This is a genomic window from Streptomyces sp. NPDC006235 (genome assembly GCF_040613735.1).
Classification (GTDB): domain Bacteria; phylum Actinomycetota; class Actinomycetes; order Streptomycetales; family Streptomycetaceae; genus Streptomyces.
Genome location: NZ_JBEXSR010000020.1, coordinates 1 through 113,873, shown reverse-complemented (window position 1 = coordinate 113,873; position 113,873 = coordinate 1). Strand labels below are relative to the sequence as shown.

The 113,873-nt window shown below is 71.2% G+C and carries 103 protein-coding genes, 1 tRNA gene and 2 pseudogenes (1 of these 106 running past the window's edge); 54 read left to right on the top strand and 52 right to left on the bottom strand.

Going from position 1 to position 113,873, the window contains the following annotated elements:
* Both ABZ192_RS23565 and ABZ192_RS23560 read left to right on the top strand, forming a co-directional pair.
* Positions 1 to 918, top strand: partial view of a fructose-specific PTS transporter subunit EIIC gene (locus tag ABZ192_RS23565; RefSeq protein WP_356926423.1) — the 3' portion only. It extends 1,134 nt beyond the left edge of the window; the window shows 918 of its 2,052 coding nt (coding positions 1,135–2,052); its start codon lies off the left edge, out of view; it ends in the stop codon at positions 916 to 918.
* 128 nt (positions 919 to 1,046) lie between these two features.
* Complete coding sequence (locus tag ABZ192_RS23560) at positions 1,047 to 1,202, top strand: hypothetical protein (RefSeq protein WP_356926422.1); 156 nt, start codon at positions 1,047 to 1,049, stop codon at positions 1,200 to 1,202.
* A gap of 231 nt (positions 1,203 to 1,433) precedes the next feature.
* Here the strand turns inward: ABZ192_RS23560 and ABZ192_RS23555 are convergent, their stop codons facing one another.
* The 4 genes from ABZ192_RS23555 to ABZ192_RS23540 all read right to left on the bottom strand — a co-directional run bounded on the left by ABZ192_RS23555 (position 1,434) and on the right by ABZ192_RS23540 (position 6,136).
* Positions 1,434 to 2,180, bottom strand: a complete 747-nt coding sequence (locus tag ABZ192_RS23555) for a DUF6227 family protein (protein ID WP_356926421.1) — start codon at positions 2,178 to 2,180, stop codon at positions 1,434 to 1,436.
* Positions 2,181 to 2,359: 179 nt separating this feature from the next.
* Entirely contained in the window at positions 2,360 to 3,577 is a 1,218-nt protein-coding gene (locus ABZ192_RS23550) for an Ig-like domain-containing protein (protein ID WP_356926420.1), read from the bottom strand.
* Positions 3,578 to 3,756: 179 nt separating this feature from the next.
* The gene (locus tag ABZ192_RS23545) at positions 3,757 to 4,797 is read right to left on the bottom strand and encodes a P1 family peptidase (protein WP_356926419.1); all 1,041 of its coding nucleotides are present in this window, start codon (positions 4,795 to 4,797) and stop codon (positions 3,757 to 3,759) included.
* Positions 4,798 to 4,867: 70 nt separating this feature from the next.
* Positions 4,868 to 6,136, bottom strand: coding sequence for a low temperature requirement protein A (locus ABZ192_RS23540; protein ID WP_356926418.1), 1,269 nt, complete (start codon positions 6,134 to 6,136; stop codon positions 4,868 to 4,870).
* Positions 6,137 to 6,204: 68 nt separating this feature from the next.
* Between ABZ192_RS23540 and ABZ192_RS23535 the strand changes: the two genes are divergently transcribed.
* A complete protein-coding gene (locus ABZ192_RS23535; protein WP_356926417.1) occupies positions 6,205 to 6,384 on the top strand; it encodes a hypothetical protein in 180 nt (59 codons plus the stop codon).
* A 37-nt stretch (positions 6,385 to 6,421) separates the two neighbouring features.
* Here the strand turns inward: ABZ192_RS23535 and mscL are convergent, their stop codons facing one another.
* The 6 genes from mscL to ABZ192_RS23505 form a co-directional block, all read right to left on the bottom strand.
* Positions 6,422 to 6,880: a large conductance mechanosensitive channel protein MscL gene (gene mscL / locus ABZ192_RS23530; RefSeq protein WP_356926416.1), complete on the bottom strand. Its 459-nt coding sequence runs from the start codon at positions 6,878 to 6,880 to the stop codon at positions 6,422 to 6,424.
* A gap of 120 nt (positions 6,881 to 7,000) precedes the next feature.
* Complete coding sequence (locus ABZ192_RS23525) at positions 7,001 to 7,585, bottom strand: hypothetical protein (protein ID WP_356926415.1); 585 nt, start codon at positions 7,583 to 7,585, stop codon at positions 7,001 to 7,003.
* A 147-nt stretch (positions 7,586 to 7,732) separates the two neighbouring features.
* Positions 7,733 to 8,593, bottom strand: a complete 861-nt coding sequence (locus tag ABZ192_RS23520) for an S-methyl-5'-thioadenosine phosphorylase (RefSeq protein WP_356926414.1) — start codon at positions 8,591 to 8,593, stop codon at positions 7,733 to 7,735.
* Between the two features lie 101 nt (positions 8,594 to 8,694).
* Complete coding sequence (locus ABZ192_RS23515; protein ID WP_356926413.1) at positions 8,695 to 9,003, bottom strand: FmdB family zinc ribbon protein; 309 nt, start codon at positions 9,001 to 9,003, stop codon at positions 8,695 to 8,697.
* Positions 9,004 to 9,070: 67 nt separating this feature from the next.
* The gene (locus ABZ192_RS23510) at positions 9,071 to 10,402 is read right to left on the bottom strand and encodes an MFS transporter (RefSeq protein WP_356926412.1); all 1,332 of its coding nucleotides are present in this window, start codon (positions 10,400 to 10,402) and stop codon (positions 9,071 to 9,073) included.
* A 287-nt stretch (positions 10,403 to 10,689) separates the two neighbouring features.
* The gene (locus ABZ192_RS23505) at positions 10,690 to 12,219 is read right to left on the bottom strand and encodes a potassium/proton antiporter (RefSeq protein WP_356926411.1); all 1,530 of its coding nucleotides are present in this window, start codon (positions 12,217 to 12,219) and stop codon (positions 10,690 to 10,692) included.
* A gap of 238 nt (positions 12,220 to 12,457) precedes the next feature.
* Here ABZ192_RS23505 and ABZ192_RS23500 point away from each other — a divergent pair, with 238 nt between their 5' ends.
* The gene (locus ABZ192_RS23500) at positions 12,458 to 15,256 is read left to right on the top strand and encodes a penicillin acylase family protein (protein WP_356926410.1); all 2,799 of its coding nucleotides are present in this window, start codon (positions 12,458 to 12,460) and stop codon (positions 15,254 to 15,256) included.
* A 61-nt stretch (positions 15,257 to 15,317) separates the two neighbouring features.
* On the opposite strand, the gene ABZ192_RS23495 is transcribed toward ABZ192_RS23500, so the two are convergent.
* Complete coding sequence (locus ABZ192_RS23495; RefSeq protein WP_356926409.1) at positions 15,318 to 15,941, bottom strand: 5-formyltetrahydrofolate cyclo-ligase; 624 nt, start codon at positions 15,939 to 15,941, stop codon at positions 15,318 to 15,320.
* Between the two features lie 93 nt (positions 15,942 to 16,034).
* Between ABZ192_RS23495 and galU the strand changes: the two genes are divergently transcribed.
* From galU to ABZ192_RS23455, 8 genes are all read left to right on the top strand, one after another.
* A complete protein-coding gene (gene galU, locus ABZ192_RS23490) occupies positions 16,035 to 16,937 on the top strand; it encodes a UTP--glucose-1-phosphate uridylyltransferase GalU (RefSeq protein ID WP_356926408.1) in 903 nt (300 codons plus the stop codon).
* A gap of 4 nt (positions 16,938 to 16,941) precedes the next feature.
* The gene (glp, locus tag ABZ192_RS23485) at positions 16,942 to 18,282 is read left to right on the top strand and encodes a gephyrin-like molybdotransferase Glp (RefSeq protein ID WP_356926407.1); all 1,341 of its coding nucleotides are present in this window, start codon (positions 16,942 to 16,944) and stop codon (positions 18,280 to 18,282) included.
* 59 nt (positions 18,283 to 18,341) lie between these two features.
* Positions 18,342 to 18,836 carry a cyclic pyranopterin monophosphate synthase MoaC gene (gene moaC, locus ABZ192_RS23480; protein ID WP_029180854.1) on the top strand — a complete coding sequence of 165 codons (495 nt, stop codon included), beginning with the start codon at positions 18,342 to 18,344 and terminating at the stop codon, positions 18,834 to 18,836.
* Positions 18,833 to 19,333 carry a MogA/MoaB family molybdenum cofactor biosynthesis protein gene (locus tag ABZ192_RS23475; RefSeq protein ID WP_356926406.1) on the top strand — a complete coding sequence of 167 codons (501 nt, stop codon included), beginning with the start codon at positions 18,833 to 18,835 and terminating at the stop codon, positions 19,331 to 19,333. The genes moaC and ABZ192_RS23475 overlap by 4 nt, the downstream gene beginning before the upstream one ends.
* A gap of 23 nt (positions 19,334 to 19,356) precedes the next feature.
* Positions 19,357 to 19,977, top strand: a complete 621-nt coding sequence (locus ABZ192_RS23470) for a GNAT family protein (protein WP_356926452.1) — start codon at positions 19,357 to 19,359, stop codon at positions 19,975 to 19,977.
* Positions 19,978 to 20,149: 172 nt separating this feature from the next.
* Positions 20,150 to 21,358, top strand: coding sequence for a gephyrin-like molybdotransferase receptor GlpR (glpR, locus tag ABZ192_RS23465; RefSeq protein WP_356926405.1), 1,209 nt, complete (start codon positions 20,150 to 20,152; stop codon positions 21,356 to 21,358).
* Positions 21,359 to 21,441: 83 nt separating this feature from the next.
* A tRNA-Ala gene (locus tag ABZ192_RS23460) sits at positions 21,442 to 21,515 on the top strand.
* 118 nt (positions 21,516 to 21,633) lie between these two features.
* The gene (locus ABZ192_RS23455) at positions 21,634 to 22,809 is read left to right on the top strand and encodes a hypothetical protein (protein WP_356926404.1); all 1,176 of its coding nucleotides are present in this window, start codon (positions 21,634 to 21,636) and stop codon (positions 22,807 to 22,809) included.
* Positions 22,810 to 22,816: 7 nt separating this feature from the next.
* On the opposite strand, the gene ABZ192_RS23450 is transcribed toward ABZ192_RS23455, so the two are convergent.
* The 3 genes from ABZ192_RS23450 to ABZ192_RS23440 are packed head-to-tail and all read right to left on the bottom strand — an operon-like array spanning position 22,817 to position 24,216.
* Positions 22,817 to 23,281 (bottom strand): hypothetical protein, encoded by a 465-nt coding sequence (locus ABZ192_RS23450; protein ID WP_356926403.1) that lies wholly within the window; start codon positions 23,279 to 23,281, stop codon positions 22,817 to 22,819.
* Positions 23,282 to 23,284: 3 nt separating this feature from the next.
* The gene (locus ABZ192_RS23445; protein ID WP_356926402.1) at positions 23,285 to 23,686 is read right to left on the bottom strand and encodes a hypothetical protein; all 402 of its coding nucleotides are present in this window, start codon (positions 23,684 to 23,686) and stop codon (positions 23,285 to 23,287) included.
* Between the two features lie 53 nt (positions 23,687 to 23,739).
* Complete coding sequence (locus tag ABZ192_RS23440; RefSeq protein WP_356926401.1) at positions 23,740 to 24,216, bottom strand: GNAT family N-acetyltransferase; 477 nt, start codon at positions 24,214 to 24,216, stop codon at positions 23,740 to 23,742.
* A gap of 60 nt (positions 24,217 to 24,276) precedes the next feature.
* Between ABZ192_RS23440 and ABZ192_RS23435 the strand changes: the two genes are divergently transcribed.
* Positions 24,277 to 25,092: an exodeoxyribonuclease III gene (locus ABZ192_RS23435; protein WP_356926400.1), complete on the top strand. Its 816-nt coding sequence runs from the start codon at positions 24,277 to 24,279 to the stop codon at positions 25,090 to 25,092.
* Here ABZ192_RS23435 and ABZ192_RS23430 read toward each other — a convergent pair.
* Positions 25,089 to 25,730, bottom strand: a complete 642-nt coding sequence (locus tag ABZ192_RS23430; RefSeq protein WP_356926399.1) for a MerR family transcriptional regulator — start codon at positions 25,728 to 25,730, stop codon at positions 25,089 to 25,091. The genes ABZ192_RS23435 and ABZ192_RS23430 overlap by 4 nt on opposite strands.
* A 130-nt stretch (positions 25,731 to 25,860) precedes the next feature.
* On the opposite strand from ABZ192_RS23430, the gene ABZ192_RS23425 reads away from it, so the two are divergent.
* The 4 genes from ABZ192_RS23425 to ABZ192_RS23410 all read left to right on the top strand — a co-directional run bounded on the left by ABZ192_RS23425 (position 25,861) and on the right by ABZ192_RS23410 (position 29,492).
* Positions 25,861 to 27,399: an NAD(P)/FAD-dependent oxidoreductase gene (locus tag ABZ192_RS23425; protein ID WP_356926398.1), complete on the top strand. Its 1,539-nt coding sequence runs from the start codon at positions 25,861 to 25,863 to the stop codon at positions 27,397 to 27,399.
* Positions 27,396 to 28,331 (top strand): alpha/beta hydrolase, encoded by a 936-nt coding sequence (locus ABZ192_RS23420; RefSeq protein ID WP_356926397.1) that lies wholly within the window; start codon positions 27,396 to 27,398, stop codon positions 28,329 to 28,331. The genes ABZ192_RS23425 and ABZ192_RS23420 overlap by 4 nt, the downstream gene beginning before the upstream one ends.
* On the top strand, positions 28,328 to 29,212 hold the full coding sequence (locus ABZ192_RS23415; RefSeq protein WP_356926396.1) for an SDR family oxidoreductase: 885 nt from the start codon (positions 28,328 to 28,330) through the stop codon (positions 29,210 to 29,212). The genes ABZ192_RS23420 and ABZ192_RS23415 overlap by 4 nt, the downstream gene beginning before the upstream one ends.
* A 76-nt stretch (positions 29,213 to 29,288) precedes the next feature.
* On the top strand, positions 29,289 to 29,492 hold the full coding sequence (locus ABZ192_RS23410) for a hypothetical protein (RefSeq protein ID WP_356926395.1): 204 nt from the start codon (positions 29,289 to 29,291) through the stop codon (positions 29,490 to 29,492).
* Between the two features lie 73 nt (positions 29,493 to 29,565).
* Here the strand turns inward: ABZ192_RS23410 and ABZ192_RS23405 are convergent.
* Positions 29,566 to 32,566, bottom strand: a pseudogene (locus tag ABZ192_RS23405) (S41 family peptidase).
* Positions 32,567 to 32,777: 211 nt separating this feature from the next.
* On the opposite strand from ABZ192_RS23405, the gene ABZ192_RS23400 reads away from it, so the two are divergent.
* Positions 32,778 to 33,377 carry a TetR/AcrR family transcriptional regulator gene (locus tag ABZ192_RS23400; RefSeq protein ID WP_356926394.1) on the top strand — a complete coding sequence of 200 codons (600 nt, stop codon included), beginning with the start codon at positions 32,778 to 32,780 and terminating at the stop codon, positions 33,375 to 33,377.
* Between the two features lie 104 nt (positions 33,378 to 33,481).
* Entirely contained in the window at positions 33,482 to 35,710 is a 2,229-nt protein-coding gene (locus ABZ192_RS23395) for an MMPL family transporter (RefSeq protein ID WP_356926393.1), read from the top strand.
* Between the two features lie 90 nt (positions 35,711 to 35,800).
* Here the strand turns inward: ABZ192_RS23395 and ABZ192_RS23390 are convergent, their stop codons facing one another.
* The gene (locus ABZ192_RS23390; RefSeq protein WP_356926392.1) at positions 35,801 to 36,943 is read right to left on the bottom strand and encodes a glutathione-independent formaldehyde dehydrogenase; all 1,143 of its coding nucleotides are present in this window, start codon (positions 36,941 to 36,943) and stop codon (positions 35,801 to 35,803) included.
* 90 nt (positions 36,944 to 37,033) lie between these two features.
* Here ABZ192_RS23390 and ABZ192_RS23385 point away from each other — a divergent pair, with 90 nt between their 5' ends.
* From ABZ192_RS23385 to ABZ192_RS23370, 4 genes are all read left to right on the top strand, one after another.
* Positions 37,034 to 37,219: a hypothetical protein gene (locus ABZ192_RS23385; protein ID WP_356926391.1), complete on the top strand. Its 186-nt coding sequence runs from the start codon at positions 37,034 to 37,036 to the stop codon at positions 37,217 to 37,219.
* A gap of 43 nt (positions 37,220 to 37,262) precedes the next feature.
* Positions 37,263 to 37,778, top strand: coding sequence for a YbaK/EbsC family protein (locus ABZ192_RS23380; protein WP_356926390.1), 516 nt, complete (start codon positions 37,263 to 37,265; stop codon positions 37,776 to 37,778).
* A complete protein-coding gene (locus ABZ192_RS23375) occupies positions 37,775 to 38,620 on the top strand; it encodes a DMT family transporter (RefSeq protein ID WP_356926389.1) in 846 nt (281 codons plus the stop codon). The genes ABZ192_RS23380 and ABZ192_RS23375 overlap by 4 nt, the downstream gene beginning before the upstream one ends.
* Before the next feature lie 71 nt (positions 38,621 to 38,691).
* The gene (locus ABZ192_RS23370) at positions 38,692 to 38,967 is read left to right on the top strand and encodes a DUF1876 domain-containing protein (RefSeq protein WP_356926388.1); all 276 of its coding nucleotides are present in this window, start codon (positions 38,692 to 38,694) and stop codon (positions 38,965 to 38,967) included.
* Between the two features lie 24 nt (positions 38,968 to 38,991).
* Here ABZ192_RS23370 and ABZ192_RS23365 read toward each other — a convergent pair whose 3' ends face one another.
* The 6 genes from ABZ192_RS23365 to ABZ192_RS23340 form a co-directional block, all read right to left on the bottom strand.
* Positions 38,992 to 40,155 (bottom strand): serine hydrolase domain-containing protein, encoded by a 1,164-nt coding sequence (locus ABZ192_RS23365; protein WP_356926387.1) that lies wholly within the window; start codon positions 40,153 to 40,155, stop codon positions 38,992 to 38,994.
* A gap of 35 nt (positions 40,156 to 40,190) precedes the next feature.
* Positions 40,191 to 40,637: an organic hydroperoxide resistance protein gene (locus tag ABZ192_RS23360; RefSeq protein WP_356926386.1), complete on the bottom strand. Its 447-nt coding sequence runs from the start codon at positions 40,635 to 40,637 to the stop codon at positions 40,191 to 40,193.
* A gap of 106 nt (positions 40,638 to 40,743) precedes the next feature.
* Complete coding sequence (locus ABZ192_RS23355) at positions 40,744 to 41,205, bottom strand: MarR family transcriptional regulator (RefSeq protein ID WP_356926385.1); 462 nt, start codon at positions 41,203 to 41,205, stop codon at positions 40,744 to 40,746.
* Complete coding sequence (locus ABZ192_RS23350; RefSeq protein WP_356926384.1) at positions 41,202 to 41,972, bottom strand: ABC transporter ATP-binding protein; 771 nt, start codon at positions 41,970 to 41,972, stop codon at positions 41,202 to 41,204. The genes ABZ192_RS23355 and ABZ192_RS23350 overlap by 4 nt, the downstream gene beginning before the upstream one ends.
* On the bottom strand, positions 41,960 to 42,721 hold the full coding sequence (cbiQ, locus tag ABZ192_RS23345; protein WP_356926383.1) for a cobalt ECF transporter T component CbiQ: 762 nt from the start codon (positions 42,719 to 42,721) through the stop codon (positions 41,960 to 41,962). Before cbiQ ends, ABZ192_RS23350 begins: the two co-directional genes overlap by 13 nt.
* 1 nt (position 42,722) lies before the next feature.
* Positions 42,723 to 43,826 (bottom strand): energy-coupling factor ABC transporter permease, encoded by a 1,104-nt coding sequence (locus tag ABZ192_RS23340; RefSeq protein WP_356926382.1) that lies wholly within the window; start codon positions 43,824 to 43,826, stop codon positions 42,723 to 42,725.
* A 169-nt stretch (positions 43,827 to 43,995) separates the two neighbouring features.
* Here ABZ192_RS23340 and ABZ192_RS23335 point away from each other — a divergent pair, with 169 nt between their 5' ends.
* Positions 43,996 to 44,361 carry an SsgA family sporulation/cell division regulator gene (locus ABZ192_RS23335; RefSeq protein WP_356926381.1) on the top strand — a complete coding sequence of 122 codons (366 nt, stop codon included), beginning with the start codon at positions 43,996 to 43,998 and terminating at the stop codon, positions 44,359 to 44,361.
* 28 nt (positions 44,362 to 44,389) lie between these two features.
* Here the strand turns inward: ABZ192_RS23335 and ABZ192_RS23330 are convergent, their stop codons facing one another.
* The 3 genes from ABZ192_RS23330 to ABZ192_RS23320 all read right to left on the bottom strand — a co-directional run bounded on the left by ABZ192_RS23330 (position 44,390) and on the right by ABZ192_RS23320 (position 49,669).
* Positions 44,390 to 46,063, bottom strand: coding sequence for a penicillin-binding transpeptidase domain-containing protein (locus ABZ192_RS23330; protein WP_356926380.1), 1,674 nt, complete (start codon positions 46,061 to 46,063; stop codon positions 44,390 to 44,392).
* 96 nt (positions 46,064 to 46,159) lie between these two features.
* The gene (locus ABZ192_RS23325) at positions 46,160 to 47,791 is read right to left on the bottom strand and encodes a penicillin-binding transpeptidase domain-containing protein (protein ID WP_356926379.1); all 1,632 of its coding nucleotides are present in this window, start codon (positions 47,789 to 47,791) and stop codon (positions 46,160 to 46,162) included.
* A 132-nt stretch (positions 47,792 to 47,923) separates the two neighbouring features.
* Complete coding sequence (locus ABZ192_RS23320; RefSeq protein WP_356926378.1) at positions 47,924 to 49,669, bottom strand: phospholipid carrier-dependent glycosyltransferase; 1,746 nt, start codon at positions 49,667 to 49,669, stop codon at positions 47,924 to 47,926.
* Between the two features lie 112 nt (positions 49,670 to 49,781).
* Here ABZ192_RS23320 and rsmI point away from each other — a divergent pair, with 112 nt between their 5' ends.
* The 11 genes from rsmI to ABZ192_RS23265 all read left to right on the top strand — a co-directional run bounded on the left by rsmI (position 49,782) and on the right by ABZ192_RS23265 (position 63,795).
* Positions 49,782 to 50,630: a 16S rRNA (cytidine(1402)-2'-O)-methyltransferase gene (gene rsmI, locus ABZ192_RS23315; protein ID WP_356926377.1), complete on the top strand. Its 849-nt coding sequence runs from the start codon at positions 49,782 to 49,784 to the stop codon at positions 50,628 to 50,630.
* 286 nt (positions 50,631 to 50,916) lie between these two features.
* Entirely contained in the window at positions 50,917 to 51,345 is a 429-nt protein-coding gene (locus ABZ192_RS23310) for a hypothetical protein (RefSeq protein WP_356926376.1), read from the top strand.
* A gap of 79 nt (positions 51,346 to 51,424) precedes the next feature.
* Positions 51,425 to 52,306: a TatD family hydrolase gene (locus ABZ192_RS23305; protein ID WP_356926375.1), complete on the top strand. Its 882-nt coding sequence runs from the start codon at positions 51,425 to 51,427 to the stop codon at positions 52,304 to 52,306.
* Between the two features lie 130 nt (positions 52,307 to 52,436).
* The gene (locus tag ABZ192_RS23300) at positions 52,437 to 53,879 is read left to right on the top strand and encodes a ubiquitin-like domain-containing protein (protein WP_356926374.1); all 1,443 of its coding nucleotides are present in this window, start codon (positions 52,437 to 52,439) and stop codon (positions 53,877 to 53,879) included.
* A gap of 200 nt (positions 53,880 to 54,079) precedes the next feature.
* Positions 54,080 to 54,967 carry a 16S rRNA (adenine(1518)-N(6)/adenine(1519)-N(6))-dimethyltransferase RsmA gene (gene rsmA / locus ABZ192_RS23295; protein ID WP_356926373.1) on the top strand — a complete coding sequence of 296 codons (888 nt, stop codon included), beginning with the start codon at positions 54,080 to 54,082 and terminating at the stop codon, positions 54,965 to 54,967.
* Positions 54,964 to 55,863: a 4-(cytidine 5'-diphospho)-2-C-methyl-D-erythritol kinase gene (locus ABZ192_RS23290; protein ID WP_356926372.1), complete on the top strand. Its 900-nt coding sequence runs from the start codon at positions 54,964 to 54,966 to the stop codon at positions 55,861 to 55,863. The genes rsmA and ABZ192_RS23290 overlap by 4 nt, the downstream gene beginning before the upstream one ends.
* 67 nt (positions 55,864 to 55,930) lie before the next feature.
* Positions 55,931 to 57,172 carry a HEAT repeat domain-containing protein gene (locus ABZ192_RS23285; RefSeq protein WP_356926371.1) on the top strand — a complete coding sequence of 414 codons (1,242 nt, stop codon included), beginning with the start codon at positions 55,931 to 55,933 and terminating at the stop codon, positions 57,170 to 57,172.
* A 71-nt stretch (positions 57,173 to 57,243) separates the two neighbouring features.
* Positions 57,244 to 59,052 (top strand): ABC-F family ATP-binding cassette domain-containing protein, encoded by a 1,809-nt coding sequence (locus ABZ192_RS23280; protein ID WP_356926370.1) that lies wholly within the window; start codon positions 57,244 to 57,246, stop codon positions 59,050 to 59,052.
* Between the two features lie 192 nt (positions 59,053 to 59,244).
* Positions 59,245 to 61,008 (top strand): PQQ-binding-like beta-propeller repeat protein, encoded by a 1,764-nt coding sequence (locus ABZ192_RS23275; RefSeq protein WP_356926369.1) that lies wholly within the window; start codon positions 59,245 to 59,247, stop codon positions 61,006 to 61,008.
* 64 nt (positions 61,009 to 61,072) lie between these two features.
* Positions 61,073 to 62,863, top strand: coding sequence for a PQQ-binding-like beta-propeller repeat protein (locus tag ABZ192_RS23270; RefSeq protein WP_356926368.1), 1,791 nt, complete (start codon positions 61,073 to 61,075; stop codon positions 62,861 to 62,863).
* Positions 62,864 to 63,102: 239 nt separating this feature from the next.
* On the top strand, positions 63,103 to 63,795 hold the full coding sequence (locus tag ABZ192_RS23265) for a response regulator transcription factor (protein WP_356926367.1): 693 nt from the start codon (positions 63,103 to 63,105) through the stop codon (positions 63,793 to 63,795).
* Between the two features lie 155 nt (positions 63,796 to 63,950).
* On the opposite strand, the gene ABZ192_RS23260 is transcribed toward ABZ192_RS23265, so the two are convergent.
* Together ABZ192_RS23260 and ABZ192_RS23255 are read right to left on the bottom strand one after the other, a co-directional pair.
* A complete protein-coding gene (locus ABZ192_RS23260) occupies positions 63,951 to 64,268 on the bottom strand; it encodes a hypothetical protein (RefSeq protein ID WP_356926366.1) in 318 nt (105 codons plus the stop codon).
* Positions 64,269 to 64,288: 20 nt separating this feature from the next.
* The gene (locus ABZ192_RS23255; RefSeq protein ID WP_356926365.1) at positions 64,289 to 65,980 is read right to left on the bottom strand and encodes a sodium:solute symporter family protein; all 1,692 of its coding nucleotides are present in this window, start codon (positions 65,978 to 65,980) and stop codon (positions 64,289 to 64,291) included.
* A 164-nt stretch (positions 65,981 to 66,144) separates the two neighbouring features.
* On the opposite strand from ABZ192_RS23255, the gene galT reads away from it, so the two are divergent.
* From galT to galK, 3 genes are read left to right on the top strand one after another with little or no spacing between them, the layout of a single operon-like run.
* Positions 66,145 to 67,206, top strand: a complete 1,062-nt coding sequence (galT, locus tag ABZ192_RS23250; RefSeq protein WP_356926364.1) for a galactose-1-phosphate uridylyltransferase — start codon at positions 66,145 to 66,147, stop codon at positions 67,204 to 67,206.
* Positions 67,203 to 68,165 (top strand): UDP-glucose 4-epimerase GalE, encoded by a 963-nt coding sequence (gene galE / locus ABZ192_RS23245; protein ID WP_356926363.1) that lies wholly within the window; start codon positions 67,203 to 67,205, stop codon positions 68,163 to 68,165. The genes galT and galE overlap by 4 nt, the downstream gene beginning before the upstream one ends.
* A 27-nt stretch (positions 68,166 to 68,192) precedes the next feature.
* The gene (galK, locus tag ABZ192_RS23240) at positions 68,193 to 69,368 is read left to right on the top strand and encodes a galactokinase (RefSeq protein ID WP_356926362.1); all 1,176 of its coding nucleotides are present in this window, start codon (positions 68,193 to 68,195) and stop codon (positions 69,366 to 69,368) included.
* 60 nt (positions 69,369 to 69,428) lie between these two features.
* On the opposite strand, the gene ABZ192_RS23235 is transcribed toward galK, so the two are convergent.
* The 3 genes from ABZ192_RS23235 to ABZ192_RS23225 form a co-directional block, all read right to left on the bottom strand.
* Positions 69,429 to 70,424: a hypothetical protein gene (locus ABZ192_RS23235; protein ID WP_356926361.1), complete on the bottom strand. Its 996-nt coding sequence runs from the start codon at positions 70,422 to 70,424 to the stop codon at positions 69,429 to 69,431.
* Between the two features lie 14 nt (positions 70,425 to 70,438).
* Positions 70,439 to 71,095 carry a hypothetical protein gene (locus ABZ192_RS23230; protein WP_356926360.1) on the bottom strand — a complete coding sequence of 219 codons (657 nt, stop codon included), beginning with the start codon at positions 71,093 to 71,095 and terminating at the stop codon, positions 70,439 to 70,441.
* Positions 71,096 to 71,177: 82 nt separating this feature from the next.
* On the bottom strand, positions 71,178 to 71,636 hold the full coding sequence (locus ABZ192_RS23225; RefSeq protein ID WP_356926359.1) for a GNAT family N-acetyltransferase: 459 nt from the start codon (positions 71,634 to 71,636) through the stop codon (positions 71,178 to 71,180).
* 305 nt (positions 71,637 to 71,941) lie between these two features.
* On the opposite strand from ABZ192_RS23225, the gene ABZ192_RS23220 reads away from it, so the two are divergent.
* A complete protein-coding gene (locus ABZ192_RS23220) occupies positions 71,942 to 72,709 on the top strand; it encodes a response regulator transcription factor (protein WP_356926358.1) in 768 nt (255 codons plus the stop codon).
* Here the strand turns inward: ABZ192_RS23220 and tamR are convergent.
* Positions 72,668 to 73,165: a MarR family transcriptional regulator TamR gene (gene tamR / locus ABZ192_RS23215; protein ID WP_010035221.1), complete on the bottom strand. Its 498-nt coding sequence runs from the start codon at positions 73,163 to 73,165 to the stop codon at positions 72,668 to 72,670. The two genes, ABZ192_RS23220 and tamR, sit on opposite strands and share 42 nt — an antisense overlap.
* A gap of 125 nt (positions 73,166 to 73,290) precedes the next feature.
* Here tamR and ABZ192_RS23210 point away from each other — a divergent pair, with 125 nt between their 5' ends.
* Positions 73,291 to 74,112, top strand: coding sequence for a trans-aconitate 2-methyltransferase (locus ABZ192_RS23210; RefSeq protein ID WP_356926357.1), 822 nt, complete (start codon positions 73,291 to 73,293; stop codon positions 74,110 to 74,112).
* Positions 74,112 to 74,486, top strand: coding sequence for a VOC family protein (locus tag ABZ192_RS23205; protein ID WP_356926356.1), 375 nt, complete (start codon positions 74,112 to 74,114; stop codon positions 74,484 to 74,486). Before ABZ192_RS23210 ends, ABZ192_RS23205 begins: the two co-directional genes overlap by 1 nt.
* Here the strand turns inward: ABZ192_RS23205 and ABZ192_RS23200 are convergent.
* Positions 74,483 to 75,160, bottom strand: a complete 678-nt coding sequence (locus ABZ192_RS23200) for a TetR/AcrR family transcriptional regulator (RefSeq protein WP_037668217.1) — start codon at positions 75,158 to 75,160, stop codon at positions 74,483 to 74,485. The two genes, ABZ192_RS23205 and ABZ192_RS23200, sit on opposite strands and share 4 nt — an antisense overlap.
* Complete coding sequence (locus ABZ192_RS23195) at positions 75,157 to 76,173, bottom strand: fatty acid desaturase (protein ID WP_356926355.1); 1,017 nt, start codon at positions 76,171 to 76,173, stop codon at positions 75,157 to 75,159. The genes ABZ192_RS23200 and ABZ192_RS23195 overlap by 4 nt, the downstream gene beginning before the upstream one ends.
* Positions 76,174 to 76,467: 294 nt before the next feature.
* Here ABZ192_RS23195 and ppc point away from each other — a divergent pair, with 294 nt between their 5' ends.
* On the top strand, positions 76,468 to 79,200 hold the full coding sequence (ppc, locus tag ABZ192_RS23190) for a phosphoenolpyruvate carboxylase (protein WP_356926354.1): 2,733 nt from the start codon (positions 76,468 to 76,470) through the stop codon (positions 79,198 to 79,200).
* Positions 79,201 to 79,265: 65 nt separating this feature from the next.
* Here ppc and ABZ192_RS23185 read toward each other — a convergent pair whose 3' ends face one another.
* From ABZ192_RS23185 to ABZ192_RS23155, 7 genes and pseudogenes are all read right to left on the bottom strand, one after another.
* Positions 79,266 to 79,964: an LPXTG cell wall anchor domain-containing protein gene (locus ABZ192_RS23185; protein WP_356926353.1), complete on the bottom strand. Its 699-nt coding sequence runs from the start codon at positions 79,962 to 79,964 to the stop codon at positions 79,266 to 79,268.
* Between the two features lie 135 nt (positions 79,965 to 80,099).
* On the bottom strand, positions 80,100 to 80,603 hold the full coding sequence (locus ABZ192_RS23180) for a hypothetical protein (RefSeq protein WP_356926451.1): 504 nt from the start codon (positions 80,601 to 80,603) through the stop codon (positions 80,100 to 80,102).
* A gap of 42 nt (positions 80,604 to 80,645) precedes the next feature.
* Complete coding sequence (pth, locus tag ABZ192_RS23175; protein WP_356926352.1) at positions 80,646 to 81,248, bottom strand: aminoacyl-tRNA hydrolase; 603 nt, start codon at positions 81,246 to 81,248, stop codon at positions 80,646 to 80,648.
* 69 nt (positions 81,249 to 81,317) lie between these two features.
* Positions 81,318 to 81,911 (bottom strand): 50S ribosomal protein L25/general stress protein Ctc, encoded by a 594-nt coding sequence (locus tag ABZ192_RS23170; protein ID WP_356926351.1) that lies wholly within the window; start codon positions 81,909 to 81,911, stop codon positions 81,318 to 81,320.
* A 195-nt stretch (positions 81,912 to 82,106) separates the two neighbouring features.
* A complete protein-coding gene (locus tag ABZ192_RS23165; RefSeq protein WP_306966257.1) occupies positions 82,107 to 83,087 on the bottom strand; it encodes a ribose-phosphate diphosphokinase in 981 nt (326 codons plus the stop codon).
* A 136-nt stretch (positions 83,088 to 83,223) separates the two neighbouring features.
* Positions 83,224 to 84,669 carry a bifunctional UDP-N-acetylglucosamine diphosphorylase/glucosamine-1-phosphate N-acetyltransferase GlmU gene (gene glmU / locus ABZ192_RS23160; protein WP_356926350.1) on the bottom strand — a complete coding sequence of 482 codons (1,446 nt, stop codon included), beginning with the start codon at positions 84,667 to 84,669 and terminating at the stop codon, positions 83,224 to 83,226.
* 213 nt (positions 84,670 to 84,882) lie between these two features.
* Positions 84,883 to 85,444: pseudogene (locus ABZ192_RS23155) on the bottom strand (hypothetical protein).
* 167 nt (positions 85,445 to 85,611) lie between these two features.
* Between ABZ192_RS23155 and ABZ192_RS23150 the strand changes: the two are divergent.
* Entirely contained in the window at positions 85,612 to 86,910 is a 1,299-nt protein-coding gene (locus ABZ192_RS23150; protein WP_356926349.1) for a histidine kinase, read from the top strand.
* Between the two features lie 28 nt (positions 86,911 to 86,938).
* Here ABZ192_RS23150 and ABZ192_RS23145 read toward each other — a convergent pair whose 3' ends face one another.
* Positions 86,939 to 87,433, bottom strand: a complete 495-nt coding sequence (locus ABZ192_RS23145; protein ID WP_356926348.1) for an SUKH-3 domain-containing protein — start codon at positions 87,431 to 87,433, stop codon at positions 86,939 to 86,941.
* Positions 87,434 to 87,509: 76 nt separating this feature from the next.
* Positions 87,510 to 88,100: a YwqJ-related putative deaminase gene (locus ABZ192_RS23140; protein WP_356926347.1), complete on the bottom strand. Its 591-nt coding sequence runs from the start codon at positions 88,098 to 88,100 to the stop codon at positions 87,510 to 87,512.
* A 306-nt stretch (positions 88,101 to 88,406) separates the two neighbouring features.
* Here ABZ192_RS23140 and ABZ192_RS23135 point away from each other — a divergent pair, with 306 nt between their 5' ends.
* The 4 genes from ABZ192_RS23135 to ABZ192_RS23120 all read left to right on the top strand — a co-directional run bounded on the left by ABZ192_RS23135 (position 88,407) and on the right by ABZ192_RS23120 (position 93,837).
* Positions 88,407 to 89,411 (top strand): SMI1/KNR4 family protein, encoded by a 1,005-nt coding sequence (locus tag ABZ192_RS23135; protein WP_356926346.1) that lies wholly within the window; start codon positions 88,407 to 88,409, stop codon positions 89,409 to 89,411.
* A gap of 8 nt (positions 89,412 to 89,419) precedes the next feature.
* Entirely contained in the window at positions 89,420 to 92,212 is a 2,793-nt protein-coding gene (locus ABZ192_RS23130) for an SUKH-4 family immunity protein (RefSeq protein ID WP_356926345.1), read from the top strand.
* A 150-nt stretch (positions 92,213 to 92,362) separates the two neighbouring features.
* Positions 92,363 to 92,824, top strand: coding sequence for a carboxymuconolactone decarboxylase family protein (locus tag ABZ192_RS23125; RefSeq protein ID WP_356926344.1), 462 nt, complete (start codon positions 92,363 to 92,365; stop codon positions 92,822 to 92,824).
* A gap of 125 nt (positions 92,825 to 92,949) precedes the next feature.
* Positions 92,950 to 93,837: a cellulose-binding protein gene (locus ABZ192_RS23120; protein WP_356926343.1), complete on the top strand. Its 888-nt coding sequence runs from the start codon at positions 92,950 to 92,952 to the stop codon at positions 93,835 to 93,837.
* Positions 93,838 to 94,178: 341 nt separating this feature from the next.
* Here ABZ192_RS23120 and ABZ192_RS23115 read toward each other — a convergent pair whose 3' ends face one another.
* The 4 genes from ABZ192_RS23115 to ABZ192_RS23100 all read right to left on the bottom strand — a co-directional run bounded on the left by ABZ192_RS23115 (position 94,179) and on the right by ABZ192_RS23100 (position 98,425).
* Complete coding sequence (locus ABZ192_RS23115) at positions 94,179 to 95,792, bottom strand: cation acetate symporter (protein ID WP_356926342.1); 1,614 nt, start codon at positions 95,790 to 95,792, stop codon at positions 94,179 to 94,181.
* Positions 95,789 to 96,226 carry a DUF485 domain-containing protein gene (locus tag ABZ192_RS23110; protein ID WP_356926341.1) on the bottom strand — a complete coding sequence of 146 codons (438 nt, stop codon included), beginning with the start codon at positions 96,224 to 96,226 and terminating at the stop codon, positions 95,789 to 95,791. Before ABZ192_RS23110 ends, ABZ192_RS23115 begins: the two co-directional genes overlap by 4 nt.
* A gap of 152 nt (positions 96,227 to 96,378) precedes the next feature.
* Complete coding sequence (locus tag ABZ192_RS23105; RefSeq protein WP_356926340.1) at positions 96,379 to 96,912, bottom strand: GNAT family N-acetyltransferase; 534 nt, start codon at positions 96,910 to 96,912, stop codon at positions 96,379 to 96,381.
* A 19-nt stretch (positions 96,913 to 96,931) separates the two neighbouring features.
* Positions 96,932 to 98,425 carry an MFS transporter gene (locus ABZ192_RS23100; RefSeq protein ID WP_356926339.1) on the bottom strand — a complete coding sequence of 498 codons (1,494 nt, stop codon included), beginning with the start codon at positions 98,423 to 98,425 and terminating at the stop codon, positions 96,932 to 96,934.
* 441 nt (positions 98,426 to 98,866) lie between these two features.
* Between ABZ192_RS23100 and ABZ192_RS23095 the strand changes: the two genes are divergently transcribed.
* A complete protein-coding gene (locus tag ABZ192_RS23095; RefSeq protein WP_354744452.1) occupies positions 98,867 to 99,655 on the top strand; it encodes an ABC transporter ATP-binding protein in 789 nt (262 codons plus the stop codon).
* Positions 99,652 to 102,231, top strand: coding sequence for an FtsX-like permease family protein (locus ABZ192_RS23090; RefSeq protein ID WP_356926338.1), 2,580 nt, complete (start codon positions 99,652 to 99,654; stop codon positions 102,229 to 102,231). Before ABZ192_RS23095 ends, ABZ192_RS23090 begins: the two co-directional genes overlap by 4 nt.
* Before the next feature lie 102 nt (positions 102,232 to 102,333).
* Here the strand turns inward: ABZ192_RS23090 and ABZ192_RS23085 are convergent, their stop codons facing one another.
* A complete protein-coding gene (locus tag ABZ192_RS23085) occupies positions 102,334 to 103,773 on the bottom strand; it encodes a DUF2079 domain-containing protein (protein ID WP_356926337.1) in 1,440 nt (479 codons plus the stop codon).
* Between the two features lie 253 nt (positions 103,774 to 104,026).
* Here ABZ192_RS23085 and mfd point away from each other — a divergent pair, with 253 nt between their 5' ends.
* Entirely contained in the window at positions 104,027 to 107,560 is a 3,534-nt protein-coding gene (gene mfd / locus ABZ192_RS23080) for a transcription-repair coupling factor (protein WP_356926336.1), read from the top strand.
* Positions 107,561 to 107,573: 13 nt separating this feature from the next.
* Here the strand turns inward: mfd and ABZ192_RS23075 are convergent, their stop codons facing one another.
* From ABZ192_RS23075 to ABZ192_RS23065, 3 genes are all read right to left on the bottom strand, one after another.
* Positions 107,574 to 107,945, bottom strand: a complete 372-nt coding sequence (locus ABZ192_RS23075; RefSeq protein WP_356926450.1) for a MerR family transcriptional regulator — start codon at positions 107,943 to 107,945, stop codon at positions 107,574 to 107,576.
* Between the two features lie 26 nt (positions 107,946 to 107,971).
* Entirely contained in the window at positions 107,972 to 108,733 is a 762-nt protein-coding gene (locus tag ABZ192_RS23070) for an SDR family oxidoreductase (protein ID WP_356926335.1), read from the bottom strand.
* 113 nt (positions 108,734 to 108,846) lie between these two features.
* Positions 108,847 to 109,029, bottom strand: a complete 183-nt coding sequence (locus tag ABZ192_RS23065; RefSeq protein ID WP_356926334.1) for an antitoxin — start codon at positions 109,027 to 109,029, stop codon at positions 108,847 to 108,849.
* A gap of 162 nt (positions 109,030 to 109,191) precedes the next feature.
* Here ABZ192_RS23065 and ABZ192_RS23060 point away from each other — a divergent pair, with 162 nt between their 5' ends.
* The 3 genes from ABZ192_RS23060 to ABZ192_RS23050 are packed head-to-tail and all read left to right on the top strand — an operon-like array spanning position 109,192 to position 111,996.
* Positions 109,192 to 109,968 carry an HNH endonuclease family protein gene (locus ABZ192_RS23060; RefSeq protein WP_356926333.1) on the top strand — a complete coding sequence of 259 codons (777 nt, stop codon included), beginning with the start codon at positions 109,192 to 109,194 and terminating at the stop codon, positions 109,966 to 109,968.
* A 35-nt stretch (positions 109,969 to 110,003) separates the two neighbouring features.
* Positions 110,004 to 111,212: an MFS transporter gene (locus ABZ192_RS23055; RefSeq protein ID WP_356926332.1), complete on the top strand. Its 1,209-nt coding sequence runs from the start codon at positions 110,004 to 110,006 to the stop codon at positions 111,210 to 111,212.
* A 40-nt stretch (positions 111,213 to 111,252) separates the two neighbouring features.
* Positions 111,253 to 111,996 (top strand): N-acetyltransferase, encoded by a 744-nt coding sequence (locus ABZ192_RS23050; RefSeq protein ID WP_356926331.1) that lies wholly within the window; start codon positions 111,253 to 111,255, stop codon positions 111,994 to 111,996.
* Between the two features lie 26 nt (positions 111,997 to 112,022).
* Here ABZ192_RS23050 and ABZ192_RS23045 read toward each other — a convergent pair whose 3' ends face one another.
* Positions 112,023 to 112,787, bottom strand: a complete 765-nt coding sequence (locus ABZ192_RS23045) for a bacterial transcriptional activator domain-containing protein (protein ID WP_356926330.1) — start codon at positions 112,785 to 112,787, stop codon at positions 112,023 to 112,025.
* A 388-nt stretch (positions 112,788 to 113,175) separates the two neighbouring features.
* Between ABZ192_RS23045 and ABZ192_RS23040 the strand changes: the two genes are divergently transcribed.
* The gene (locus ABZ192_RS23040) at positions 113,176 to 113,637 is read left to right on the top strand and encodes a hypothetical protein (RefSeq protein WP_356926329.1); all 462 of its coding nucleotides are present in this window, start codon (positions 113,176 to 113,178) and stop codon (positions 113,635 to 113,637) included.
* Positions 113,638 to 113,873: the final 236 nt, after the last annotated feature.

Below are 113,873 nucleotides of genomic sequence, written 5' to 3'. Positions count from 1 at the left end.
GCCTTCGGCTTCCTCGTCCCGGTCCTGGCCGGCTACATCGCCTACGGCATGGCCGACCGGCCCGGTCTCGTCCCCGGCTTCGTCGGCGGCTCGATCGCCCTGACCATCAACGCCGGCTTCCTCGGCGGTCTCGCGGCCGGTCTCATCGCCGGTGGCGTGGTCATCGCGATCCAGAAGGTGAACATCCCGACGGCGCTGCGCGGCATCATGCCGGTGGTGGTGATCCCGCTGATCTCCTCGGCGATCGTCGGGTTCCTGATGTTCGTCGTCATCGGCAAGCCCATCGCCGAGGCCCAGAAGGGCATGACCGACTGGCTGAACGGCCTGTCCGGCAGCAACGCCATCCTGCTCGGCGCCCTCCTCGGCCTGATGATGTGCTTCGACCTCGGCGGCCCTGTCAACAAGGTCGCCTACACCTTCGCCACCGCCGGTATCGCGGTGTCCAGCCCCAGCGACTCCGCGATGAAGATCATGGCGGCGGTCATGGCGGCCGGCATGGTGCCTCCGCTGGCGATGGCCCTCGCCACGACCGTGCGCGGCAAGCTCTTCACGCAGACCGAGCGCGAGAACGGCAAGGCCGCCTGGGTGCTCGGCGCCTCCTTCATCTCCGAGGGCGCGATCCCCTTCGCCGCGGCCGACCCGCTGCGCGTCATCCCGGCCTCGATGGCGGGCGGCGCGATCACCGGCGCCCTGTCGATGGCCTTCGGCGCCACCCTGCGGGCCCCGCACGGCGGCATCTTCGTGGTCCCGCTGATCGGCAACCCGCTGCTCTACCTGGTCGCCATCGCCGCGGGCGTCTGCGTCACCACGGCCCTGGTGGTCGTCCTCAAGGGCATGCGCAAGCCGGCGGGCACCGCACCGGGCTCCGGCGGGGCGGCGGCCCAGTCGGCGGAGGCGAAGCAGCCGGTGGCGGCGTGACGCCCCCGCCCGAGGGTCCTGGGTTCGCCCCTTTCGGGGTGTGTGAACCGTTCACGGCACCTGCGAGATAGATCACGAAAATCACGGCCCGGGACCGAAGTCCCGGGCCGTGGTGTCTACTGGGGCGCATGCCCGAGCACGTCTCCCGATGGCCCGAAGGCCACCCTCTCCCCGCCCTCCCGCAACAGCGGCAGACGGGCCACCGGTCGGACTCCGTGGAACTGACCCGCGAGGAGAGAGACGCCTTCGCCGAGCTGGTGCGCCACCTCGGCGACCACGACTAGGGCGTGTCCGCAAAGTCCCGTCGTCCGCCCGGAGGACGGGCCCCGCGGCGTCCGGTGCGTGCTCTGGGGGTCCCCCCGGCCGAAGGCTGCGGGAGTGCCGGCCGGAAGCCCTCGTACTGGGCGTACTCGGGCTTTCGGGTCGGTGCGGCGAGTGGGGGCACCTCCCACGCCCTTAAGGCAGGGGGGAGCGTGCCGGGCGTCGCGGGGCAGGCGGGACTGTGCGGACACGGCCTAGGACAGCTGCGCCGCCCGCCGCTCCATCGCCTCGCGTGCCGCGTCCTCGCTGGCGTACACCTCGCACATGTGCCGCCCGTCCGGCGTCGCCGTGTGCTCCACCTCCCAGAGGGAGACCTCCGCGCCGTCGCGCAGCAGGAACGCGTGCTCGTAGAGCGAGTAACCCAGCCCCGCCCGGCCCGCGCGGCACGGGCGGCCGAAGGCCTGGGTGATCTGGTGACCGGACGCTGTGGCCAGCAGGGCCGCCGTGTCCGCGCCCGGCCGGTCCGCGTTCTCCGCGCGGCGCAGTAAACGCCGCGCGTGGTCCGCCGAGTCGTCCCCGGCGTACGCGTGCCGCGGCGCGGGGACCGGGGACAGCTGGACCGCCACCGGCAGCTCGAAGTCGGGTGTGTCGGGCGGCAGCGGCAGACGCGTGGTGGCGGCGCGCAGCTCCTCCTCGTCGACGTACACCTCGTGCTGCGGCTCGCTGCCCGGCGCCGTGTTGTGGACGAGCTCCCAGAGCGTGAGCGCGGAACCGTCGGCGAGCAGCCAGGTGTGCCGGTAGGTCTCCCGGTGCAGTCCCGCGCTGTGGTGCGCGGAGTGCAGCGAACCGTCGTGCGCCAGCGCGCAGTCCAGCCGCCTTATCGTCTCGTCAGGCAGCTCGAAGGAGTTCAGGGCGCGGCCGAGGAGTCGCGCGAGGTGCTCCTCCGGAGACTCGGGCGAGTCGTGGGGTTCGTACGCTGCCGTCTCGTACGGAACGCTCAAGGTTTCTCCCGGCGTTGCTGCATGTCACCTTGTGGGTGCATACCGTAGCCCCTCGGTCGGACATCATGTCCGGGAACCGAGAAAACGTACGTCCAGGAAAACGCCCGGGCCGCGCGAAAAGTTCCCGCGCGGCCCGGCCGGTCCGTCAAAAACCCCAGTTCGTACGATCGTTCAGCCGCTCACGAGGCGCTGCCCGCGACCCACTGGCTCCAGTCCATGTTCCAGCCGTTGAGCCCGTTGTCCGGCGACACCGTCTTGTCGGGCGAGTTCTTGACGATCACCACGTCACCGATGAGCGAGTTGTCGTAGAACCACTTGGCGGGCGTGTTGCCCCCGGCGCCCTGGACGTCCGCCAGGCCGACGCAGCCATGGCTGGTGCCCTGGCGGCCGAAGGGTGGATTGCCCTTGTTGTACCAGTAGTTGCCGTGGATGAACGTGCCGGACGTCGTCAGGCGCATCGCGTGCGGCACGTCCGGGATGTCGTACTCCCCGCCGAGCCCGACCGTCCGGCTGTTCATCCGGGTCTGCACGAACTTCTCGGAGATCACCATCTGCCCGTTGTACGTGGTGTGCTCCGGGCTGCCCGCCGAGATCGGGACCGTCTTGATGGTCTTGCCGTCCCGCACGACCGTCATCGTCTGCGTGTTGACGTCGACCGTGGAGACCTGCGAGCGCCCGACGGTGAAGGTGACCGTCTTCTTCTGCACGCCGTAGACGCCGTTCGTGCCCTCGACGCCGTCCAGGTCGATCTTCATCGTGACCTTGGAGCCGGCCTTCCAGTACTCCTCGGGCCGGAAGTCGAGCCGCTGCGCGCCGAACCAGTGCCCGACGACCTTCTGCCCGCTGCTGGACGTGACCGTGATGTGCGACTGCACGTCCTTGCGGTTCGTGATCGCCTTGTCGAAGGTGAACGACACCGGCATGCCCACACCGACCGTGGTGCCGTTGTCCGGCGTGTACGTCCCGATGAAGCTGTTCGCCGAGGTGACCGTCGTGAAGATGGAGTTCGCGGCGGCCGTACGGCCCTTCGTGTCCTTCGCGGTAGCCGATATCTGGTACTTCGTGCCGCGCTCCAGCTGCTCCTTCGGCTTCCAGACCTTGCCGTCGGAGGAGATCGAGCCCGGCACGGCCTGACCGCCGCCCGCCACCGTCATCTTCACGTCGGTCAGCTTCCCGTCGCTGACCTTCACGCCGGTCGAGTTGATGGAGGCGTCGGTCGAACCGTCCTTCGCCGAGATGGCGATCTTCGCGACGGACGTCTTCGCCGAGTCGCCGCCACCCTTGGCGTCGTCCTTGGCATTGGCGCTGCCACCGCAGGCGGTGAGCGTCAGGGCGCCGACCATCAGGGCGGCACATGCCCCCAGTTTGCGCCGCGCTGCAATGTCCGGCGTTGTCACGGGCTGCTCCCAGTTCATGTGATGTGCGTGGTCCGCTCCAGTACGTGGGAGAAGAGGGGCGGTGCGGCCGGTCGGGTTGCGTCCGTGCGCCATGAGCGACATCACCGTTACAGGGCCGGGACAATGTCCGGTGTCGCCGCCCGGTGTCGCTGTGGAGCCGCTGTGCTGTGCCCGTCCGTTCAGCGGCCCCCGTACAACTCCCCGTACGACGGCCACGCCCCGCCCGGACCGTCGACCGGCTCCGCGGCGCGCACGGCCCGTACGATCGCCCGGGTCACGACGTCCGCGCCCGCGGCGAGGATCTCGTTGAGGGCGAGCGGGTTCGCGGCGTCCAGGGCGCGGTCCCCGGTCGCCAGCGCGAACACCGTGTCCCCGTCGTTGAGAAGGTGCACCGGCCGCACCGCGCGGGCGATGCCGTCGTGTGCCGTACCGGCCAGCTTCTGCGCCTGCGCCTTCGACAGGTCCGCGTCCGTGGCGACCACCGCCAGTGTGGTGTTGAGTGGCGGAGCCGAGCTTCTCGCGGCCGTCTCGGCGAGGCGCCGCCGCGCGGCCTCGTGCACCCGCGCCTCCGGGTACTCCACCCGCCCCTGGAACAACTCCCCGTACAGCACCCCCGTCTCCGGATCCAGCACCGACCCCGCCGCGTTGGCCACCACCAGCGCGGCCACCGTGATCCCCGAGCCGAGCACGGTGCTCGCGCCGCCGACCCCGCCCTTCACGACCCCGACCACCGCCCCTGTGCCGGCGCCCACGCATCCCTCGGGCACCGGTGCGCCGGGCTCGCTCGCCGCGGCCGCCTCGACCGCCGCACGCCCGGTGGCCGCGCCAGGCCGGGCCCGGAAGTCGCCGCCCCGCCCCAGGTCGAAGACACAGGCGGCGGGCACCACCGGCACGACATGCGCCGGATCCGCCCCGACCCGGATCCCACGCCCCTGTTCCTCCAGCCAGGCCATCACCCCCGACGCCGCGTCGAGCCCGTACGCGCTGCCGCCGGTCAGCACGATCGCCTCGACCTTCCGCACCACGTTGCGCGGGTCCAGCGCGTCCGTCTCCTTGGTGCCGGGGCCACCGCCCCGCACGTCCACGGCGGCCACCGCCCCGCCCTCCGGGGCCAGCACCACCGTGGTGCCGGTGAGCCAGCCGTCACCGGCACGGGTCGCGTGCCCCACCCGCAGGCCGGAGACATCCGTCAGAGCGTCCACCAGAGCGTCAAACGTCATGCCGCCCAGTGTTGTCCAGATGCAGGCCCTCGCGGGGGTACCCAGGCGGTCGGTCCCCGTCGGCGCCCGGTCACCCGGTCGGCGTCGTCTGCCCGTCGGCCCCGGCGGCCCGAGCGGCCCGGGCCGCCCTGCGCAGGGCCAGGGTCTCTCCCGCCACCACCGACAGCGCGCAGACCACGCCCGCCGTCAGCACCGCCCAGTCGCCGAGGAACGTGCAGCAGATCACCAGCAGTGCCGTCGTCGGCAGCACCAGCTGCTGGGCGATGCCCGACTTGAAGTGGCGCGAGTGCAGGGCCCACAAGGTCAGCAGGTACAGGGCCGTCGGCAGGGTCACGGCGGCCGACGCCGCCAGCGTGGAGATGTGCGCCTTGCCGACCGTCTGCTCCACCGCCACCTCCAGTCCTGCGCCGATCGCGGCCGCCGAGGCGAAGACCAGATAGTGGCCGTAGCCCCACAGGAACGCCTGCCGGTTGGACCGCAGATGGCTGTGGATGGGCACGACGAAGTAGACCCACCACGCGGCGAAGATGATCAGAAGCCCGCCCGCTGCGATGGGGAGGAGCTCGCCCAGGGCGTCGTTCTCGTCGACGCCCGACTTCACGGCGACCGTGGCCGCGGCGATCGTCTCGCCGAGCACGATGATGGTGAACAGCCCGTACCGCTCCGCGATATGGCGCGGATGCCAGGACGTGGGACGGTCCTTCTCCGCCAGCGGCGGCACGCACATCTCCAGCAGCGCCATCACCAGGAACCACCAGGGTCGGGCCCCCTCGGGCAGGAACAGCAGCCCCAGCCAGCCGACCTGGCACGCCAGCACGCCACCGGCGTAGCGCAGAGCCGTCGTCCGCTCCGGGCCCTCGCCGGCGCGGGCCGCCCGCAGCCACTGCGCCGCCAGGGCGAGCCGCATGATCAGGTAGCCCAGCCAGACCACGAAGAACTCGTGCTCCCCGAACGCCCGGGAGACCCCGGCCGCGAGGACCAGCACACCGGCGATCTGCACCAGCGTGACGACCCGGTAGAGCACATCGTCGTTGTCGTACGCCGAGGCGAACCACGTGAAGTTCATCCACGCCCACCACAGGGCGAAGAACACCATCGCGTAGTCGAGGATCCCCTCGCCCGCATGCCCCTCGGCGACGGCGTGCACCAGCTCGATGCCCGCCTGGGCCACCGCCACGACGAAGCACAGATCGAAGAAGAGCTCCAGCGGCGAGGCGGACCGGTGCGCCTCGTCCCGGCCACGGGCCGTGAGCCTGCGCAGCGGCCCCCGGTCGCCGGGCATGCCGGAGGGGCCGGGCGCAGGGGAGGGGACGGGCGGGGGAGCGGAGCTGGACGTCATGGTTCCCAGCACAACAGAAGAAGCGGGGAATTTCACCGCGACCTTCTCCGCGACCGTACCCTGGACGCATGAGCACCGCCCCCGATCCCGAGCCGCGCGCGCCGAAGCCCGCGCTGGTCTTCGACGACCCGCTCGACCAGCAGTCCTCCGACGACACCGACCGAGGCTGGGGCGAGCGCTCCGACACCGGTGGCGCAGCGGCCGACCTCAAGCGCTTCCTCGACGAGAAGCCGCCCCACCACCTCTGAGCCGCCCGGGCGGCCGTCCGTAGCGCTCCTGCCGGCGTTACTGCCGGTCGTGCCCGGAGCCGCGCTGTGCGACCAGCGCGTCCCGGATCTCCTTCAGCACCTCCAGCTCGGTCACCTCGATGACCTCCTGGGTGCCCTCCTTCGCCTTGCGGCGGGCCTCCAGCCGGGCCAGGTACTTCGCCATCGGCAGGACCATCAGGAAGTAGACGACCGCCGCGGTGATCACGAAGCTCAGCGCGGCGCCGAGGACGGAACCCCACAGGATCCGGATGCCCTGCTCGCCCTCGCAGGTCGAGCTCAGACATGAGCTGTAGTGGTCGAGGTTCTTGGTCCCGATGGCCCCGACTACGGGATTGATGATCCCCTTCACCACGGCGTTGACGATGTTGGTGAAGGCGGCGCCGATCACCACCGCCACGGCCAGATCGACGACGTTCCCGCGCATCAGGAAGGCCTTGAAGCCCTCCCAGACGCTCGGATCCTTCTTCTCGCTCACCTCGGGGTCTCTCCTCGCACGAGCAGCTTGCGGAACAAAACGCTCCGCAACCTACGTCAACGATGCTCCGAACGGAGCACCTGGGTCCGTCGAACGAGCGACTTGACGAGACCAGGGACGTCACCACAGGGTCACCGCCAACCGCGCGGTGGTGCTCGCACCGGCCAGCCGGGCCGCCGTGGCACGCGGCACCGACAGCACGACCAGCGCCCCTGTGTCGCTCGCGCCCTCCAGCGGCTCCGGCACCTTCGTCACCCGGGCCCCGCGCGCGACCACCCGGGCATCGCCGCCCGACACCGTCTCCTCGGCGGCGATCACGTCGACCCGGTCGCCGGGCCGCAGCAGCCGCACGGTGGCCGCGTCGGCGATCCGGACCGGGGCCGTCACCGCCCCCACGGCGCGACGCGTGCGCACCGGCTGCTCCCCGGACACCGCGGCCGCGTGCGCGGGCGGCTGGGCCCGGGGGTGCCCACGGGCCCCGTCGGCACCCCGCGGTCCCGCCGCCACGAGCGCGGTCGCGGTGACCGCGAGCCCCACGGCCAGGGCACGCCACCGGTTGCGCACGAGCCGGCCGGCCCGGCCGCGTACCCGTACGGGGTCGAACCGCGGTACCTCACGGGTCGCCGGCACCTCGGGGCCCGGCGGGCCTGCGGCAGCAGACCAAGAAGGCAGGGTCGGGAACGAGGAAGACGGAGCGAGGGACATGGGGAACCACCACCTGTGACGAGCGACCGGCTGGCGCTCCCCACGATGAGGCTTCGCGGCGCAGCCCGCTCAGCCCTGTGGACCTACCGCCGCCCTGTGGACAACTCCCTCACCCGAACGGCAAGTTCCGCCCATGGCAACGTCTGCCTACGGCAACGCGAACCCCGGATCCATCCCGCCCAGCGCGTTCACGCACAGACAGCCCCGCTTGTCCTCCTCCGGCAGCCCCGCCACGGCGTCGAACAGCACGCCCCGCAGCCGGTCCACGTTCGCCGCGAACACCCTCAGCACCTCGTCGTGCGAGACGCCCTCGCCGGTCTCGGCGCCGGCGTCGAGGTCGGTGACCAGGGTCAGGGACGTGTAGCAGAGCTCCAGCTCACGGGCGAGCGCCGCCTCGGGGTGGCCGGTCATGCCCACCACCGACCAGCCCTGCGCCTGGTGCCACAACGATTCGGCACGGGTCGAGAAGCGCGGCCCCTCGATGACGACCAGCGTGCCCCCGTCCACCGGCTCCCAGTCACGACCGCGCGCCGCCTTCAGCGCCACGGCCCGCCCGGCGGGGCAGTAGGGATCGGCCAGCGACGCGTGCACCACGTTCGGCACCGTTCCGTCGGGCAGCGGCAGCCCGTCGAAGTACGTGTTCGCGCGGGACTTTGTCCGGTCGACCAGCTGGTCCGGCACCAGCAGCGTGCCCGGCCCGTACTCGGGACGCAGACCGCCCACCGCGCAGGGGGCGAGCACCTGGCGCACGCCGACCGACCGCAGCGCCCACAGGTTGGCCCGGTAGTTGATCCGGTGCGGCGGCAGGTGGTGGCCGCGCCCGTGCCGGGGCAGGAAGGCGACGCGCCGGCCGGCGATCTCACCGAGGAAGAGGGAGTCGCTGGGCGGCCCGTACGGAGTGTCGACCTGGACCTCGGTCACATCGTCGAGGAAGGAGTAGAACCCGGAGCCGCCGATGACGCCGATCCCGGCGTCCCCCTTGTTCGCCACGTTCGCCTTGTTCGCCATGCCCGCACCCTAACCGCAGGCGGAAACGCCGAGGACCCTGTGGCCGAAAGGCGACAGGGTCCCGTAAGAAACAGGCCTCGAGAAGCCTCGAGAAGCAGGCCTTACGCGGCGGTGCTGCTGCTGGTGGAGCTGCCGGTGCTCGACGACGAGGTCGAACCGGAGCTGGAACCGGAGTCCGAGGACGACGACGAGGAGCTCGACGACTTCGACGCCGGGGCGCTGCTCGACGAGGAGCCGCGGCTGTCGTTCCGGTAGAAGCCGGAGCCCTTGAAGACAATGCCGACCGCCGAGAACACCTTCTTCAGGCGGCCCTTGCAGCTGGGGCACTCGGTGAGGGCGTCGTCGGTGAACTTCTGCACCGCCTCGAGGCCCTCGCCGCACTCGGTGCACTGGTACTGGTAGGTGGGCACTGTCTTCCTCCTGGCACTCTCACTCGATGAGTGCTAACGACGATCCATCTTGACGTATTCCGGCCGATCAGTCCACTGCCACCGGCACGCGGTGACCCACGCCACGCGCGACGGTGCGCCCCTGGGCGCGTCCCGCCAGCCGGGAACGCAGGGCCAGGAGGGTCGTCAGGGCGAGCACGGTACCGCCCATCGGCACCAGGAAACCGGAACCGTCCCAGAAGCGGTCCTCCAGTTGTCCGGCCACCGTGACGGCGGCCGCCTGGCCGAGCGCCACCGCGCCGGTCAGCCAGGTGAAGGCCTCGGTGCGGGCACCGGCCGGGACCAGCCCCTCGACCAGGGTGTAGCCGGTGATCAGGGCGGGCGCGATGCACACGCCGACCAGCAGGCCGAGCCCGGCGAGGACGGGCACCGAGTGGGCGGCCCACAGGCCCGACGCGGTCAGCGCGAGCGCCGCGTAGCCGACGACGAGGCGCCGCTGCGGGGCCACCTTCCAGGCGATCGCGCCGCAGACCACGCCGGAGAGCATGTTGCCCGCGGCGAAGACCCCGTAGAGGACGCCGTTGAGGCCCGGTTCGCCGATCGACTCGGTGAACGCGGCCAGCGAGACCTGCATCCCCCCGAAGACGGACCCGATGCCCAGGAACGTGACGATCAGCACGCGCACCCCGGGGATCCGCAGCGCGGACGCGTGCTCCACGCGCGCGTGGCCGCTGCCGCCTCCGACCGAGGGCTGGGTGCTCTTCTGCGCGGCGAACAGCAGACCGCCGATCAGGGTCAGCGAGGCCTCCGTGACCAGCCCGGCGGCCGGGTCGACGGCCGTGCACAGGGCGGTGGCCAGCAGCGGGCCGACGACGAAGGTCAGTTCGTCCGTGACGGACTCGAAGGCCGCCGCGGTGGTCATGAGCGGCGAGTCCTTGAGCTTCACGCCCCAGCGGGCCCGCACCATGGGCCCGACCTGCGGCACCGAGGCGCCGGTCGGGACGGCCGCCGCGAACAGCGCCCACAAGGGGGCGTCCGTCAGCGCCAGTGCCGTCAGCGTCAGCCCGGACAGCGCGTGCAGCAGCACGCCGGGGACCAGCACGGCCCGCTGCCCGTGACGGTCGGCGAGGCGGCCGCTGTAGGGCGCGAACAGGGCCATGGAGACACCGGTGACGGCCGCGGCGGCGCCCGCCGCACCGTACGAGCCGGTGGTGTGCTGCACCAGCAGCACGATGGAGATGGTCAGCATCGCGAACGGCTGGCGCGCCGCGAAGCCGGGGAGCAGGAAGGTCCAGGCGCCGCGGGTGCGCAGCAGCCGGCCGTATCCCGGGCGGGCGGAAGCCGTCGAGTTCTTCGAGGTCGTCGACTCCTTCGAGGTCGTCGAGTTCTTCGACTTCTTCGAGGTGACCGTGGACGCCACGGCCCGTGCCTTTCTGCCGCCTGGTAGCGCGGGCCCGTGAACGGGCGGCGCCGAGAGCTGTCCTCTTGCGCGGAACTGCGGTAGATGCCGGGGCCCGGTGAGGAGGGGTGACCCGACCGCCATACGGTCGCGCCAGCTCTGCGTCAGGCAGAGTTGGTTCGATCTTGGGGTGATGCCTTCATCGTACAGGCGCCTGGGGTGACCTGCCTGTGAAAAAGAGCACTGCGGGCGCGACCGCCTGTGAAATCAGGAGCATGAACGGCGCAAAACCATCCCTACCGACTCGCCTACCGACCCGCCCCGTCCGTCCCGAGCCACCCGGCCAGCTTGCCGCCGTGGCCCACCGCGCGCAGCCGGCGCTCCGTGGCGTCCCGGACGGGGTCCGTGGCCACGACGAGCAGCTCGTCCCCGCGTTGCAGCACCGTCGTAGGAAGCGGAACGAACGATTCTGACTCGCGCACGACGAGCGTCACGGCGGCACCGGGCGGCAGCCGCAGCTCGGCGACCTCCACGCCGTGCATCTTCGACCCCTCGGGAATCGCCACGGACAGCAGATGCCCGCGCAGCCGCTCCAGCGGGGCCGACTCGATGCCGAGGTCGGCGGCCTCCGAACCGTCGCCCAGATGCAGCTTGCGGGCCAGCCACGGCAGCGTCGGACCCTGCACCAGGGTGTAGACGACGACCAGGATGAAGACGATGTTGAAGATCCGGCGGCTCGCCTCGACGCCCTCCACCATGGGGATGGTCGCCAGGATGATGGGCACCGCCCCGCGCAGCCCCGCCCAGGACATGAGGGCCTGTTCCTGCCAGGGGACCCGGAAGGGCCGCAGGGAGACCAGCACGCTCAGCGGGCGCGCCACCATGGTCAGAACCAGCCCGATGGCGAGCGCGGGCACGATGTCGTCGCCCAGCTCGTGCGGGGTGACCAGCAGTCCGAGCAGGACGAACATGCCGATCTGGGCCATCCAGCCCAGCCCGTCGGCGAAGCCGCGCGTGGCCGGCCAGTGCGGCAGCCGCGCGTTGCCCATCATCATCGCGGCGAGGTACACGGCGAGGAATCCGCTGCCGTGGGCCAGCGCGCCCGCCGCGTACGCCACCACGGCGATGGCCATGACGGCGATCGGGTAGAGGCCGGAGGCGGGCAGCGCCACGTGCCGCAGCCCCCAGGAGCCGAGCCAGCCCACCGCGAGGCCGATGGCCGCGCCGATGGCCAGCTCCAGCAGGATCACGCCCAGCAGCACGTACCAGTGCTCGACCGGGCCCGCCGTGGACAGCGAGACCACGAGGATGACCACCGGGGCGTCGTTGAAGCCGGACTCCGCCTCCAAGGTGCCCGTCACGCGCGCGGGGAGGGGGATTTTCCGCAGCACGGAGAACACGGCCGCCGCGTCGGTCGAGGAGACGACCGCCCCGATGATGAGCGCCTGCCGCCACTCCAGCCCGATCAGGTAGTGCGCGGCCGACGCCGTCACCCCGACACTCACCGCGACGCCGACCAGGGCCAGTGCCGTGGCGGCCGGCAGGGCCGGCTTGATCTCCTTCCACTTCGTGCCCAGACCGCCCTCGGCCAGGATCACGACCAGGGCCGCGTATCCGATGACCTGGGTCAGTTCGGCGTTGTCGAAGTGGATGTCGCCGATGCCGTCCTGGCCCATGGCGACGCCGATCCCCAGATACACGAGCAGGCTGGGGAGCCCGCTGCGCGAGGAGATCCGTACCGCTGCGACGGCGACGAGCAGGACGAGCGAGCAGACGAGCAGGAGCTGGTTGAGGTGGTGAACAGTCAGCGGCCGAATCCTTCCCTGGCCCACCCGCACACGCGTGTGGGCTCACGTACATCGCACATGACGCTGTGGCGCATCGCGCCAACTACTTCGTTACCTTACCTAACTCTTGACGATTTCTTGACACTTCCGGGGGTGGGATCGAACGCTCGTCCGGGCTGGTTCCCGACTCCGCGTCAAGGGGCGCAAAGCCCTGCGCCTATCGTTGCTCCAGCGCTCAGTTAAAAGCACAGCCGAACCTGCCGCTCGACTTAGGACAGCAAGGACAGCGATGCCCCCGAACACCACCGCCTCCACGGGTCAGCAGCCCGGCAAGTCCGGCAGGAGAAAGGGGCGCAAAGCACGTCTGATCGTGCTCGTCCTGGTGCTGGCACTGATCGGAGGCCTCGCCTTCGGGGCGTACTGGTCCATCAGCACCGTCCGGGCCTCCTTCCCGCAGACCAAGGGCTCCCTCACGCTCAAGGGCCTCTCGGGACCCGTCGAGGTCAAACGGGACGGCTACGGCATCCCGCAGATCTACGCCTCCTCCGACGCGGACCTGTTCATGGCCCAGGGCTACGTCCAGGCACAGGACCGGTTCTACGAGATGGACGTCCGCCGCCACATGGCCGCCGGCCGGCTGTCGGAGATGTTCGGCAAGAGCCAGGTCGACAACGACGAGTTCCTGCGCACGCTCGGCTGGGAGCGGGTCGCCAAGCAGGAGTACGACACCAAGCTGTCGGCTTCCACGAAGAAGTACCTCCAGGCCTACGCCGAGGGGGTCAACTCCTACCTCCAGGGCAAGGACGGCAAGGACATCTCCCTGGAGTACGCGGCGCTCGGTTTCACCAACGACTACAAGCCGCAGAAGTGGACCCCGGTCGACTCGGTCTCCTGGCTGAAGGCGATGGCCTGGGACCTGCGCAGCAACATGCAGGACGAGATCGACCGCGCCCTGCTGACCAGCCGCCTCGGTCCGAAGCAGATCGCCGAGCTGTACCCGCAGTACCCGTACAGCCGGAACAAGGCGATCGTCCAGGACGGCCAGTACGACGAGCTGACGGGCGCGTTCGAACAGGGCGGCACGGGCGGCACCGGCACGGGCGCCGGCACAGGAACTGGCACGGGCACAGGCACAGGCGGAACCGGCGGCACCGCCGCGGGTACGGCGGGCACGGCTTCCGGCACCTCGAACCTGGACAGCCAGCTCACCGGCCTCAGCGACGCCCTGAGCGACCTCCCGCCGGCCGTCGGCGTGAACGGCGACGGCATCGGCTCCAACTCCTGGGTCGTCAGCGGGAAGCACACGATCACCGGCAAGCCGCTGCTGGCCAACGACCCGCACCTGTCGCCCTCGCTGCCGTCCGTCTGGTACCAGATGGGCCTGCACTGCCGCAGCGTCTCCAGCGCGTGCCAGTACGACGTCAGCGGCTACACCTTCGCCGGCATGCCGGGGGTGATAATCGGTCACAACCAGGACATCGCCTGGGGCATGACCAACTCCGGCGTCGACGTCACGGACCTCTACCTGGAGAAGATCACCGGCGACGGCTACCTGTACGACGGCAAGGTCAAGCCCTTCGAGACGCGCGAGGAGACCATCAAGGTCGCCGGCGGCTCGCCCAGGAAGATCGTCGTCCGCGAGACCAACAACGGGCCCCTGCTGTCCGACCGGGCCAAGGAACTCGTGAAGGTCGGCAAGAAGGCCACCGTCGACACCGCCGCACCCGACAGAGGCGACGGCTACGGCGTCGCCCTGCGCTGGACCGCGCTTCAGCCGGGCACCAGCATGGACGCCGTCTTCGCCATGGACCGGGCGAAGAACTGGACCGACTTCCGCAAGGCCGCCGCCCTGTTCGACGTGCCCTCGCAGAACCTGATCTACGCGGACACCGAGGACCACATCGGCTACACGCTGCCCGGCAGGATCCCCAAGCGCTCCCAGGACGACGACGGCTCCGTCCCGGCGCCCGGCTGGGACCCCAAGTACCGCTGGACCGGTTACATCCAGCAGGACGAGCTGCCGTACGAGTACAACCCGGAGCGCGGCTACATCGTCACCGCCAACCAGGCCGTGATCGACCCGGACAAGTACCCCTACACGCTCACCGAGGACTGGGGCTACGGCACGCGCAGCCAGCGGATCACCGACCTGATCCAGTCGAAGATCAAGGACGGCGGCAAGATCTCCACGGACGACATGCGCCAGATGCAGCTGGACAACAGCAGCGAGATCGCCCGGCTGCTGGTGCCCACGCTGCTCAAGATCGACACCAAGAACAAGGACGTCCGCGAGGCGCAGAAGCTGCTGGAGGGCTGGGACTACACCCAGGACACCGACTCGGCGGCCGCCGCCTACTTCAACGCGGTCTGGCGCAACATCCTCAAGCTCGCCTTCGGCAACAAGCTGCCCAAGGAGCTGCGGGTCAAGGGCCAGTGCCTGTGGGTGAAGCCGGTCAACACCACCGGGCCCGCCGACGAGACGGAGGACGTCCGCGAGTGCGGCGAGCGCGACCCCGACCAGGCGCAGCCCGACGGCGGCGACCGCTGGTTCGAGGTGGTCCGCAAGCTGATGGACCAGCCGGACAGCGACTGGTGGAAGACGCCCAAGGCGGGCACCCGCCCCGGCGCCGTCAACCGCGACCAGCTGTTCAGGCGCGCGATGATCGACGCCCGCTGGGAGCTGACCGCCAAGCTCGGCAAGGACATCGACACCTGGACCTGGGGCCGGCTGCACCGCCTGTTCCTGAAGAACCAGACCCTCGGCACCGAGGGCCCCGGATTCGTCCAGTACGCCCTCAACCGCGGCCCGTGGGAGCTCAGCGGCGGCGAGGCCACGGTCAACGCGACCGGCTGGAACGCGGCCGGCGGCTACGGCGTGGTGTGGGTGCCGTCCATGCGGATGGTCGTGAACCTCGGCGACCTCGACAAGTCCCGCTGGATCAACCTCAGCGGCGCCTCCGGGCACGCCTACAGCGCCCACTACGTCGACCAGACGGACAAGTGGGCCGACGGCGAACTGCTCCCGTGGTCCTTCTCGGACAGGGCGGTCGAGGACGGCACGGCCGACAAGCTGGTGCTCAAGCCGTGAGCCGCTGACAGGCGGAAACCGAAAGCGGCCCTCCACGCACGCGTGGAGGGCCGCTTTCACGTCAGGTCCCCGGCCCGAACCGCCGCACCCCCGACGGCGTCACCACCGCGTGCACCGGCCGGTCGTGGGGCTCCCCGGGGACGTGCTCGACGACCTCCGAGTCGTACAACAGCACCACCAGCGCCGGATGCGCACCCGCCCGCTCCAGCCGCGCCAGCACACGGTCGTACGAGCCTCCGCCGCGCCCCAGCCGCATCCCGCGCGCGTCGACCGCCAGCCCCGGCAGCAGCACGGCGTCGGCGGTGGTCACGGCGTCCGGCCCGAGGCGCTCGCCGCTGGGTTCGAAGAGGGCCATCCTGCCGCCGTGTTGGACGCGCGCCAGGGAGCCCTCGCCCTCGTAGACGCCCCAGTCCAGGTCGTTGTCGGGCAGCAGGACCGGCAGCAGGACGCGTACGCCCCGGGCGCGCAGCGCGTCCAGGAGCGCGCGCGTCCCCGGTTCGCTCCCCACGGAGACGTACGCGGCCACCGTCCCGGCCCGCGCCAACTCGGGCAGCTCCAGCGCCCGCCGGGCCAGCGCGGCCGACGTTTCCCGCAGGTCATCCGCCGTCAACCTGTTCCTCACCGCGAGGAACTCGAGCCGCAAACTCCGCTTGTCAGGCTCGCCCGGACGTCCGATGTGACTCAAAGGTTGCTCCCGTACCGTTGCAATACGCTCATATGAGCGCCTATGAACCGGAGCCGCAGATTCCATGCAAAGGCACCGGATAAGGTGGCGGGCATGACTCAGTCGCACCCTCGGATCAGCAAGGCTGTCATTCCCGCAGCAGGCCTCGGTACCCGGTTCCTGCCGGCCACGAAGGCCACTCCCAAGGAGATGCTGCCGGTCGTCGACAAGCCGGCGATCCAGTACGTGGTCGAGGAGGCCGTCGCCGCGGGTCTCGACGACGTCCTCATGGTGACGGGCCGCAACAAACGCCCCCTCGAGGACCACTTCGACCGCAACTACGAGCTGGAATCGGCGCTTCAGAAGAAGGGTGACGCCAGCCGCCTCGCCAAGGTGCAGGAGTCCAGCGACCTCGCGACGATGCACTACGTCCGCCAGGGCGACCCCAAGGGCCTCGGCCACGCCGTCCTGTGCGCCGCCCCGCACGTGGGTGACGAGCCCTTCGCCGTCCTCCTCGGCGACGACCTGATCGACCCCCGCGACCCCCTGCTCCAGCGCATGGTCGAGGTCCAGGAGCAGCGTGGCGGCAGCGTCATCGCGCTCATGGAGGTCGCCCCGGAGCAGATCCACCTCTACGGCTGCGCGGCCGTCGAGACCACCGAGGACAGCGACGTCGTCAAGGTCAGCGGCCTGGTCGAGAAGCCCGACCCGGCCGACGCCCCGTCCAACTACGCGATCATCGGCCGCTACGTCCTCGACCCGCACATCTTCGACATACTGCGCAAGACCCAGCCGGGCCGCGGCGGCGAGATCCAGCTCACGGACGCCCTCCAGCAGCTCGCCGAGAACGAAAGGATCGGCGGCCCGGTGCACGGCGTCGTCTTCAAGGGCCGCCGCTATGACACCGGCGACCGCGGCGACTACCTGCGTGCCATTGTCCGACTCGCGTGCGAACGTGAAGACCTGGGCCCGGACTTCCGGACCTGGCTTCGCAGTTACGTAGCCGAGGAGATGTAGCACGTTGAGCAGCGCCGCGACCCGCGTCACCGGCCAGGACCACTCCGGCCCCGACCACCTGTGGTCGGTGGAGGAGCACCTGGAGGACATCCTCGCCACCGTCCGACCCCTGGAACCCATCGAGCTGCATCTGCTCGACGCCCAGGGCTGCGTCCTCGTCGAGGACGTCACGGTGCCGGTGTCCCTGCCGCCCTTCGACAACAGCTCGATGGACGGATACGCGGTACGGGTCGCGGACGTGGCGGGCGCGAGCGAGGAGTTCCCGGCGGCCCTGGAGGTCGTCGGGGACGTCGCCGCGGGCCAGGCCGAGCTGCTCCACGTGGGCCCCGGCCAGGCCGCCCGCATCATGACCGGCGCCCCGCTGCCGCCCGGCGCCGAGACGGTCGTGCCCGTCGAGTGGACCGACGGCGGGCTCGGCGAGGGCCCGGTGCGCGGCATGCGCGCCCGCAGCCTCGGCCCCGAGGGTGCCACAGGGCACGTGCAGGTGTACCGCCCGGCCGAAGCCCGCGCGCACGTGCGCGCGAAAGGCAGTGACGTGAAGGCCGGCGACCGGGCCCTGGAGACCGGCACGATCCTCGGCCCGCCCCAGATCGCCCTGCTCGCCGCGATCGGCCGCGGCACGGTCCGGGTGCGCCCGCGCCCGCGCGTGGTGGTGCTCTCCACCGGCAGCGAACTCGTCCAGCCCGACACGGAACTGGGCGCCGGTCAGATCTACGACTCCAACAGCTTCGCCCTCACGGCCGCCGCCCGCGACGCAGGTGCCATCGCCTACCGCGTGGGCGCCGTCGCCGACGACGCCGAGACACTGCGCTCCACCATCGAGGACCAGCTGGTCCGGGCCGACCTGGTGGTCACCACGGGCGGTGTGAGCGTCGGGGCGTACGACGTCGTCAAGGAGGCCCTGTCCCACGTCGCCGACGCGGACGAGGCGGGCAGCGGCATCGAGTTCCGCAAGCTCGCCATGCAGCCCGGCAAGCCCCAGGGCTTCGGCTCCATCGGCCCCGATCACACGCCGCTGCTGGCCCTGCCCGGCAACCCGGTGTCGTCGTACGTCTCCTTCGAACTGTTCGTCCGCCCCGCCATCCGCGCCCTGATGGGCCTGGAGGACGTCCACCGGCCCACGACCCGGGCGACCCTGACCGCCGACAAGGCGCTGACCTCGCCGAAGGGCCGCCGCCAGTTCCTGCGCGGCACATACGCCGACGGGCGGGTCACCCCGGTCGGCGGCGCCGGATCCCACCTGATCGCGGCCCTCGCCCACGCCGACGCACTGATCGTCGTCCCCGAGGACACCGAGTCCGTCGAGCCCGGCACCGAGGTCGAGGTGGTCCTGCTCGGCCGATAGGCGCTGGTTGGGGGTACCGTGTCGCGCACAGCAGGCCCGGACCGGGAGCGCCACACAGCATGAGCATGCAGGACCCCCCTACGCAGGACCGCCTGACGCACATCGACGAGGCGGGCGCCGCCCGCATGGTCGACGTGTCCGAGAAGGACGTGACCGCCCGCACCGCCCGTGCCAGCGGACGTGTCCTCGTCTCGCCCCGCGTGATCGAACTGCTGCGCGGCGAGGGCGTCCCCAAGGGCGACGCCCTCGCGACCGCGCGGATCGCCGGGATCATGGGCGCCAAACGCACCCCGGACCTGATCCCGCTGTGTCACCCCTTGTCGGTGTCCGGTGTGAAACTGGACCTGTCGGTCGCGGACGACGCGGTGGAGATCCTGGCCACCGTGAAGACGACGGACCGCACGGGCGTCGAGATGGAGGCCCTCACCGCGGTCTCCGTCGCCGCGCTCACCGTGATCGACATGGTCAAGGCGGTCGACAAGGGAGCGGTCATCACGGACGTACGGGTGGAGGAGAAGACGGGCGGCAAGTCGGGCGACTGGAGCCGGGCATGATCTACCGCGCTCTCGTCGTCACCGCCTCCAACCGGGCCGCCGCCGGGATCTACGAGGACAAGGGCGGCCCGCTGATCGCGCACGGCCTCAGGAGCTTCGGCTTCGAGGTCGACGGCCCCCAGGTGGTCCCCGACGGCGACCCCGTGGAGGCGGCCCTGCGCGCCGGTGTCGAGACCGGCTACGACGTCATCGTCACCACCGGCGGCACGGGCATCTCGCCCACCGACCGCACCCCCGAGGCGACCCGCCGCGTGATCGACCACGAGGTCCCGGGCATCGCCGAGGCCATCCGGGCCTTCGGCCGGGAGAAGGTGCCCACCGCGGCGCTGTCCCGGGGCCTGGCCGGAGTGGCGGGCGGCACGCTGATCGTCAACCTGCCCGGCTCCAGCGGCGGCGTGAAGGACGGCCTGGCCGTCCTGGAGCCGCTGCTGATCCACGCCGTCGAGCAGCTCCGCGGCGGTGACCACCCCAGACCCGGCAGTGGGGGTGCGAGCTGAACAGCCCATCCTGGCCCGTCGAGCTGGTGGACGGCGACGTCGTCCTCAGGCCGATAAAGCTGCGCGACCAGCGGGCGTGGCGCGAGGTCAACCGGCGCAACCGCGACTGGCTGCGCCCCTGGGAGGCGACCATTCCGCCGCCCACGCCCGGCGGGCCGTTGGCGCATCGCCCGACCTTCCGCCAGATGGTCCGCCACCTGAGGTCGGAGGCGAACGCGGGCCGGATGCTGCCCTTCGTCATCGAGTACCAGGGGCGGTTGGTGGGTCAGTTGACCGTGGCCGGAATCACCTGGGGCTCGATGTGCTCCGGGCATGTCGGCTACTGGGTGGACGAGGCGGTGGCCGGCCGGGGCGTGATGCCGACGGCGGTGGCGCTCGCCGTGGACCACTGTTTCCGCACGGTCGGGCTGCACCGCATCGAGGTCTGCATTCGCCCCGAGAACGGGCCGAGCCGCCGGGTCGTGGAGAAACTCGGATTCCGCGAGGAGGGGCTCAGGCCGCGTTATCTCCACATCGACGGGGCCTGGCGCGACCACCTCGTCTTCGCGCTCACGGCGGAAGAGGTGCCGGACGGGTTGCTGAGGCGCTGGCACCGGGCGCGATCGCAGAGTAATCCGGGAATCCGGCACCACCCCGGAAATTGAATATGTGTTCGAAATTGATCGGCTGGTGACCGTCTCGGGGCATTGAATTCCCGGCCTGGGAGGTCTGCTGATCGCATCGGTCACAAAAAAAGTTCGAAATATCAGGCAGATCGTGCGACACACCGGCTCAATTGGCAGATGGCCTCACGCAAACCCCTCTACCGTGTGAGGCGTGAGCAGCAGCGGCCTCATCTACGCAGTCATTGTCGGGGCCTGGGCCGCCTACTTGGTGCCGATGTGGCTCCGTAGGCAGGACGAGCTGAACGAGGCCCGTCCGACGGAACGCTTCAGCACCGCCATCCGGCTTCTGTCCGGAAAGGCGGCCATGGAGCGCCGGTACGCCAAGGACCTGCGGGCGCGCTCCGCCGAGGAGGGGGAGCAGGACGCCGACGACCTGGACGCCGTCACCGACTCGGTGGACGTCCGGGCCTTCGCCGTGTCCAAGACGCGTCCGCAGACCCAGGTGCCCGTACCGTCGCCCGCCCCCGAGCAGCCGGCCCGCCCGGCACCCGGACCGCACCCGGCGAGCGCCGAACGCGGCCGGGGAAAGGTGCCCGCCGACCGGCGCGGCGCGACCCCCCGGGCGAACAAGACGAACCAGGCGAACCAGGCGGCCGCAGCGCGGGCCCGGCGCTCGAAGGTGCTCGCGCGCCGTCGGCGCACCACCACCATGCTGTTCCTGGCCTTCACCCTGGGCGCGATCGTCGCCGCGGTCGGGGGCCTGGCGTTCCTGTGGGCGCCCGGTGTGCCCGCCGTCATGCTCAGCGTGTACATCGCGTACCTGCGCTCCCAGGAGCGCCGCCGTTTCACCTACCAGATGGACCGCCGCCGGGCCGAGGCCGCGGCCCAGCGGCTGCGCGAGCGCGAGCGGCAGCCCCGCCGGCACGCCGCCACCGACGAAGAGGCCGACGAACCGGAGGCGGGACCCGAGCCGGCGACCGACCCCGGCCTGTCGGCCCTCGCGGCGGACCGGCGCGCACTCGTCGAGCAGACCGACCACGCCGAGTGGGTCGACCAGCAGCGTGAGCGGCAGCGGCGGCCGGGGCAGGGCGACAGCTGGGAGCCGGTGCCGGTGCCCCTGCCGACCTATGTGACCGCACCCGTCGCGCCCCGGGCCACCAACGACGTGGACCTCGCGGCGCCCGACACCTGGAGCTCGGCGCGGTCGAGCACCGTCACCCCCGATCACGAGGACGCCCCGGCCCCCGCCGACAGCGCGGCCCCCGGCGAGGCGGAGGCCCGCACGGAGGAGAGGGCGGACGGCGGCGGCCGCAGTGACGCCCGCCGCGCGGCCTCCGCGCGGCGGGCCCGGGAGCGCGGGCGCACCCCGCTGTTCGACCAGTACGAGGACGGGGACCGGCCCCGGGCCGCCAACGAGTAGCCCCGCGAAGTCGCAGGTGACCGCCCCTCGGGAACGGATTTCCAAGCAGGCCGATCGGGGTGCTAAAGTTTCACTCGTTGCAAGGGCCTGTGGCGCAGTCCGGTAGCGCACCTCGTTCGCATCGAGGGGGCCAGGGGTTCAAATCCCCTCAGGTCCACGCAGCTCAGAGCCCCGGTCGGGATCACCGACCGGGGCTCTGACGTATGCGCACCACTTCTTGTGCCGGCTTCCGTTATGGAAGCGTGTACCCCGGCTCGAGAGGGAGTGGAGTAAGCGTGGCTTCTCAACAGGCTCGGCAGTTCCTGGACCATATGCACGAGACGGTCTGGCAGGGCATGGGCCTGATGCCGAGACCGCGCTCGGCCGAGGACGACGCCGAGGCCGCGCGGCTCATCGAAGAGTTGCTGCGGATGCGGACCGGGCTGGTCAGCCCCGAGCAGATCGAGAAGCTGCGCGCCGGTCTCCACGCGAACGAGAAGCAACTGCGCGCGATGACCGTGAGCAAGTACGAGAACGCGCGCACGTTACAGAGCCTGCACAAGATGGCCGACAGCGTCGAGCGGGCCGGCCGGGCCCTCGGCTTCCCGGTTCCGCAGCGTCCGCTGCTCGGCACTCTGCCCACCGGCCGGGTGAACGTGATGACCATGCTCGTGCCCGGCACCGGCGAACACCTGGTGCTGTTCGAGTCGGAGTTCTCCGGGTTCGCCTACCTGTCGGCGAAGGCCTTGGCGGAGGTGACGCCGTTCCGGCGGACCCCGGAGGGCGGGGCGGCCTTCGAGCTCGAACCCGGCAAGGTCCGCGAACGGCTCGCACGCCACCCGGAGTCGGCCCGGCGGTTCGGCGAGCTGGTGCGCGCGTATCTGGAGACGGGCGTGCCCTTCAACGCGCCCCAGTACCTGCAGGACCCGGTGCGCAACACCTGGGCCGAAATGCTCTGCCACTCCATGCGGTTGTTCGCGCTCGGCCACGAGTACGGGCACATCCTGAAGGGCCATCTCGGGCAGCAGCGCCCGGCGGCCTGGCTGGGCGGTTCCGAGTCGGCCGACCCGGAGGAGCTGGCCTGGAGCAACCAGGAGGAGATCGAGGCGGACGCCCAGGGCGTCTCGCTGTCGGTGGCGGCCGGGCAGTCCGAGGGACACGACCTCCCGATCGGCTTTCTGGGGGCCGACTTCTACTTCACCATGACGCACGTCCTGGAGCGCGCCATCAGCGTGCTGCGCCACGGCCACGAGAACGTGAGCGCCGATGCCTCGACCCATCCGCCGTCGGTACTGCGGCGCATGATCCTGCGCCACGTGGTGAGCCGTCACCGCACACCGCAGGTCGACGCCGCGATCGGGCTCGGGGAGAACATGGAGCAGGTCGTCGAGATGCTCTGGCGCGACCTGCGGCCACGTCTTGTCGACGCGCACCGGGCCGGAGTGCGGCCCCTTCAGCGCTGGCAGGGCTGACCACGCGTCACGCGGTGGGCCCGTACCAGACCACGCCCACCGAAGCGACGATGAGCGCGAGGGTGACGAAGGTCAAGGCGATCGCCACCCGCAGATCCCGGACGGCGCGGTGGACGCGGGCGCGTTCGGCGGCCACCAGGTCGGTGAGCCGCTGGACCGCCTGCTCCTCCTTCGGGATGCCGAACGCCGAGCGGGAGGACAGGAAGGCACCCACGCACGCCGCGACGACCGCCAGCAGCAGCAGGACGCCGACGAGCACGCGGGCTCCCTGGGCGAGGCCGGCGATCGAGTCCCGGCCCCGGACGACCGAGACCGCGGTGACGAGGGTGAGCATGGCGGCCAGTGCCGTACGCCAGTTGGACGCCACCTCCCGCACCGCACGCAACTCCTCGGCGGTACGGGCGCGCACGGCCTCGGACAGCGCGTGGTCCTCGGACGGCTCGGCCGGGCCGGGTGTGACGCGCACGCCCATCGGTCAGCCACCCCACTCGACGTGCAGGGACCAGGACGCGCCGCAGCCGGTCACTCCCTCGGGCGAGCCCGGGTGCGGAACGCCGCAGCAGCACGAGGCGAAGACGTCGTGCGAGCCGTTCGCCCCGGCCGCGCGGCGGGCGGCGCCACGGAGCAGGGCGGCGATGCCGGGCCGCAGGGGGTCGTCGCGGTTGATCGCGCGGTAGCTGACGAGGGATTCGACGTGGGCGAACGGGTGGCGGCAGCGGGGGCAGGTCGCGGCGACGAGGATGAGCTCGGGGGCCGTCTCGTCGGGCTCGACCCGCACGGTCGCGGAAGCCGCCATGTCCGCGTTCCACTCGGCGCGGCTTTCCACGGCGTACTCGAGCACCACGTCGGCCACGGCTTCCCCCTCGCGCTTCGACAACCGGACCAGGTTAGCGATCTGGGGGGAGGGGGATCGGCGCCCCGGGGAAGTGTCTACAGCGTCTTCGCGAAGCAGCGGCTCGACTCGTAGTGCCGGTAGTAGCCGAACTTGGCGCACGGCTCGTAGCCGCCGGACGTGTACAGGGCTATGGCCTCCGGCTGCTTGAGGCCGGTCTCCAGGACCATGCGGATGCGGCCGGCCGCGCGGGCGTCCTCCTCCAGGGCGGCCAGGATGCGGCGGGCGATGCCCCGGCCGCGCATCTGCTCGATCACGAACATGCGCTTGACCTCGGCGTCGCCGTCCAGGTTGCCTTCGTCGTTCGCGTCCTGGGAGCGCCAGGCGCCCGAGGCGACGGGGGTGCCGAAATCGTCGTACGCGATCAGGTAGATGCCGTTCGGCGGCTCGAAGTCCGACGCGGCCATGACCGTCGCGTCGCCGTCGTCCCCGTAGCGGACGGCGTACTCGGCCTGGACCTCGTCGTTCAGCTTCATGGCGTCGGGGTGGTCGAAGGAGACCCGGCGTATCTGCATGACGGCTACCGTATTCGATCCGGAACTGGACCTCGTCCAGTGTGCCGGTATCGTGCCGGGGTGCTCACTGTGACCTCTGTGAATGTGAATGGGCTGCGTGCCGCCGCGAAGAAGGGCTTCGTGGAGTGGCTCGCGCAGACCGACGCCGACGTGCTGTGTCTCCAGGAGGTGCGGGCCGAGCCGGAGCAGTTGCCCGAGGCGGTCCGGGACCCCGAGGGCTGGCACGTGGTGCACGCGCCGGCCGCCGCGAAGGGGCGGGCCGGGGTGTCCCTGTACAGCCGGCGTGAGCCCGACCGGGTCCAGGTCGGGTTCGGGTCGTCCGAGTTCGACGGCAGCGGGCGGTACGTGGAGGCCGATCTGCCGGGGGTCACCATCGCCTCCCTGTATCTGCCCTCGGGTGAGGTCGGGACCGAGCGGCAGGACGAGAAGGAGCGCTTCATGGGCGAGTTCCTCGCCTATCTGAAGGGCCTCCGGGAGCGGGCCGCCGCCGAGGGGCGCGAGGTGCTGGTCTGCGGCGACTGGAACATCGCCCACCAGCGGGCCGACCTGAAGAACTGGCGCGGCAACACCAAGAACTCCGGGTTCCTGCCCGCGGAGCGGGAGTGGCTGTCCCAGGTCTTCGATCCCGCGGACGGCGGGTACGTCGACGTCGTACGCGCCCTGCACCCGGACACCGAGGGGCCGTACTCGTGGTGGTCGTACCGCGGGCGGGCCTTCGACAACGACACCGGCTGGCGGATCGACTATCACGTGGCCACCCCGGGTCTCGCCGGCCGGGCGGTCAAGGGGTTCGTGGAGCGGGCGGCCACGCACGCGGAGCGGTGGTCCGACCACGCGCCGGTGACCGTCGTCTACGACCGTCAGGGCACCGCTTAGGACCTGCGCATCCTGCGGTCCATCGCCAGGGACAGCTCCGCCTCCACCACGCTGCGGGCCAGCGGGCGAAGGCGGGGCAGGTCGTCCTCGGAGGCGTGGCGCAGGACCAGGCCGGTGAAGAGTTCGGCGAGGGCGTCGGCGTGGGTGCGGACCTGTTTGGCCGCGCCGAGGACCTCCGCGAGGGGGATGCCCTCGCGGACCAGGGCCGAGGAGACGTCCAGGAGGCGGCGGCTGATGTGGACGATCTCGTCGCCGTCGGTGCCGAGGTAGCCGAGCTCCATCGCGGCGGCGAGGTTCTCGGGGGTCGCCTCGCCCGCGAAGTGGTCGGCGAGCTCCTCGGGGGTGAGGTGGACCGGCTCCTCCTCGGTGGGGCCGCCGACGCCGAGCAGGTCGCCGACGTCCCGGCCGTGGTCGAAGGCCTCCGCCAGCTCCGCGATGCCGCTGAGGGTGTGGCCGCGTTCCAGCAGGGCCGTGATCGTGCGCAGCCGGTTGAGGTGATGGTCGTCGTACCAGGCGATACGGCCTTCCCGGCGAGGCGGCGGGATCAGCTTGCGTTCGCGGTAGAAGCGCAGGGTGCGCACCGTGATCCCGGCCAGGCGGGCCAGCTCTTCCATGCGGTATTCACGCTTCTCGGCCACCTGGGCACCTTAAGGCGTACCGAGGGTAACTTTCCTCGACCGCCCCCTACCCATCAGTACGTGACTGCCCTACTCTCCCATTGCGCCAGTGTTCACTGGCATGGTTCTCGTGGTGTGTGGAGGTGTCGGCATGGGCGAACGCGAACGCGAACACGAACGCGAGCATGTGCGGGTCGCTGTGGTCGGGTCCGGGTTCGGCGGGCTGGGGGCCGCCGTGCGGCTGCGCCGCGAGGGCGTCACCGACTTCGTCGTGCTGGAGCGGGCGAGCAGCGTCGGCGGGACCTGGCGGGACAACAGCTACCCGGGGTGCGCGTGTGACGTGCCGTCGCATCTGTACTCGTTCTCCTTCGCGCCCAACCCGGACTGGCCGCGCACCTTCTCGGGGCAGGAGCACATCCGCGCCTACCTGGAGCACGTGACGGACACCTTCCGGCTGCGGCCGCACATCCGCTTCGACTCGGAGGTGAAGCGGATGACGTGGAACGCCGAGCGGCTGTGCTGGGACATCGAGACCAGCAGCGGGAGCCTGTCGGCGGACATCGTCGTCTCCGCCACCGGGCCGCTGTCCGACCCGAAGGTCCCGGAGATCCCCGGGCTGGACTCCTTCCCGGGCAAGGTCTTCCACTCGGCCCGCTGGGACCACGACTACGACCTGCGCGGCAAGCGCGTCGCGATGGTGGGGACGGGGGCCTCGGCCATCCAGATCGTGCCGGCCATCCAGCCCGAGGTGTCGCGGCTCACGCTCTTCCAGCGCACCGCGCCGTGGGTGATGCCCCGCGTCGACCGGGCCATCAGCGACGCCGAGCGGTGGCTCCACCGGCAGCTGCCCTTCACCTCACAGCTGCGCCGCGCACTGCTGTGGGGCATCCGGGAGTTGCAGGTCCAGGCGTTCACCAAGCGCCCGAACGAACTCGGCTTCGTCGAGCAACTGGCCAAGCGCAACATGGCCCGCGCCATCAAGGACCCGGCGCTGCGGGCGAAGCTCACCCCCGACTACCGCATCGGCTGCAAGCGGATCCTGCTGTCCAGCGAGTACTACCCGGCGCTCGCGCAGCCGAATGTGGACGTCGTCGCGAGCGGGCTGACCGAGGTCCGTGGCTCGACCCTCGTCGCCGCCGACGGCAGCGAGGCCGAGGTGGACGCGATCGTCTTCGGCACCGGGTTCCACGTCACCGACATGCCCATCGCCGAGCGGGTCGTCGGCGCCGACGGACGGACCCTCGCCGAGAGCTGGAAGGGCGGCATGGAGGCCCTGCGCGGCGCCTCCGCCGCCGGCTTCCCCAACTGGATGACGATCATCGGGCCCAACACCGGCCTCGGGAACTCCTCGATGATCCTCATGATCGAGTCCCAGCTGAACTACCTGGCCGACTTCGTCCGCCAGGTCGACGTCCTGGGCGGCCGGGTCGCCCTCGACGCCCGGCCCAGCGCCGTGCGCGCCTGGAACCACCGGGTGCAGGAGCGCATGAAGCGGACCGTGTGGAACACCGGCGGCTGCACCAGCTGGTACCTCGACGCGAGCGGCCGCAACACCACCATCTGGCCCGGCACGACAGCCGAGTTCCGGCGGGCGACGCGGCGGGTGGACCTCGCGGAGTACGACGTCCTGCGGGCCCCCGTGACGACCACCGAGAAGGCCGCCGGGCAGAAGGCCGGGGTGGACGCGTGAGCCGCCTCCTGTCCGTCGACTCCGGGCCCTACGCCCCGCCCGCCCCCGCACGCGAACTGACCGCCGTCTCCGCCGACGGCGCCCGGCTGCACGTCGAGATCCACGGGCCCGAGACAGCCCCCGCCGTCGTCCTCGCCCACGGCTGGACCTGCTCCACCGCCTTCTGGGCGGCCCAGATACGCGACCTCGCCGCCGACCACCGGGTCATCGCCTACGACCAGCGCGGCCACGGACGCAGCCCCGCGAGCCCCGCGTGCACCACCGACACCCTCGCCGACGACCTGGAAGCCGTGCTCGAGGCCACCCTCGCGCCCGGCGAACAGGCCGTGATCGCCGGGCACTCGATGGGCGGCATGACCGTGATGGCGGCCTCCGGGAGAACCGCCTTCCGCGAGCACACCGCCGCCGTCCTGCTGTGCAGCACGGGCAGTTCGCGGCTGGTCGCGGCCTCCACCGTCGTCCCCATGCGGCCCGGGCGGCTGCGGACCTGGCTGACCCGGCGGATCCTCGGCTCCCGGGCGCCGCTCGGCCCGGTCACGCCCCTGGCCCGCCGGATCCTCAAGTACGGGACGATGGGCCCCGGTTCGGCCCCCGACATGGTCGAGGCCTGCGCCCGCATCGTGCACGCCTGCCCCCGCACGGTCCGCTACACCTGGTCGCACGTGCTGGACCTGCTCGACCTCGACCACGGCGTACGGGAGCTGGACGTGCCCGCGGCCGTCGTCGTCGGTACGGCGGACCGGCTCACGCCGCCGGTGCAGGCCCGGGCCCTGGCCGCCGCGCTGCCGCACTGCACCGGGCTCACCGAACTGCCCGGCATCGGCCACATGACGCCCGTCGAGGCGCCCGAGCTGGTCACCGGCACGATACGTGAACTCGTCCAGGCCCATATCCGGGCACACAACCAGGTCGTATCCGAGGAGAGCGCATGAGCAGGGTGAGCCTCGAAGGCAGGGTCGCCGTGGTGACCGGGGCGGCGCGCGGCGTCGGGGAGTTGCTGGCCCGCAAGCTCTCCGCGCGCGGGGTGAAGGTGGCGCTGGTCGGACTCGAACCGGACGCGCTCAAGGAGGTGTCGGCGCGGTTGCACAGCGACAGCGACCACTGGCACGCCGACGTCACCGACCACGAGGCGATGGCCCGGGTCGCGCAGGAGGTCAAGGAGCGCTTCGGCCGGGTCGACATCGTCGTCGCCAACGCCGGTGTCGCCACGGGCGGTCCGTTCGCCGACTCCGACCCGGAGTCCTGGCGGCGGGTGATCGAGGTCAACCTGATCGGTTCCGCGGTGACGGCCCGCGCCTTCCTGCCGCTGCTGCTGGAGAGCCGGGGTTACCTGCTGCAGATCGCGTCCCTCGCGGCGATCACCCCGGCGCCGATGATGACCGCGTACTGCGCCTCCAAGTCCGGTGTGGAGGCGTACGCGCACAGCCTGCGCGCCGAGGTCGGGCACCGGGGTGTGAAGGTCGGCGTCGGGTACCTGTCGTGGACCGACACCGACATGGTGCGCGGGGCCGACCAGGATGACGTCATGCGGGAGTTGAGGCAGCGGCTGCCCTGGCCGTCCAACAAGACGTATCCGCTCGGCCCGGCGGTGGACCGGCTCGTGGCCGGGATCGAGCGCCGGTCGAGCCATGTCTACGGGCAGTGGTGGCTGCGCGGCATGCAGGGCGTGCGCGGATATCTGCCCGGGGTCGTCGGGACGGTGGGCCAGCGCGAGATGCGGCGGTTCGCGGACCGGCTGACCGGCATGCGCACGGGCCTCGTCGGGGCGGGCGGAGCGGCCGATGAGCAGCAGCGTACTACGCTCCGTAAATGATCGACATGCGCAGCGTCACGGGCCGTGTGAATCTGGTCGAGCCAGATCCCCTCACCCCCAACGGGAGTGAACCCACATGGGTATGAAGGACCAGTTCCAGGAGAAGTCCGAGCAGTGGCAGAACCAGGCCAAGCAGAAGGCCGACCAGGCCCGTGAGCAGATGCAGGGCCGCGGTCGCCGGCGTGACGAGGACATGGACCCCTCGGACCCCTCGCAGCCCTCGCAGCGCGAGCGGGAGCGCGAGCGGGAGGACCGCTTCGACCAGGACTACGACGCCTGACGTTGCGTGCTGAACGGAAGGGGTGCCTCGCGCGGGGCACCCCTTCCTCACGTCCGGAACCCTCGGGCCCTCCTCACGTCCTGGGCGGCAGCTTCGGACGGGAGCGGTCCGGGACGTCGCTGTAGGTCGGCGGTTTCGCCGGCGGGTTGGTCTCCAGCAGCCCGAGCGCCAGCTCCACCGCGTCGGTCAGCTGGGCGTGACGGCCCTCCGCCCAGTCCAGCGGGGTGCGCAGGACGTCGATGTCGGGGGCGACGCCCTTGTTCTCCACCGACCAGCCGTAGGCGTCGAACCAGGCCGCGTTCATCGGCACCGTGATGACCGTGCCGTCCCCCAGCTCGTGCCGGCCGGTCATGCCGACCACACCGCCCCAGGTGCGCTGCCCCACCACCGGGCCCAGCTTCAGCAGCTTGAACGCGGCGGTGATCATGTCGCCGTCGGAGGAGGTCGCCTCGTCGGCCAGGGCCACCACCGGGCCCCGCGGCGCGTTCGAGGTGTACGACACCGGCTGGGCGTCTCGGGTCAGGTCCCAGCCCAGGATCGTGCGGCTCAGCGTCTCGATGACCAGCTCGCTGATGTGACCACCGGCGTTGCCGCGCACGTCCACGATCAGCGCGGGCCGCGACACCTCCATACGCAGATCGCGGTTGAACTGCGCCCAGCCCGAACCGCCCATGTCCGGGATGTGCAGATACCCGCACCGCCCGCCGCTCAACTCCCGTACCACCGCCCGGCGTTTGGCCACCCAGTCCTGGTAGCGCAACGGCCGCTCGTCGACGAGCGGGACGACGGCGACCCTCCGGGGCGGTCCCGTGCCCTCCGCGGGTGAGAAGGTCAGCTCCACCGTCGTACCGCCCGCGCCCGCCAGCAGCGGGTACGGGCCCGCGTCCGGGTCCACCGGGCGGCCGTCGACATGGGTCAGGACCGCCCCCTCGCGGATGCCCGTACCGGCCAGCGGGGAGCGGGCCTTGGAGTCGGAGGAGTCGCCGGGCAGGATCCGCCTGACCATCCAGCCGCCGTCCCGGCGTACGAAGTTGGCGCCCAGCAGACCCTGCCGGCGCTGGTAGTGCGGCGGGCCCTCGTTGCGCCGGGCGGCGGTGACGTAGGCGTGGGAGGTGCCCAGCTCGCCCAGCACCTCGCGCAGCAGGTCGGCGAACTCGTCCGGGGAGGCGACCCGTTCGACGAGCGGACGGTACTGGCCCAGCACGCCGTCCCAGTCGATGCCGCACATGCCGGGCTCCCAGAAGTACGCGCGGATCAGCCGCCCGGCCTCCTCGTACGCCTGCCGCCACTGAGCCGCCGGGTCGACCACGTGCAGGATACGGCGCGCGTCGATCCACACCGTCGTGTCGGCGTCGCCGGTCTCGGTCGCGGGCACCGCGCGCAACTCGCCCTCGTCGACGATCACCAGCCGCGTGCCGTCACCGCTGACCGCGAAGAAGTCCAGGTGCACGGCGAGTTCGGACTTCTTGGCCTTGGTGATGCCGAAGTGCTCCAGAGTCGGCCGGCCGCTGGTGTCGTCCGGGTTCGCGAACGTCTCGCCCAGCGCGCCCGAGATCGGCCAGCGCAGCCACACCAGCCCGCCGCCGGCCACCGGGTGCAGCGCCGAGTACTTGGAGGCGGCCACCGGGAACGGCGTCACCCGGCTCTCCAGCCCCTCGACCTCGACGGTCACCGCCCCGTTGTCCCCGTTCTCGTCGTCCTCCACCGGGTCCAGGCCCCCGGCGGCCGGGCGGCCCTCCGGGTTCAGCGCGAACGGGGAGGGCGTCGCGGAGGACAGCGGCACGAGATACGGGCGGCAGCCCAGCGGGAAGGACAGGTCGCCGGTGTGCACGTCGTAGACGGGGTCGAAGCCGCGCCAGGAGAGGAAGGCGAGGTAGCGGCCGTCGCGCGTGAAGACCGGGTTCTCGTCCTCGAAACGGCCGTTGGTGACGTCGACGACGAACCTGTCTTTGATCCGGGCCATCTTGATCTGCCGCAGAGTCCGCCCGATGCCCGGATGCGACCAGGTCAGCCACGCCCCGTCCGGGGAGAACGCGAGGTCGCGCACGGGCCCGTTGATCGACCGGATCAGCTCGGCGACCTCGCCGTCGGACTCCTCGGTGACGTCCACGAGCAGCAGCCGTCCGTCGTGCGAGGCGACCGCCAGCCGTTCGCCCTCGGGGTCCGACACCAGCTCGCGCACCCGGCCCAGCTCGCCCGAGGCCAGCCGCCTGGGCTCGCGGTCGCCGCTCGCCCGGGGCAGGGAGGCGATCTCGATCGCGTCCTCGCCCTCCGCATCGGTCACGTACGCCACCCGCCCGCTCGCGCCGAGCATCTCCGGCATCCGCACCCGGACGCCCGGGGTGTCGGTGAGGGTGCGGGCCGGCCCGTCCCGGTGGGTGAGCCAGTACAGGCTGCCGCGGACGACGACCGCGCTGGCCCGCCCGGTCTCGTCGACCGAGATGCCGTCGACGTGCTGGGCCGCGGGCACCTGGTACGGGCGCCGCCCCGGGCGCGGCCCGCTCAGCCGTACGTCCAGCCGGCGCGGCGCGGAGTCCGGTGACAGGTCGTCGACCAGCCACAGGTCGCCCGCGCACTGGTACACCACCCGGGCGCCGTCGCTGGCGGCGTGCCGGGCGTAGAAGGCGTCGTGGTCGGTGTGCCGGCGCAGGTCGGAACCGTCGTAGGCGCACGAGTAGAGGTTGCCGACGCCCTCGTGGTCGGAGAGGAAGGCGATCCTGCCGCCGACGAACATGGGGGAGTGCAGATGGCCGCCGAGGCCTTCGAGCAGCCGTTCGGATCTCGCCGTCCGGGGTCCAGCCGCAGACCCGGGTGTCGGCGCTGCCCCAGTGGCTCACTTGCCGGGCCGGGCCGCCGTCCACCGGCGCGAGATGGACCTCGGGCACCAGGCTGCGCCAGCTCGTGTACGCGAGGTGCCGTCCGTCGGGCGAGAAACGGGGGTGGCCCACCTTGGTGCGGTCGACGGTGAGCCGCCAGGCGCGGCCGGGGCCGTCCAGCGGGGCGAGCCAGAGGTCGTCCTCGGCCACGAAGCAGAGCAGGTCGTCATGGAGGTGCGGCAGACGCAGATAGGTCACGTCTTCATGCTTTGCCGGGGGACGGAGTGCAGCAAGTTCTGGCAAACCGGACCGTGGCCATGGACGTGGCCATGGACGTGGCCATGGGCGGGCCACAGCCTGCCCGCGACCGTGACCCAGGACACGTACGAAACGGTTTCGTTCCCATAAGGGGGTGCGCTATCTTCGTGGTGTACGAAACCGTGTCGTTCGGAGCAGGAAGGTGAGCGAGATGGCTGAGGTCGCCACCGCGCGTCGCAGTCGGATCACCCCGGAGCGTGAGGCCGAGCTGTACGCGGCCGTGCTCGACCTGCTCCGCGAGGTCGGCTACGACGCTCTCACCATGGACGCCGTGGCCGCTCGCACCCGGTCCAGCAAGGCGACGCTCTACCGCCAGTGGGGCGGCAAGCCGGAGCTGGTGGCGAAGGCGATCCGGCACAACAAGCCGGGCAGCATCGCCGACGTCGACACCGGATCCCTGCGGGGTGACCTGCACGCCCTCACCGCGCGTGAGGACGACTGCACCATGCAGCAGAACGCCGCGCTGATGCGCGGTCTCTTCATGGCGGTGCACGAGAACCCGGACCTGCTCCAGGCCTTCAAGGAACTGCTCATCGAGCCCGAGATGGAGGAGTTCCACCGGGTGGTGCAAAGAGCGGTCGACCGCGGTGAGGTCGAGGCCGGCCGGCCGGCGCTGGACTACATCGTGCACATGCTCGTCGGCGCCTTCGCCACGCGCACGCTGATCGACGACCAGCCGCCCACGCAGGCGTTCCTCACCTCGTACATCGACGCCGTGGTCCTCCCCGCCCTCGGCATTCCCGTCGACTGACAAACCCCCTCAGTCACATCCCCACCTGACGTCACCGCTCACGTCGTCGGGCTGATCAGCCCTGCCCAGAACCGACCCCACGACCTGACCGGGAGTACGCCCTCGTGGCCACATTCCTTTACAAGATCGGCCGGATGTCCTTCCGGCGGCGGCACTTCGTCGCTCTGATGTGGGTGGCCCTGCTGACCCTCGCCGGTGTCGGCGCGGCCGGCGCACCCGCCGCGGGCAACAGTTCCTTCTCCATCCCCGGCACCGAGGCGCAAAAGGCCTTCGACCTGCTGGAACAGCGCTTCCCCGGCACGAGCGCCGACGGAGCCACCGCACGCGTCGTCTTCAAGGCGCCGAGCGGCGAGAAGATGACCGACCCGGGCAACAAGGCGACCGTCCAGGAGACCGTCAAGGAACTCTCCGACGGCTCCGAGGTCGTCCGCGTCACCGACCCGTACCAGGCGAAGGCCGTCAGCAAGGACGGCACGGTCGCGTACGCGCAGGTGTCGTACAAGGTCTCCGGCATGGAGCTGGAGGACTCCTCCCGCGACGCCCTGGAGGACTCCGTGCAGGACGCCCGCAAGGCCGGGCTGACCGTCGAGATCGGCGGTGACGCGCTCCAGACGGTCCCGCACACCGGCACCACCGAGATCATCGGCATCGCGGTCGCCGCCGTCGTCCTCGTCATCACCTTCGGCTCGCTGATCGCGGCCGGCCTGCCGCTGCTGACGGCGCTCATCGGCGTGGGCATCGGAGTCTCCTCGATCACGGCACTGGCCAGCGCGCTGGACCTGGGCTCGACGACCTCCACCCTCGCGATGATGATCGGCCTCGCGGTCGGCATCGACTACGCGCTGTTCATCGTCTCCCGCTACCGCGCGGAACTGGCCGAGGGCCGCGACCGCGAGGAGGCGGCGGGCCGGGCCGTCGGAACGGCGGGCTCCGCGGTGGTCTTCGCGGGCCTCACGGTCGTGATCGCCCTGGTGGGCCTGTCGGTCGTCAACATCCCGATGCTGACGAAGATGGGCGTCGCGGCGGCGGGCACCGTGGCCATCGCGGTGCTGATCGCACTGACGATGATCCCGGCGCTGCTCGGGTACGCCGGCCGGAGGGTGAAGCCGGCGGGGGAGAAGGGCAGGCTGCTCGGGCGGGCGAAGAACAAGGACGGGCGGGACGGGCAGGCCAAGCCGGCGAAGCCCAACCTGGGCACGCGCTGGGCGAGCTTCGTCGTCCGCCGCCCGGTCGCGGTGCTGCTGCTCGGCGTCATCGGCCTCGGCGCGGCGGCCGTCCCGGCGGCGAGCCTGGAACTGGGCCTGCCGGACGACGGGGCCCAGCCGACGTCCACCACACAGCGCCGCGCCTACGACCTCCTCTCCGAGGGCTTCGGGCCGGGCTTCAACGGCCCGCTGATGGTCGTGGTCGACGCGAAGGACAGCGACGACCCGAAGGCGGCCTTCACACAGGTCGGCGACGAGATCAAGGGGCTCAAGGACGTCGTCACGGTGACGCCGCCGGCGCCCAACAAGGCCGGTGACACGGCGACGATCACCGTCATCCCGGACTCCAAGCCGTCATCGGTCGCGACGGAGGACCTGGTCCACTCCATCCGTGGCAAGGGCGCCGGCATCAAGGCCGAGTCGGACGCGAACGTGCTGGTCACCGGCCAGACGGCGATGAACATCGACGTCTCCGAGAAGCTCAACGACGCCCTGATCCCCTACCTGGTCCTGGTGGTCGGCCTGGCCTTCCTCCTCCTGATCGTGGTGTTCCGCTCGATCCTGGTCCCCCTGAAGGCGGCCCTCGGCTTCCTCCTGTCGGTGATGGCGGCCCTCGGCGCCGTGGTCGCGGTCTTCCAGTGGGGCTGGCTGGCGGACCTGATGGGCGTCGAGCAGACCGGCCCGGTCATGTCGATGATGCCGATCTTCATGGTGGGCGTGGTCTTCGGCCTGGCGATGGACTACGAGGTCTTCCTGGTGACCCGGATGCGGGAGGCCTACGTCCACGGCGAGAAGGCCGGCCAGGCGATCGTGACGGGCTTCCGGCACGGCGCCCGCGTGGTGACGGCCGCGGCGGTCATCATGATGGCGGTCTTCGCCGGCTTCATCGGCTCGTCCGAGTCGATGGTCAAGATGATCGGCTTCGGCCTCGCGATCGCGGTCTTCTTCGACGCGTTCGTCGTCCGCATGGCCATCGTCCCGGCCGTCCTGGCCCTCCTCGGCCGCAAGGCCTGGTGGCTGCCCAAGTGGCTGGACCGGGCACTGCCCAACGTGGACGTCGAGGGCGAGGGCCTGCGCACGGACACGGACCGCGGAGATCAGGACAGGGAGCTGGTGCACACCCCCTGACAGCCCCCTGACAGCACCTTGAGAGACCGGCCGGTGAGGGCCCCGTGGGACGGGGAGCCCTCACCGGCTGCTCTTTCTCGTGCGTGTCTCTCACGCGTGCGGGTGGAGGACGACCTTGGTGTAGCCCTCGACGCGCTTGTCGAACTTCTCGTACGCCGTCGGCGCCTGGTCGAGAGGGAGCTCGTGCGAGACGACGAAGCTCGGCTTCGCACGGTCCTCGATGATCAGGTCACGCAGGTGGCGGTTGTACCGCTTGACGTTGCACTGGCCGGTGCCCATGCGGAGCCCCTTCTCGAAGAGGCGCCCGATGGAGACCATCAGCATGCCCTGCTTCGCCTGCTCGTCCGGCCCGCCGGGGTCGCGCGGGACGTACAGGCCGGGCACGCCGAGCGCGCCCGTCGGCCGGACCGTCTCGACGAGCGCGTTCAGTACGGTCGCCGGTTCCTCACGGTCCTCGCCCTGCGCCTGCGCCTGGTAGCCGACGGCGTCGATGCCCTTGTCCGTGCCCCGGCCTCCTTCGGTCTGCTCCTTGATCTGCTCCACCGGGTTGCCCTGGCTGAAGTCGATCGGCACGGCTCCGATCTCCTCCGCCTTCTGCAGCCGCTCCGCCACCCGGTCGACCACGAACACCTTGCTCGCGCCGCGCAGCATCGCGGAGTAGGCGGCCATGAGCCCGACCGGGCCGCCGCCATAGACGGCGACGCTGTCACCGGGACGCACGTCGGCCAGTTCGTTGCCGTGGTAGCCCGTCGGGAAGATGTCGGCGAGCAGGACGAAGTCGGTCTCCTTCTCGGTGCCCTCGGGAAGCTTGAGGCAGTTGAAGTCGGCGTACGGCACGCGCACGTACTCCGCCTGGCCTCCCACGTAGGGCCCCATCGCGACATAGCCGTAGGCGCCGCCGGCGAAGCCCGGGTTCACGGTCAGACAGAAGCCCGTGAAGCCGGCCGTACAGTTCTTGCAGAAGCCGCATGCCACATTGAAGGGCATCACCACCCGGTCGCCGCGGCTGAGCGAGGTGACCCCCTCTCCTGCCTCCTCGACGACCCCGAGGTTCTCGTGGCCGAACACGATCCCCGGTTCCGCGGCGGTACGGCCCTCGTACATGTGCAGGTCCGAGCCGCAGATCGCGGTCGAGGTGACACGGACGATCACATCGTTCGGGTGCTGGATCCGTGGGTCCTCCACTTGCTCTATCGCTACCTCGAAGGGGCCTTTGTACACGACAGCCCTCATCGTCACGCACCTCCAACTGTGCCGTAGGTCATATACCAGGCTGGTGCATGATGAGACGATTTGCATCTACAGAAGGAAGGAAGTAGGGCCTTGCCAGGACGTATCGGTACATTGCTCGTGGCGGTCCCCGGCCTGTCGGGCGTCGTCTATCCGGAGGGGACGCGCGTGACGATCCGGGGCACCGGAGGGTCCGTCGACGGTTTCGTCGACGGGGACTGGCTGCCGCTCGCGTGGTGGGAGTTCGCGGACGTCCGGCCGGAGGACGCCACCGGCTGAAACCGCCTCGCATGTCTCGTACACGTACCGCTAGCGTGCCCGCATGACGACGACAGACGCCACGGACGCCGAGAACCCCGGAGCACACCCTCGTTTCGCCGAGGCCCTGCGGGAGCTGGGGATCGGGGACCTCGTACCCCAGGTCCGCCGGTTCCCGGAAGCCACCCGTACCGCCGCCGAGGCCGCCGCCGCGATCGGGTGTGAGCTGAGCCAGATCTGCAAGTCGCTGATCTTCGCGGCGGACGGCGTGCCGGTGCTCGTCCTCATGGACGGGGCCTCCCGGGTCGACCTCGAACTCGTGCGCAAGGAGCTCGGGGCGGACAAGGTCACGCGGGCCAGGGCCGAAGTCGTGCGCGAGACCACCGGGTACGCCATCGGCGGGGTGCCGCCCTTCGGGCACCGGACGAAGACACGTGTGCTCGCCGACCGGTCCCTGCTCGGGCACGACATCGTCTGGGCCGCCGCCGGGACGCCGTACACCGTGTTCCCCATGGCGCCCCGCGACCTCGTCGCCCACGCCGGAGCCACCCTCGTGGACGTGCGCGAGCTCTCCGCGTGACACCCCTGGTCACCGCCGCCGTCCTGCTCGCCGCGGTCACGCACGCCAGCTGGAACGCCATCGCCCACAAGATCACCGACAAGCTGGCCGGGTTCGCGCTGATCTCGGGCGGCGGGGTGGTCATCGGGCTGGCCCTGGCGCCCTTCGTGGCGTTCCCGGCGGCCCGGGCCTGGCCGTACCTGCTCGGCTCCGCCGCCATCCACATCGCCTACTACGCGCTGCTGATGAAGTCCTTCCGGCTGGGCGACTTCGGGCAGGCCTATCCCATCGCGCGCGGCACCGCGCCGCTCGTCGTGACCGTGCTCGCCGCCGTCTTCGCGCACGAGGTGCCCGACGGGTGGGCCGCCGCCGGTATCGCCGTGTCGTGCGCGGGGCTGACCGGCGTCGCCGTGTGGGGGCTGCGAGGGCGCCGGACCGACTGGGCGGCGATCGGGGCGGCCCTGGCGACCGGGCTGACGATCGCGGCGTACACCGTCGTCGACGGGCTCGGCGTGCGCGCCTCCGGCTCCTCCCTCGGGTACATCGCCTGGCTGATGGCCGTGCAGGGTGTCGTGATCCCCGCCTACGCCGTGAGCCGCTGGGGGCGGGAGACCGGCGCCGTGCTCCGGCCGTTCGCCGGGGTCGGGCTCATCGGGGCCGCCCTCTCCGTCGCCGCCTACGCCCTCGTCCTGTGGGCCCAGACCAGGGCCGAACTCGCGCCCATCGCCGCCCTGCGCGAGTCGTCGATCATCGTGGGCGCGGCGATCGGGGCCGTGTTCTTCAAGGAGCGGTTCGGGGCGCCGAGAATCGTGGCGGCCGGGCTGCTCGTCGCCGGGATCGGGCTGATGCTGCACACCGGATAGTCCGGGTCGGACGGGTGCGCATCCCCCTCCCGAGGAGGACTCTGGAACTAAGCGTTCCGGAGGTGATCGACATGATGCACACCAGAGTCGGATGGCACGTCGAGATGGAGTTCCGGGAGGACGACCAGCACACCCAGGCGGTGGCGATGGTCCGGCTGCCGGACGGCACCGAGGTACGGGCGCGCGGGCACGCCAGCCGGCACCGGACCGATGCCAATCAGCCCAGAGTCGGGGAGGAGATCGCCGGCGCCCGGGCACTCAACGAACTCGCCATGCAACTGCTGACCAAGGCGCACGAGGAGATCGACCAGGCGTCCGGGCGGACCTCCCACCCGATCCACGTCTAGAGACGTCCAAGACAACCAGGACGTCTACAGCCCCAGCGCTCCCCGCACCGCCCGCACCAGCCCCTGCGCCCGCGGATCCGCCGTCACCGTCTTGCGGAAGCCGTTGGTGACATAGCCGAACGCGATCCCGGTGTCCGGGTCGGCGAAGCCGAGGGCGCCGCCGCGGCCCGGGTGGCCGAAGGAGCCCGGTGTGAGGAAGGGGGAGGCGCTGCTGTGCAGCATGTAGCCGAGGCCGAAGCGGGTGCCGACCACCAGGACGCGGTCGGCGCCCGCCGACTCCTCGGCCCGGGCCAGCTCGACCGTCTCCGGCGTGAACAGGCGTGCGGCGCCGGCGGTGTCGCCGATCAGCGTCGCGTAGAAGCGGGCCAGTGCGTCCGCCGTCGCGATGGCGTTGGTCGCGGGGAGGGCCGCCGCGCGGTAGGCCGGGGCGTTCTGGTCCGGGAACGGGGTGATCGCGGCGAAGGCCCGGCGGGTCAGGGAGGCCGGGTCCTCGTAGGCCGCGGTGACCGAGCGCTTCGGGCGGGTGCGCAGGCCGCCCGCCGGCTCGGGTCCCTCGACGCGGCCCACGCGTCCGACCCGGCCGGCCTCCGCGTCCGGCAGACCCAGCCAGAGGTCCAGGCCCAGCGGGCCGGTGATCTGCGAGGCCAGCCATGCGCCGGCGCCCTGCCCGGTCACGCGTCGCACCAGTTCGTCGAGGAGCCAGCCGTAGGTGAGCGCGTGGTAGCCGTGATCGGTGCCGGGTTCCCAGACGGGGGCCTGGGCGGCGACCGCCTCCGGGCCCCGCAGCGGGTCGAGGGCCTCCTCGGGGGTGAGGGGCCGGTCGAGCACGGGCAGGCCGGCCCGGTGGTTCAGGACGTGCCGGACCAGCACCCGCTCCTTGCCCCGCGCCTTGAACTCCGGCCAGTAGTGGCCCACCGGCGCGTCCAGGTCCAGGTGTCCGCGCTGGTGCAGCAGCAGGAGTACGGCGGCGGCGACCCCCTTCGTCGCCGAGCGCACGACCTGGGCGGTGCCGCGCTCCCAGGGGTCCGTGCCGTCGACGTCCCTCGTGCCGGCCCACAGGTCGACGACCCGCCGCCCGTCCCGGTAGACGGCGACCGCCGCGCCCCGCTCCCCGAGCTCGGCGAAGTTCCGCACGAACGCGTCCCTGACCGGCTCGAAGCCCTCGGCCACTGTGCCGTGCACGTCCACGTCCGTACTCCTCGTCTCGCCGACTCCATCCCCTTTCAACCAAGCACGATCGTCACGTCGATGTTCCCGCGGGTCGCGTTCGAGTACGGGCAGACCTCGTGGGCCGCGTCCACCAGCTTGCCCGCGAGGCCCGGGTCGAGGACGGGCAGCGAGACGCTCAGGGCGACCGCGAGGCCGTAGCCGTGCTGCTTGTTGGGGCCGATGCCGACCTTCGCCGAGACCGTCGAGCCGGTCAGGTCGTAGCCCTCGCGGTTGCCGACCAGGATCAGCGCGTTGTGGAAGCAGGAGCTGTAGCCGGCCGCGAAGAGCTGTTCCGGGTTGGTGCCGGCGCCGTCGCCGCCGAGCTGCGGGGGCATCGCGACCCTGAGGTCGATCTGGCCGTCCTGGCTGGTGACATAGCCCTCGCGGCCGCCGTGGGCGGTGGCCTCGGCCACGTACATGATCTTCGTCGGGCGGGTGTCGACGGCGGCGGCGTCGGTCATGGCTGGATCCCCCAGAACAGGTGCGCACTAATACATCGCGCACAAGGTACCGGCCAGTAGGAAAGCGTCTGCTCAGCAGGGGGTGATAACCGAGGGTAACGGGCGATCAGTGCGGGCGGTTCGGGGCTGCCTGCGATGCCTCCGCCAGCCGCCACAGCTCTTCGCGCAGACGCGCGACCTCTGGTGGAGCGAGCCCCGTCGCCGCGAGCAGGGCGCCCGGCACGCCCGCCGCGCGCTCCCGCAGCTCCTCCCCCGGTCCGGTGCAGGCGACCAGCACCGAGCGCTCGTCGTGCGCCGCGCGCTCCCGGCGGACGAGTCCCAGGCTCTCCAGCCGCTTGAGCAGCGGCGAAACCGTGCCGTAGTCGAGCCTCAGCGCGGCGGCCAGCTCCTTGACCGTGGTCTCACCGCGTTCCCACAGGACCAGCAGGACCAGGTACTGCGGATAGGTGAGGCCGAGCTCGTCGAGGAGGGGGCGGTAGGCGGACGTCACCGCCCGCTGGGCCGCGTACAGCGCGAAGCAGAGCTGGTCGTCCAGCAGCAGCGAGCCCTCGGTCTCCTCGTTCGTCACGCGCCCATTGTCACCGAACGCGGATCGAAGCCGAACGGCAGCTCCAGCCGGTGGGCGCGCATCAGGTCCTCGTCGGAGAGCAGCTCGCCGGTCGGACCGTCCGCCGCGATCACGCCCTCACTGAGGATCAGGGAGCGCGGGCACAGCTCCAGGGCGTACGGCAGGTCGTGCGTGACCATCAGCACGGTCACGTCCAACGACCGCAGAATGTCGGCCAGTTCGCGGCGGGAGGCGGGGTCGAGGTTGGAGGAGGGCTCGTCGAGGACGAGGATCTCCGGTTCCATGGCGAGGACGGTCGCGACGGCCACCCGGCGGCGCTGCCCGAAGGAGAGGTGGTGCGGCGGGCGGTCCTTGAACTCCGCCATGCCGACCCGCTCCAGCGCCCGGTCCACGCGCTGCTCCAGCTCCGGCCCCTTCAGTCCGGCCGCCGCGGGCCCGAACGCCACGTCCTCCCGGACGGTCGGCATGAAGAGCTGGTCGTCCGGGTCCTGGAAGACGATGCCGACCCGGCGCCGGATCTGAGCCATGTGCTGCCTGCCGACGGGCAGTCCGGCCACCTTCACGGTGCCGGTGCCGCCGGTCAGGATGCCGTTGAGGTGGAGCACGAGGGTCGTCTTGCCGGCGCCGTTCGGACCGAGCAGCGCGACCCGCTCGCCGCGCGCGATCGAGAAGTCGACCCCGAAGAGGGCCTGGTGCCCGTCGGGGTAGGCGAAGGCCAGTCCGGCCACGTCCAGGGAAGGCGTCACATCAGCAGTCACAGGGTCCATCCCAGCAGACACACGACGAGGGCCGCGCAGGGCAGGGCGAGGGCGTACGACCACTGCGCCCGGGACGCGGTCACCTCGTCGATGACCGGCATGGAGCCGGCGTACCCGCGGCTGACCATGGCCAGGTGCACGCGCTCGCCGCGCTCGTAGGAGCGGATGAACAGGGCGCCCGCGGACTTGGCCAGGACGCCCCAGTGGCGGACGCCCTTCGCCTCGAAGCCGCGGGATTCCCGGGCGATCCGCATGCGCCGCATCTCGTCGGTGATGACGTCACCGTAGCGGATCATGAAGGAGGCGATCTGTACGAGGAGCGGCGGGAGCTTGAGCCGCTGCAGGCCGAGGAGCAGTTCGCGCAGTTCGGTGGTGGCGGCGAGGAGCACGGAGGCGGCGACGCCGAGCGTGCCCTTGGCGAGCACGTTCCAGGCGCCCCACAGGCCGTTGACGCTCAGGGACAGACCGAGGACGTCGATCCGCTCGCCCTCCGCCACGAACGGCATCAGCACCGCGAACGCGACGAACGGCACCTCGATCAGCAGCCGCCGCAGCAGGAACCCGGCGGGCACCCGCGCGACGTACGCGACGGTCCCGAGCAGGACGGCGTACAGCCCGAAGGCCCACATGGCCTCGCGCGGCGTCGACACCACGACCACCACGAACGCGAACACGGCGGCGAGTTTGGTGTGCGGCGGCAGACCGTGCACGGGCGAGTGCCCGTGCCGGTAGAGCTTGTGCGCGTGCCCCGCTCCCATGTCAGGCGCTCGTGGTGCTCGTGCTGCTCGTCGAGTCCGGCGCGTCCGTCGCTCCCGGCACGTCCGTCGTGTTCGACGGGGAGGCGTCGTCGTCACGGCGGCGGCGGACGGCCCAGAAGACCGCGCTGCCGGCGACGACCGTGACGCCCACGCCGATGACGCCCGCCAGCCCGCCGGACAGACGGGCGTCGTCGACGTCCTTGACGCCGTAGTCGGCGAGCGGGGAGTGGGCGACGGCGTGCTCCTCGGTCTTCTTGTCGATGCCGTGGTCGGCGGCGACCTTCTCCAGGCCGTCCGGGTTCGCGGAGGCGTAGAAGCTGACGAACCCGGCCAGGACCACGGAGGCGGCCAGGCCCGCGGCCCACACCTTGCGGTGCGAGGTCCGGGCGGCCACGGGCGCGGGCTCGGAGCCGGGCGCGTCGACCAGCTCGCCGTTCACCCGCAGCTTGAGCTTCTGCGTCAGGCCGCGCGCCCCGTACACCAGGTCGGGGCGGACGGCGATGACGGAGCCGACGGTCAGCGCGGTGATCACGGCCTCGCCGATGCCGATCAGGACGTGCACGCCGATCATCGCGGTGGCGACCTTGCCGATCGACACGTCGGTGGTGCCGCCGACCGCGTACATCAGCGTGAACGCCAGGGCGGCGGCCGGGACGGAGACCAGGGCGGCGACGAACGAGGCCACGGTGACCGACCGGCGGGTGCGGGGCAGCACCTTCACCAGGCCGCGGAAGAGGGCGTAGGCGACGACCGTGGTGACGATCGCCATGTTGGTGATGTTCACGCCGAGCGCGGTCAGACCGCCGTCCGCGAAGAGGATGCCCTGCATGAGCAGGACGACGGAGACGCACAGGACCCCGGTGTAGGGGCCGACGAGTATCGCGGCGAGCGCACCGCCGAGCAGATGGCCGCTGGTCCCCGCCGCGACGGGGAAGTTCAGCATCTGCACGGCGAAGATGAACGCCGCGACGAGTCCGGCCAGCGGTGCCGTCCGCTCGTCGAGTTCGCGGCGGGCACCGCGCAGGCTCACGGCGACGGCGCCCGCGGCGATCACACCGGTGGCGGCGGAGGTGGGCGCGTTGATGAATCCGTCGGGTACATGCACCGTTCGATGATGTGGCTTGATGCGAATGCTTTGCAAGAGCGGGTTGCTTGTTTTACCTCACGTGCGATATCTCCGGCCTCCGGGGGCGCGATCCGGAAAATATGCGACATTGGAGAGGGAGTGGACGCACAGTCTCCACACAGGTAGCGCACGGTGAAGGGGCCGTCCGATGTCCGTAGTCGAGCAGTACGCGCGAGCCCACATCGTCACGGACACGGCCGTCCCGCTGACCGACGAGCTGGAAGCGGTTCCGGTGACGCTGCGGTACGACCCCGAGCGCGATCCGCGCAGTGTCCGGATCCGTCTGCCCGGGACCGGGGGCCGGGAGTGGACCTTCGACCGCCGGCTGCTGGAGGAGGGGCTGCGGGCCCCCACGGGCAGCGGTGAGGTGCGGGTGTGGCCGTGCGGCCGGGTACAGGCCGTCGTGGAGTTCCACTCCGCGCAGGGCGTGTCGGTGGTGCAGTTCGAGCGGCAGGCGCTGCTGCGGTTCCTGCGGCGGACGTACACGGCCGCCGCGGAACCGGTCACACACTGAGCCCGGCTCGGGCGTCAGGCCTCCGGGCTCAGCCGCCCGCCTTCAGCAGCGCCGCCACGATCGGACCGGCCGTCGAACCGCCGTGCCCGCCCTGCTGGACCACACCCGCCGCCGCCAGGTCGCCCCGGTAGGCGGTGAACCAGCCGTTCGGCTTCTTCTGGCCGTCGACCTCGGCGGACCCGGTCTTCGCGCCGGCGTCGCCGCCCACCCCGGCCATCGCCTCCGCGGCCGTGCCGTAGTCGGCCGTGTACGCCATCAGCTCCCGCAGCTGGGACAGCGTGCCCGCCGACATCTTGCGCGAGGCCGTGGCGAGCTTGCGGCCGTCCACGTCCGGGGAGACCAGGTACGGCTGGCGGAAGGTGCCGGACTTGACCGTCGCCGACACCGACGCCATGTTCAGCGGGTTCATCCGGACGCCGCCCTGCCCGATGAGCGAGGCGCCCATCTGGGCCGCCGACTGCACCGGCACCGCGCCGTCGAAGGACGGCACACCGATGGCCCAGTTGTTCATCCCCAGGCCGAAGACCTGCTGGGCCTGCTTGGTCAGGTCGTCGTCCTCGAGCTTGGGCGCCTGGCTGATGAAGGCCGTGTTGCAGGAGCGGGCGAAGCTCGCCTTGAACGTGCCGTCCTTGATCTCGAACTTCTTGTCGTTCTGGAACTTCCAGTGCCCGTACGTGAAGTACTTCGGGCACGGGTGCTTCTTGTCCGCCGAGGCCAGGCCCTTCTCGATCAGCAGCGACGAGGTGATGACCTTCATCGTCGAGCCGGGCGCGAGGGAGCCCTGGAAGGCGGTGTTGAAGCCGGGGGAGGCGTTGGCCGCGGCCAGGATCTCGCCGGTCGAGGGCCGCACCACGGCCACCGACGACCGGGCCTTCTTCGCGACCTGCTTCTCGGCCGCCGCCTGGAGGGCCGGGTCCAGCGTGGTCTTCACCGTGCCCGGCGTGCCCTTGCTCAGCTCCAGCAGGGTCTTGTCGGACAGGTCGTCCGACGCGGCGGACTTCCCGCGCACGACCCGCAGTTCGATGCCGGCCTTGCCGCCGGCCTCCTTGCCGTACTTCTCGCGCAGCCCGTCCAGGATGGGTCCGATCGAGGCGTACTTCTTCTCGGTCAGTTCGCCGCCGTCCCGGTCGAGGGCCTTGACCGGGGGCGTGCCCGCCTCGCCGGTGACCAGCTTGTCGCCGTCCTTCAGGTCGGGGTGGACGACCGCCGCGTGCCAGTCGACCAGCGGCTTCCCGTCGCTCGTACGGCGGACGACGGTCAGCGCGCTGTCGTACGCCAGCGGCTTCTCGGTGTCCTTGTACGACACCGTGCCCTTGACGGAGAACGGCACCTTGTCACCCGCGGGCTTGCCCGGGGTGAGGGTGACGTCCTTGATACGGGCGTCCTTGGCGTAGCCGGTGAGCAGGGACGTGGCCGCCGCCGAGTCGTCGGTGGCCGCGGCGGCCTCGGTGACCTTCCCCGACTGCCAGGCGGTGAGGAAGGTCCGGGCGGTGGTGGTGACCTCGGTCGCCGACAGGGGCCCGGTCTTCACCTTGGGCTTCTGGTCCGTGGAGGCCGCTCGGGTGCCGTCGTCGGCCGACGCGCCGGCGCCGTACAGCGCGTAGGCGCCGAACCCGGCACCGCCGACGACCACGGCGATCATCCCGCCGATCACGGCGGGCCTCGTCTTCCCTCGTTCGGCGACGCGCCTTCTGTTGCCCACTGCTGTTCGTTCCTCCACGAATCCCCAGGGTCCCCGTTGCCCTCGGCTGTCCCAACGACGGCCACCACCCTAGAGTCCCGTCCCGCGGAGGTGAGATCAGCCACCTGTTCGTAGCACGGCTGCGACAATCGGCCCGGCCGCGTCGCCGCCGTGGCCGCCCTCCTCGGTCATGGCCGCCGCCGCGACGTCGTTCCGGAATCCGGTGAACCAGCTGTTGGACTTGGCGTTCCCGTCGACCTCGGCGGAACCGGTCTTGGCGCCGATGTCGCCGCCGAGTCCGGCCATGGCCTCCTGGGCGGTGCCCTGGGTCGCGGTGAGCCGCATCATCTGCTTCAGCTGGGCGACGGTGCTCGCCTTCAGGCCCTCGGCCTGGGCCAGTTGCCGGTCGTCCAGCCTCGGCGAGACGAGATAGGGCTGACGGAAGGTGCCGGTGATCGCGGTCGCCGTCACCGAGGCCATGTTCAGCGGACTCATCTGCACCTGGCCCTGCCCGATGGCACCGGCCGCGCGGTCCGGCCCGCCGACCGCGGGGACGCTGCCGTCGAAGGAGACGACGCCGGTCTTCCAGTTGTCCTGCCCGAGCCCGAAGTGCTGCTCGGCCTCCTGGTTCAGCGAGGCGTCCGTGAGCGGCTTCTCGTCGATGAGCTTGATGAAGGCGGTGTTGCAGGACCGCAGGAAGCTGTCGGCCAGGGTGGCCTTCTCGTTGGGCTCCATGCCCTTGAGGTTGTGGAAGGTCTGGCTCTGCCACGTGGCCGTGGGCGGGCAGGGTGCCGGGCCGCTCATCGAGGTCACGCCGTTGTCGATGAGCATCGCGGCGGTGATGATCTTCATCGTGGAGCCGGGTGCGGTCCGGCCCTCGAAGGCCGCGTTGAAGCCGTCCGTGCGGTTGTTCGCCACGGCCAGCACCTCACCGGTGCTCGGCTTGACGGCCACCACCGACGACTGGGCGAACCGCTTGACCGCCTTCTCGGCCGCCGCCTGGGCGCTCGGGCTGATCGTGGTGGTGAGCTTGCCGGGCTTGCCCTCGGCGAGGGTCAGCAGCGGGGTGTCGGGAGCGCTCCCGCTGTGCCGGACGACCAGCTCGATGCCGGAGGAGCCGCCGGCCTTCCGCCCGAACTTCTCACGCAGGGCGTCCAGGACGGGGCCGAGGGAGGGGTACTTCTCCTTCGTCAGCTCCGAGCCGTCACGGCCGACCGCCTCGATGGGCGGGCTGTCCGACCGCTCCGTGACGAGGGTGTCGTCCTTCTTCAACTCCGGGTGCACGACGGACGGCTGCCAGTCGACCAGCGCCCGCCCGCTGGTGAGACCGCGCACGACCGTCAGCTTGCTGCTGTACTTCAGCGGCTTCGACTTCCCGCCGTAGGCCACCTTCGCCTTCACCGTGTAGGGCACGGTGGTGCCGGCCGCCGTGCCGGGCGTGATCTTCACGTCGGTGATGTGCGCGTCGTCCCCGAAGGCGGTCAGCAGCTGCTCGGCGGCCGCGTCGTTGTTCGTGTACGCCGCCGCAGCCGCGGCCTCGCCCTTCTCCCAGGCCGCGAAGAACTCGGCCGTGGTCTTTGCGACCTCGTCCTTGTCGGGCGGCCCCGACTTCTTCTCCGCGGCCACCCCGCTCGTGCCGCCCCCGTCACCGCTCAGCGCGCTCATGATGTTGTAGGCCCCGTACCCGGCCCCGCCCACCATCACCGCGAACACACCGCCTATGACGGCGGCCTTGACCCCCCTGCCCATGAGGCGGTCCCCTCCCCGTTGAGCTTCACACGCTCCTTTGAACGTGTTCAGAAAGCTCGATCCGGGAGCACTCTATGCACAAGCGGTTGCTGTCGGCACAGGCGTTTTCGATTTTTGACCGAAGGCAGGCGGCTAGACCCACGTGTCCAGCCACATCCGAGCCCGCCAGTCGTCGATCGGGATGGCGGTGCCGGTGTACAGGGGCCAGAAGTAGATGAAGTTCCACGCGATCAGCAGGACGAGGACGCCCGCGGCCGTGGCGCCGACGACGCGGCGGGTGTCGGTGGAGCGGGGCGGGCCGATGATCGCGCCGAGGAGCATGGCCACCGCCAGGCACAGGAACGGCAGGAAGACGATGGCGTAGAAGAAGAAGATCGTGCGCTCCTGGTACATGAACCAGGGCAGGTAGCCGGCCGCGATGCCGCAGGCGATGGCGCCCGCGCGCCAGTCTCGGCGGAACAGCCAGCGCCACAGCACGTAGAGGACCGCGAAGCAGGCGACCCACCACAGCAGGGGCGTGCCGAGGGCCAGGACCTCGCGGGCGCACTTCTCGCCGGCGTCGGCCGGGCAGCCGTCCTTGCCGGGCGCCGGCGACTCGTAGAAGTACGACACCGGGCGGCCCAGGACCAGCCAGCTCCACGGGTTGGACTGGTAGGTGTGCGGCGAGGACAGGCCGACGTGGAACTCGTACACCTGGTGCTCGTAGTGCCACAGGCTGCGCAGCCAGTCGGGCAGGAAGGTCCAGTTGCCGCCCTTGCCGTCGGTCGCGGCCCAGTTGCGGAAGTAGCCGCCCTTGCCGTCGGTGGCGGAGAGGATCCAGCCGGTCCAGGACAGCACGTAGGTGACGATCGCGACCGGGACCGTGGCGAGGAACGCCAGGCCCGTGTCGCGCCTGAGCACCGCCGAGTACGGGTGCCGGGCGCCGGCCACCCGGCGCGAGCCGACGTCCCACAGGACCGCCATCAGGCAGAACGCGGCCAGGATGTACAGACCGTTCCACTTCGTGGCGAAGGCCAGGCCCAGCATCAGGCCCGCCGCCCAGCGCCAGGGGCGCCAGCCCAGGCGGGCCGTCTCGGCGACGTACCGGTCGGGCCGGACCCGGCCGTCGGCGTCCACCGGGAGCGCCGCGGCGAGTTTCCCGCGCGCCCGGTCCCGGTCGATGAGCAGACAGCCGAACGCGGCCAGCACGAAGAACATCAGCACGCCGTCGAGCAGCGCCGTGCGGCTCATCACGAAGTGCAGGCCGTCCACCGCCATCAGCGCGCCCGCCAGGCACCCCAGGAACGTGGAGCGGAACAGCCGGCGGCCGATCCGGCACAGCAGCAGCACCGACAGCGTGCCGAGCAGCGCCGTCATGAACCGCCAGCCGAACGGGTCGAAACCGAACAGCAGCTCGCCCAGCCCGATGACGTACTTGCCGACCGGCGGATGCACGACGTACGCCGCGTCCGTCGGGATGGTGACGTGCCCGCCCGACGAGAGGACCAGGTCGTTGGCGTTCTTGTCCCAGTTGACCTCGAAACCGCGGTGGACGAGCGCCCACGCGTCCTTGGCGTAGTACGTCTCGTCGAATATCACCGCCTTGGGGTTGCCCAGGTTCCAGAACCGCAGCACCCCCGCCAGCAGGGTGACGAGCAACGGGCCGATCCAGCCCGACCAGCGCACCAGCCGCCCCGCGAGGGTGTGCGGGATGCCGAGCGCGGCCCACAGGCGCGGGCCGGGCTCGGTGTACGGCGGCACCAGCCGGTCACGGACGTCACCGGCGTCGCTTCGTGGCTGCTGGTAGCCGAAGCGGCGCAGCCGCTGCTGCCAGGACGGCCGCTGCTCGTGCGGCGCCTGGTCCTGCCGGGTGTCCGTGGAGGACGCGGTACTGGTCACCGCGCCATCGTAGGGAACCGTGCTGTGTGAGTCCCGTGCATGGCCGGTATGCGTCCCCATCCTCCGCCCCTGGGCGGAGTCTGCGTCCCCGGCCCCTGGGAGGATGGAGGGCGTGACCGGAACCCTCGTACTCGCAGGCACCCCCATCGGCGACATCGCGGACGCCCCGCCCCGGCTCGCCGAGGAACTGGCCGGAGCCGATGTCGTCGCCGCCGAGGACACACGGCGGCTGCGGCGGCTGACCCAGGCGCTCGGCGTCACGCCCAAGGGGCGGGTGGTGTCGTACTTCGAGGGCAACGAGACCGCGCGGACCCCGGAGCTGGTCGAGGAACTGGTGGGCGGGGCGCGTGTGCTGCTCGTCACGGATGCCGGGATGCCGTCGGTGTCGGACCCCGGGTACCGGCTGGTCGCCGCCGCCGTGGAGCGGGACGTCCGGGTCACCGCCGTGCCCGGGCCGTCCGCCGTGCTCACCGCGCTCGCGCTGTCGGGGCTGCCCGTCGACCGGTTCTGCTTCGAGGGGTTCCTGCCGCGCAAGGCGGGGGAGCGGCTGGGGCGGCTGCGGGAGGTGGCCGGGGAGCGGCGCACGCTCGTCTACTTCGAGGCTCCGCACCGGCTCGACGACACGCTCGCGGCGATGGCCGAGGTCTTCGGGGCCGAGCGGCGGGCCGCGGTGTGCCGGGAGCTGACCAAGACGTACGAGGAGGTCCGGCGGGGCGGGCTGGGGGAGCTCGCCGCGTGGGCCGCGGAGGGTGTGCGCGGGGAGATCACCGTCGTGGTGGAGGGGGCGCCCGAGAAAGGGCCCGAGGAGATCGGGCCCGAGGAGCTCGTGCGGAGGGTCCGGGTGCGGGAGGAGGCGGGGGAGCGGCGCAAGGAGGCCATTGCCGCGGTGGCGGTCGAGGCCGGGGTGCCGAAGAGGGTGGTGTTCGATGCGGTGGTTGCCGCGAAGAACGCCGGGGGGTAGCCGGGTTCGGGGTGGGGGCTGGAGTGGTGTGCGGGGTGCGGGTGGTGTGTGGTTGAGCGCGCAGTTCCCCGCGCCCCTGGGGTTGGATACCAAACCCCCTCTGAGCAGGGCGCATGTCGTTTGAGCGTGCGCCCCATGGGTGGGCAAAGGTGATCTGCCCGTGAGGCAAGGGAGGCCCAAATCGGGGCCAATTAGTCGACAGGTCTGCTGCCTTCGGTCCGGCTGAGGAGTCCACTGGGTTGCGGGGGCGGAATCGTCCTCACGCCACAGCGGAACAGGAGCTGGCATGAGTGAGATCACAGGGCGGACCGGGCTCCGCGCCGGTGCGAGTGCCGTCGTCAACGAGTCGTACTCCTTCGCGTGCATGCGCTGCGGGTACGGCTGGGAGCAGTCGTACGAGATAGAGCACCACACGGACGCCGCGGGGCACGAGTTCGTCCTCTACGTGGCGGACGGCCAGGTCGTGCCCTCCCCGCTGAGCAAGCCCACGTGCCAGAACTGCGACGGACACATCGTGCGGATCATGCGGCCCGGGCGGGTCGAGTCGGCGCGCAACGCGGCGCACCGGCCCCACCGCGTGCCCCCGCAGGCCGGCCCTGTGGAGGCCCCGACGGCGGACGCCGAGGGCGAGGGCGCGGGTGAGCAGGAACAGCGCGAGGACCACCACTGGCATCTGTCCGACCTGCTGCACCCCTTCCAGCGCAAGGCGAGCTGACCCGTCCGGCTCCCCTTGTCGACGCCCTCCCCGGTCCTCCCCCATCGGGGAGGGCGTACCCCTTTCGTAGGATCGGGGCATGCCTTCGAATGACTCCGGCAAGCATGCCGCGCCCCCGCTCCCGGAACCCCTCCGGGTGCCGGTCGCCGACTCCCACACCCACCTGGACATGCAGTCCGGCACGGTCGAGGAGGCGCTGGCGAAGGCGGCGTCCGTCGGAGTGACGACCGTCGTGCAGGTCGGCTGCGACCTCAAGGGCTCCCGCTGGGCGGCCGAGACGGCGGCGGCGTACGACGCCGTCCACGCGACGGTCGCCCTGCACCCGAACGAGGCGCCCCGGATCGTCCACGGCGACCCCGACGGCTGGTCGAGGCAGGGCGCGCGCGAACCCGGAGGCCGGGCGGCCCTGGACGAGGCGCTCGCCGAGATCGACCGGCTGGCCGCGCTGGAGCAGGTCAAGGGCGTCGGTGAGACGGGCCTCGACTACTTCCGCACCGGCCCCGAGGGCAAGGAGGCGCAGGAGAGGTCCTTCCGCGCCCACATCGAGATCGCCAAGCGGCACGGCAAGGCCCTGGTCATCCACGACCGCGAGGCCCACGACGACGTCCTGCGCGTCCTGAAGGAGGAGGGCGCCCCCGAGCGGACCGTCTTCCACTGCTACTCCGGGGACGCCGAGATGGCGCGGATCTGCGCGAGCGCGGGCTACTTCATGTCCTTCGCCGGCAACGTCACCTTCAAGAACGCCCAGAACCTGCGGGACGCGGTGGCGGTGGCCCCGCTGGAGCTGCTGCTGGTGGAGACGGACGCGCCCTTCCTCACGCCGGTGCCGTACCGCGGCCGGCCCAACGCCCCGTACCTCGTGCCGATCACGGTGCGGGCCATGGCCGAGGTGCGCGGCATCGACGAGGACACGCTGGCGACGGCTCTCTCGGCGAACACGGCACGGGCGTTCGGTTACTGACCCTCCCGCCCGCCTCACCGTACGACTGTGCGTAGTCGCGTCGCTTTGGAGAGTGACGAACGCTCCGCTAGGTTCTGTGGGCCCGATCCGGACCCCTCTGGACCCCCTCCGGCCCCTGGAGCGTGTCGGCGTGAGCAACTCGCGGTACGAGACATACGAGACGTACAACACGTACGAGACTTACGAGGCGCACAAGGCCTATGAGCCGTCCGGCCCGGCCTACGCGGACACGCTGTACGGCGGTTTCGACGCGCCGCCCGCCGATCCGTACGGCGCCGAGACGCTCGGGTACGGGACGACGCCCGGGACGCCCGCCGCCTACCAGGACACCTACCGGCCCGCCTACGAGGTGCCTGCCCCGCGCACCACGCGCGCGGAGGCGCGCGCCGAAGCCCGCGCCGAAGCCCGCGCCGAGTCGCGCACCGGCTCGCACCGGCGGCCCGCGCGCCGGCGCAAGGCGCGGTACGTCGAGCGGCCGGGCGACGGCTCCATGCGCCGGCTGCTCCCGCAGGCCCTGGTCGTCGCCTTCCTGGCGGGCGGCACCACGGCGTTCGTCGCCAAGGACAAGGCGATCGAGCTGAACGTCGACGGCAAGGCGCGCACGCTGCACACCTTCGCCGACGACGTCACCGAGCTGTTGGCCGAGGAGGGCGTCGACGTCGGAGCCCACGACGTGGTGGCGCCCCGCCCCGGCACGGAGATCGCCAGCGGCGACGAGGTCGCCGTGCGCTACGGCCGCCCCGTGCGGCTCACCCTCGACGGCCAGCGCAGCGAGGTGTGGACGACGGCGCACACCGTGGAGGGGGCGCTCCGGCAGCTGGGGGTGCGACAGGAGGGCGCGTACGTGTCCACTTCGCGCTCCCGGCGTATCGGGCGGGAAGGTCTCGCGCTGGACGTGCGGACCGAGCGCACCGTCACGATCATGGCGGACGGCCGGGCCCGCACCGTCCGCACCAACGCGGCGACCGTGCGGGAGGCCGTCGAGAAGGCCGGGATCACCCTGCGCGGCCAGGACACCACGTCGGTCCCGCAGGGGAGCTTCCCGCGCGACGGGCAGACCGTCACGGTGCTGCGGATCACCGGCGGCAGGGAGGTCCGTGAGGAGCCGATCCCGTTCCAGGTGCGGCGGACCGACGACCCGACCCTGTTCCGCGGCACGGAGGTCGTCGAGGAGGCGGGCCGGCCCGGCCTGCGCCGGGTCACCTACTCCCTGCGCACCGTCAACGGCGTCAAGCAGAAGCCGCGCCGGATCAGGTCCGAGGTGGTGCGCGAGCCGCACCCGCAGCTGGTGAAGGTCGGCACCAAGCCGCGACCGGCGTCCGTCGAGGGCGCCGACCACCTCGACTGGCAGGGCCTCGCGGCCTGCGAGTCCGGCGGCCGCCCCGACGCGGTCGACTCGTCGGGCACCTACGGTGGCCTGTACCAGTTCGACACCCACACCTGGCAGGACCTCGGCGGCAAGGGCCGCCCCCAGGACGCCCCGGCGGCGGAACAGACCTACCGCGCGAAGAAGCTGTACGTACGGCGGGGTGCGAGCCCATGGCCGCACTGCGGAGGCCGCCTGCACGGGTGACGCCCTAGCTGCGGGCAGTCGTGCCGCTGGGGCGGCACGGGTGGGCGCAGCGGCACCCCGCTCCGCCGGGCTGCGGACCCACCCGACCCCAGCACCATCGCCGCCCCCCCCGCACCGCTGGGCTGCGCAACGCCCCGCCCCCAGCCCCCAGGCCGAGCACCAAGAAACCCGGCCCCCAAACCCCCCGTACCCTTGTCCCCGTGACCAGCCCCACCCCCGACGCCCTCCTAGGCCCCGCCGACGTCCGCGAACTCGCGGCAGCCCTCGGCGTACGCCCCACCAAACAACGCGGCCAGAACTTCGTGATCGACGCGAACACCGTCCGCCGCATCGTCCGCACCGCACAGGTCCACCCCGACGACGTGGTCGTCGAGGTCGGCCCGGGCCTCGGGTCACTGACGCTCGCCCTGCTGGAGGTCGCCGACCACGTCACGGCCGTCGAGATCGACGACGTGCTCGCCGCCGCCCTGCCCGCGACCATCACGGCCCGCATGCCCGACCGGGCCGACCGCTTCGCCCTCGTCCACTCCGACGCGATGCACGTCACGGAGCTGCCCGGCCCCGCCCCGACCGCGCTGGTCGCCAATCTCCCCTACAACGTGGCCGTCCCGGTCCTGCTGCACATGCTCGAAGCCTTCCCGAGCATCGAGCGCACCCTGGTCATGGTCCAGTCGGAGGTCGCCGACCGCCTCGCCGCCCCGCCCGGCTCCAAGGTGTACGGCGTCCCGTCGGTCAAGGCCAACTGGTACGCCGAGGTCAAGCGGGCCGGTGCCATCGGGCGGAACGTCTTCTGGCCGGCGCCCAACGTCGACAGCGGCCTGGTCTCCCTCGTCCGCCGGGCCGAGCCGCTGAAGACAACGGCTTCGCGGCGTGAGGTGTTCGCCGTCGTCGACGCCGCCTTCGCCCAGCGCCGCAAGACGCTGCGGGCCGCGCTCGCCGGCTGGGCCGGGTCCGCCGCCGCCGCGGAAGCGGCCCTCGTCGCCGCAGGGGTCTCACCGCAGGCGCGGGGCGAGTCGCTGACCGTGGAGGAGTTCGCGCGGATCGCCGAGCACAAGCAGAACCAGCACCAGCAGGAGGAGTCCGCGTGAGCGTGACGGTCCGGGTCCCCGCCAAGGTCAACGTCCAGCTGGCGGTCGGCCCCGCCCGCCCCGACGGCTTCCACCCCCTGGCCAACGTCTTCCTCGCGGTCGGCCTCTACGACGAGGTCACCGTCACCCCGGCCGACGAGCTCCGCCTCACCTGCGAGGGCCCGGACGCCGACCAGGTCCCCCTGGACCGTACGAACCTGGCCGCGCGGGCGGCCGAGGCGCTCGCCGGGCGGTACGGCCGCACGCCCGACGTCCACATCCACATCGCCAAGGACATCCCCGTCGCCGGCGGCATGGCGGGCGGCAGCGCGGACGGCGCCGGCGCGCTCGTCGCCTGCGGCGCGCTGTGGGGGACCGGCGCCTCCCGGGAGGAACTCCTCGACATCTGCGCCGAGTTGGGCAGTGACGTGCCGTTCAGCCTGGTCGGCGGGGCCGCGCTGGGCATCGGGCGGGGCGAGCAGCTGACGCCCCTGGAGGTCGGCGGTACCTTCCACTGGGTGTTCGCGATGGCCGGCCGCGGCCTGTCCACCCCGGCCGTGTTCCGGGAGTTCGACCGGCTCGGCGAGGGCACGGACATCCCCGAGCCCGTCGCCTCCCAGGAACTCCTCGCCGCACTGGCGAAGGGCGACCCGGACGCGCTCGCCGCCGCCGTCTCCAACGACCTCCAGCCCGCCGCCCTCTCCCTCTTCCCGGAACTCGCCGGCACCCTGGCCACGGGCCGCGCCGCCGGCGCCCTCGCCGCCCTGGTCTCCGGCTCGGGCCCGACCACGGCGTTCCTCGTCCGCGACCCGGAGTCGGCGGCGGCGGTCGCGCAGGCGCTGGCGGCCTCCGGCACGTGCCGGACCGTACGGACGGCGTCGGGTCCGGCACCCGGGGCGACGGTCGCCGGGCGTTGATCCCGTGCGGCGGCCGGTTCCCGGCACGTACGCTCCCCCGGTTGTTCTCGACCATGGGGGCGCAGGCGTGGAAGAACTGGTCGCGGCCGTACGACGCGCGGACACGGACGAGGTCCGGGCGCTGCTGGAGTCAGGGGCCGACCCCGAGACCCTCGACGACGGCCTCCCGGTGCTGTGCAGGGCCGTGGCGGCGTACGACGAACCCGTGGCCGAAGCGCTGCTCCAGGCCGGTGCCGACCCCCTGCGCCGGCTGCCCGACGGGAGCACCCCGCTGCTGCGGGCCGTGGACGGCGGATCACATCACATGGTCTACGCGCTCGCCTCCCACCGGGTGCCGCTCCCCGCGCCGGAGCGCGACGGGTTGCTGGCCCGCGCCCGGCACTGGGTGGAAACGGGCGTAGAGGCGGAGCTGCGCCGACTCACCGGCCTCACCGGGCCCGTCGAGCGGATCCGGGTCGAGGACGACGAGGTCGGCTGCTGGTGCGAGCAGCTCACGCTCGGCGGGCTGACCGTGCGCGACGAGCACCGGGCGGTGCTCACCTCCATGGAAGAGCGCTACGGGATCCGTACGTCCTTCGACGAACTGGTCGCGCGTGCCCTCGCCCACCCCGACCGGGACCACCTCGTGTGGTCCGACGTGGTCTTCACGCTGGGCCGCCGGGTCGACGAGGAGACCTGGCACTGGAGCAGGGACCTGCTCAACCACCCCGACCGGCTGCACCGCCTCCTCGCCGCCGACCTGCTGCTGTCGCTGATCTTCGGAGACCTCGTCACGGGACGCGCCCCGTTCTGGGAGCGGGGGAGGGAACTCGTGCCCTGGGCCGAACAGGAGGAGGACCCGGAGGTGCTGGCGGTCATCTTCCAGGCGATGACCCACGACAGGGCCCCGGAGATCGAGGCGGTCGGCCTGTCGCACCTCGCCCACCCGGACCCCCGGGTACGCGCCCTGGTCACGGACGCCCTGGAGCTGTCCGAGGACGGCCGGTCCCTGGCCCGCCCCGAGAGCCTCACCGCCGTGCTCACTCTGGCCCGTGACGAGGACCCCGGCGTACGTGAGGCGGCGTGCCGCTGGCTCGCGCACTACCGGGGGCGCGAGCCCGAGGTCGGGGACGCGCTGGTCGCGCTCACTCATGACGAGCGGCAGTCGGTCCGCATCGACGCCGTGTCCGGCCTGGCCTACCGCGACGATCCGCGCTGCGTGGAGGCCGAGCACCGGATCGGTCCCGTCGACGCCGAGCTGCCGTTCGACGAGAGGCTGATGGACGTGTGGCGGTACCAGCGCCGCCAGGAGGCCGCCTGGGGCTCCTGACGACCCCGGACGGAGCACTGCCCCGCCCGACTACCCTGGAGGGTCGATCCACCCCCCTCGTCAGGAGAGAAATGGCCGTCAACCTGGTCAATGTCGAGAACGTCAGCAAGGTGTACGGCACCCGTGCCCTGCTCGACGGCGTCTCCCTCGGCGTCTCCGAAGGGGAACGCATCGGCGTGGTGGGCCGCAACGGCGACGGCAAGACCACGCTGATCCGCATGCTCGCCAGGCTGGAGGAGGCCGACACCGGCCGCGTCACGCACTCCGGCGGACTGCGCATCGGCGTGCTCACCCAGCACGACTCCCTCGACCCGGAGGCCACCGTCCGCCACGAGGTCATCGGCGACATGGCCGACCACGAGTGGGCGGGCGTCGCCAAGGTCAGGGACGTCCTGACCGGCCTGTTCGGCGGGCTCGACCTGCCGGGGTTCCCCAAGGGGCTCGACACCGTCATCGGGCCGCTGTCCGGCGGTGAGCGGCGCCGCATCGCCCTCGCCAAGCTGCTCATCGAGGAGCAGGACCTGCTCATCCTCGACGAGCCCACCAACCACCTCGACGTCGAGGGCATCGCCTGGCTCGCCCGGCATCTGCAGAACCGCCGGTCCGCGCTCGTCTGCGTCACCCACGACCGCTGGTTCCTGGACCAGGTGTGCACGCGCATGTGGGACGTCCAGCGCGGAAACGTCTACGAGTACGAGGGCGGCTACTCCGACTACGTCTTCGCCCGGGCCGAGCGCGAGCGCATCGCCGCCACCGAGGAGGTCAAGCGGCAGAACCTCGTCCGCAAGGAGCTGGCCTGGCTGCGCCGCGGGGCACCCGCCCGTACGTCCAAGCCGCGCTTCCGCGTCGAGGCCGCCAACGAGCTCATCAAGGACGTACCACCGCCCCGCGACAGCAGTGAACTGATGCGGTTCGCGTCCACGCGGCTCGGCAAGACCGTCTTCGACCTGGAGGACATCACCGTCCAAGCCGGTCCCAAGGTTCTCCTCAAGCACGTCACCTGGCAGCTCGGGCCCGGCGACCGGATCGGTCTCGTCGGCGTCAACGGCGCCGGGAAGACGTCCCTGCTGCGGGCCATGGCCGAGGCGGCCCGGACCGACGGCGACGCCCAGCCGGTGGGCGGGCGCATCCGCGTCGGCAGGACAGTGAAGCTGGCCTACCTCTCCCAGGAGGTCGCCGAACTCGACCCGGCCACGCGCGTGCTGGAGGCCGTGCAGCAGGTGCGCGAGCGCGTCGACCTGGGCAAGGGGCGCGAGATGACGGCCGGGCAGCTGTGCGAGACGTTCGGCTTCACCAAGGAGAAGCAGTGGACGCCGGTCGGGGACCTGTCCGGCGGTGAGCGGCGGCGGCTCCAGCTGCTGCGGCTGCTCATGGACGAGCCCAACGTCCTCTTCCTGGACGAGCCCACCAACGACCTCGACATCGAGACGCTGACGCAGCTGGAGGACGTGCTCGACGGCTGGCCCGGCTCGATGATCGTCATCTCCCACGACCGGTTCTTCATCGAGCGCACCACCGACCGGGTGTTCGCGCTGCTCGGCGACGGCACCCTGCGGATGCTGCCGCGCGGCATCGACGAATACCTGGAGCGCCGGCAGCGCATGGAGGAGGCCGCGGCCGCCTCGACGCCCGCCGCGGCGCCGCGGACCGCCGCCCCGGAGAAGAGCGCCGCCGACCAGCGCGCCGCCAAGAAGGAACTCCAGAAGATCGAGCGGCAGCTCGACAAGGTCTCCGAGCGGGAGACCAAGCTCCACGCCCAGATCGCCGAAAACGCCACGGACTTCTCGAAGGTGGCCGAACTGGATGCCGAGCTGCGCGAGTTGGCCGGTCAGCGCGAGGAGCTGGAGATGCGCTGGCTGGAACTCGCCGAGGACGCGTGAAGGGTGCGTGAAGGCGCATAACGACGGCATCACGGGCCGGTCCTCCCTTGGGAACAGGGGGTGATACGGCCCGGTCCGTCGTCGGAACGGGGTGATAGAAAGAGCCGTCTTAGAACTTTATGAAGCGACTCTGAGCCCATTGCGTACCTCAGGGCGTGGCTAAAAATCAGTGATCGAACGGGGGAGCCGCTGATGACTCAGCCGCCCAATCAGCCACCGCACGGTGGCTTCGGAGCACCGCAGAACCAGCCACCGCAGGGCGGTGGCTTCGGGGCACCGCAGACCCCGCCGCCGCCCCAGGGACCGCCCCAGACGCCGCCGCCCCCGCAGGGGCCGCCGCAGCCCGGATACGGCTATCCCCAGCAGCCCCCGCAGCAGCCCGGGCCGTACGGGCAGCCGGGACCCTACAACTCCGGCCCCTACGGCCAGCCGCAGCAGCCGGGCCCGTACGGCCAGCCCGGCTACGGCTACCCGCAGCAGCCGCAGTACCCCGGCGCGCCCGGTACCCCGCCCGGGGGCGGCTCCGGCAACCCCTTCAAGGGCAAGCCCGCCCTGATCATCGGCGCCGCCGTGGCCGCGCTGCTCCTGGTCGGCGGCACCGTGTGGGCGGTCACCGGCGGCGACGACGGCAAGGACGAGAAGAAGCCCGTCGCCCAGCCGACCGACGACGGCAAGCCCGCCTCCTCCGCCCCGGTCAACCCCGGTGACGGCAGCGGCGACGGCGGCGAGGACCCGGAGAACCTCAACGAGGGCCGCCAGGCGGGCGAGGCGAAGGTCCTCTGGTACAAGGAGGCGCCCGACGCGCCCGGTTCCGGCGCCGACGCCGCCGGCATGTGGATCACCGACAAGACCGCGGTGAAGGCGGCGTACAAGCAGCTCTTCGCCTACAACGTCGCTGACGGCAAGCCCACCTGGGACGCGATCACCTTCCCGCAGAAGATCTGCGCGACGACCCCGCAGAAGACGTCCGACGACAAGATCTTCGTCGCGTACATGAGCGGCAGCAGCGACCGCGCCAAGTGCAACCAGCTCCAGGAGATCGACCTCGACACCGGCGACAAGGGCTGGAAGCAGGAGATCGCCGACGGCGCCCTGTTCGACTCCACGCTCTCCGTCGAACTGTCCATCACCGGCAAGACGCTGATGGTGGGCCGCTCCCAGTCCGGCACGGCCTACGACGTCACCAGCGGCGACAAGCTCTTCGACAAGAAGAAGTACGGCGCCGCCTGCTTCCCCTCCGCGTTCGCCGGCGGCGAGAAGCTGATCGCCGTCTCCTCCTGCGGCGCCGGCACCTCGAAGGAGCACGACGAGGTCCAGGAGCTCGACCCGCGCACCGGCGACGCCAAGTGGACCCAGCCGTTCGACAAGGGCTGGCGGGTCGCGCGCACCTACTCGGTGAGCCCGCTGGTCGTCTACAGCACCAACAAGGACAAGAAGGCCTGGAACATCTCCACCTTCACCTCCGGCGGCAAGTTCCGCTCGCAGGTCGGCTTCGACGAGGACTTCGCCCCCGAGTGCGGCTGGGCCATCCTCGAACGCGACCTCCAGGGCTGCCAGGGCGTCGCCGTCGACGACACCACGCTCTACCTCCCGACGGAGGCGACCACCGGCGCCAACGAGATCGTCGCGGTCAACCTCGCCGACGGCAAGGAGAAGTGGCGGGTGAAGTCCCCGGCCGACGAATCGATGCTGCCGATGAAGGTCGAGGGCGGCAAGCTCATCGCCTATGTGGAGCCGTCGTACGACGCGGGCGGCCAGATCGTGTCCATCCCGACCGGCGGCAGTGGCCACAAGCCGGTCAAGCTGCTCCAGAACCCGCAGGGCGCGGCGGACATCGAGAACGGCTTCTTCTCCAAGGACACCGACTGGGTCGACGGGCGCTTCTACATCTCGACCACCCGGCTGAGCGGAAACGACGACACGAAGGAGAAGTTGATGCTCGCCTACGGCAAGTGACTCTTCCCCTCCCGCTCCTGCCTTCGCCTTCGTCGTCCGTCCCCTTCCCCGAGGTACTCACGCCATGACCCAGCCGCCGCCTCCGCCGCCTCAACAGCCCCCGCCCGGGGGTGGCTTCGGGCCACCCCAGGACCAGCCCCCGCAGCCGGGGTACGGCTACCCGCAGGCTCCGCAGACGCCGCCCCCGCCGCCCGCGCAGCAGCCGCAGCCCGGGTACGGCTATCCGCAGGGCGCTCCACAGGCTCCACAGGCGCCCCAGCCGCCGCCCGGCTACGGCTATCCCGGCCAGCAGCCGCCGCAGGCGCCTTACGGGCAGCCGGGATACGGCCAGCCGGGATACGGGCAGCCCGGTTACGGCTATCAGCAGCCGACCATGCCGCTCCAGCCGCAGCCCGGACAGCCGGGCGGGGGGCGGAAGTTCAACGCGCAGCTGGCCATCATCGTCGCCGCTGTCGTGGCGATCGCCCTGATCGTCGGCGGCGGCGTCTGGTACTCCACGTCCAAGGACGACGGCAAGAAGGACGACACGGCCAGCTCCGGCGGCACCACCGGCGGCACGGACGACAACAACGGCGGCACCACCGCCGGCGGCAAGGAGAAGGCCCCGGCCGACACGGGCGCCAAGGTCCTCTTCCAGGTCCCGATGCCGGAGGTGAAGAACGACAGCACGGTCGTCGTCTCCGGCTCGTGGCTCACCGACAAGACGTACGCCAAGAGCGGCGTCGCCGAGATCGTCGGCTACGACCGCGACAAGGGCGCCGAGCAGTGGACGATCCCGCTGGACGGGCCGGTCTGCCAGGCCAGCCGCCACGTCACGTACGACAACAAGACGGCGATCCTCTACCAGCCCGCGATGCCGACCAAGGCCGACCCGTCGCACGGGTGCAGCCAGCTCGCCGTGATCGATCTCGACGCCGGCAAGAGGCTGTGGACGAAGACCGTCAAGACCGGTGACCAGCTGATCAGCTTCGACAACGTCACGATCAGCGGCAACACCGTCGCCGTCGGCAGCACCAGCGGCGGCGCCGCCTTCGACCTGTCCGGCAAGCTCCTGTGGAGCCCCAAGCCGACCGACTCCTGCTACGACGCCGGGTACGGCGGCGGCGAGAAGCTGGTCGCGGTGCGCAAGTGCGGCACGTACGAGCAGCGGCAGTTGCACATCCAGACCATCGACCCGAAGTCCGGGAAGGTGATCTCGGAGTACAAGATGACCCAGGGCATCGAGTACGCGAGCATCGTGTCGACCGACCCGCTCGTCGTGGCCGCCGACGTCGGCGACTCCGCGGGCGACGGCAGCGGCATCTCCGACTTCTTCTCCATCGACAACAGGACCGGCAAGCTGCGCACGCGCATCTCCGCCCCGGGTGAGCAGTTCGCGGCCCGCTGCGAAGGCGTCACCCGCATCGAGTACTGCACCCAGCTGGCCGTCGGCAACGACCGGTTGTACCTGCCGACCGAGGAGCACGACGGCACCGGCGAGTACAGCCAGACCAACGAGATCGTCGCCTTCGACCTCACCACCGGCAAGCAGACCGGGCAGCGGGCCGACGCGGGCGACGGCTACACGATCTCGCCGCTGCGCATGGACGGCGGCAACCTGATCGCTTACAAGCGGCCGCCGTACGACAAGGGCGGGCAGATCGTCAGCATCGACGGGGGCAGCTTCAAGCAGACGAAGCTGCTGGAGAACCCGGCGAACGACTCGGTGCGGGACGTGGAGGCGGGCATGTCGCCGGAGTACTCCGAGTTGCTGTTCGGCGACGGGCACCTGTTCATGTCCAAGGTGTACGCCAGCAAGCGGACCAGCAGTACGAGGGAGAAGGAGTACCTGGCGGTCGGCTTCGGTACGAGCTGATCGCCCGGTGTCCGCTCGGTGATCGACTGAGTGCGGGTACGGTCCCGTCCCTGTTCAGGGGCGGGACCGTTCGCGTTTGGTTCGGTCAACCTCGTATGAGAGGAATTTCGACGATCGGGGCGATTCTCGCCGGTAGGGGGAGCGCGACGTCGAACAAGCGTGTAGCTTCCGGGGGCATGAAGGCGGGGGAGCCGGGGGGCTTCCATCTGGGGGGACCGGGGTGACTGGGGGGTTACTCGATGGGAGTGCGGCTCATGGTGGTCGACGACCACCGACTGCTGGCGGAGGCGCTGGCCTCGGCGCTGAAGCTGCGCGGGCACCGGGTGCTGGCCGCGGCGGCGCCGGCCGCGGGGGCGGCGGAGCTGGTGATCACGCGGGCGCCGGAGGTGTGCCTGCTGGGGACGGCCACGCCGGCGGAGCCGGGGATCTTCGACCCGGTGGTGCGGATCAAGCGGGAGCGTCCGCAGGTGGCGGTCCTGGTCCTGGGTCCGGTGCCCAGCCCGCGCGGCATCGCGGCCGCCTTCGCCGCGGGGGCGTCGGGCTACGTACGTCATGACGAGCGCATAGAGGGTGTCGAGCGGGCGATCATGAAGGCCCGGGCGGGGGAGGCGGCGGTGGCGCCGCAACTGCTGCAGGGCGCGTTCAGCGAGTTGCTCAACCCGGCGGCCCAACCGGACGACGAGGGCCAGCGGTTGCTGTCGATGCTCACGCCGCGGGAGGTCGAGGTCCTGGTACGCGTCGCCGACGGCGAGGACACCCGCCTGATCGCGGCGGGCATGGGCATCGCCCCCTCCACGGCCCGCACCCACGTCCAACGGGTCCTGATGAAACTGGGCGTAGGCTCCCGCCTGGAAGCAGCGGCACTGGCGGCGAGGACAGGGCTGCTGGACCGGGCGGGCCCGATCTCACGAGCGCCGGACCCGGAGCCGTGATGTGCTGAGCTGCGGGCAGTCGCGCCTCCGCCAGTGCCTTAAGGGCCTGGGAGGTGCCCCCAGGCGGCACGGGTGGGCGCAGCGGCACCTCGGCGCGCCGAATTTGCGCACCCATCCGCCCTCAGCACCAGTGCCGAGTACCGCACAACGCAGGGCTACTCCACGCGCTCATCGTCCCCCGGCACCGCACTCGGCGGCGGAGGTGTCACAGGCCTCAGCTTCAGCCAGACCAGGAAGAACACCCCCAGCGCGAGCATCCCCAACCCGGTCCACAGGTTGATGTTCACACCCTCCGCCTTGTCGAGGTCGGCATCGGACGCCGTGATCCCCGCGATCGTGACGATCACCCCGTAGACCACGAACAGCCCACCGATGATCCGCCGGATGTCGAACAGCCGCGCGGCCGTCGCCGACTTGCCCTGCAGCTCGGTGACTTCCCGCTGCACGTCCTTCTCGGAGTAGAACTCGGACATGTTCTGTCAGCCTCCCTGGGTCAGAACGAGAACGGGATGTAGCAGGCCGCGGCCAGGACGACCGCGCCCCAGCCCAGCAGCGCCGGCTTGCGGTACCAGGCCTCGTCCCCCGGCGCCGGCGGCTCCGCCATGCCGGGCGAGGACGTGCCGTAGACCAGCCCCTGGAGTTCCTCGGCCGGTTTCGGCGCGGTGAAGAGCGACACCACCACCATGACGACCGCGCCCGCGACGAACCCCGCGATGGCCGAGACGAAGTTGGCCCCCTGGTCGGAGGGGATGTCGACGATGTCCTGCTTGTAGAGGACGAAGTAGTTGACCATCGCGGCCGTGGTGCCGGCGAGCAGACCCCAGAAGCCCGACTTCATCGACGTCCGCCTCCAGAACATGCCGATGATGAAGACGACGAACATCGGCACGTTGAAGAAGGAGAACAGCGTCTGGAGGTAGCTCATGATGTTGGAGAAGGACGACGCCAGGAACGCCGTGCCGATGGAGGCCAGGACTCCGATCGCGGTGATCAGGCGGCCGAAGCGGACGTAGTACTCGTCCTCCCGCCCCTTCACCACGTACTTCGCCCAGATGTCGGTCGTGAACACCGTGTTGAACGACGACACGTTCGCCGCCATGCCCGCCATGAAGGCCGCGAGGAGACCGGTCACGGCGATGCCCAGCACCCCGTTCGGCAGCAACTGCTCCATCAGATAGGGGATCGCGTCGTTGTACTGCAGGTCGGAGCCGGACGTACCGATCTTCGGGACCAGCACCGCGGCGACCAGACCCGGGATCATCACCAGGAACACGATGAAGATCTTCGGGAACGCGGCGATGAGCGGGGTGCGCTGGGCCGCCGAGAGGTTCTTCGCAGACAGGGCGCGCTGCACCTCCGCGAAGTTCGTCGTCCAGTAGCCGAAGGAGAGCACGAAGCCGAGGCCCAGGACGATCGTCAGCCAGTTCGCGCCCAGTGGGTTGGCGCTGCCGATGCCCGTGCCGCCCCAGGAGGTCATGAAGTCGGCGCCGTGGGACCGGGTGAGGGAGTCGGACAGGCCGTCCCAGCCGCCCACCTTCTTCAGGCCGAGCACCGAGATGGGGATGAGCGCGGCGAGGATCACGAAGAACTGCAGGACCTCGTTGTAGATCGCCGAGGACAGACCGCCGAGCGTGATGTACGCCAGGACGAAGAAGCCGGCGACCACGATGGCCACCCACTGCGGCCAGCCGAGCAGCGCCTCGACGACGATGGCCAGGGCGTAGAGGTTGACGCCGGCGATGAGGATGGCGGCGCAGGCGAAGAGCACCGAGCTGAGCAGGTGTGCCGCCTTGTCGAAGCGCAGCAGCAGGAACTCGGGGACCGAGCGGACCTTGGAGCCGTAGTAGAAGGGCATCATCACCAGGCCGAGGAAGACCATGGCCGGGATGGCGCCGATCCAGTACCAGTGCGTGGTGTAGACGCCGTACTGCGCGCTGTTGGCGGCCATGCCGAGGATCTCGGTGGCGCCCAGGTTGGCGGCGATGAACGCCAGGCCGGTGACCCAGGCGGGCAGGGAACGGCCGGAGAGGAAGAAGTCGAGGCTGGTCTTCACCGAGCGGCGGGCGGCGAAGCCGATGCCGAGGACGACGACGAAGTAGATGCCGAGGATCGTGTAGTCGAGCCAGTTCGTGGGGAGTCGCAGCTCGGCTGCCAGGTGGGTGGGGGTATGCGTGGGGGGATGCATGAGCCCTCGCTTCGTTGCGCGAACCGATACGCCGCGGAATCTACGCCTCCGCCTTCAGATATTGAACACGTCTGCTGATGCTCTTTGTTTGATTGTGATGTTGACGATTGGGGGGAGTCGTGTTTTGATATGTTTGGTTATGTTTGAAGGATGAGGAGTCCGGCGTGAAGAAGACCTCGACCCGGCTGGCCGACGGTCGCGAGCTCATCTACTACGACCTGCGTGACGACAGCGTGCGGGACGCGGCCGACCGCCGCCCGCTGGACCGCACCGTCACCACGTCCGAGATCCGCCGCGACCCCCTGCTCGGCGACTGCGTCGCCGTCGCCTCGCACCGCCAGGGCCGCACCTACCATCCGCCGGCCGACGAGTGCCCCCTGTGCCCCTCCGAGGGCGACCGGCTGAGCGAGATCCCGGACTCCTCGTACGACGTCGTCGTGTTCGAGAACCGCTTCCCCTCACTGGCCGGCGACTCCGGCCGCTGCGAGGTCGTCTGCTTCACGTCCGACCACAACGCGTCCTTCGCGAGCCTGAGCGAGGAGCAGGCCGGCCTGGTGCTGGAGGCGTGGACGGACCGTACGTCGGAGCTGTCCCATCTCCCCTCCGTCGAGCAGGTGTTCTGCTTCGAGAACCGGGGTGCCGAGATCGGCGTGACCCTCCAGCACCCGCACGGACAGATCTACGCCTACCCCTTCACCACCCCGCGCACCGCCCTGATGCTGCGTTCCGTCGCGGCCCACAAGGAGATGACGGGCGGGGAGAACCTCTTCGACGCCGTCCTGGAGGGGGAACTCGCCGGCGAACGGGTCGTCCTGGAGGGCCACCACTGGGTGGCCTTCGTGCCGTACGCGGCGCACTGGCCGTACGAGGTCCACCTCTACCCCAAGCGCCGCGTGCCCGACCTGCTCGGGCTGGACGAGGCCGCGCGCACAGAGTTCCCCAAGGTTTATCTGGAACTCTTGAGGCGCTTCGACCGGATCTTCGGTGAGGGTGAGCCCCCGACCCCGTACATCGCGGCCTGGCACCAGGCCCCGTTCGGCGCGCTGGAGGAGTTCGACGGAGTCGTGCGCGAGGACTTCGCGCTCCACCTCGAGCTTTTCACCATCCGCCGCACTTCCGGCAAGCTGAAGTTCCTCGCGGGTTCCGAGTCCGGCATGAACGTGTTCATCAACGACGTGCCGCCGGAGCGCGCGGCCGAGCGACTGCGAGAGGTAGCGAGTTCATGAGCGGGAAGTACCTGGTGACGGGCGGCGCGGGTTACGTCGGCAGCGTGGTCGCCCAGCACCTGCTGGAGGCGGGTCACGAGGTCACCGTCCTGGACAACCTCTCCACGGGTTTCCGCGAGGGCGTCCCCGCCGGGGCGGCCTTCATCGAGGGTGACATCCGCGACGCCGCCAAGTGGCTGGACCCCTCCTTCGACGGCGTGCTGCACTTCGCCGCGTTCTCGCAGGTCGGCGAGTCGGTCGTGAAGCCGGAGAAGTACTGGGACAACAACGTCGGCGGCACCATGGCCCTGCTCGCGGCGATGCGCGAGACGGGCGTCCGCACGCTCGTCTTCTCCTCCACGGCGGCGACGTACGGCGAGCCGGAGCAGGTCCCGATCACCGAGTCGGCGCCCACCTCCCCGACCAACCCCTACGGCGCCTCGAAGCTCGCCGTCGACCACATGATCACCGGCGAGGCGGCGGCCCACGGCCTGGGCGCGGTCTCGCTGCGCTACTTCAACGTGGCGGGCGCGTACGGCGCGTACGGCGAGCGCCACGCCCCCGAGTCCCACCTGATCCCCCTCGTCCTGCAGGTCGCGCAGGGCAGGCGCGAGGCGATCTCCGTCTTCGGCGACGACTACCCGACGCCGGACGGCACCTGCGTGCGCGACTACATCCACGTCGCGGACCTGGCCGAGGCCCACCTGCTCGCCCTGACGGCCGCGGCCCCAGGCGAGCACCTCATCTGCAACCTCGGCAACGGCAACGGCTTCTCCGTCCGCGAGGTCATCGAGACGGTCCGCCGGGTGACCGGCCACCCGATCCCGGAAGTGGTCGCCCCCCGCCGGGGCGGCGACCCGGCGGTCCTGGTGGCGTCGGCTGCCACGGCCCGCGAGAAACTGGGCTGGAACCCGTCCCGCGCGGACCTCGACGGAATCGTCGCGGACGCCTGGGACTTCGCGCAGCGGCGCGGCAACTAGTACGGAACGAAGGGTCAGGGGTCAGGCATGAGCGAGGCTGTTGCCGACGAGGCCGCCGGAGCGGTCGCCGAGCGGTTCACGGAGTTGTACGGCGCCGAGCCGCACGGAGTCTGGGCGGCACCGGGCCGCGTCAACCTCATCGGCGAGCACACCGACTACAACGACGGCTTCGTCATGCCGTTCGCCCTGCCGCACAAGGCGGTGGCGGCGGTCGCCCGCCGCGAGGACGGCGTGCTCCGCCTCCACTCGGCGGACGTCGAGGGCGGGGTCACCGAACTCCGCCTGGACGACCTGTCCCCCGAGTCGGACAAGAAGTGGACGGCGTACCCGGCGGGCGTGGTGTGGGCGCTGCGCGAGGCCGGCCACGCGGTGACGGGCGCGGACATCCACCTGTCCTCCACGGTCCCCTCGGGCGCGGGCCTGTCGTCCTCGGCGGCGCTGGAGGTGGTCGTGGCGCTGGCCCTGAACGACCTGTTCTCCCTGGGCCTGCGGGGCTGGCAACTGGCCCGCCTGTGCCAGCGCGCGGAGAACGTCTACGTGGGCGCCCCGGTCGGCATCATGGACCAGACCGCGTCGGCGTGCTGCGAGGCGGGCCACGCCCTCTTCCTCGACACCCGCGACCTCTCCCAGCGTCAGATCCCCTTCGACCTGGCGGCCGAGGGCATGCGCCTCCTCGTGGTCGACACCCAGGTCAAGCACTCCCACAGCGAGGGCGAGTACGGCAAGCGCCGCGAGGGCTGCGAGAAGGGCGCGGCGCTGCTCGGCGTCGACGCCCTGCGCGACATCCCCTACGCCGACCTGGACGCGGCGCTGGCCCGTCTCGGCGACGAGGAGGAGGTCCGCCGCCTGGTCCGCCACATCGTCACGGAGAACGAGCGCGTCGAACGGGTGGTGTCCCTGCTGGAGTCGGGCGACACGCGCGCGATCGGCCCGGTCCTGGTCGAGGGCCACGCCTCCCTGCGCGACGACTTCCGTATCTCCTGCCCCGAACTGGACCTGGTCGTCGACACGGCCCTCACCTCCGGCGCCCTGGGCGCCCGCATGACCGGCGGAGGCTTCGGCGGCTCGGCGATCGTCCTCGCGGAGGAGCCGGACGTGGACCCGATCACCAAGACGATCCAGGAAGCCTTCGCCACAGTGGGCTTCAAGGCACCCCGCGTCTTCGAGGCAGTACCGTCGGCGGGCGCACGCCGCCTGCGCTGACGAACCGACCGGGCGCCCTGTCCTCCAAGAGGAAGGGCGCCCGATCATCTCTCCGCGAGGTCAGCGGTTGACGGCCTGGTACTCCTGGACCGCCACGTCGGTGGTGGTGGCGAACGTGCCGCTGGGCAGATCGCCGCCGGTGCCGCCCGCGCCTTCCCAGCTGATCTCCCAAGTGAGAGTCGCCTTGAGGCCGTAGGAACCGTCCCGCGACGACCGCAGGTACCGCACCCCGCACGGAGGCGTCAGCTCGGCCTTGCCCCTGGCGTACGGCTCTCCGATCGACCCGTCGTCGTCGATCCCGCACTCACCGGACGCCGGAAGGCTCTCCGCGTCCTCCGTCCCCGGATCGAGGTGCAGGCTCACCGGCTTGGCGGTCGTGGTCGCCCACAGCCCGGTCCCGGGCAGACTCGCCGTGACGGAAACCGGCTTGAAGGTGCCCTTGTCCAGCCAGACCCAGGTGGGAGCGTTCACCGTCGACTTGCCGTTCGGTGCGAGGGTCACCTTGGTCGGCGGCACGACGGTCCGCTGATGGGCAAGCCCGGCGAGCGTCTCGGTGTCGATGGCCTGGGGGACGCCGGGGTTCTTGCCGTTGTCCACCCAGAAGGGTTCACGGGTGCAGGTCTTGGCCGCCGGGTCGTCCTTCATCTCCGGGTTCCTGACGGCCACCCACCACATGCCCTCGTCGTTCTTGTCGACGTTGAAGTCCTTGTAGGGATGGCCTCCCTTGTAGCGCGCCTTGAGGTCGGCGATGCCCTCGGGCGCGCCGCCGGCGGACTCGTACATGGACCACTTGGCCTCGTTGAAGGTCTTGAAGTCCTCGGCCTTCCAGTACGGCTCGTACCAGCAGGCCGGCGGCTCCCAGTCCACGGCCGTGGAGGTGATCGGACCGCTGTCCTTCACCTTGGAACCCGGGACCTTGATGGTGACGCGGGATTCCAGAGCTGAGCCGGACGCGTCGCCGGAGGTTTTCCTCTCCTGGGGGCCGATGGTGTCGAACCCGCCGGCCACGGCCGGAAGCGTCCCGAGGCCGACGAGTGCCGTGGTAAGCGCGGTCACTCCCACGCACCGGGTCAGGGCTGGCACTTCTGCGACCCCCGGTCCTCGGTGAGGTCCCACGTCTGCCAGACGCCGTCCTCGTTCTTCTTCAGGCCGAGGTTGTAGAAGACATAGCTGTTGGGCGTGGTCTTGGTGCCCTGCAGCTTGTTCGTCTCGCGGTTCTTGAGGTCGGCCTTGCTCTCGTCCACGCAGTACGTCAGAGCTGCCGACTTCTTGTCGAACACCGTCACTTGGCGGTCGAAGTAACGCAGGGTGCCGGCCCAGCTGGTCTTCTTGGCGATGGCGCCCTGCGCGTACTGGTAGATGCCCACCAGCGCGTTGTCCGTGTAGTAGAAGGCCATGCCCGACTTCTTCATGTCGCCGTAGGCCATGGCCTGCCACACCGTGCTGACGGTTCTCTCGTTGTCCGCCAGGATCGCGTCCTTGACGGCGTCGCCCGTCTGCTGCCCCTCGAAGACCAGCTTCATATCCGAAGGCAGTTTGATCTCCGGCCGATCGATCCCGTCCGCCGTCGCGGACACCGACGGCGAAGCCGATGGCGCATCGGCCGAATCCGCACCGGCGATCTTGTCGGACGACGCCCCGTCACCTCCCCCCGAGCCGCAGGCGTTCAGCAGCAGGGCCGTGGATGCGGTGAGCGCGGCTGTCACGAGCCGAGCAGGGCGGTTCACTGTGTGCTCCCGTTGAGGTGGGGGGACAAGTCAAGCGAACCAAACGCTATCCGTGGGCCGAACCGCGACGGCAACGAGGTCTTCAGCCCAGCCGCTTCGTCAGCATGTACTCCGTGATGCCCGGTGGATAGTCCGGCACCGCGCACACCACCTCGTACCCCTGCTTCTCGTAGAAGCGCGGGGCCTGGAAGTCCCATGTCTCCAGGCGGGCCGCGCGGCAGCCGCGGTCGTGGGCGGCGATGCGTTCCGCCTCGGAAAGCAACCGCGCACCCATGCCCCGGCCCCTGAGGCGTTCGTCGACCCACAGGTAGGTGACGTGCAGCCAGGTCGCCCAGGTGTAGCCGACGAGGCCGCCCGCCAGGCCGTCGTCCGTGTCGTTCACAGCCCACACGTGCAACGGGACGTCCCTTTCGTCCGGCGTCCCGCGCAGGGCGCGCAGCACCGGAGAGGCGGCCGTGTTCGTTTCCCGCAGGCGTGTACGGAGCAGATCACGTCGGGCCTTGTCGACTTCTGTCTCAAGACGGAACATGCGGCACACCATAAACGCGCAGGACAGTCAGTTCTGCAAATAACCTTCCGCTCCGGGCCCCCGGCCGTACCCTGATGAACAGCACCGGTGGGGGCCGGTGCCGATCAGGGGGCGAGACAGCCGGGTACGACACCCGGGGTGGGGGTAGCGGTTTCTGCACGGCGGCGGCCGTGCGGCTGCGGCGACCCGGCCGGACTGCTGTGAGGACGGACGGACAGATGCAGCAGATCCGGGCACCCCGGTGTCGTACTCGCGCGGTGCCGTCTTCCGACGATGGGGTATCCCCTGCTCTTCAGGAGCGTGGGGAAGGGGGTTACGTGGTTCGCATCCGAGTCCTGGTCGTCGACGACCATCGCATCTTCGCCGAGTCACTCGCGGCGGCTCTTGCCGCCGAGCCCGATGTCGAGGTCTCCGCGGCCGGCAGCGGTCCCGCCGCGCTGCGCAGCCTGGAGCGGGCGGTCGCCGAGGGGCGGCGGTTCGACGTGCTGCTCGTCGACGCCGATCTGGGCGGCAAGGTGCCGGGCGCCCGCCCGGCCGTACCCGTGCAGGAGGGCAACGAGGACGGGCTCGTGGACGGGATCTCCCTCGTCACGGGGGTGCGGTCCGCGCAGCCGAACGTACGGATCGTCGTGCTCGCCGAGAAGGACGACCCGCGCCGGGCCGCGCTCGCCCTTCAGGCCGGGGCCTGCGGGTGGGTCGCCAAGGACTGCTCGCTGTCCCGGCTGCTCACGGTCATCCGGGGCGTGCTGCGGGACGAGACGCATCTTCCGCCGGCCCTGCTGACCGGCGTGCTGCGGGAACTGACCGCCGCCCGCAAGCACCGCACGGAGAGCGAGCGGCTGGTGGAGTCCCTTACGCCGCGTGAGCGGGAAGTGCTGCGGTGCATGGTGGCGGGGCTGGGGCGCAAGGCCGTCGCCGAGCGCCTCTTCCTGTCGCCGCACACGGTGCGGACGCACATGCAGAACGTGCTGGGCAAGCTGGGCGTGCACTCCACGCTCGCCGCCGTCGCCCTGGCCCGGCGGGCCGGGGTCGGCCCCGCCGACCTAGCCGGGGATGTTGTCGAACGGGGCGGTCAGCTGGCGTAGCAGCCCCGCCAGTTCGCCGCGCTGGGCCCGGGTGAGCTCCGCGAGGATCGCGCGCTCCTGGTCCAGCAGACCCGCCAGGGCCTGGTCCGCGCGGTCCCTGCCCTCGGCCGTCAGCCGGACCAGGACGCCTCGGCGGTCGCTGGGGTCGGGGAGGCGTTCCACCAGGCCCTTCTTCGCCAGGCGGTCGATGCGGTTCGTCATCGTGCCCGATGTGACCAGGGTCTGGGTGAGGAGCTGTCCCGGCGAGAGCTGGTACGGCGTGCCCGCGCGGCGCAGCGCCGTCAGGACGTCGAACTCCCACGGCTCCAGGCCGTGCTCCGAGAAGGCCAGCCGGCGTGCCCGGTCCAGATGCCGGGCCAGTCTGCTCACGCGGCTGAGCACCTCGAGCGGTTCGACGTCGAGGTCCGGGCGCTCCCGGCGCCATGCTGCGACCAGCCGGTCGACCTCGTCCTCCATGACGATCAGTGTAGTGGTTGTGTCGACGTAGAGTCTCTTGATGTCCATTTTCTTGACGTCGAGATAAATGCGGTGTCACGCTGTGTGTGCGTCCCGTACGGCCATCATGGACACCAGGAGGACCCATGCCCCCAGCCGCCGCCCCCACCTGGGACCCCGCCCAGTACCTCCGCCACGCCGGCCACCGCGCCCGCCCCTTCGCCGACCTCCTCTCCCGCGTCCCCGACCTCCCCGGCGACCCGCCCCGCATCGCCGACCTCGGCTGCGGTCCCGGCAATGTCACCGCGCTGCTCGCCGCCCGCTGGCCCACCGCCCGGATCACCGGCTACGACAACTCGCCCGAGATGCTCGACCAGGCCCATGTGGAGCACGAGGGGCCCACCCCGGGCGGCGGCCGTCTCGACTTCGCCCACGCCGACGCACGCACCTGGACGCCGGACGAGCCCTGCGACCTGATCGTCAGCAACGCCACGCTCCAGTGGGTGCCGGGGCACCTCGACCGGTTCGCCGACTGGGTGGCCGCGCTGAAGCCCGGCGGAACCTTCGCCTTCCAGGTGCCCGGGAACTTCGACGCCCCAAGCCACCGCCTCATGCGCGACCTCGCGCACGCACCGCGCCGGCGCGACCGGCTCGCGGGCACCCTGCGCCACGGCGACGCCGTCCACACCCCCGAGGCCTACCTGGAGCGGCTCACCTCGCTCGGCTGCACCGCCGACGTGTGGGAGACGACGTACATCCACCTGCTCCAGGGCGAGGACCCCGTGCTCGACTGGGTGAAGGGGACCGGCCTGCGGCCCGTGCTGACCGCCCTCGCCGACGACCCCGAGGCGCGGGACGCCTTCGTCGCCGAGTACGGGGCCGCCCTGCGCGAGGCCTATCCGGCGGGGCCGCACGGCACGCCGTTCCCGTTCCGCAGGGTGTTCGCCGTGGCCCGGAAGGAGCACTGATGATCACCGCCCTCGACCACGTCCAGCTCGCCGCCCCGCCCGGAAGCGAGGAGCGGCTGCGGGCCTACTACGTCGCTGTCCTCGGCATGACCGAGATCCCGAAGCCGCCGACGCTCGCCCGGCGCGGCGGATGCTGGTTCCAGGCCGGTGCCGTGCAGCTGCACATCGGGATCGAGGAGGACTTCCGGGCGGCGAAGAAGGCTCATCCCGGGTTGCGGGTGACGGGCATCGACGCGTACGCCGCCCGGCTGGAGGCCCACGGGGCGCCCGTCACCTGGGACCCGGACCTGCCGGGACACAAGCGCTTCTACGCGCACGACCCCGTCGGCAACCGCCTGGAGTTCCTTGAGCCTCTAGGGGGTCCGCGCCCCTAAGCCTTGCGGCGCCCTATCAGGTGCGGCTTGGCCTCCAGGCCGTCCAGTCCGTGCCACGCCAGGTTCACCAGGTGTGCGGCCACCTCGGCCTTCTTCGGCTTGCGTACGTCCAGCCACCACTGGCCGGTCAGGGCGACCATCCCGACCAGGGCCTGGGCGTACAGCGGGGCGAGCTTGGGGTCAAACCCGCGGCTTTTGAACTCGCGGCCCAGGATGTCCTCCACCTGGGTGGCGATGTCCGAGATGAGCGAGGCGAAGGACCCCGTCGACTGGGGGATGGGGGAGTCACGGACCAGGATGCGGAAACCGTCCGTGTACTCCTCGATGTAGTCCAGCAGGGCGAAGGCTGCCTGTTCGCACAGTTCGCGGGGGTGACCGGCCGTGAGGGAGCTGGTCACCATGTCCAGCAGGCGGCGCATCTCGCGGTCCACGACCACCGCGTACAGCCCTTCCTTGCCGCCGAAGTGCTCGTACACCACCGGCTTGGAGACCCCGGCCTTCGCCGCGATCTCCTCCACCGACGTGCCCTCGAAACCCTTCGCGGCGAAGAGCGTGCGACCGATCTCCAGCAGCTGCTGGCGGCGCTCGGCACCGGTCATCCGGGTGCGACGCACTCGCCGCGGCTTGTCATTGCTGGGGGTGCTGCTCGAGTCGGTCGCCACAGCGACCATCATGCCGCCTTGACGGGCTCCTTCCCGCGCCGGGAGCCGCCTTCCCCGGTGTTACGGCGCGAATCGATACGTGAGCGTGACGGCCAGCGCACGTCGTACGCCCAGCCCAGCATTTCGAACCAGCGGATCAGCCGGGCGGAGGAGTCCAGCTGGCCGCGCATCACCCCGTGCCGCGCGGAGGTGGGGTCGGCGTGGTGCAGGTTGTGCCAGGACTCGCCGCAGGACAGGATCGCCAGCCACCACACGTTGCCCGAGCGGTCGCGCGACTTGAAGGGGCGCTTGCCCACCGCGTGGCAGATCGAGTTGATCGACCAGGTCACGTGGTGCAGCAGGGCCACCCGGACGAGCGAACCCCAGAAGAACCCCGTGAACGCGCCCCACCAGGACATCGTGACCAGCCCGCCGATCACCGCCGGAAGGGCCAGGGACACGGCCGTCCACAGGACGAACTGGCGGGAGATCGCGCGGAGCGTCTTGTCCTTGATCAGGTCCGGGGCGTACTTCTCCTGCGATGTCTGCTCCTCGTCGAACATCCATCCGATGTGCGCCCACCACAGGCCCTTCATCAGGGCCGGAAGCGTCTCGCCGAACCGCCACGGCGAGTGCGGGTCGCCCTCCGCGTCGGAGAACTTGTGGTGCTTGCGGTGATCGGCCACCCAGCGGACCAGCGGACCCTCGACCGCCATGGAGCCGGCGATCGCCAGCGCGATCTTCAGCGGCCGCTTGGCCTTGAAGGAACCGTGGGTGAAGTGACGGTGGAAACCGATCGTGATGCCGTGGCACCCCAGGAAGTAGAAGAACACCAGCAGACCGAGGTCCAGCCAGCTCACCCCCCAGCCCCAGGCCAGCGGCACGGCCGCCAGCAGCGCGAGGAACGGGACGGTGATGAAGAGGAGGAGGGCGATCTGCTCGATGGACCGCTTCCGCTCGCCGCCCAGCGTGGCGACGGGAGCTTGATCGGTGGCCTGACCGGACGCCTTCGGGGCGTTCTCGATCACGTCGGAACTACTGGTCATACGCGTCCCCTGGGGGGTATGTGGATGGTGGAGAGGGTGCCGGGTCACGGGAACCCCGCGGTGCTTCCTACGGTTCCGTAACCTACGGCTTCGTAAGTATGGCAGCGCGGCGCCCGGCGGCAAGAGCCCGCGAGCCTGCGCGTCCCGGCCGACACCTATCCTGGAGTCGGTCGGACAGCGCGGTCCGCTCTGATTTCCTCCCGGATGTCCGATCCGTATGCGGCACCCGCCGCGCGAGACGCCGTCCGGGTACCCCCTCCCAGACGAGCTTCAACACTGCAAGGAGCCGCACCTGTGAGCAGTGCCGACGACCAGACCACGACGACGAGCAGTGAGCTGCGTGCCGACATCCGCCGACTGGGTGACCTCCTCGGAGAGACCCTCGTCCGGCAGGAGGGCCCGGAGCTCCTGGAACTCGTCGAGAAGGTCCGCCGCCTCACCCGTGAGGACGGCGAGGCCGCCGCCGAGCTGCTGCGCGGCACCGAACTCGACACCGCGGCCAAGCTGGTCCGCGCCTTCTCCACCTACTTCCACCTGGCCAACGTCACCGAGCAGGTCCACCGCGGCCGCGAGCTGCGCGCCCGCCGCGCCGCCGAGGGCGGACTGCTCGCCCGTACGGCCGACCGGCTCAAGGACGCCGACCCCGAGCACCTGCGCGAGACGGTCCGCAACCTCAACGTCCGCCCCGTCTTCACGGCCCACCCCACCGAGGCCGCGCGCCGGTCGGTCCTGAACAAGCTCCGGCGCGTCGCCGCGCTCCTGGAGACCCCCGTCATCGAGTCCGACCGCCGCCGCCTCGACATCCGGCTGGCCGAGAACATCGACCTCGTCTGGCAGACCGACGAACTGCGCGTCGTGCGCCCCGAGCCCGCCGACGAGGCCCGCAACGCCATCTACTACCTCGACGAACTGCACGCGGGCGCCGTCGGCGACGTCCTGGAGGACCTCACCGCGGAACTGGAGCGCGCCGGCGTCAAGCTCCCCGACGACACCCGCCCCCTCACCTTCGGCACCTGGATCGGCGGCGACCGCGACGGCAACCCCAACGTCACCCCCCAGGTCACCTGGGACGTCCTCATCCTCCAGCACGAACACGGCATCAACGACGCGCTGGACACGATCGACGAGCTGCGCGGCTTCCTGTCCAACTCCATCCGCTACGCCGGCGCCACCGAGGAACTGCTGAGCTCCCTCCAGGCCGACCTGGAGAACCTCCCCGAGATCAGCCCCCGCTACAAGCGCCTCAACGCCGAGGAGCCCTACCGGCTCAAGGCCACCTGCATCCGGCAGAAGCTGGAGAACACCAAGCAGCGCCTCGCCAAGGGCACCGCGCACGTGCCCGGCCGCGACTACCTCGGCACCAGCGAGCTGATCAGCGACCTGCGGATCATCCAGACCTCACTGCGCGAGCACCGCGGCGGCCTCTTCGCCGACGGCCGCCTCGCCCGCACCATCCGCACCCTCGCCGCCTTCGGCCTCCAGCTCGCCACCATGGACGTACGCGAACACGCCGACGCCCACCACCACGCCCTCGGCCAGCTCTTCGACCGCCTCGGCGAGGAGTCCTGGCGGTACGCGGACATGCCCCGCGACTACCGCACCAAGCTGCTCGCCAAGGAACTGCGCTCCCGCCGCCCCCTCGCCCCCACCCCGGCACCCGTGGACGCCCCCGGCGAGAAGACCCTCGGCGTCTTCCAGACCGTCAAGCGGGCCCTGGAGGTCTTCGGACCCGAGGTCATCGAGTCGTACATCATCTCCATGTGCCAGGGCGCCGACGACGTCTTCGCCGCCGCCGTCCTCGCCCGCGAAGCCGGCCTCATCGACCTGCACGCCGGCTGGGCCAAGATCGGCATCGTGCCCCTGCTGGAGACCACCGACGAGCTCAAGGCCGCCGACACCATCCTCGAGGACATGCTCTCCGACCCGTCCTACCGGCGCCTCGTCGCGCTCCGGGGCGACGTCCAGGAGGTCATGCTCGGCTACTCCGACTCCTCCAAGTTCGGCGGTATCACCACCAGCCAGTGGGAGATCCACCGCGCCCAGCGCCGCCTGCGCGACGTCGCCCACCGCTACGGCGTCCGCCTGCGCCTCTTCCACGGCCGCGGCGGCACCGTCGGCCGCGGCGGCGGCCCCACCCACGACGCCATCCTCGCCCAGCCCTGGGGCACCCTGGAGGGCGAGATCAAGGTCACCGAGCAGGGCGAGGTCATCTCCGACAAGTACCTCATCCCGTCCCTGGCCAGGGAGAACCTGGAGCTGACGGTCGCGGCCACCCTCCAGGCCTCCGCCCTGCACACCGCACCCCGCCAGTCCACCGAGGCCCTCGCCCGCTGGGACGCCGCGATGGACGTCGTCTCCGACGCCGCCCACGCCGCCTACCGCCGCCTCGTCGAGGACCCCGACCTGCCGACGTACTTCCTCGCGTCGACACCGGTGGACCAGCTCGCCGACCTGCACCTGGGCTCCCGGCCCTCCCGCCGCCCGGGCTCCGGCGTCTCGCTCGACGGCCTGCGCGCCATCCCCTGGGTGTTCGGCTGGACCCAGTCCCGGCAGATCGTCCCCGGCTGGTTCGGCGTCGGCTCCGGCCTCAAGGCACTGCGCGAGGCGGGCCTGGACACCGTGCTCGACGAGATGTACGGACAGTGGCACTTCTTCCGCAACTTCATCTCCAACGTCGAGATGACCCTGGCCAAGACCGACCTGCGGATCGCCCAGCACTACGTCGACACCCTCGTCCCCGACGAACTCAAGCACGTCTTCGACACCATCAAGGCCGAACACGAACTGACCGTCGCCGAGGTTCTCCGCGTCACCGGCGAGAACGAACTGCTGGACGCCGAGCCCGTCCTCAAGCAGACCTTCGCCATCCGCGACGCCTACCTCGACCCCATCTCCTACCTCCAGGTCGCCCTGCTCAAGCGGCAGCGCGACGCGGCCGCCGCCGGCGAACAGCCCGACCCGCTCCTCGCCCGCGCCCTGCTCCTCACCGTCAACGGCGTGGCAGCGGGCCTGCGCAACACCGGCTGACCCATTCCCCGGACACGACCGTGCCCCCGAGCCCGTACAGGCTCGGGGGCACGGCGCGCTCCACGTCAGCCGCGGCCGAGCCTCCGGCGACGCACCACCAGGAACCCACCGCCGGCGACCAGCACCGCCGCCACACCGGACAGCACACCCACCGGCGCCCCGCTGCCCGTCTCGGCGAGATCACCACCCGCACCGCCCTGCGGCGACGACGAAGGCGACGAGGACGCGGTCACACCCCCGCCGGCCGACGAACTCGGGGACGCCGACGATCCCGGCCCCGCCGACGGCGACTCGGACGCCCCGGACGACGGCGATTGCGAAGCCGACCCGGACGGCGTCGAACCGCCGGGCCCCTCCTCGTCCTCACAGTCCGTCCAGAACACCTTGTGCTTGGCGGCACCCTTCTCGCCGTCGAAGTTCCAGAACAGCTTGTAGTGCCCGTCGGGCAGCGACAGATCCTCCGTACGGCCGTGGCCCTCGGCGTCCAGCGTGAGCGCACCGGACTTCACCGTCTCCCCCTTGTTCTCGCTCGGGGGGATCGCGTCGATGTGCCAGTCGACCTCCTGGACGCCGTCGAAACCGAAGGCGTCCAGGTAGAAGGTGCACACATGCGGCTCGTTGCGGCGCAGCTCCTCATCCGTCGAAGCATCGTGGATCTTGACCGTGCCGTTGTCACCGGGAGGGCTCGCGTGGGCGGCCGGAGCGAGCAGGAGGACCGCGGAAGCGGCGGCGCAGACAGCACCGGCGCGCATGAGGGTTCGCATCGAGGATCGTCCATCTTCGTGAAGTGACCGGGAAGATGTGGAGGGGGCGGCTCAGCTTCCAGCCTCGTCCGAGGGCCCGTCAATCACGAACCGACAACGCTCGCCCCCCACAGAAAGGGAGAACGCCCGAACCCCTCAGACAGTCACGAAAGCCGCCGTCAGCAACGCCATGCCCGACAACGCCATCACCCACGCCGCCCGCGTGCGCAGCAGACCACCCGCCACCACCACCGACGCCAGCAACAGCGCACCACCCAGCGGAATCCACGCGTACAGCACCCCGGCCGGACCCGACCGCACCGCGTCATCACTGCCCGGCTTCACGACCACCGTGTAGGTCCGGCCCTTCTGCACCGCGACCGACTTCTCCAGAACCACCTGCGACCGGGGCTGCCAACCCTCCGACAACGGCGAGTACCGGCCCGTGCACGTGTCCGGCCCGCACCGCGTCACCTCCACCGTGCCGCGCTCCCGGCCCTTCGTCAGCATCACGTGCTGCGCCGTACCCCACGACGCCCACACACCCGCGATCAGGATCAGCACCGCGACCGCGCCCATCGCCGCGAACCGCCCGAACCGCAGCACGGCATGAGCGCTCTGGTGAGTGGCGGCGACAGAGGCAGGCATGGCCGGGATCATTGGCCATACCCGCACGGCCGGTCAACTCCCCTGGGCGACAAGTCAGGAGTTGTACGTACTCTGCGCCCGCTCCAGCCCCTCGATCACCAGACACTCCACCGCGTCCGCCGCCCGGTCCACGAAGTAGTCCAGCTCCTTGCGCTCCGCCGACGAGAAATCCCGCAGCACGAAATCCGCCACCGGCATCCGCCCCGGCGGTCGGCCGATCCCGAACCGCACCCGGTGATAATCCGCCCCGAACGCCTTCGTCATCGACTTCAGCCCGTTGTGCCCGTTGTCCCCGCCACCCAGCTTCAGCCGCAACACCCCGTAATCGATGTCCAACTCATCATGAATCGCCACCACATGGGCGACCGGCACCTTGTAGAAATCCCGCAGCGCGTTCACCGGCCCGCCCGACAGATTCATGTACGACATCGGCTTCGCCAGGATCACCCGCCGGCTCAGCGGCCCCGGCGGCCCGATCCGGCCCTCGACGACCTGCGCCTGCGCCTTCCCGGCCCGCTTGAACCTCCCCCCGACCCGGTCCGCCAGCAGATCGGCCACCATGAAACCCACGTTGTGCCGGTTCCCCGCGTACTCCGGCCCCGGATTGCCCAGCCCCACGATCAGCCACGGAGCGGCCGCATCGGTCGTCACGTCCATGTCTCCTTCATACGCGTCGGCCGCTGCTCCGCACCGGAACAGCGGCCGACGAAACGACGACGAAGAGGATCAGGCCTCGGCGGCCTCGCCGCCCTCGGACTCCTCGCCCTCGGTCTCCTCGGCCTGCGCGGCCAGGACCTGCAGAACGACGGTGTCACCCTCGACGTCCAGCGTCGTGCCCTTCGGCAGCGGGATGTCCTTGGCGAGGACGGAGTCACCCGCCGTCAGACCCTCGACGGAGACCGTCACGGACTCCGGGATGTGCGTCGCCTCGGCCACCACCGGCAGCGCGTTCAGCACGTGCTCCAGCAGGTTGCCGCCCGGAGCCAGCTCACCCTCGGTGTGCACGTAGATCTCGACGTTGACCTGCTCGCCGCGCTTCACCAGCTGCAGGTCCACGTGCTCCAGGAAACCCTTCAGCGGGTCACGCTGCACGGCCTTCGGAATCGCCAGCTCGTTCTGCTTGCCGTCGATGTCCAGCGCGATCAGCACGTTCGGCGTACGCAGCGCCATCAGCAGGTCGTGACCCGGCAGGGTCAGGTGCAGCGGGTCCGAACCGTGCCCGTACAGGACACCCGGAACCTTGTCTTCACGACGGATACGGCGCGCGGCACCCTTGCCGAACTCGGTGCGCGTCGCGGCGGAGATCTTCACCTCGGACATACTCACTCCTCGAAGTCAGAAACGGACGTGGTCACCCGGCCACGAACGGCCTGCTACGAAGAGCGCGTCGATAACGGACAGCCGCACAAACTTCCAGAAGAAGCGGTACGGCCTCCCTCGCCGAGCAACTTCAGCAGTCTACTCGGCGAGGGAGGCCGCACCCAAAACGATCTACAGCAGCCCGACCAGGGGCTCCTACTGCTCGTCGAACAGGCTCGTCACCGAACCGTCCTCGAACACCTCACGCACCGCACTCGCGATCGTCGGCGCGATCGACAGCACCGAGATCTTGTCCAGGTCCGCGCTCAGCTCACCCGGCGTCGGCAGCGTGTTCGTGAACACGAACTCACTCACCCGCGAGTTCTTCAGCCGGTCCGCCGCCGGACCCGACAGCACACCGTGCGTCGCCGTCACGATCACGTCCTCCGCGCCGTGCGCGAACAGCGCGTCCGCCGCGGCACAGATCGTCCCGCCCGTGTCGATCATGTCGTCCACCAGGACACACACGCGCCCCTTCACCTCACCCACGACCTCGTGGACGGTGACCTGGTTCGCGACGTCCTTGTCCCGGCGCTTGTGCACGATCGCCAGCGGCGCGCCCAGCCGGTCGCACCAGCGGTCGGCCACCCGCACCCGGCCCGCGTCCGGAGACACGACCGTCAGCTTCTGGCGGTCCACCTTCCGGCCCACGTAGTCAGCCAGCAGCGGCAGCGCGAACAGATGATCCACCGGACCGTCGAAGAAGCCCTGGATCTGGTCCGTGTGCAGATCCACGGTCAGCAGCCGGTCCGCACCCGCGGTCTTCATCATGTCCGCGATCAGACGCGCCGAAATCGGTTCACGTCCCCGGTGCTTCTTGTCCTGCCGCGCGTAACCGTAGAACGGCACGATGACGGTGATGGAGCGGGCCGACGCGCGCTTCAGCGCGTCGATCATGATCAACTGCTCCATGATCCACTTGTTGATCGGAGCCGTGTGGCTCTGGATCAGGAAGCAGTCGGCACCACGTGCCGACTCCTGATAGCGCACATAGATCTCACCGTTCGCGAAGTCGAAGGCCTTCGTCGGGACAACCCCGACACCCAACTGCTGGGCGACCTCCTCGGCAAGCTCGGGGTGGGCGCGGCCGGAGAAGAACATCAACTTCTTCTCGCCGGTCGTCTTGATCCCGGTCACAGCACTGTCTCCTCAGAGGTGTCGCAGCTGGGGTTTCGAGAGACCTCTCAGCCGGCTTGCGAGAGGCCGTCTCAGCTGATGGGGGTGCGGGTATGCACTTATCACCGTACGCCGTGTTTGAGGCACCGGTTTCCGGTCACCCCTCCTCGGCCGACCCCCGGGAAGCCGCCTCGGCCGCCTTCGCGGCCGCGCTCCCCGGACGCTTCCGAGCCACCCAACCCTCGATATTCCGCTGCTGACCACGGGCCACGGCCAGCGAACCGGGCGGCACATCCTTGGTGATCACGGACCCGGCGGCGGTGTACGCGCCGTCCCCGACCGTGACAGGCGCCACAAACATGTTGTCCGAGCCCGTACGGCAATGCGAACCGATGGTCGTGTGGTGCTTCTCCTGACCGTCGTAGTTCACGAACACGCTCGCCGCACCGATGTTGGAGAACTCACCGATCGTCGCGTCACCGACATAGGAGAGGTGAGGCACCTTCGTCCCCTCCCCGATCGACGCGTTCTTCGTCTCGACGTACGTCCCGATCTTGCCCTTCGCGCCGAGCCGCGTCCCCGGACGCAGATACGCGTACGGCCCGACGGACGCCCCGGGCCCCACCTCCGCACCCACCGCCACGGTGTTGTCGACACGCGCACCGGCATCCACCCGGGTGTCGGTCAGCCGGCAGTTGGGCCCGACCTCCGCGCCCTCCCCGAGATGCGTCGACCCGTGCAGCTGCGTGCCCGGATGCACGACGGCGTCCTGCTCGAACGTCACCGTGACGTCGATCCACGTGGTCGCCGGGTCGAGCACCGTCACACCGGACAGCATCGCCTCGGTCAGCAGCCGGTCGTTGAGGATCCGACGGGCCTCGGAGAGCTGCACACGGTTGTTGATGCCGGCGATCTCACGGTGGTCGCCCGCCACGGACGCCCCGACCCGGTGCCCCGCCTCGCGCAGGATGCCGAGGACATCGGTCAGGTACTCCTCGCCCTGGCTGTTGTCCGTCCGCACCTTCTTCAGCGCGTCGGCGAGCAACTGCCCGTCGAACGCGAACACCCCCGAGTTGATCTCCCGGATCGACCGCTGGGCCTCGGTGGCGTCCTTGTGCTCCACGATCGCCGTCACGGCACCCGAGTCGTCCCGCACGATCCGGCCGTAGCCGGTCGCGTCCGGCACCTCGGCGGACAGCACGGTGACCGCGTTGCCGTCCTCGGTGTGGGTGGCGGAAAGGACCCGCAGCGTCTCGCCGGTCAGCAGGGGAGTGTCCCCGCACACGACGACCACCGTCCCGTCGACGGATCCGCCGAGCGCCTCCAGTCCCATCCGTACGGCGTGCCCCGTGCCGTTCTGCTCCGCCTGTACCGCCGTGCGGACGTCCGGGGCGATCTCGGCGAGGTGGGCGGTGACCTGCTCACGGGCGTGGCCGACCACGACGACCAGGTTCTCGGGGTCCAGCTCGCCTGCGGCGGCGAGCACGTGTCCCACGAGACTGCGGCCGCAGAGCTCGTGCAGGACCTTGGGTGTGGCCGACTTCATACGGGTGCCCTCACCCGCTGCGAGAACGACGACGGCTGCCGGGCGGTTGGCGCTCACGGGATGCCCTTCGGCTGTGGATGGGGTGGGGTGACATCCGCAGGATACCGGGGGGTTTTGTGGGCGTGTGGGTGTAGGCCCCGACGTGACAGTCGGGGCCTGGGCGTAACCAGCTCCCCCATCAGGATTTGAACCTGAACTTAAGGGACCAAAACCCTCAGTGCTGCCTGATTACACCATGGGGGATGAAACTCGACTGAACCGGACATTCGGTTAGATCGCCGAGTCGGCTCCCAACACTATGCCGTACCAAGCGCCCTCCGTGCGACGGTACAACTCGGCGCTCTTGGTGACGTAAATGGCCAAGCAGCCTCGATAGGAGTCGCCGACGTTCTTGCGGACCGTTCTGGGGTTGTGCTTCTTGAGTGTCGTGCGTCGGAAGGCTGTGGCGTCCATGCCGGCGAGCTGGGCCCAGTAGGCCTCGGCTCCCGTCACGTCCGCCGACTCGTGGATGCAGACGCGGAACCGGAGGCGGTCGCGCTCGACGCCCAGCGACTCGAGCCAGTGCAGGTAGAAGCGGATGACGTTCGGGTCGCTGTTGATGAACTGGAGATTCTCGCGGCATTGTCGGCTATGCGCCTTGTCCTTGGCGCCCTCGGCCCAGTAGAGGACGACTCCTGCGACGAACAGCTCTCGCGGTGAGAGCTCGCCGGTCGTTGTTGAAGATCTTCAGCTCGTCGCGGATCTGTCGAAGGCTGTAGCCCGACCGCCGCAGCGCCACCGCCTTCTCCCGCAGTCCCTCGAAGTCGGCGTATTTGCCGGGGGCATGTGTCATACGCATACCGTCCGGGTGGAATGGAGGGCTCCAGGGTCGAACGGTGAGCGATTCAGCAGTTCGAGGGATTTCGGGCCGTATCGCAGCCGAACGGTCACGGAGTGTGGTGGGGGCAAGTCCGGGAAATGCGCCGGAAAACCGGCTGCGGGCGCCCGTAGGCTGGAGGCATGACCGCGACGGGGGAAGACCATGTGACGGCCCGGGGAGGGCCGTGGTGGTGGGCCAGACGGCGTAGTGCCGTGTTCGATGTGAGTCTGGCCGTGGTGTCCGCGCTGGAGTGCGGGGCCGAGGGCTTTCCGTTCGCCAGGGACGCGGGGGTCCCGGTGGCCGCGGGGGTCGTTTTCGGTGTGCTGGCCGGGTCCGTGCTGCTCGTGCGGCGGCGGTGGCCGATCGCCGTCGTCCTGGTCTCGATCGCCATCACGCCCGCCCAGATGGGTTTCCTGATGGGCGTCGTCGGCCTCTACACCCTGGCCGCGGCCGAGCTGCCCCGGCGGATCATCGGCTCGCTGGCGGGGATGTCGCTGGTGGGGACGCTCATCGTGACGTTCGTGAAGACGCGGCAGGACATGGTGCGGGGCGATCTGGATCTGGGGGACTGGTTCGTGCCGTTCGCGGCGATCACGATGTCGCTCGGTTTCACGGCGCCTCCGGTGCTGCTGGGTCTGTACGTGGGGGCCCGGCGGCGGCTGATGGAGAGTCTGCGGGAGCGTGCGGACAGTCTGGAGCGGGAGCTTCAGCTGCTGGCCGAGCGGGCGGAGGAGCGGGCCGAGTGGGCCCGGAACGAGGAGCGGACGCGGATCGCCCGGGAGATGCACGACGTCGTCGCGCACCGGGTGAGTCTGATGGTGGTGCATGCAGCGGCGCTGCAGGCGGTGGCGCGGAAGGATCCCGAGAAGGCCGTGCGGAACGCCGCGCTGGTGGGGGACATGGGGCGGCAGGCGCTGACCGAGTTGCGGGAGATGCTCGGGGTGCTGCGCAGTGGCGGGGACGCGCGGCGTGAGCGTGCCGCCTCGGTGCCGCTGGCGGCGGTGGGGGTGGCTGCCGCGGCGGCGGCTTCGCGGGCGGCTGATGACGAGGGGCCGTGTCTGGCGGAGATCGAGGATCTGGTGGGGCAGTCGGCCGCCGCGGGGATGGTGGTGGATCTGACGGTGGAGGGGGATGCGCGGTCGTATGCGCCGGAGGTGGAGCAGACGGCGTACCGGGTGGTGCAGGAGGCGTTGACGAACGTCCACAAGCACGCGGCCGGGGCGAAGACGTATGTGCGGCTGGCGCATCGGGTGTCGGAGATCGCGATGCAGGTGGAGAACGAGCCGCCGGAGGAGGCGGCGTCGTCGGCGCGGTTGCCGTCCGGGGGGAACGGGCTGGTGGGGATGAAGGAGCGGGTGGCCGCGCTGGGCGGGGTGTTCGTGTCCGGGCCGACGGATGCGGGGGGTTTTCGGGTGTCTGCGGTGATTCCGGCGTCGTAGCCGCGCCCGCGGCTTTGTGCTGCTGTGGTCAGCCCGTGGTCAGGCGGGTCGGTTCCGTGCCGGCGATGAGGGTGGACAGGGCCTGGTCGATGTCGGGGCCGAGGTACCAGTCGCCGGTGTGGTCGAGGGTGTAGACGCGGCCTTGGGTGTCGATGGCGAGGAGGGCCTGGCTGTCGGTTTCGGCGCCGAGGGGGCAGACCTCGGTGCCGAGGGCGCGGCCGAGGTCGCCGAGGGTGCGGGCCATGTGGAGGCCGTGCAGCGGGTCCAGGTGGAGGGTGGCGGGGGCGACTTGGCGGCCGGGGCCGGTGGGGGTGATGTGGAGGCCGCCGAATTCGGCCCAGGCTTCGACGGCCGCGGGGAAGACGGTGTGGCGGTGGCCGGCGGGTGAGGCGTGGTCGCGCAGGGCGTCGGCCCAGATCTCGGCCTGTTTGATGTCCCAGCGTCCGGGTTGCCAGCCGGCGGCGCGCAGGGCGGCGTCGACGGTTACGGCGAAGCGGGTGGTGGACGTGCGGTCGGTGTGCATCTGCCCTTCGTCTCGTCGAGGTCATGGGTGGCGGGCGCGGGGGTGCCGGCGGTGTTTCGGTGTGCGTGGGGGCGTGTCAGCCGGTCGTGGCGGCCGGGTCGACTATGCGGACGCCGAAGTGGGCGCTGAGCGCGGTGCAGGCGCGGCAGGGGGTGGCGAAGCTGCCGTGGAGGGGGTCGCCGTCCTCGCGGATGCGGCGGGCGGTGAGTTTGGCCTGTTTGAGGGCTTTGCGGGCTTCGCCGTTGGTCATGGGTTTGCGGGCGGCGCGTTTGCTGCGGGCGGCGTCGGCGGCGGCGATGTGCCGGGAGATGAGGATGGTCTCGGCGCAGCGGCCGGTGAAGCGGTCGCGCTGGGCGCTGGTGAGAGTGTCCAGGAAGTCCTGGACGAGGGGGTGCAGTGCGGGGGGTGTGTCGCCGCGGGCGGCGGTGCCGGTGAGGGTGGCGCCGCGGACGGAGAGGGCGGCGGCGACGGTGGGGAGGATGCCGTCGCGGCGGTGGTGGAGGACGGGGGCGTGGGCGGCTTCGGTGGCGCTCCAGCCGATGCGGGGGTCGCCGCCTCTGGGGTCGCGGGTGCGCGGGTCGCCGTCTCGTGGGGCACCGCCCCGGGGGTCGCCGTGTCGCGGGTCGGCGGACCTGCCGGTGTGTGGTCCCGTCTGTGTCGCGTTCATGATCGTATTCCCCTCCGTGCATCCCCCCGGGGGTCACAGACTGCCAAATGGCGTGGCTGGTGCGGAAGCTGGGGCGCGGTGACACGCCCGTACCGGGGCGTGCCGTCACGGTGGGGTGACGGCTGGTCACGGAGGCGGTCGGGCGGCCGACCGGTGCCGGTGACCGGTGTCGTCGTACCGCATAGGCTGTCGGCACCGCGATCCACGTGGTTGACGCGTGGGTTCGGACGTGACAGTCGATACGGGGCGTAGTGGGCCAAGAGGGGTCACTGCGGGTCGTACAGAGTGCCGCAGGGGGCAACCGCCATGACGACAGGTCGGCTCGGGCAGCAAGCCGCGCCGCCGAACGCGGCCTACGCCGGGCAGGTCGTGCATTTCCCGGATCCGGTCCGGGCGGCGCGTCACCCGAGAGGGGTACGGGTCGACGAGCGTGGTTACCCCGACTTCTCGCCCTACGCGCGTGCGGCCGCGGAGATCGCGGAGCCGCCGGAGGGTTTCGGTGTGGACGAGTTGCGGCTGACGGACTACGTGTCGGCGAACATGGCGCTGGCGTCGTCCGGGCACGAGCTGTGGGACACGGTGCCGGCGGTGGCGACGCCGCACGGCTGGACGTGGCACCACGCGGTGGGCACGCGGCGGCTGGAGCTGGTGCCGGTCGAGGTGAAGGCGTTGCTGCGGCACCACGGTGGTGTGGCGACGTCGGGCGTCGACCAGTCCAAGCGGGGCACGCGGCCGTTGCAGGAGACGCGTCCGGCGCACTTCGGGCTGCCGAAGTCGGGCGTGGCGGTGACGGAGTCGCAGGTGCAGGGGGCCGAGGAGGATCTCGGCTACCGGCTGCCGGGGCCGTACCGGTCGTTCCTGAAGGCGGCGGGGGGTTGTGCGCCGGTGGGTGCCGCGCTGGACGCGGAGCTGGGTCTGCTGATCGACCAGCCGTTCTTCACCGTGCGGGACGAGGCGGCCGTGAACGACCTGGTGTACGTCAACAAGTGTCTGCGTGACCATCTGACCAAGGACTATCTGTGTGTCGGGTTCGTCCAGGGCGGGCTGCTGGCCGTGAAGGTGAAGGGCGAGCGGATCGGTTCGGTGTGGTTCTGCGCGTACGACGACGCCCGGGACGTGGATCCCTCGCTGCCGCCGGCGGAGCGGGTGGAGCGGCTGCTGCTGCCGTGCGGGGACGACTTCGACGTCTTCCTGTCGCGGCTGGCCGGTAATCCGCCGGAGTTGGAGACGGTGGCGAATCTGATGGTGGACGGCGGGTTCGCGCGTGTGGTGCCGGTGGGTGCGGTGTCGTCCTCGGCCATGGGGGAGTGACTTCAGCGATGGTGACGTTCGCGCAGGCGCAGGAGCGCGCGGAAGAGTGGATCAACGGGGATGTGCCGTCGTACCAGCATCGTGAGGTGCGGGTGCGGGAGTTCGACCTCGGGTTCGTGGTGTGGGCCGAGGACCGGGCGGACGGGCCGCGTTCCGACGGTGGCGCGCAGCGGCTGGTGATCGCGCGGGACAGCGGTGAGGCGACGCTGTGGCCCGGGCTGCCGGTGGGTGAGGTGATCCGCCGGTACGAGGAGGAGTACGGCCGTCCGGACACGGCGGAGGAGCCGGCGCCGGCTCCTGCGGCCAGGGTGGATCTGAACCAGACGTCGTTCCTGCTGACTCCGCCGGAGTGGTTGCAGGACGCGGCGGACAAGCTGGGGATTCCGGACCGGCGGGGGGCTGGTACGCAGGGGGGTGCGGGCGCGGGTGCCGCGCCGGCTTCTGCTTCTGCTGGTGCCGGGGCTGGTGATTCCGGTTCTGGTGCCTCGTGGCCTGCTGCCGTGGGGAGCGACTCGGGGGGTGACTCAGGGGCGGGGGCGCCGGGTGCGCCTGCCGGGGCTACGCCCTGGGCGGGTACGGACACCAACGGCGATGCCGGTGACGACCGTTCCGTACCGCTGCCCGCGACGGTCTTCGCACCGCCGCTGAGTGAGACCGACGGTGACACGCCGCCGCCGCCACCGACGACGACGCCGGAGGCCAAGACGGCGCTGCTGTCGGGCGGCAGCCAGCTTCCGCCGACGGCGGTGTCACCGGCGATCGACGAGCCGAACGCGCAGGGCGGTGCGGGTGCGGGTGCGGCCGGGGCTGCCGGTCCCGCCGGGTCTGCCGGTCCCGCCGGTCCCGCCGGGCCTGCCGGTGTGCCGCAGCCGCCGGCCGGGCCGGGTGCGCCTGCGCGGCCGCTCGCGCCGAACGCCGGGGACATCGCCGACGCCGCGACGAGCAAGGCGACTCCGCCGCCGGGTCGTGTACGGGGTTCGGGTCCGACGACGCCGCCTCCGCCGGGCGCTCCCGGGACGCCGGGTGCGCGGCCGGGCGGTACGCCTCCGCCGTCGGGGCCCGGTGCGCCGGGCACGCCCGCGGGTGGTTACGTGCCGACGCAGCTTGTGTCGGCGCTTGGGCCGGAGGGGCCCGCGGCGCCTGGGGGCCCCGGCAGTGAGGGCGCAGGTGCGCCGCTGCCTCCTCAGCAGCCGCCGGGGCCTCCTGGTGCGCCGAACCAGCCTGGTGCGGCGAATCCGCCCGGTGCGCCGCAGCCTCCTGGCGCCCCGAATCCTCCTGGCGCCCCGAATCCGCCCGGCGCTCCCGGTGGTACGCCCCCGGGTGGTGTCCACCATGCGGCGACGATGCTGGCCGACCCCGGTCGGGGCGCACCGGGCGCGCCGCAGCCGCCCGGGCCTCCTGCTCCTCCGCGCGCGCCTGGTGCACCCGGAGGGCCTGGTGGCCCTGGTGGTCCGGGAGCCCCCCAGCCGCCCGGCGCGCCGGGTGCTCCCGGCGGCCCGGGTCCCGTGCATCACGCGGAGACCATGCTGGCCACGCCTCCGGCGGGTGGCCCCGGCGTGCCCCCGCCGCCGCAGGCACCCGGAGCACCACCCGCCGCCCCGGGTGCCCCGGGCGCTCCTGGTGTGCCCGGTGCGCCGCCGATGCCGCCGCCCGGTGGAATGCCGGGAGGGATGCCGGGTGCGGTGCCGCCCGGTGCGATGCCGCAGGGCGGGATGCCGCCCGGCCCCATGCCCCCGGGTGGGATGCCGCCCGGCGCGATGCCGCCGCCCGGTCAGCCCGCCCCCGGTCAGCCTCCGGCGTACGGCTATCCGCAGCAGCCCACCGGGCAGCCGACGGTCGGGCCCGGCTACCAGGCCGTGCTGCGCTACCGCGCGCAGGACGGGTCCGAGCAGCAGCTGATCCGGCGTTCGGCGCCGGGTACGCCGCACCCGGAATGGCAGATCTTCCACGAGCTGCGGGCCATGAACGTGCCGCCGGACCAGGTGCTGGAGCTGCACACCGAGCTGGAGTCGTGCGAGCTGCCGGGTGCGTACTGCGCGCGGATGATCCGGGAGCAGTGGCCGCAGGCGCGGATCACGAGCATCGCGCCGTACGGTACGGACCACGCGAGCCGGCAGCAGGGCATGCAGCAACTGCTGGCCCACCAGGGTGAGTTGCACCAGGTGGCGGACGGTCCGGCGCGTCCGGCTCCGGTGCGGGCGCCGTTGCCGCCGGTGCAGGCGGTGCCGCCGATTCCGCCGGAGGCCATCGCGCAGGAGCTGGGTGCCGCGTTCGGGCCGGGGGTGTTCCGGTTCGAGCAGGCCGCCGTGTCCCGGCAGGGTGTGCCGCCGGTCGTGGCGCACACGCTGGTGGCGGCGGGCCTGCCGATGGACATGGGCCCCTTCTTCTGGGCGCAGGCGCAGCCGGGCCGGCCCGTTCCGACGCTGGCGGAGCTGGCGGCCGAGCGCGGTGTGCAGCCGGCCTCGGACGCGGGTTCCTACCTGGTGATGGGCAGCGACTTCGGCAAGGCGATCTGTGTGCAGTACGGCACGGCGAACATCGTCGCCGTGCCGGTGGAGGCGGGGCCGGGCGGGGCGCCCGTACCGCCGCAGTTCGTGAACACCGGGCTGCCGGAGTTCGCGCGCTGTCTGGCGCTGCTCGGGCGGATGTGGCGGCTGCGGTTCGGTCTGAACCAGGAGCAGGCGGGCCGTTGGACCGTCGACTTCCAGGCGCAGTTGGCCGCGCTCGACCCGGCGGCGCTGGGGTCGCCGGAGAGCTGGTGGTCGGTGCTTCTGGAGCAGATGTGGGACGGGCTGCTGTGAGGCGTCGCCGCTGAGATGTCCTGTGGAGCCGGGTCCGGTCGGTCGTGAGGCCATCGGGCCCGGTTTTTTCTCGCCGGACTGTCACACATTCCTGCGCCGCTCCGTCGGTGAGGTGACGGCGAATCACCGCAGACGCAGGAGGCAGCGATCATGCAGGCACGGATGACCAACCCGGCGTACGTCCTTCCCGGCGCGATGAAGGGCATCGGCACCCTCTTCCAGGCGATCGGGGAGGGCGGGCTTCAGCAGGACGTGGCGGAGTTCGTCGGGCTGCGCGCCAGTCAGATCAACGGATGCGGGGCCTGTGTGCACGGGCACACCGACAACCTCCGCAAGGCCGGGGTGAGCGAGGAGCGCATCGCGGCCGTCGCCGCTTGGCGGCACGCACCCTTCTTCTCGGACGCCGAGCGCGCCGCGCTGAAGCTGACGGAGGCGATGACGCGCCTCTCGGATCTGTCGGAGGAGTCGGTTCCGGACGCGCTGTGGGACGAGGTGGCCGACCACTTCGACGAGAAGGAGATCTCGGCGCTGATCCTCACCGTCGCGGTCACCAACATGTTCAACCGCATCAACACGACCATCAAGGAGCCCGCGGGCACCACGTGGGGCTGACGGCCGTACGGCCTCTGTGCGGAGTGTCGCGTTATGAGGACTTCCGTCTGATCCACCAAGATGTGCGCGAAATCATCCCGTTTCGTGCCCGATCGCGCGTCGGCGTGGTGGAGAGGGGCCCCGGCATGAGCAGCCCATCGGTGTCCCCGCACGGCTTCCTGGCCGTGCGGGGGCGCGGTTACCGTCCCGAGCAGGTCGACGAGTACGCCGAGGCCCTCTCCGAGGATCGTGACGCGGCCTGGGAGAGGGCGGCCCGGCTGACGGTGCTCGCCCGGCAGATGGACGCGGAGCTGGAGCGGCTGCGGGACGCCGTCGCGCGGCTGGTCCCGCAGACCTACGAGTCGCTCGGGGAGCGGGCGCGGCGGCTCTTCGAACTCGGCCGGGAGGAAGCGGCGGCCGTACGGGAGGGGGCGCGGCGGGAGGCGCGGGAACTCGTGGACGGAGCGTGCGCGTCCGCGGCCGGCGTGCGCGAGTCAGCGCAGGCACAGGCCGACGCGGTACGCGCTGACGCCGACGAACGCGTCCGGCAGCGGCTGCTCGCGGCGCGCGCCGAGGCCGACGAGATCCGGACCGCGGCCGGTCGTGAGGCCGATGAGCGGCGGGGCGAGGCGCTGGCCGCGTTGCGGGAGATGCGGGAGCGCACCTCCGGGATGCTGGCCGATCAGGCCAGGGAACACGCCGAGCGGTGGGAGAAGTGGGACGAGGAGGACGCCGCCCGGGCCGCCGCGCTGGACGCCCGCCACGCGGAAGCGGTGACGCGCGCCGAGCGCGCGCTGACCGAGGCCGAGCAGGCCTTCGCCGACGCCGATGACGCCGCCCGGCACCAGCAGGACGAGGCTTCCGAGCGCGCCGCGGAGCTGCTCGCCGAGGCCCGCCGCCACGCTGAGTCCGTCGAGCAGGAGACGGAACGCGTGCTGCGCGAGCACGCCGAGCGTGGGGACGCCGCGCGGGCCCATATCGACCGCGTACACACGAGCCTGACGGCGTGGGCGGGGCGGGCGGCGGCCGAGTGATGGGTTGGTACGGGCCGGGGCTGCCGGGCTGATGGGACGTCGGGCGCCTGGGTGCCGCGCCTTCGTGTCGCCACCGCCTGGCCCGATGCCCTGTGGACGCCACCGCCTGGCCCGACGCCCAGTGGCCGCCGCCTGACCCAACCCCGAGCGGCCGCCGCCGGCCGAACCCCCAGCGGATGCCGCCTGACCCGCCCCCCCAGCGGACGCCGCCGCCCAGCCCAACCTCCCGCGGCCGCCGCCCGGCCCGACGCCCAGCGGCCGCCGCCGCCCGGCCCAACCCCCGGCGGACGCCGTCGGCGGCGGTACGGAAGCCCAGGTTGCCCGCCGCCGTGTCCTGCGTGTCAGCGGTCCCTGCGTACCGCGCCTGCCAGGATCCAGCCCTCCACCGCCTCGTACTCGTGGCGTTGTTCCTCCGACTTGCGGCGGCCGGAGGCCAGGGTGCCCAGCCAGCCGCAGGCGAAGCCCAGGGGGATGGAGAGCAGGCCGGTCGTGGTGAACGGGAACCAGTTGAAGTCGGCGTCGGGGAAGGCGGAGACGGGCGAGCCGGAGACCAGGTTGGTGCCCGGCATCAGCAGCAGGACCGCCAGCGAGCCGCCGATGAGGGTGCTCAGCAGGCCCGTCCGCGTGTAGCGGCGCCAGAAGAGGCTGTAGACCAGCGCGGGCGCGATGGCCGAGGCGCCCAGGCAGAACGACAGCGTCACCAGAGGCTGCAGGCTGCGATGCTGGACGAGCGTGGCCAGGAGGATCGCCGGGATGCCCACTGCCAGTGCGGAGAGGCGGGCCAGCGTCATCTCGCGGCGGGGTGACATCTCCCGCACTCGCGCCGCGAACACGTCGTGCGCGAGGGAGTTGGCGCAGGCGAGGATCATCCCGGCGACCGAGGCGAGCAGCGTGAGGAAGACCGCCGTGGTGACGGTCGTGAACAGGAACGTCTCCGCCGACGACACGTCCGCGCCGAACGCCGCCTGCGATCCCAGCAGGTACGCCGTGTTGCCCTGCGGGTCGACCTGCGCGATCACCGCCCGGCCGATCAGCGCGGTCGCGCCGAAGCCGACGACCGTGATGATGATGACGAACAGGGCCACTCCCGACACCGCCCAGGACATCGAACGCCGCACCTGCCGGGCGCTGGAGGCGGTGTACATGCGCATGGTGATGTGCGGCAGGACGCCGCCCCCGAGGACCACCGTCAACTGCGCGGTGATCATGTCCAGGTCGGGGCTGGGACCGCCCGCGAACTGCAGGCCCGAGGAGAGGAACGCCGAGCCCACACCGCTGTTCGCGGCGGCCGCGTCGAACAGGGCCCCCGGGTCCCAGTCGAACCGGTTGAGGATCAGCACGGCGATCACCGTGCCGGAGCCGAGCAGCATCACGATCTTCAGGATCTGGATGAGGGCGGTGCCCTTCATCCCGCCGATCGCCGCGTAACTGATCATCAGCGCGCCCACGCCGATGATGCAGCCCGTCTGCAACGACTCGCCGGAGAAGCCGAGGACGAACGCCATCAGCTGCCCGGTCCCCGCCAGTTGCACGACCATCAGCGGCAGCAGCGCCGCGAGGGTCACCCCACAGGCCGCGATCCGTATGCCGCGTCCCGGCATACGGCGGGTCAGCGCGTCGCCCATGGTGAACCGGCCGGCGTTGCGCAGCGGTTCGGCCAGCAGGAACATCAGCAGCATCAGCGACAGCGCCGTACTGAGGGCCAGTACGGTCCCGTCGTAGCCGAACAGGGCGATCACGCCGCCCGTGCCGAGGACGGTCGCGGCGGAGATGTAGTCGCCGGCGATCGCCAGGCCGTTGCGCATGGGGGACAGGGAGCTGTAGCCGGTGTAGAACTCGTCGAGGTCGTCCCGGTCCGGGCCCGTCATCACGCACAGCAGGAGCGTGATCGTCGCCACCGCCGTGAAGCCCACGAGCGACATCGCCTGGGCGTTGCCGCTGAACTCGGTGGTCACCGCGTTCCCTCCCGCCTGGCGTCCAGTTCGGCCTGCTTGCGTATCCGGTCGGCGATCGGGTCGACGCGGCGGCGGGCCGTCTGCTCGTACAGGACGATCGCCAGCCAGGTCACGGGGACCTGGACGAGCGCGAGCAGCAGACCGGTGGGCAGGCCGTCGGTGACGGTGCTCGTCATGAAGGAGGGGGCGAACGCCGACAGGATCAGGAACAGGACGAAGTAGCCGAGCGCGGTGAGCGTGGCCACGCGCCGCTGCCAGCGGTAGGCGCTGCGCAGCACCCGCAGGTCGCTGTGGTGCCCGAGCGCGGCGTGGCGCTGGGGACGCCGGCCGGCCGGTTCGGGCTCCTGCTGCGGCACCCAGGGGTAGGTGTCGTAGGAGGGCGAGGAATCCGGCGGGCGGTACGGGTAGGACGGTGGCGGCGGGTCGTAGGACATCCCGGTGCTCCTTGCGCGGGTCGGTTCCGGTGCGGCGGACCGCAGGAGGTGGGGGGTGAGCGGCCACGCACGTTACTTCGGAGTACCCGGGCAGCGCGAGGGTTTCGGCAAACTGATTGGTCGGTATGCGCTTGCCTTTTTGACCTCGGGTGTTACCCGCGTTGACGCGGCTCCGCGGGAGGTGCCGGCGGCCCGAAGGCCAAGTTCCGGCGCAGGTAACGGCGTCCGGGCCGGCCGGCCACGGTGGTGTCCCCGGTGCACGTGAAGCCGTTGCGGGCCAGGACCGTCATGGAGGCCCGGTTGTCCAGGGTGGTGACCGCGGTGAGGGAGGTCAGCCCGTAGTCGGTGGCGGCCAGGCGGCACACCTGCGCGACGGCCGCCGTCGCCACGCCCCGGCCCGCGGCCCGTTCGCCCACCCGGTAGCCGAGTTCGGCGCAGCCGTCCGTCAGGTCGAACAGGTTGACGCGGCCGACCAGGTTCCCCTCGTCGTCCAGGACGACATGGAAGCGGCACACGCCCGCTCGCTGTTCCGCGAGGAGCCCCCGGTGGCGTTCGGCGAACCCCTCGGCCGTGAAGTAGGCGTCCCCGCGGTCGGTCACCGTGCGGGCGAAGTACGCCCGGTTCTCCCGCTCGAAGGCCAGCACGGCGTCCGCGTGATCGAGCCGGAGCGGTTCCAAGGTCAGCATGGGCGGAGGATACGTACGGTCAGTCCTTGAGCACCGGGAATTTCCGGGGCGCGAGGAACAGCAGTACCAGGAACGCCAGTGCCGCCGCGCAGGAGGCGCCCAGGTAGACGGCGTGCACCGCCTCGGCGATCGCCCGCCGGGTCGCCTCCGGCGCGGTGCCCGAGTCCAGGGCCCGGGTCACCGAGTCGAGGTCGCCCGCGCCGCCGAGCCGGGCGGCCAGCACCCCGTTGGCGACCGCGCCGAAGACCGCCGCGCCGACCGTCTGGCCCGTCTGACGGCAGAACAGCACGGACGCGGTCGTCGTACCGCGCTCGGCCCAGCCCACCGTCGACTGCACGCCGACGAGCAGCGGCAACTGGAACAGGCCCAGCGCGGCGCCGAGCAGCAGCATCAGCAGGGCCGGCTGCCAGGCCTGCCCGGGGTAGGGCAGGAACGGGAACGCGAAGAGGATCAGAGCGGCCGCTCCGCTGCCCAGCATCGCGGTGTTGCGGAAGCCGATCCTGCGGTACACGTGCTGACTCAGCGCCGCCGACACGGGCCAGCTCAACGACCAGACGGAGAGCACGAATCCGGCGGCCACGGGAGCGAGGCCCAGCACCGACTGGGCGTAGGTGGGCAGGAACACCGCCGGCGCCACCATCAGCAGGCCGAGCGCGCCCAGGGCCAGATTGACCGCGGCGATCGTACGCCGCCGCCACACCCAGCCCGGGATGACCGGCTCCGCCGCCCGGCGCTCCACCAGCACCACGACCGCGACGAGGACGAGTCCCGTACCGAACAGGGCGAGTGAGGGCGCCGACAGCCACGGCCACGCCACCCCGCCCTGCACCAGGGCCGTGAGCAGCACACCGCCGCAGGCGAACACCGCGACGGCGCCCGCCCAGTCCACGCGCGCGTGCGCGCCGCCCTCGCGCTCCGGCTCGTGGAGGTGACGGACGATCAGCCACAACGCGACCGCGCCGATCGGCAGGTTGACCAGGAAGATCCAGCGCCAGTCCGCGTAGGCGGCGAGCACACCGCCGAGCCCCGGGCCGGCGACCGCCGAGACCGCCCACACCGTGGACAGCTTCGACTGGATCCTGGGACGGTCCTTCAGCGGGTAGAGGTCGGCGGCGAGCGTCTGCACGGTGCCCTGGAGTGCGCCGCCGCCCAGCCCCTGCACGACGCGGAACGCGATGAGCGCCCCCATGTTCCAGGCCAGCGCGCACAGCAGGGAACCGACGAGGAAGAGCACGGAGCCCGCGACGAGGACCGGTTTGCGCCCGAAGGTGTCGGAGAGCTTGCCGTAGACGGGCAGGCTGACGGTCACGGCCAGCAGGTAGCCGGAGAACAGCCAGGAGAAGACGGAGAAACCGCCGAGGTCCCCGACGATCTGCGGGACGGCGGTCGCGACGACGGTGGCGTCGAGCGCCGCCAGCGCCATGGAGAGCATCAGCGCGGCGACGACGGCACCGCGCCGGTCGGTCCTGACAGGATGTTCGGTCTCACGTGCCGCGGAACTGGTGCTGCCCACCCCGGGCCCTCCCCCTCGTGTCTGCCTGCCCCTTGCACCTACTTGCCGCCCGACAGCTTCGCACCCGACCCTGACGCAGCGGGAGGGTGGAGCCTGAGTGAGCCGACGAGTGGAGCGAACCCTGAGACGGTCTCCACCCTCCGGTGGACTGCCCCTAGGGGTACCTCCGTACTACGACCTGGGGAGGGTTCGTACCGGCGGAGGACGAGACGTGCGGGGGCCGGTCCTTAACCTGGCTTTACGCCGTCGGGGGGCGGCTTTGTACACCGGCGGGGGTGGGGTTTTCCACAGGAAAAGACTGCGCTGAGCACCAGGGCGCGGGACCCCTCCCCACCGCGAGACTGAAACGCGTCGGACGGATTCCTCGTCCGCATCGCGTACCAGCGGCTGTCGACCAGGCGACCGCCTTCACCATCTGCTGACCGATATAGGAGACATACCGTGACTTCGGCTGTGACCATTCCCAGGCACGGGGGTACTGGAGGGCGTACGGCCGTTGCCGCGCGGGCGCGGCAGGTCGTGAAGGCGTACGGGACCGGTGAGACCCGCGTCGTCGCGCTCGACCACGTCGACGTGGACATCGCACGCGGCCAGTTCACCGCGATCATGGGCCCCTCGGGGTCCGGCAAGTCCACGCTGATGCACTGCCTCGCCGGGCTCGACACCGTCACCGGCGGCCAGATCTACCTCGACGAGACCGAGATCACCGGCCTGAAGGACAAGAAGCTCACGCAGCTGCGCCGGGACCGGATCGGGTTCATCTTCCAGGCGTTCAACCTGCTGCCGACGCTGAATGCCATCGAGAACATCACGCTGCCCATGGACATCGCGGGTCGCAAGCCGGACAAGCAGTGGCTGGCACGGGTCGTGGAGACCGTCGGGCTCGCCGACCGGCTCAAGCACCGGCCCACCCAGCTGTCCGGCGGCCAGCAGCAGCGCGTCGCCGTGGCGCGGGCGCTCGCCGCCCGGCCCGAGATCATCTTCGGGGACGAGCCGACCGGAAACCTCGACTCGCGCGCCGGCGCCGAGGTGCTCGGCTTCCTGCGCCGGTCCGTGGACGAACTGGGCCAGACCATCGTGATGGTCACCCACGACCCGGTCGCCGCCAGTTACGCGGACCGCGTGCTGTACCTCGCCGACGGCCGCATCGTCGACGAGATGTACAAGCCGACCGCGGAGGCCGTCCTCGACCGCATGAAGGACTTCGACGCCCGGGGGCGCACGTCATGACCGTCATGAAGACCTCGATGCGCAACTTCTTCGCGCACAAGGGGCGGATGGCGCTCTCCGCGGTGGCCGTCCTGCTGTCGGTGGCCTTCGTCTGCGGCACGCTCGTCTTCACGGACACCATGTCGACGACGTTCGACAAGCTCTTCGCGGCCACCTCCTCGGACGTGACGGTGAGCGCCAAGGGCGCCTCCGACAGCGGTGAGACCACCGCCGACAACGGCAAGCCGCCGGTCATGCCGGCCTCCGTGCTCGGCGAGGTCCGCAAGGTGCAGGGCGTGAAGTCCGCCGAGGGCGCGGTGTTCTCCACCTCCGTGACCGTCGTGGACGCCGACAAGGACAGCCTGTCGCCCTCCAGCGGCGCCCCGACCATCGTCGGCGGCTGGAACAGCAACGAAGCCCGCACCATGAAGATCACCTCCGGTGCGGCCCCCAAGAGCGCCGACCAGATCATGGTCGACGCCGACACCGCCGACAAGCACGACCTGAAGCTCGGCGACGAGATCGGCGTGATCACCGCGGTCGGCACGCACACCGCGAAGATCTCCGGCATCGCCGACTTCACCGTCACCAACCCCGGGGCGGCGATCTTCTACCTCGACACCAAGACCGCCCAGCAGGCCCTGGTCGGTGAGAGCGGCGTCTACACCAACGTCAACGTCACCGCGGCCTCCGGCGTCAGCGACGCGCAGCTGAAGAAGAACGTCTCGGCCGAGCTGGGCGCCGGCTTCCAGGTGAAGACCGCCAAGGAGACCGCCGACGCCAACCAGAAGGACGTCGAGGGCTTCATGAACGTCATGAAGTACGCGATGCTCGGCTTCGCCGGGATCGCCTTCCTCGTCGGCATCTTCCTGATCATCAACACCTTCTCCATGCTGGTCGCCCAGCGCACCCGCGAGATCGGCCTGATGCGGGCGATCGGCTCCTCCCGCAAGCAGGTCAACCGCTCCGTGCTGGCCGAGGCGCTGCTGCTCGGCGTCGTCGGATCGGTGCTCGGAGTCGGCGCGGGCGTCGGCCTCGCCGTCGGCCTGATGAAGCTCATGGGCCAGATGGGCATGGAGCTGTCCACCGACGACCTGACGGTGGCCTGGACGACCCCGGTGGTCGGCCTCGTCCTCGGTGTCGTCGTCACCGTCCTGGCCGCCTACCTGCCCGCCCGGCGCGCCGGCAAGATCTCCCCGATGGCCGCACTGCGCGACGCGGGAGCCCCCGCGGACGCCCGGGCCGGCTGGATCCGCGGTGTGATCGGCACGGTCCTCACCGGTGCCGGCGGTGCCGCCCTGTACCTGACGGCACAGGCGGACAAGGCCACCGAGGGCTCGCTGTGGCTCGGCCTCGGCGTGGTGCTGTCGCTGATCGGCTTCGTCGTCATCGGCCCGCTGCTCGCCGGCGGCGTGGTCCGTGTCCTGGGCGCCGTCCTGCTGCGGATGTTCGGTCCTGTCGGCCGCATGGCCGAGCGCAACGCGCTGCGCAACCCGCGTCGCACCGGTGCGACGGGTGCCGCGCTGATGATCGGCCTCGCCCTGGTGGCGTGCCTGTCCGTGGTCGGCTCCTCCATGGTGGCGTCCGCCACCGACCAGCTCGACAAGACCGTCGGCACGGACTTCATCATCCAGTCCGACAGCGGCCAGCTGATCACCCCGCAGGCCGTCAAGGCCGCGAAGTCGGCCTCGGACGTGGAGCGGGTCACCGAGTACAAGTGGACCAAGGCCGACTTCACCACCCCCGACGGCAAGACGCTCAAGGACACGGCGATCACGGCCGCCGACCCGTCGTACGCGACCGACCTGCGCACCGAGACGGTCGCCGGCAAGCTGCCCGACGCCTACAAGCCCGACGCGATGTCCGTCCACGAGAAGTTCGCCAAGGACCACGGCATCAGCCTCGGCTCCAAGATCAAGGTCGCCTTCAAGGACGGCGCCACGGCCGACCTGACGGTCCGGGCGATCACCAGCAGTGACGTCGTGATCGACGCGGGCGCGATGTACACCTCCATCACCACGATGGCCAAGTACGTCCCGGCCGACAAGATGCCGCTGGACTCGCTGCTCTTCGCCAGCGCCAAGGAGGGGCAGCAGGACGCCGCGTACAAGTCCCTGAAGTCGGCGCTGCACGACTACCCGCAGTACACCGTGCGCGACCAGACCGACTACAAGGAATCGCTGAAGGACCAGATCGGCCAGCTGCTCAACATGATCTACGGCCTGCTGGCCCTGGCGATCATCGTCGCCATCCTGGGCGTGGTGAACACCCTGGCCCTGTCGGTGGTGGAGCGCACCCGGGAGATCGGCCTCATGCGGGCGATCGGCCTCTCCCGCCGTCAGCTGCGCCGCATGATCCGCATGGAGTCGGTCGTCATCGCCCTCTTCGGCGCCCTGCTGGGACTCGGACTGGGCATGGGCTGGGGGGCCACCGCACAGCAGCTCCTGGCCCTGGAGGGCCTGGGAGTCCTGGAGATCCCCTGGCCGACGATCATCGGCGTCTTCGTCAGCTCGGCGTTCGTGGGACTGTTCGCGGCGCTCATCCCCGCGTTCCGGGCGGGCCGGATGAACGTCCTGAACGCGATCGCGACCGAATAGCCGGCCAAGACCACCGCACACGGGGGTTGCGGAGGACGGGCCCGCCCCGGAGGTTTTCGCCTCCGGGCGGGCCCGTGCGCGACCGGGCGGCGGCATCCGGTGTCAGCGCGCCGCCGGCCGCTCCAGGAGGACGTACCCGTTGGCCTTGCCCGCGACGGCGTAGTCGGCGCCGGGGTGCAGCCGCCGGGCGTAGCCCACGGGGTCGCGGTACCTGCCGTCGATGTTCTCCAGGGCGATGTACCCGGGCGTGATGCCCTGGGTGCCGCCGAGCCAGAAGACCCGGCAGCGCGAGGTCAGGCGGCTGATCGGGCCGACGTTGGCCTCGACGGTGGCGCCGTCGGGGATCCGCGCCAAGAGCCGCTCGACGCCGGACACCGGGGCGGGCTTGCGGTAGACCTCGGCCTCCGTGAGCTGCGCCAGCGGCAGCGAGGTGGTCAGTGCCAGCGCCGCCGCGGCGACGGCGGCCGGCAGCTGGGCGGCGTACGAGCTCAGCCACGGGCGCGGGCTCGTACGCGCGGTCGCGAGGGCTTCGGCCAGGGCGAGGAAGACGACCGGCATCAGGACCGCGCTGTAGTGCCAGTCGGTGCCCCAGTAGTGCTCGTCCCCGGACAGGAAGCGCCAGCCGAGCGTCGGCAGGGCCACCAGCAGCAGCGGGGACCGCAGGGCGAGCAGTCCGGTGGTGGGGATCAGCAGCCAGGCGAGGGTGCGCAGCTTGGTGCCGAGACCGTCGAGGGGGCTGCCCGACTCGCTGACCTTGTTCCAGTAGTCGTAGGTGCCGGAGGTGTTGAACGCCGGGATGACCACCGTGAGGACGAGCACGGTCGCCGCCAGGCCGAACACCGCGGCACCGAGCGCGTACGCAGCCGTCCGGGGTGACGAGCCGCGCGCCCGCCACGCGACGACGAGCGCGATCGCCGCCAGGGTCAGTCCCAGGTCCTCCTTCACCAGCACCAGGGGAAGCGCCCAGTACAGGGCCGCGCGCCGGCGCTCCGCGAGCACGGCCTCCAGGGATAAGGCGATCAGCGGGACGGCGAAGCAGATCTCGTGGAAGTCGAAGTCGACGGCCCGCTGGACGCCCCAGGACAGTCCGTAGGCGAGACCGAGCGCCAGACCGCGGCGCCGGCCGAGGAGGCGGGCGGCGGCGCGGGTGACGGGTACGGCGGACAGGGCGAACAGCGCGGCCTGCGCGACCAGCAGCGTGACCGGCGAGGGAAACAGCCGGTACACCGGCGCGAGCAGGGCCGTCACCGGGCTGAAGTGGTCACCCAGGATGTCGAACCCCGGCCCCTTGAGGTCGGCCACCGGCGCCCGCAGATGCGCGTACGCCCGCACGACCTGCTCGAAGATGCCCAGGTCCCAGGAGAGGGTCGTCATGTGCCGGTAGCGGCCGACGGAGACGGCCGCGTAGGCGGCGCAGAGGGCTGCGGCGAGGATCCACGGGTCCCACCGCGCGCGGTCCGGGGGCGGATCGTCGCGGGGCAGGCCGACCGGTGTCGGTATGTGGGGCTGGGGCTCTGAGGCCCGGAGGGTGGACGCGGGCATGCCGTGCCTTACGGGTGGGGGGTACCGCTCGGGGGACCGGACCGATCATGCCGTGGCGAAATCAACGGGTGGGGGTGATGTTGTGAAGGTTGGGCGGCCGATTCCCAGTTGACCGGCCGCACTCGCTCGACCGGAAGAGGGGTCGTCCACAGCCCCGCCGCGCGGACGCGCATCGTCGTACGCTGGAGACCCCCGGCCCGCAGCGCGCGTCGGGCCCGTCGTGTTGCCCACCCCTGGACGGAAAAATCCCCGAATGAGCCTGCACGGTCTGCTCGACGCCGTAACCAAGGACGCCGCCCTCGCGGAAGCGATCAACGCGGCCGCAGACGGCAACCGCATGCATGTCGACCTGGTCGGTCCCCCGGCGGCCCGCCCCTTCGCGGTCGCCGCCCTGGCCCGCGACACGGGCCGCCCGGTGCTGGCGGTGACGGCGACGGGCCGTGAGGCGGAGGACCTGGCCGCGGCCCTGCGCTCCCTCCTCCCGCCGGAGGGGATCGTGGAGTACCCGTCCTGGGAGACGCTGCCGCACGAGCGGCTCAGCCCCCGCAGCGACACCGTCGGCCGTCGCCTGGCCGTGCTGCGCCGCCTGGCCCACCCGCGCCCCGACGACCCCGAGACCGGCCCGGTCTCCGTCGTCGTCGCGCCCGTCCGGTCCGTGCTCCAGCCGCAGGTCAAGGGCCTCGGCGACCTGGAGCCGGTCGCCCTGAGGACGGGCCAGACCGCCGACCTGAACGAGATCGTCGACGCCCTCGCGGCCGCCGCGTACGCGCGCGTGGAGCTCGTGGAGAAGCGCGGCGAGTTCGCCGTGCGCGGCGGCATCCTCGACGTGTTCCCGCCCACCGAGGAACACCCCCTGCGCGTCGAGTTCTGGGGCGACGACGTCGAGGAGATCCGCTACTTCAAGGTCGCCGACCAGCGCTCCCTCGAAGTCGCCGAGCACGGCCTGTGGGCGCCGCCGTGCCGCGAGCTGCTGCTCACCGAGGACGTCCGCGCGCGGGCGCGTGCCCTCGCCGAGGAGCACCCCGAGCTCGGCGAACTCCTCGGCAAGATCGCCGAGGGGATCGCGGTGGAGGGCATGGAGTCCCTCGCGCCGGTCCTGGTCGACGACATGGAGCTGCTGCTCGACGTGCTGCCCAAGGGCTCCATGGCCGTCGTGTGCGACCCGGAGCGGGTCCGCACGCGCGCGTCGGACCTGGTGGCCACGTCGCAGGAGTTCCTCCAGGCCTCCTGGGCGGCCACCGCCGGCGGCGGCGAGGCGCCCATCGACGTCGGCGCGGCCTCCCTGTGGTCCATCGCCGACGTCCGGGACCGGGCCCGCGAGCTGGACATGATGTGGTGGTCGGTGTCGCCGTTCGCCGCGGACGAGGAACTGGACGCGGACACCCTGAAGCTGGGGATGCACGCCCCGGAGACCTACCGCGGGGACACCGCCAAGGCCCTCGCCGACACCAAGGGCTGGCTCGCCGACGGCTGGCGCACGGTGTTCGTCACCGAGGCGCACGGCCCGGCGGCCCGAACGGTCGAGGTGCTGGGCGGCGAGGGCATCGCCGCCCGCCTGGACTCGGAGCTTGCCGAGATCTCCCCGTCGGTCGTGCACGTGGCGTGCGGCTCGATCGAGCACGGCTTCGTCGACCCGGCCCTCCAACTCGCCGTCCTGACCGAAACGGACCTGACCGGTCAGCGGGCGGCGGGCCGCGACGGCGCCCGGATGCCGGCCCGCCGCCGCAAGACCATCGACCCGCTCACCCTGGAGCCGGGCGACTACATCGTCCACGAGCAGCACGGCGTCGGCCGCTACATCGAGATGGTGCAGCGCACCGTGCAGGGCGCCACCCGCGAGTACCTGGTCGTCGAGTACGCGCCCGCCAAGCGCGGCCAGCCCGGCGACCGCCTGTACATCCCCACCGACCAGCTGGAGCAGATCACCAAGTACGTCGGCGGCGAGGCCCCCACCCTGCACCGCCTCGGCGGCGCCGACTGGACGAAGACGAAGGCCCGCGCGAAGAAGGCCGTCAAGGAGATCGCGGCCGACCTGATCAAGCTCTACAGCGCCCGCATGGCGGCCCCCGGCCACGCCTTCGGCACGGACACCCCCTGGCAGCGCGAACTGGAGGACGCCTTCCCCTACGCGGAGACGCCCGACCAGCTCACCACCATCGCCGAGGTCAAGGAGGACATGGAGAAGTCGGTCCCGATGGACCGTCTGATCTGCGGTGACGTCGGCTACGGCAAGACCGAGATCGCGGTCCGGGCCGCCTTCAAGGCCGTCCAGGACGGCAAGCAGGTCGCCGTCCTGGTGCCCACGACCCTGCTGGTGCAGCAGCACTTCGGGACGTTCAGCGAGCGCTACGCGCAGTTCCCGGTGAACGTGAAGGCACTGTCCCGCTTCCAGACCGACACCGAGGCCAAGGCGGTCCTGGAAGGCCTGCGCGACGGCTCGGTGGACATCGTCATCGGCACCCACCGCCTGTTCTCGTCGGAGACCAAGTTCAAGGACCTGGGCCTGGTCATCGTCGACGAGGAGCAGCGCTTCGGCGTCGAGCACAAGGAGCAGCTGAAGAAGCTCCGCGCCAACGTCGACGTGCTGACCATGTCCGCGACCCCGATCCCCCGGACCCTGGAGATGGCGGTCACCGGCATCCGCGAGATGTCGACGATCACCACCCCGCCGGAGGAGCGCCACCCGGTGCTGACCTTCGTCGGCCCCTACGAGGAGAAGCAGATCGGCGCCGCCATCCGCCGCGAGCTGCTGCGCGAGGGCCAGGTCTTCTACATCCACAACCGCGTCGAGTCGATCGACCGGGCCGCCGCCCGGCTGCGCGAGATCGTCCCCGAGGCGCGCATCGCCACCGCCCACGGCCAGATGTCCGAGCAGGCGCTGGAACAGGTCGTCGTCGACTTCTGGGAGAAGAAGTTCGACGTGCTGGTGTCCACGACCATCGTGGAATCCGGCATCGACATCTCCAACGCCAACACCCTCATCGTCGAGCGCGGCGACACCTTCGGCCTGTCCCAGCTGCACCAGCTGCGCGGCCGGGTGGGCCGGGGCCGCGAGCGCGGGTACGCGTACTTCCTCTACCCGCCGGAGAAGCCCCTGACCGAGACCGCGCACGAGCGGCTCGCGACCATCGCCCAGCACACGGAGATGGGCGCCGGTATGTACGTGGCGATGAAGGACCTGGAGATCCGCGGCGCGGGCAACCTGCTCGGCGGCGAGCAGTCCGGGCACATCGCGGGCGTCGGCTTCGACCTGTACGTGCGGATGGTCGGCGAGGCCGTCGCCGACTACCGGCGCCAGCTGGAGACCGGCGAGATCGAGGAGGAGCCGCCGCTCGAGGTCAAGATCGAGCTGCCCGTCGACGCGCACGTCCCGCACGACTACGCGCCCGGCGAGCGCCTGAGGCTCCAGGCGTACCGCGCCATCGCCTCCGCCAACACGGAGGAGGACATCAAGGCCGTACGCGAGGAACTCGTCGACCGCTACGGCAAGTTGCCCGAACCGGTGGAGAACCTGCTGCTCGTGGCCGGTCTGCGGATGCTCGCCCGGGCGTGCGGCGTCGGCGAGATCGTGCTCCAGGGCACCAACATCCGCTTCGCTCCCGTGGAGTTGCGCGAGTCGCAGGAGCTGCGGGTCAAGCGTCTGTACCCCGGCGTCGTCATCAAGCCGGCCGTCCACCAGGTGCTGGTGCCGCGCCCGAAGACCGCGAAGGTCGGCGGCAAGCCGCTGGTCGGGCGCGACCTGCTGGCGTGGGTCGGGGAGTTCCTGACGTCGGTACTGGGATCCTGACGCTGACGCCCTGTCAGGCCACCGGTCGCACGCGTGCGCCGGTGGCCTCGCGCAGGGCAGCCGCCAGCCGGTCGCGGACCTCGACCTGTGCGGCGATGCGCGCCTCCAGCACCGCGAGACGGCCGGCGGCGACCCGGAGCCCCTCCTGGGAGGCGGGCCCGGCCGTGACGTCGCCGTCCAGGCACGGCAGGAACACCCGTACGTCGTCGAGCGTCAGGCCCACGTCCAGCAGACGGCGGACGTTGCGGACGCGGACGGCCGTGCCGGCGTCGTACAGGCGGTAGCCGTTCGCGGCGCGTGCGGAGGTGATGAGCCCCGCCTGCTCGTAGTGGCGCAGGGCGCGCGGTGTCGTGCCGGTCGCCTCGGCGAGTTCGCCGATCCGCATACGTGGTTCCGCCATGTGCGTCAGTCTCATGTGACGACCGCGCCGCCGTCCACCGGAAGGATCACGCCCGTGACGAATGAGGCCTGCGGCGAGGCCAGTTGGGTGATGGCCCACGCCACTTCCTCGGGGCGTCCGATCCGGCCGAGCGGTGTGTGTGCGAGCTGCCACGCGCGGATCGCCGCCGCCTGCTCGGGGGTGTGGCCCGCGTGTTCGCCGATCGGTGTGCCGATCGCGCCCGGCGCCACGGCGGCGACCCGGATCCCCAGCGGGGCGAGCTCGACCGCCCAGCTGCGCGTGAGTATCTCCAGGGCGGCCTTCCCGGCCGCGTACAGGGAGTTGCCCGGCCAGCCGCGCTGCCCGACGGCCGTCGTCACGTTCACGATCACACCCCGGCTGTCCTCCAGTGCCGGAAGCGCGGCCTGCACGAGCAGGACGGGAGCGAGGAGGTTCGTCGCGAGCTCGGGCTCGACGGCGGCACGCGTGTAGGTGCGCAGGGACTGGGTGTTGACGATGCCCGCGTTGTTCACGAGCACGTCGATGCGGCCGTGCCGGTCGAGTGCCGTACGGACGATGCTGTCGGGAGCGCCGTCGGCCGTGATGTCGGCGACGAGCGGGCCGATGCGGGCCGGGTCGTGGGCGGCGGTCTCCGCGAGGGGCGCCGCGCGGCGGCCCACCGCCACGACCTGTGCGCCCGTGTCGGCGAACGCCCGGGCGGTGGCCCGGCCGATACCGGTACCGGCGCCGGTGACGAGTACGGTGCGCGGGGTCTTCGAATCTGGGGATGCCATGCGGGGATCGTCGGACCCTGACGTCAGTGTCAAGGTCAAGCGAACGCGTCACGGCCGTGCGAAGCCGCCCGCAGGAGGTGTCTGTCCGCGGACGGCCTCTGAGGGCGGAGGCGTTATTGCTGGTCGGGCCGTTCGCGGTCGCGGTCCATGCCGAGCTGTCCCTCGACCCGCTGCTGCCCGGCGTCGATCTGGTCCTCGTACTTGCCGCCGGTCCTCTCGTTCATCTTCTGTTCCGCGGAGTCGGAGCCTTGCTTGCCCTTCCGCGCCTGGCTCTTGAACTTGTCGAAGATGCCCATTCAGAAACTCCCTCCGGGGATGGCTCAGAACCGACGATACGCGCGGCATGCGAGGAATGCCCGTTTAGGGCCGATGTGGTCTGGACCTCTTCCTCGCTACGGTGGGACAGGCACACGCCGCCCGTGCGGAGGCGGAACAGGCAAGCAGGGGAGGGGCGCACGGTGAGGCGTCTGAGGCGCGGGGCGGCACTGGCCGTCGCGATGATGTTCGCCGGCCCGGCACTGGCCGGCTGTGAAGGCCTGACCCCGCCGGCGGACGGCGGTGGGCCCTCGGGGTCCGGCGTCCCGACGGCCGGTGACGGACGGGCCGTGAGCCCGCTGGACAACCCGGACGGCACGAAGCCGGGCCTGGCGGCGATCACCTCCGCCGAGGACAAGGCGCGGGCCCGTGCCGTCATCGAGAAGGTTCAGACGAAGGGACGCGGGCCCAGGACGGGCTACGAACGGGACAAGTTCGGCTACGCCTGGATGGACTCGGCACCGGCCGACGTCCCCTTCGCCCGCAACGGGTGCGACTCGCGCAACGACCTCCTGAAGCGCGACGGGGAGGATCTTCGCTTCCGGTCGGGCTCGGACTGCGTCGTCATGGCGCTGACGCTGCACGACCCGTACACCGGGAAGGTCATCGAGTGGACCAAGTCCCGTGCGACGAAGGTCCAGATCGACCACGTCATGCCGCTGTCCTACGACTGGCAGATGGGCGCCTCGCGCTGGACGAAGGACAAGCGTGAGGCCATCGCGAACGACCCGCTCAACCTCGTCCCGGTGGACGGGCCGACCAACGGCTCCAAGGGCGACTCCGGTCCGGCCTCCTGGCTGCCCCCGAACAAGCGGATCCGCTGCGCCTACGTGGTGCGCTTCGCCCAGGTGTCGCTGAAGTACGAGCTTCCCGTCACGGCGGCGGACAAGCGGATGATGCTGAAGCAGTGCGGCAGTTGAAACCGGATGAGGCAAGCCCGGCCGGAGCGCGCCGGATGCCGAGCGGACTCGTCGCGCTGGCGCTCGGCGGGTTCGGCATCGGTCTGACCGAGTTCCTCATCGCCGGGCTGCTGCCGCAGGTGGCGTCGAGCTTCGCGGTGTCCGAGGCGGCCGCGGGCCGGCTGATCTCCGGATACGCGCTGAGTGTCGCGGTGGGAGCGATCGCGCTGACCGCGGCGACGGCACGGCTGCCCCGCAAGCAGGTCCTGGTCGGCCTGGTGGCGCTGTTCGTCCTCGGGAACCTGCTGTCGGCCGTCGCGCCGAACTACGCGGTGATGCTGCTCGGGCGCATCGTCGCGGCGCTGTGCCACGGCTCGTTCTTCGGCATCGGCTCGCTGGTCGCGCGCCGTCTGGTCGTGCCGGAGAAGAAGTCCCAGGCCGTGGCGGTCATGTTCGCCGGGCTGACCGTCGCGAACGTGCTGGGCGTGCCGTTCGGCGCGCTGGTCGGTGAGCGCTGGGGCTGGCGGGCGGCGTTCTGGGCGGTGACCGCGATCGGCGTCCTCGCCTTGGCGGGAATCGCCGCGCTGGTGCCCGCGTGGGCGGGCCGGACACCTGCGCCCTCGGGGACGGCCGAGGGGGAACCGGTGCCGCCCAGCGGCCTGCGGGCGCAGGTGCGGGCCTTCCGGTCCTGGCAGGTCTGGCTGACGTTGACGGCCACCGCGCTCGGCTACGGTGGGATGTTCGGTGCCTTCAGCTACATCGCCTACACCTTCACCGAGGTCAGCGGCTTCGCCCCGGCGGACGTCGCCTGGCTGCTGATGGTCTACGGCGTCGGACTGGTCGTCGGAAACATCGTCGGCGGGCGCGCGGCCGACCGCGACCGTGACCGTGCCCTGGTCCTCGCCCTGGCCGGACTCACCCTCACACTGGCCCTGTTCGGGCTGCTCGCCGGCAGCGCGACCGCATCGGTCGTCCTGGTGTTCGTGATGGGGGTGACGGGGTTCGCCAGTGTGCCCGGGATGATCACGCGTGTCACCGACCACGCGCACGGTGCGGCACTGGCCGCCAGCGCCAACGTGTCCGCGTCCAACGTCGGCAACGCCCTCGGCGCCTGGCTCGGAGGCCTGGCCATCACCGCGGGCCTGGGCTACACCTCACCGCTCTACGTCGGCGCCGGCATCGCCCTGCTGGCCACGGTCGTCATGGTCATCGCCGCACGCCAGGCCAGGTCTTCGCAGGTGGAAGACCGTGTCCCCACGCGGTAATTCGGTTCCGGCCGCGCCCCCGCACGCCTACCGTGATCGCATGCAGCCGAAGATATCGAGCCTCGCCGACCGCCCGGACATGCTGGAGCGGGTCGTCGGGATGGCGGACAGCTGGCCGGAGTTCGCGATCCAGGACCTCGTCGGTGCCGCGCACTTCCCGCGGATCGCCACCGAACTCCCGCAGTACGTCCTGTTCGCCGAGGACGAGCAGGGCGAGATCGTCGCGAACGGCTACAGCGTGCCCTTCGCCCTCCAGGCCGAGGGCCGTGGCCGACTGCCCGGGAACGGCTGGGACACGGTCCTCGTGTGGGCCTTCTCCGACCTGCGCCGCGGCGTCCGCCCCGACACCGTCAGCGCGATCTCGATCTCCGTCGCCCCGCACGCCCAGGGCCGCGGCCTGTCCGCGCTGATGCTCTCGGCCATGCGCGACAACGCCCGGGCGCACGGCTTCCGGGAGGTCGTCGCCCCGGTCCGCCCCAACGCCAAGCACCTGGAACCGCACACGCCCATCGAGGAGTACGCCCACCGGGTCCGCCCCGACGGCCTGCCCCAGGACCCGTGGCTGCGGGTCCACGCCCGGGCCGGTGCCACCATCGACTCCGTGGCACCGGCGTCCATGACGGTGGCCGCCTCACTGGCGGACTGGCGCCGCTGGACCGGGCTGCCCTTCGACACCCGGGGCGACGTCGAGGTACCCGGCGCCCTGGTGCCGGTGCGCTGCGAACCGGAGCGCGGCTACGCGGTGTACGTCGAGCCCAACGTGTGGATGCGGCATCCCCTGTGACCGGGCGGGCCCGTCCCGGAGCTCCCCTACGACCCGTAGGCCGGCTGGCCCGCCACCGCCGCGAGTTCGGGGGCGGGCTCGACGCCCAGCTCCCTGCGCAGCCGTCGCCGTAGGTCCCGGAACAGCTCGGCGGCCCTGCTGGGGGCTCCGAGCTCCACGAACGCCCGCATGAGCAGCAGATGGCTGGGCTCGTCGAGCGGCTCCCAGGACACCAGGAACGTCGCGGTCTCCGCCGCCTCGTGGGGACGGCCGCCGGCCAGGAGACTGTGACCGGCCTCCCGCAGCGCGTGGAACCTGCGCTCGTCCCAGCCGGCCTGGTGCAACTCCGCCCAGGCCGAGCGCACATCGGACATCAGCGGCTGCCGCAGCATCTCCAGGTCCCGCGCGCGGGGCGGCGCCCCGGGCCGGGTGACGCGTTCCAGGGCCTCCTCCGCCAGCCTCCAGTCGCTGGTCAGCGCGTCGGTGAGATGCACCGTCTCGCCTTCGGTGTACGTCAGTTCCCAGGGCAGGCTCCGGTTCGTCCGCCACAACAGGCGGCTGAGTCTGCGCCGTCCGACGCTCTCCGGCAGGTCGGGCCAGAGCGCGCCGACGAGGGCGGGTCTTCGGGCCCTGCGCCCGCCCCGCAGTTCCAGGTAGGCGAGCAGTTCGGCGGTCTGCGGCGGCAGTCGGTGGGATTCGTGTTCCGCGAGGTGGATTCCGTCGTCACCCAGCAGACGCAGCAGCACGGTGGGTTCGGTCCTGCTCTTGTCCGGGTGGGCGGAGGCCACTCCGAACGGAGATGCGTATGGCAAAGGTTCCCCCTGTGTTTCCCCGTATCCGGCCCTTGTCCTCGTAAGTACCGGGCCGCGCGTGATGGGACAGAGGTCAGCCTGCCGATCACGCGCCAGACAGTTAACACCGGCCTGTCGAACAGAACAAGCCATATGGGCACCGCTCGTGGGACAGCGGTGACCGAAAGTGATTTCCCGGCGCATCCGGCCGTCGACGGGTCCGGCCGCGCTGACCTGGCCCGAAAACAGCGCGGAGACACCCGGGAGACACCTCCGCTGCATGATGTGCCCATGTCCGAGATCGTCAGGGGGCGCACCGGGGTGAGTGCGGAGACGGGGCCTTGTGAGCCTGGGCGAGCCGTTGGCCAACCGGCCGCAACGGCTTGCCAGTTGACTCATGGAGGACTCCGTGAACAAGAACCGCGTCATCGCGAGCACCGTGCTCGTGGGTGCCCTCATCGGTGCCGCCGCACCGGCCGCCACCGCCGCGACCCCGGCTCCGGCCCGCTCCGTGGCCCAGGTGCAGACGGTCGACACCCACCGCGCGGTCTCCTCGGCCGCCGAGGTGAGGATCGCCACGCCGGCCACCTCCACCCACGCCGCCACGGGCTCGACCACGGCCTCGACCACCGCCTCGGCCGCCGCCGAGACGGGGGAGTTCGCCGCCCAGGGCCGCATCAGCTGGCTCATCGGCAAGCTGAAGGGCCTCGGCTCGACCGCCTGGAACAAGCTGAAGGCCGCGGCCAAGAGCGGCTACACCGCGTTCAAGAAGGCGTACGAGAAGTACGTGCCGTGGCTGGTCCGCAAGGCGATCGAGGTCGGCTACACGGTCTACGAGGTCTACACCATTGTGAAGGACTTCGTCAGCTGAGGACCCAGCTGACCGAGGGCCCGATCAGCGGGTTTCCCCGTCCGGACACGCGTCGGGAAACCACCGTCGCAGCGCCCGGACACCCGGCCGGCTCTCGGTGACCCGCGCGGCCGCGGGAGCGGGGGCTCCGCTCGGCCGTCACCGCCGGTCAGAGTGCCGGCCGGTCACCCGGCCGGCTCGATATCGATCCAGCCGATTCCGACCACGGCTGAGGCACACCCACCCTCGCACGAAGG

Bases quoted from the DNA above. Each gene is read 5' to 3' on its own strand.
- galU (WP_356926408.1), top strand. From the start codon at position 16,035: ATGACTCAGTCGCACCCTCGGATCAGCAAGGCTGTCATTCCCGCAGCA.
- ABZ192_RS23255 (WP_356926365.1), bottom strand. From the start codon at position 65,980: ATGCATCCCCCCACGCATACCCCCACCCACCTGGCAGCCGAGCTGCGA.
- ABZ192_RS23055 (WP_356926332.1), top strand. From the start codon at position 110,004: ATGCCGAGCGGACTCGTCGCGCTGGCGCTCGGCGGGTTCGGCATCGGT.
- ABZ192_RS23280 (WP_356926370.1), top strand. From the start codon at position 57,244: ATGGCCGTCAACCTGGTCAATGTCGAGAACGTCAGCAAGGTGTACGGC.
- ABZ192_RS23275 (WP_356926369.1), top strand. From the start codon at position 59,245: ATGACTCAGCCGCCCAATCAGCCACCGCACGGTGGCTTCGGAGCACCG.
- ABZ192_RS23270 (WP_356926368.1), top strand. From the start codon at position 61,073: ATGACCCAGCCGCCGCCTCCGCCGCCTCAACAGCCCCCGCCCGGGGGT.
- ABZ192_RS23525 (WP_356926415.1), bottom strand. From the start codon at position 7,585: ATGTCCCTCGCTCCGTCTTCCTCGTTCCCGACCCTGCCTTCTTGGTCT.
- ABZ192_RS23090 (WP_356926338.1), top strand. From the start codon at position 99,652: ATGACCGTCATGAAGACCTCGATGCGCAACTTCTTCGCGCACAAGGGG.
- ABZ192_RS23360 (WP_356926386.1), bottom strand. From the start codon at position 40,637: ATGACCGACGCCGCCGCCGTCGACACCCGCCCGACGAAGATCATGTAC.
- ABZ192_RS23150 (WP_356926349.1), top strand. From the start codon at position 85,612: ATGACCGCGACGGGGGAAGACCATGTGACGGCCCGGGGAGGGCCGTGG.
- galK (WP_356926362.1), top strand. From the start codon at position 68,193: ATGAGCGAGGCTGTTGCCGACGAGGCCGCCGGAGCGGTCGCCGAGCGG.
- ABZ192_RS23140 (WP_356926347.1), bottom strand. From the start codon at position 88,100: ATGAACGCGACACAGACGGGACCACACACCGGCAGGTCCGCCGACCCG.
- ABZ192_RS23540 (WP_356926418.1), bottom strand. From the start codon at position 6,136: ATGACGTCCAGCTCCGCTCCCCCGCCCGTCCCCTCCCCTGCGCCCGGC.
- ABZ192_RS23440 (WP_356926401.1), bottom strand. From the start codon at position 24,216: ATGCAGATACGCCGGGTCTCCTTCGACCACCCCGACGCCATGAAGCTG.
- pth (WP_356926352.1), bottom strand. From the start codon at position 81,248: ATGGACGTGACGACCGATGCGGCCGCTCCGTGGCTGATCGTGGGGCTG.
- ABZ192_RS23170 (WP_356926351.1), bottom strand. From the start codon at position 81,911: ATGTCCGAGGTGAAGATCTCCGCCGCGACGCGCACCGAGTTCGGCAAG.
- ABZ192_RS23125 (WP_356926344.1), top strand. From the start codon at position 92,363: ATGCAGGCACGGATGACCAACCCGGCGTACGTCCTTCCCGGCGCGATG.
- ABZ192_RS23415 (WP_356926396.1), top strand. From the start codon at position 28,328: ATGAGCAGGGTGAGCCTCGAAGGCAGGGTCGCCGTGGTGACCGGGGCG.
- ABZ192_RS23200 (WP_037668217.1), bottom strand. From the start codon at position 75,160: ATGATGGTCGCTGTGGCGACCGACTCGAGCAGCACCCCCAGCAATGAC.
- ABZ192_RS23225 (WP_356926359.1), bottom strand. From the start codon at position 71,636: ATGGTGTGCCGCATGTTCCGTCTTGAGACAGAAGTCGACAAGGCCCGA.
- ABZ192_RS23110 (WP_356926341.1), bottom strand. From the start codon at position 96,226: ATGTCCTACGACCCGCCGCCACCGTCCTACCCGTACCGCCCGCCGGAT.
- ABZ192_RS23195 (WP_356926355.1), bottom strand. From the start codon at position 76,173: ATGACCAGTAGTTCCGACGTGATCGAGAACGCCCCGAAGGCGTCCGGT.
- ABZ192_RS23120 (WP_356926343.1), top strand. From the start codon at position 92,950: ATGAGCAGCCCATCGGTGTCCCCGCACGGCTTCCTGGCCGTGCGGGGG.
- ABZ192_RS23070 (WP_356926335.1), bottom strand. From the start codon at position 108,733: ATGGCATCCCCAGATTCGAAGACCCCGCGCACCGTACTCGTCACCGGC.
- moaC (WP_029180854.1), top strand. From the start codon at position 18,342: ATGAGCATGCAGGACCCCCCTACGCAGGACCGCCTGACGCACATCGAC.
- ABZ192_RS23475 (WP_356926406.1), top strand. From the start codon at position 18,833: ATGATCTACCGCGCTCTCGTCGTCACCGCCTCCAACCGGGCCGCCGCC.
- ABZ192_RS23180 (WP_356926451.1), bottom strand. From the start codon at position 80,603: ATGATCCCGGCCATGCCTGCCTCTGTCGCCGCCACTCACCAGAGCGCT.
- ABZ192_RS23380 (WP_356926390.1), top strand. From the start codon at position 37,263: ATGACGACGACAGACGCCACGGACGCCGAGAACCCCGGAGCACACCCT.
- ABZ192_RS23545 (WP_356926419.1), bottom strand. From the start codon at position 4,797: ATGACGTTTGACGCTCTGGTGGACGCTCTGACGGATGTCTCCGGCCTG.
- ABZ192_RS23450 (WP_356926403.1), bottom strand. From the start codon at position 23,281: ATGGGCGTGCGCGTCACACCCGGCCCGGCCGAGCCGTCCGAGGACCAC.
- ABZ192_RS23185 (WP_356926353.1), bottom strand. From the start codon at position 79,964: ATGCGAACCCTCATGCGCGCCGGTGCTGTCTGCGCCGCCGCTTCCGCG.
- ABZ192_RS23105 (WP_356926340.1), bottom strand. From the start codon at position 96,912: ATGCTGACCTTGGAACCGCTCCGGCTCGATCACGCGGACGCCGTGCTG.
- ABZ192_RS23390 (WP_356926392.1), bottom strand. From the start codon at position 36,943: ATGAGGGCTGTCGTGTACAAAGGCCCCTTCGAGGTAGCGATAGAGCAA.
- galE (WP_356926363.1), top strand. From the start codon at position 67,203: ATGAGCGGGAAGTACCTGGTGACGGGCGGCGCGGGTTACGTCGGCAGC.
- ABZ192_RS23205 (WP_356926356.1), top strand. From the start codon at position 74,112: ATGATCACCGCCCTCGACCACGTCCAGCTCGCCGCCCCGCCCGGAAGC.
- ABZ192_RS23065 (WP_356926334.1), bottom strand. From the start codon at position 109,029: ATGGGCATCTTCGACAAGTTCAAGAGCCAGGCGCGGAAGGGCAAGCAA.
- ABZ192_RS23260 (WP_356926366.1), bottom strand. From the start codon at position 64,268: ATGTCCGAGTTCTACTCCGAGAAGGACGTGCAGCGGGAAGTCACCGAG.
- ABZ192_RS23325 (WP_356926379.1), bottom strand. From the start codon at position 47,791: ATGGGCAGGGGGGTCAAGGCCGCCGTCATAGGCGGTGTGTTCGCGGTG.
- ABZ192_RS23520 (WP_356926414.1), bottom strand. From the start codon at position 8,593: ATGGCGAACAAGGCGAACGTGGCGAACAAGGGGGACGCCGGGATCGGC.
- cbiQ (WP_356926383.1), bottom strand. From the start codon at position 42,721: ATGGGAGCGGGGCACGCGCACAAGCTCTACCGGCACGGGCACTCGCCC.
- ABZ192_RS23350 (WP_356926384.1), bottom strand. From the start codon at position 41,972: ATGGACCCTGTGACTGCTGATGTGACGCCTTCCCTGGACGTGGCCGGA.
- ABZ192_RS23210 (WP_356926357.1), top strand. From the start codon at position 73,291: ATGCCCCCAGCCGCCGCCCCCACCTGGGACCCCGCCCAGTACCTCCGC.
- ABZ192_RS23050 (WP_356926331.1), top strand. From the start codon at position 111,253: ATGCAGCCGAAGATATCGAGCCTCGCCGACCGCCCGGACATGCTGGAG.
- ABZ192_RS23075 (WP_356926450.1), bottom strand. From the start codon at position 107,945: ATGCGGATCGGCGAACTCGCCGAGGCGACCGGCACGACACCGCGCGCC.
- ABZ192_RS23560 (WP_356926422.1), top strand. From the start codon at position 1,047: ATGCCCGAGCACGTCTCCCGATGGCCCGAAGGCCACCCTCTCCCCGCC.
- ABZ192_RS23305 (WP_356926375.1), top strand. From the start codon at position 51,425: ATGCCTTCGAATGACTCCGGCAAGCATGCCGCGCCCCCGCTCCCGGAA.
- ABZ192_RS23535 (WP_356926417.1), top strand. From the start codon at position 6,205: ATGAGCACCGCCCCCGATCCCGAGCCGCGCGCGCCGAAGCCCGCGCTG.
- ABZ192_RS23145 (WP_356926348.1), bottom strand. From the start codon at position 87,433: ATGCACACCGACCGCACGTCCACCACCCGCTTCGCCGTAACCGTCGAC.
- ABZ192_RS23265 (WP_356926367.1), top strand. From the start codon at position 63,103: ATGGGAGTGCGGCTCATGGTGGTCGACGACCACCGACTGCTGGCGGAG.
- ABZ192_RS23370 (WP_356926388.1), top strand. From the start codon at position 38,692: ATGATGCACACCAGAGTCGGATGGCACGTCGAGATGGAGTTCCGGGAG.
- ABZ192_RS23135 (WP_356926346.1), top strand. From the start codon at position 88,407: ATGACGACAGGTCGGCTCGGGCAGCAAGCCGCGCCGCCGAACGCGGCC.
- ABZ192_RS23400 (WP_356926394.1), top strand. From the start codon at position 32,778: ATGGCTGAGGTCGCCACCGCGCGTCGCAGTCGGATCACCCCGGAGCGT.
- ABZ192_RS23310 (WP_356926376.1), top strand. From the start codon at position 50,917: ATGAGTGAGATCACAGGGCGGACCGGGCTCCGCGCCGGTGCGAGTGCC.
- ABZ192_RS23085 (WP_356926337.1), bottom strand. From the start codon at position 103,773: ATGCCCGCGTCCACCCTCCGGGCCTCAGAGCCCCAGCCCCACATACCG.
- tamR (WP_010035221.1), bottom strand. From the start codon at position 73,165: ATGGAGGACGAGGTCGACCGGCTGGTCGCAGCATGGCGCCGGGAGCGC.
- mfd (WP_356926336.1), top strand. From the start codon at position 104,027: ATGAGCCTGCACGGTCTGCTCGACGCCGTAACCAAGGACGCCGCCCTC.
- ABZ192_RS23425 (WP_356926398.1), top strand. From the start codon at position 25,861: ATGGGCGAACGCGAACGCGAACACGAACGCGAGCATGTGCGGGTCGCT.
- ABZ192_RS23335 (WP_356926381.1), top strand. From the start codon at position 43,996: ATGTCCGTAGTCGAGCAGTACGCGCGAGCCCACATCGTCACGGACACG.
- ABZ192_RS23130 (WP_356926345.1), top strand. From the start codon at position 89,420: ATGGTGACGTTCGCGCAGGCGCAGGAGCGCGCGGAAGAGTGGATCAAC.
- ABZ192_RS23410 (WP_356926395.1), top strand. From the start codon at position 29,289: ATGGGTATGAAGGACCAGTTCCAGGAGAAGTCCGAGCAGTGGCAGAAC.
- ABZ192_RS23500 (WP_356926410.1), top strand. From the start codon at position 12,458: ATGCCCCCGAACACCACCGCCTCCACGGGTCAGCAGCCCGGCAAGTCC.